We start from the raw sequence: 110,495 nt of genomic DNA, 5'->3' as shown, positions 1-110,495 counted from the left end.
CAGGCCTGGCAGGAGCGCGCGTTGAACAGCGGCCCCAACCCGTCTGACGCCTGCGTGGAAGCAGGCGCCGATACCCAATCCTTGCGGAACAGGCCATTGCCAACCTGGAATTCCTGTCGACCCTCGAAGCTCATGTTGGCCGACGGTTGCGAAAAGATATCGGCGTTGATGAGCTTGTTGGTGGTGCCCGCCCCGGCTTGCATGGTCTCGAAGGTTTCCACCTTCGAGAAATCGCGCGTGGGCGCAGTAATGGCGGTAACACGCTTCTGGTCTTCGGGCGTAAGGTCATCACGCCCGGCGGGACCGTCAGGGGCGGCGGCGGCGGCGGCGTGGGCCGACGCCGCCAGTACGGCGGCTAATACGAGTTTCACTTGAATACGGCGTCGGGTTTATCCAGGCTGTCGGAACCTTCGATGGCGACCTTGCCCAGCTCCAGCAACGCGATCACGCGCTCCAGGCTGCGGGTCTGGTCAACCAGGCGGTCGATGGCGGCCTGAACCACCGCGTTGCCTTCCTTGTTGCCGTCAGCAATCATCTGATCGTAGGTTTCGACGGTTTCCGCGCGGGTCTTCATCGCCTGCATGGCGGCCACGGTGGCATCCAGCTTGGCCCGCACTTCGGCGTCCAGCTTCGGATCGCGAGCCTTGACCAGTTCCGACAGGCTGGCGCCCTTCACTTCCTTGCCATCGATGCGGGTGTAGGCGCCCACGTAGACGTTACGGATGCCGATCTGGTCGTAGTAGTGCGAATTGTGCGTGTTGTCCGAGAAGCAATCGTGCTCTTCCTCGGGGTCATGCAGCATCAGGCCCAGCTTCATGCGTTCGCCAGCCAGTTCGCCGTACGACAGGCTGCCCAGGCCCGTCAGCATGGCGATCAAGCCTGCCTTGGGATCTTCTTCCACGGCCTTGCGCGCGGCGCCATCCTTCTTCCAATTACCCACCATTTCTTCCAGGTCGGTCACCAGCAGATCCGTCACGGCCTTCAGGAATTCAATGCGGCGTTCGCAGTGGCCGCCCGTGCATTGCTTGGGATCAAAGTCGGTATGCGGGCGGTTGCCCGAATGGCGTTCTTGCGGCGTGCCCTTGCGGTCTGCCGACGCGGGGCCGGTACCGTTCAGGTCCTGGCCCCACAGCAGGAATTCGATGGCGTGGTAGCCGGTAGCCACGTTGGCTTCGTTGCCGTCGGCTTCGTGCAGCACTTCGGACAGCAGTTGCGGCGTGATCTTGCTGACGTCCACCGTCTTGCCGCCGACCGAGATCTTGGAATTGGCGATGACGTTGACGGCGTAATAGGCGTTCTCGTCGTTACCGGTGCCGTAGGAGGCGTCCACATAATCGATCAGGCCTTCGTCCAGCGGCCAGGCATTCACGCGGCCTTCCCAGTCGTCGACGATGGGATTGCCGAAGCGGTAGGCCTCGGTCTGCTGATACGGCACGCGGGCAGCCAGCCAGGCTTCGCGCGCGGCCTTCAGCGTTTCGGGCGTGGGCTTGGCGACCAAGGCGTTGATGGCGGTACGCAGCGTCTTGGCGGAGGTCAGCGAATCTTCATAACCCGCCAACGCCAGATCCGAATAGGTGGCAACCACGGCCTTCGGTTCAACCGCGGCGTGGGCCGTTCCCCCGAATATCGCGGCGGCCAGCGCCACGCCCAAAATCAACTTACGCATCAACTTTCTCCCGTAACTCGAACGGTGTCCGCCCCCACGGCGGGCCATTCCGACTTCAATTTTGTGGATGCGAGTGTAAACAATTTTCGTTTGAGATTCAGCGTAAAGTCAGATACCTGACATTTTTTTGAACACCGGACCCGGACAAATCCTCCCGAAAACAGGGCTTCCACCGCTACTATCCGCCATTCCCGTCCCTGATTTCACCGCTATGGAACTTCGCCAACTTCGCTACTTCGTTCGCGTGGCCGAATTGGGCAGCATCGGCCGCGCCGCGCGCGACCTGGGCGTGGTCGCGTCGGCGCTAAGCCAGCAGATCAGCCGTCTGGAAAGCGAACTGGCGACGCGGCTGCTGATGCGCACGCACACCGGCGTGGTCCCCACGGCGGCGGGCACGGCGTTCCTGCGGCAGGCCCGGCTGACGCTGCGCCACGCGGACAACGCGATGGCCGCCGCGCGCGAAGCCCGTCTGTCCGGCATGGTCAGCGTGGGGTTTGCCCCCACCACGGCATCGGTGCTGGCCAAGCCGTTCTACGCCGGCATGGCCGAGCGTTATCCCAACGTGCGGCTGCATCTGGTCGAAGGCCTGTCGGGCAATCTGGGCGAACAACTGAACAACCGCCGGCTGGATCTGGCGGTACTGTTCCAGAACGACAGCGGCCAGGGGCGCAGCGCGATCCCGGTCCTGGACGAACGTCTATTCCTGCTGGCGCGGCGCGGAATGTTCGCCCAGCCTGACGGCCAACCCGTCACCATTGCCCAGTTGGCAGCCCTGCCACTGGCGGTGACGAGCAAGGCGCACGGCCTGCGCGCCTGGGTAGAGGCCGCGTTTGAACGCGCAGGCATCGAACCCTGGGTCGAGGTCGAAGTCGACGGCCTGACCACGCTGATGGACCTGGTGCAGGCCAACGCCATTGCCACCATCCAACCGGGCGCCGCGGTGGCGCGGGCCGAGGCCGGGCTGCTGAACATGCACCCCATTGACGACCCGTTCCTGTTTCGCCGCAACGCCGTGCACTGCATCAATGAAGAAGAACTGTCGCCGGCCGCACTGGCGGCGCGCGTGGTGCTGGTCGACGTGATGCGCGCACAGGTGCGCCACGGCGCCTGGCCCGGAGCCACCCTTCTCGATTCGTGATGCCCCCATGCCGGCCGCATGGCTAGGCCGGCGAGGGTCCCCCGGATAAATTGCCTTCATGGATGCGGCGGCATCGTGCCGCGGCAACGGACCCTCTTGAAATCCGATGACGACTGACACCCGACGCCCGGGCTTGCTTCCCATTTCTTCCATGCGGCACCACTGTTCCGAACAGGAATGGCAGGCGCGCGTGGATTTGGCCGCCTGTTACCGGCTGGTTGAACACTACGGCATGGCCGACATGATGGCCAATCACATCTCGGCGCGCGTGCCGGGCGAAGACAACGCCTTCCTCATCAACCCCTACGGCATGATGTACGAAGAGATCACGGCGTCCTGCCTGATCAAGGTGGATCTGGATGGCACGATCCTGGCCAAGCCCGATTTTGGCGCCTTGGACTATGGCATCAACAAGGCAGGCTATGTGATCCACAGCGCCATACATGCGGCGCGTCATGACGTCGATTGCGTGATCCACACGCACAGCTGGGCGTCCATGGCCGTCGCCTCGCTGGATTGTGGCTTGCTGCCGCTGACGCAAACCGCCATGCGCTTCCTGAAGATCGGCTACCACGACTACGAGGGGGTGGTGCTGGACCTGAAGGAACAGGAATCCCTGCTGCAAGACCTGGGCCAGGGTGAAGCGCTGATCCTGCGCAACCATGGCGCGTTGACTGTCGGCAGAACCGTGGGCGAGGCGTTCAACTGGATGCATCGACTGGAACTGGCGTGCCGCGCGCAATTGGCGGCGATGGCCACGGGCGCCTCCCTGCGGGCGGTCAGCCCGGCCGTGCTGGAAGAAACCTGGAGCAACTATCAGCCCGGCACGCGACGCCCCTACGGCGTCATGGAATGGCCGGCCCTGTTGCGCAAACTGGATCGCATGGATCCCGGCTTCCGGGACTGATATCGATTTTCCCCAGCGCCGGCCGACGTGGCGGCACGGCGCTGCATAAACCAAGACAACAACCACGAACGGAGACGATATGAACACTGCCCGAGCCCTGCTCGCCGCCGCGGTGGCGGCGTGCGCCTGTGCGTCGCCCGCCGTGGCGGCGGACTACCCCGACAAACCCGTCAAGGTCATTGTGGCGTTCACTGCGGGCGGCACGACCGACACGCTGACGCGCAGCATGTCCAATTCGCTGTCCAAGAAACTGGGGCAGTCTTTCGTCGTTGAGAACAAACCTGGGGCCGGCGGCAACATCGGCACCGAATTCGTCGTGCGTGCCGCCCCGGACGGGCACACGCTCATCGTCAATTCCGTGGGGCCCATCGCGGTGAATTCGTCACTGACGAAACTGTCCTTCGACCCCCTGACGGACCTCATCCCGATGGTGCAGATCGCCACGGTGCCCAATGTGCTGGTCGTGCCGCCCTCGTCCCCCGCCAAGGACATCAAGAGCTTCCTCCAGTACGTCAAGACCGCATCCCACCTGAACTACAGCTCCACCGGCGTGGGCACGTCCTCGCACCTGTCCAGCTACATGCTGATGGATCAGCTGGGCGTCGAAGCCACCCACGTGCCCTACAAGGGCGCAGACGCCGTCAACGACCTGCTGGCGGGACGCATCGACTTCATGTTTGCCACCATTCCCTCGGTGATCGGGCAAATCCGCGCCGGCAAGCTACGCCCCCTTGCGGTCAGCACCCTGCAACGTTCGGCCACCCTGCCCGACCTGCCCACCATCGCGGAATCCGGCTACCCCGGCTTCGACGCCGGCTCCTGGTTTGGATTCTTTGCACCCAAGGGCACACCGCCCGTCGTGGTCGACACCATCAACCGCGAAGTCAATGCCGCCCTGCCGGCGCTGCAAGCGCAGATGCTGAGCGAAGGGGCCGAGCCCGTCGGCGGCACGCCGGCGCAATTCGCCGCCTTCATCCGGAAGGAACACGACAAGTGGGCCGCGCTGGTGCGCAAGTTTGATCCCCAAGCCAACTGACCTCCCATGACGCAACACGACGACCTCCGCATCCTGTGCTCGCCCGCCGAGGCTCCCGCGCTGCACCAGGCGCTGGCGGGCAGCGGCCAGCCCTACACGCTGTGCCACCCTCAGCATGGCAAGCCCAGTGATGCCCAGGTGGCCTTCGTTTCCCGCGATATCACTGGCGCCTCGACCAAGTTCCAGATCACGCCCGAAACGGCGCTCTACTACGAGGCGATGCGCGATGCGCCAGCGCTGCGTTGGGCGCACGTGCATTCAGCGGGCGCCGACCGGGAAATCTATCAAAGCCTGCATGCGCGCGGCGTCGCCATCACCACCTCCCAAGGTGCCAGCGACGCCGTGGTGGCGCAAACCGCCATCGGCGGCGTGCTGGCCCTGGCGCGCTGTTTGCCCCAACTGGCCGCCGATCAACGCGAGCATGCGTGGCGCCCCTTGCTGGGCCCGCGTACGCCCCGCGATCTGGCCGGGCAACATGCGGTGGTGGTTGGCTGGGGCGGCATCGGCCAACGCATCGGCGAATGGCTGCTTGCGCTGGGACTGACACTGTCAGTCGTGCGCCACTCCGCAACGCCCGTGGCGCAGGCGCGGCGCACCGTGGTGTACGGCGAGCTTCCCGGCTTGCTGCCCGAGGCGGACTGGCTGGTACTGGCGTGCCCGCTGACGCCTGCCACGCGGGAACTGGTTGACAGGCGAGCGCTTGCCGCGCTGCCCGCGCACGCTTCGGTGATCAACGTGGCGCGCGGCCATGTCATCGATGAACCCGCCCTGATCGATGCCCTGGCGGCCGGCCGGCTGGGCGGCGCCTTCCTGGACGTGTTCCAGCAGGAACCCCTGCCGCCGGAATCCCCGCTATGGGCGCTGGACAATGTCATCGTCACGCCGCACAGCGCAGGATTCTCGGATGGCAACCCCGCCCGCGTGCGGGGCTTGTTCCTGGACAACCTGCGCCGTTGGATGCAAGACGAACCGCTGGTTCATCGCTTGATCGGCTGATTCCGCTCTCGGGTCGCGCAGGCAAAAAAAAGCCCGGAGCAGTGTCCGGGCCAAATCCAGAAGTCATCTCGGAACCGCGCGTGGCACGGCCACGCGCGAAACACCATCAGCGCTGCAAGGGCGCCTTGGCCGTTTCCTTGGCCGCCAACAGCGCAATCGCCGTCACCACCAGCGCCGCTGCCACATACAGCGAAATCGCGAAGGTCGAATCCCAGGATTTGTACAAGCTGGCGATGATCAACGGCGCGAAGCCTCCGCCCACGATACCGGCCAGCGTGTAGGCCAGCGACGAACCCGCGTAGCGCACGCGCCCGGGGAACTGCTCGGTGATGAAGGCGGCTTGCGGCCCGTACATCAACGCATGGATCAGCAGGCCCACCACCACCGCCGCGCAGATCGCGATGGGATGGGCCGTGTCCATCAACACGAAGAACACGAACGCCCAGATCATGCCCAGCACCGCGCCCGCCAGATAGACGGGACGACGACCAATCCTGTCGGACAGCGCCCCGCACAGCGGCACGGCTATCGCATTGAGCGCCGCGCCCAGCATCGTGGCGGTCAACGCCAGCGGCCGCGACAAATGCAGCACCGTCGTCACATAGGTCAGCGTGAACACCACGACCAGCGCATACAACACGTCCGAGCCGATGCGCGAACCGCCCGCGATCAACAGCTGGCGCCAGTGCTGGCCCAGTACTTCCTTGATGGGCGTGCTGGCGGTCTCGCGGCGGGCTTCCATTTCCCGGAACACCGGCGTTTCTTCCACGCCACGGCGCAGCCACAGGCCGAACATCACCAGCGCCACGCTGGAGACGAACGGAATGCGCCAGCCCCAGGCCTGGAAGTCCTCGGCGCTGACAAATGCCGTGACCAGCGCAATGAAGCCGGTGCCGATCAGCGTGCCGCACGACGGCCCCACCTGCGTGAACGACGCATTGCGCCCGCGCTGGTTCGGCTTGCCATGTTCCATGGACAGCAACACCGCGCCCGCCCATTCCCCGCCCAGGGCAACGCCCTGCACGAAGCGCAGCGCCACCAGCGCCACGGGCGCCCAGACGCCCCACGACGCATAGGTGGGCAACAGGCCCATCAGTCCGGTCGAAATACCCATGATGACCAGCGTCGTGACCAGCACGAACTTGCGCCCCAGGCGATCGCCCAGGTGACCGAAGACAAAACCGCCCAGCGGCCGCGATAGGTAGCCCACCGCATAGGTGGAGAACGCCAGGATGGTGCCTGTCAGCGGATCGAAGGACGGAAAGAAAATGGAGTTGAAAACCAGCGCCGCCATCAGGTTGTAGATGGTGAAGTCGTACCACTCCAGCGTGGTGCCGACCGAGCTGGCCATGGCCAGCCGCCGCATCTTGTTCGGCACGGCCGCCGTGCTGGACGCCGCCTGGGCGGGCAAAGTCTGTTCAGCCATGGGGTTCCCCTTGATTGTTGTAAATCGAAAAATTGGGTGGCGCGGAAGGACTCAGCGCAGGTCCGAGGCGTGCAGCTTCCAGCCCAGTTCAAGCAGCCAGGCATTGGCGGCGTTCGTCGCGAAGGCGCCGGCAGCCCGATCACATAGCGCTTGCGCGGCGGATTCGGTGCTTGCCTCCACCACGAAGAGCGGCGCAAGAATGCGCTGTTCGGTGGATTCGCGCGGCAGCGGCGTGCTGAGCTTCGTGTCAGGCACCAGCAAATAGGACTGCACGAAGCCATCCGCCTCGGCCAGGGCCAAGCCCAGTTCGCGGGCCTTGGCGATGCAGTCTTCCGCATGTTCAACGGCCGGCAACGTCAGCACGGCCAGCTGGCTGCCACTACCAAAACCAGTCACCGCCTCGACAGCGCAGACACGGCGCATCGGGTCGCGCATGCGATCCAGGTTGGCGACCGACCACGGCGTCTGGCGCTCAAACGCGGCGCGGTAGCCTGCGGTGGAGAAGGCGGCAAGCGAGTCCGTGCGGTACAGGCCCAGGTACTTGCGTCCGCCCTGGCGCGACACATAGCGCGCGCCCGACAGGAAGCCGGGGATGCGAACGCGCTCCTCGACATGTTCGCGGTCGTACCAGCGGTTGAAATCAGGCTCGTCGGCAGCGTCCACGTCGGACGCGACGAACAGCAAACCATTGGGAATCAAAGCGGATGCGACAGAGTGGCTCATAAACGGAAGACCTGGTTCCTTCGATTTCAGAAGGCCCCATCTTCGTCCGCCGGGCAGGGTAAGGACAAACGACTAATTCTTCCTCACAGCAATAGAATTACTGAGCGCCGCCCTAGGGATAACACTATTGCGCGGAGCCGAAACGCGGTTCCACCACCGACGTGGTGAACTGATCCGAGGCGCGGCTGGCCAGTTCCGCCACCAGCCGGATCGCGTCCGAGCCGGCGCTATCCAGGTAACTCACCACCAGCAGTTGCGGTGGCACCGGCATGTCGCTGCGGATCACTTGCACTTCGCCTCGCGCCACGTATTCATAGATAGGCGGCAGCGGCACCAGCGCGCGGCCAAAGCCGCTTTTCACCAGCCGCGCCAAGGCCGAAATGGAACTGACGCAATGCACCTTGCCTTGCGGCATCCCAACCTCGCGGTACAGCGCCTTCAGCGCTTCGTGCGGCTGCGAACCGGGGCTCATGGTCAGCACGGGTTCACTCAGCAATTGCTGCACGGTCAACGATTCCTCGTCGCCCGCGCGCCCTACCCAGCCCATTTCCATGGGCAGACAGGCCGTGCTGATGATCCCCGAATCGCTCAGCAAATCCGTTTGCAGCGCGATGTCCAGCGCCCCTTCCCGCAGCCCCCGATGCAGTCCCCGCGTGGTTTCGGACGTCAATTGCACCTCGATGCCCGGATACGTGGACCGCAGGTTCGTCAAGAAGCCGATCAGCCAGGTGTGCACGACCGTTTCGATCGCGCCGATGCGAACCAGGCCGAAGACTTCGTCGCCCCGCTTGCCCAAGGACAGGATCTGCTGGCGAATTTCCAGCAGGCGTTCACCGTAGTCCAGCAGCCGAGTGCCGACCGAGGTCAGGCGCAGTTCCTTGGCGTCGCGCTCGAACAGGCGCGCACCGATGTCCTCTTCCAGCGACGCGATGCGATTGGCCACCGCGGCCTGGGTAATGTGCAGACGGTCGCTGGCGGCACGGAAACTGCCCAGCCGGGCCGACCACAGGAATGCTTCAACAAAGCGCGTATTCATAGTGAACCGGCGCCCACTGGCGGCGCCCATTATTTTCGTCAACTCCCGGACGCGATAGGTCCGGGCAGGCATACATGCTACTGCCTCGCCCCACCAGCCGGTCCGGCGGCCCATTGCGAAGGTTGTGTCCCCTTCAGTGGTGCGCCATGCACCAAAGTGGTTCATGACGAGCACCAGGCCGAGGCCCGTCCAGCCCGGCCTCATAGGGAAACCGCCTCCGGCAACAAGCTGGCACGGGTCTTGCTTGATGACTGGTATGCAAGCTTGTCTACAAGACGAGTGCCATCAAGATCCGCAGCAAACCGCCAGGAGCCTCCATGATCAACCGCAATGCGCCCTTTGCCTTCAACGCCACCCGCCGCCGCCTGATCCAGGGAGCCGCGATGGGAGCCGCAACGCTGGCCGCCCCCGCGCTGGTCCGCGCGCAATCGGGCCCCGTGATCCGCATCGGCTTCTGGCCCGTCGCCGCAGGCCTGCCCTTTTATGCCGCCGTCGAAAAAGGCTACTTCAAGGAGGCCGGCCTGAACGTCGAACCGCTGAAGTTCGCTGGCGCGCAACAAGTCATGGAGGCCATGCTGGCTGGACGCGCCGATGGCAGCGCCAACGGCACGGGCTCGGCCAATCTGGCCATCGGCGAAATTGCCTCGCCTGGCCTGTTCAAGATTTTCGCGTCCAACCCCAGCAACGCCAAGAACGTGCTGGACGAGTTCATTGTCGCGAAAGACAGTCCCATCACATCCATAGCAGACCTCAAGGGGAAAAAGGTCGGATCTGGACCCGGCATCCAGAACGCCACGCTGGCCAAAGCAGTACTGGAGCGCGCCGGCGCAACCGGGGCAACCGTGGTCGAGTTGGCGATCAGCCAGCACGTCGCCGCGGTTGCTGCCGGCCAGTTGGATGCCTGCTACACCCTGGAGCCCACGGGCACGGTGGGCCGCTTGAACGGCACGACGCGCGTGCTGGAAACCGGTGTCATCGCCAAGTACGTCTTGGGCGACCCAATGGCGCCGTGGTTCGGCGGATCAGCGTCTTTGACCACCGCCTTCCTGAAAAAGCACCCCGAAGAAAGCAAGAAATTCATCGCCGCCTATGCGCGCGGCATTGAACTGATCCGCACCAAGCCGGAAGAGGCACGCCCGTTCATGAAGGGCTACACCGCCATCGAAGGCCCCATGACCAACGAAGTTCCGTTGGCTGCCTACACGCTCTACAACGAGTTCACGCCCAGCGACATCGCGTACTTCCAGAAATTCTTCGACCTGTTCACGGACAAGGGCATCTTTGCCCAAAAGGTCGACGTGGCGTCCATGCTTTACAAGGGCTGATCCATGACCGCGACAACGGCAAGCGGCGCCGCCGGCGCCCCGGCTTCCAAGCCGCCCCGCAAGTTCAATGCGTCGCGCTTTTTGCCCCTGATCGGCCCGCTGGCGCTGTTCGTGGTGTGGGACCTGGTGGTGCGCCTGCAACTGGTCAGCCCCGTGCTGCTGCCCACGCCCAGCGCCACCCTCGTGGCCTTGGTCAAGGGGCTGGCGGGCGGCCCCTTGCTGTGGGATTTCCTGTCGTCACTGAACCGTACCCTGCAAGCATTCGTGATTGCCGGCGTGATCGGCGTGCCGCTGGGCGTGCTGCTGGGTAGCAATGAAAAGGCCTATCGCAGCGTCGAATTCCTGGTGGACTTCTTCCGTTCAACGCCATCGTCCGCGCTGATCCCGCTGTTCCTGATGATCTTCGGCGTGACCGACATGAACAAGATTGCCATCGCCGCGTTTGCCGCCGTTCTGGTCATCTTGTTCAACAGCGCATACGGCGTCATCAATGCGCGCAAACAGCGCGTCATGGCGGCCCGCGTGATGGGCGCCTCGCGCTGGCAGATCTTCAAGGACGTGCTGATCTGGGAAAGCCTGCAACCCACCTTCGTGGGTTTGCGCAGCGGCGTATCGATGGCCCTGGTGATCGTGATCGTGGCGGAAATGTTCATCGGGTCCGACAGCGGACTGGGCAATCGCATCATCAACTCGCAGCAGGTGCTGAACGTGCGCGAAATGTATGCGTCGATCCTGGCTGCTGGTGCGCTGGGCTATGTGCTGAACATTCTTTTTCTTGTGCTGGAAAAGCGCGTGGTTCATTGGAGCGGCCGATAAATGTCCACTGTCATCAATCCCATCATCGCCCCCGCGCCCGCGGCCGCGCCCTTCGCGCCCGGCCCGCTGGGCACGCACATCACGATCCGCGGGTTGACCAAGTATTTCGCCGGCTGGCCGTTGTACGAAGACTTCAACCTGGACATCCCCAAGGGCAAGATCGTCTCGGTGTTCGGCCCCAACGGCTGCGGCAAGTCCACGCTGATCAACATGATCGCGGGCCTGATCCCCATCGACGCGGGCGAGATCCTGTTCGACGGGAAATCGCTGGCGCAAACCAAGATCGGCTACGTGTTCCAGAACTATCGCGAAGCCATGTTTCCGTGGCTGCGCACCATCGACAACATCGCCTACCCCTTGCGTCTGGAAGGCCGCAGCAAGGCCCAGGTGGATGCGCGCGTGGAGGAGCTGGTGGCTTCGTTCGATGTGAAGTTCGACCTGAAGCGCTACCCCTATGAATTGTCGGGCGGCCAGCAGCAGACGGCTTCGATCATGCGCGCGCTGGCGCCCGGACCCGAAGTGCTGTTCCTGGATGAACCGTTCTCGGCGCTGGATTTCGAGATGACGCTGTTCATCCGTGAAAAGCTCCAGGAAGTCTTTCTGCAAACCGGCACCACCATGTTGCTGGTGTCGCATGATCTGGAAGAAGCGGTGTATCTGGCCGACCAGGTGTTGCTTCTGACCAAGCGGCCTACCCGCGTGGCGGAAATCCTGGATTACACCGACGCTCGCCCCCGCACCGTGGAAACCCTGTCCGAGCCCAGCTTCATCCAGATGAAGAAATTAAGCCTGGAGATCTTCCAGCGCGAAGTGCGCAAGTAACCCATCCAGTCCATCGGGAGCATCCGCCATGACCCAGGAAACCATCGATCAATACGTGCGCAGCGCCCTGGCGCTGTCGGGCTACGCCCTGCGCGAATCCACCACGACTGAAGTCGTGCAGCAGTTCGCGCGCATTCACGATATCGCGGCCAGCTTCGTGGACGAAGCGCTGCCCGTGGAATTGGAATCGGCTTCGGTGTTCCGCCCGTGACCGGCCCAGCAGCAGACATCGCCCGCCAAGTCGCCAGCGGCGAACGCAGCGCCCTGGCCGTGCTGGATGCCACCCTGGCGCGTATTCGCGAACACGACCCTCGTTATCACTGCTTCACGGCCATCACCGAAAGCCGTGCTCGGCAAGAGGCTGCCGCCATCGACGCGCGCCGAGCCCGCGGCGAGCCCTTGCCGCCCTTGGCGGGCGTGCCCTATGCGGTCAAGAATCTGTTCGACATCGCCGACCAGGTCACGCTGGCGGGAGGACGGGTGAATGCCTCCAATGCGCCGGCTCGCCATGACGCCCGCCTGGTCACGCGCATGCGCGAGGCCGGCGCCGTGCTGGTCGGGGCGCTGAACATGGATGAACACGCCTACGGCTTCACCACTGAAAACACCCATTACGGCACGTGCCGTAATCCGCACGACACCACCCGCATTGCGGGTGGCTCGTCCGGCGGTAGCGCCGCCGCCGTTGCGGGCGGGCTGGTGCCGCTGACGTTGGGATCGGACACCAATGGGTCCATCCGCGTGCCGGCCTCGCTATGCGGCATTTTCGGCTTGAAGCCGACACTGGGGCGCTTACCGCGCACAGGGTCGTTCCCCTTCGTGGGCAGCCTGGATCATCTGGGTCCGTTCGCTGCCAGCGTCAGTGACCTGGCCGCCGCCTACGACGTGCTGCAAGGCCCGGACGCCGACGACGCGGCGTGCGCGCAGTACCCCGCCGAGCCCGTCCTGCCCGGCCTGCAATCCGGCGCACGCCCACTCCGCGTGGCAGTGCTGGGCGGGTATTTTTCGGAATGGGCGGGGCCGCAGGCACGCCGCGCCGTCGAGAGCGCGGCCCGCGCGCTGGACGCCACCGCCATCGTTGAATTGCCCGGCGCGGCGCAGGCCCGCGCCGCGGCCTTCATCATCACCGCGGCCGAAGGCGGTGCGCTGCATCGCCGCAAACTGGTGACGCACTATGACTACTACGAACCCCATTCCCGCGACCGCCTGGTCGCGGGCAGCCTGGTGCCCGCCGCGTGGGTGCAGCAAGCGCAGCGTGTCCGCCATCGCGTCTATCGCGAAGCGATGGCGCTCTTCAAGCAGTATGACGTGCTGATCGCGCCCGCCACTCCGGTTTCCGCCACGCAAGTGGGCACCGACTGGCTGACGCTGGCGGGCAAGCAACTGCCGGCACGAGCCAGCATGGGCCTGCTGACGCAACCGATCTCATGCATTGGCCTGCCCGTCTGCACCGCGCCCACCTGGCCCGAAACCGAACATGATGGCCATCTGCCGCTGGGCGTGCAATTGATTGGCGCTCCCTGGCGCGAAGCCGATTGCCTGCAAGCCGCCTACGCGCTGGAGCAGGCTGGCGTGTCGCGGGTCCGCACCTGCTGAACCCTCCCATTCCCAGACCCCTTCTGAAGGCTACGCCATGGAAACCGCTTTCGCCGCCATCGACATGCCGCGCACCCTGGCCGATACGGCCTATGGCGCGCTGAAACGGGACATCCTGGATTTCCGGCTGGCGCCGGGCGATCGCTTCACGGAAACCGAGATCGCGGATCGCTTGCAGGTCAGCCGCACGCCGGTGCGCGAAGCGTTGTTCCGGCTGGAGCGCGAGGGCTATCTAGAGGTGCGGCAGCGCAACGGCTGGCTGGTCAAGCCGCTGGACTTCAATACGCTGGACCATTTCTATGAACTGCGCAGCGTGCTGGAGGTTGCCGCCGTCCATGCGATATGCACGCCTGGCCAGGCCCCCGACGCCCTGCGTACCTTGCAGTCCCTGGCGGACATCTGGCTGGTGGACGACACTGACCGCTCCAGCGATGGCGAGTGGCTGGCCGACCTGGACGAACGTTTCCACATCGACCTGGTCGCCGCCGCGGGCAACCCCGAGATATCACGGGTGCACCGCGCCGCCACCGAACGCATCCGCATCGTGCGGCGGCTGGACTTCACCTTGCCCGACCGGGTAGGCAAGACCTACGAAGAACACGGCACGATCCTGCAAGCGCTGCTGGCCGGCGACGCGAGCAACGCCGCCCGGCTGCTGCAATCCCATATCCTGGAGAGCCAGACAGCCGTACGCAAGATCACGCTGCACCGGCTGTACTCCACTCGCCGGGTCAAGGCGGCTTAAAGCGCGGCCCCAAACCGGCATCAACCCGCCCCTAGCCAGCGATGCAGCACGCGCGTGATGACGGGAATGCAGATGAACACCATGATGGGCGTCAAGATCACACTGGTGATCAGCACGCGCCAGAATATCGGCAGAATGTTCAAGTGCTCGCTGACCAGTATCGAGAACACCAGCAAGACCGGAAAGTAGGCCAGCCAGATGCTGACGGCCTGCTTCCAGCGTGGCGGCGCGCTGGCGGCCTTGGGTGCAAACCAGCCGTCGGTGCCGCTGACGCGGTGCTCGTGACTCGCCCGCACCAATGTCGCCCCGCGTTCCAGCCACATCCGGCGCGGCAGGGATTTTTCCCAGCGGCCCAGGCTGATCTCATCGGTAAAGCGCAGCACGATCTGGTATTGATCACCGCCTTCCGGCGGCTGCAACACCCCCGACCCCAGAAACCCCGGGAACCCTGCCGCCAGGATTTCGCCCTGGCGCATCCAGGACAGAAAATCGCTATAGCGCTCGGGTGCGATATGCCGTGTGACCAGCATGGTGACAGGGGCGGAAACAGCGGAACGGGACATGATGGAACTCCTGGGCAGCAGTGCAGCTTGTTATGCAGTGTTAACCCTAGCAAGCCGCGTGCCAGCCCGATGGCGCTGCCATTCCCCCGCAGGCGTCGCATGCCTGAAGGCTTCCCCGGGATTGGCGCACCGCAACAGACACCATATTGGTGATTACCCTAGAACGCGCACCGCATTGGTGCATTCGGAGAAGACCTCATGAATATCAATCTGCCTGACATCGTGGCCGAGGTGACGGCGGCCTGTGAGCGCTACGAGACCGCGCTGGTCAACAACCAGGTCGACGTGCTGGATGCCTTGTTCTGGAACAGCCCGCACACCCTGCGTTACGGCGCGGGCGAAAATCTGTACGGCTACGACGCCATCCGCGCCTTCCGGGCCGCGCGTTCGCCGCAAGGCCTGGCACGCCGCGTGCTGCGCACGGCCATCACCACCTACGGCACGGACTTCGCCACCGCCAACCTGGAATTCCAGCGCGATGGCAGCGACCGCATCGGCCGTCAGAGCCAGACGTGGATGCGCACGCCCGAGGGCTGGCGCGTGGTGTCCGCGCACGTCAGCCTGATGACATAGGGCTGTCATTGCTGGCAGCCACACTTGGCCCACGACCGCAGGGGTTCGACGCGATATCGATATTCGCAATCGGCATTGAGCAGGCTGCGGTCCAGGTCTACACTGGTCATTCCTTTTACGTTGGAGCACACGCCCCATGAGCACCTACAAGATTGCGGTTTTCGTCGGAAGCCTGCGCGCCGCCTCGATCAATTTGCGACTTGCCCGTGCGCTTGAAAAGCTGGTTCCCGCCGATTTCAAGTTCGAGTACGTGAGTCTGGGCGACATCCCGCTTTACAACCAGGACAACGAAAACAACCTGCCCGCGCCGGCCGCCAAGCTCAAGCAGCAGATCGCTGACGCGCAGGGCATTTTGTTCGTCTCGCCCGAGCACAACCGCTCGCTGCCCGCCGCCATCAAGAACGCCATCGACTGGGGTTCGCGCCCGTGGGGCCAGAACTCGTGGCCCGGCAAGGCCGTCGGCATCGTCGGCGCATCGCCCAGCGCCGCCGGTACCGCCATGATGCAACAGCATCTGCGCAACATCCTCGCCGCCGAAGGCGCCAATACGCTGACGACGCCCGAAGTCTTCCTGCAATATGCGGAAGGCTTGGTCGACGATCAGTTCAACATCACCAACGAAGGCACGCGCAAGTTCCTGCAAGGCTGGATCGACCGCTATGTGGATTGGGTCAAGAAGCTGAATGCCTGATCGCCGCCGCTGCTGGCCGGGGCCATGCCCCAGCCAGCGCCGATCGCCCGATCTACCTCCGGGCGATCAAGCCCCCCGATGCGTCGGGGGGCTTTTTTTAGATCGGATCCACGGGGCCAAGGCAAACCCGCCAGATGCTTTACAGTCCAGGTTCTTGTCTACGAAGGAACGGGATTGATGAAGATGCGATGCGCGCTGCCATTCGCCATACTGCTGCTGGCCACAAGCGCTGCACAGGCCGACCCGCTGGATGCGTTCTATCAGAATCCGATCTACCGGACGGGCGATGATCCAAAGTCGTGCCAGACGTTGCCTGGCGGATTGCCACGCAAGATGGGCGTCACGGAAGACACGCGGACAGTCGCCAAGGTCCACTTGAGCGGCCGCGCGGTGACAGTCATGTGGACAGACGAGGAAGGAGGCCTGCGTTCCAGCTATTTCTACTTGCGCAAGGAAGACTGCGATTGGCTGGAACTACAGATCGCGCCCCCGGCGTTGCGTGTCGATCCCGACAAGTATGTCGCGGACCTCAAGGCCAAGTACGACAAACGCATCCACTTCCAGACGCCGCACGCCGAAAAGGTCGTCCGCGAATACCGGCTGGAATGCCCGCTGAAACCCCAACGCTATGTTCCGTTGACGAGTCTGCTGTATTCCAGCTTGTCCAGCATCGACCGCCCGAAAAGCTGGCTTGAAATCATCGTCGAGGACGACGATGGCAATATCCGCATCATCAACGACTTCCGCGGCCCCAGCGTCCCTCCCGGCGCCAACGACGGCCCGGAACGCAATGGTCCGCGCATCGACCGCTCAGGCAAGATCACGATGCGCAATACCAGCATCGTCGACACCGCATGCGGCGGCTACATGGGACCGATCTGGCGGGACAAGTAGCGCGCGCGGCGTAGCCCCCCCTACACTTATCCCCGCCAACTGTGGAGAACGTTGAGGACAGCTTTGGGGTAGACCCGAAATTCCCTGTCCTGCCAAGCACTTGCAAGGGGTGATCAAACAATGCGCAATCATCCTTTTGGATGAGTTTTCCGGCATTTATCCCCTGAAAGCCTGGATGTCCGTCCAGGCCTTTTCGCCTTGCGCCGTCGCGTGTGGAATTGTCCCAGCATTCTGTGGAAAAGCATGAGGACAGCTTGAGGGAAGACCCGAAATCCCTTGCGATATCAATGCCCTGCAAGGGGTGAGCAAGAAAGGCTCAATCGTCCCATTCCAGGCTCGGGTTGTCCCCGTCAAATGTGGATAAGCCTGAGGACAGTCCAAGGGCAGTCGCCAAAATCCCTTATGCGACAAAGACTTGGAGCATGCGCGCAAGAAACGCTCAATCGATGGCATGTTCGGCATGGGCATGAGCCCGCGCGAAACGCCGGGGATAAGGGAATAGGCTTGTCCCCATGGAATGTGGACAAGCCTATGAACAGTCGGATAACAAGCCTGAAAAGTCCTTATCCGACAGTCACTTGGAAGGGCTGCTCAAAAAAGGCGCAGCACCGAGGAATTACTTGTCCCCTTCCAGCCGCATGCCGATCTTCAACCCAACCTGCCAATGCGCCACTTTGCCGTTCTTGATGTGGCCTCGCACTTCAGTGACTTCAAACCAATCCAGATTACGCAAGGTCTCCGAGGCGCGCTCGATGGCTTTGGCAATCGCATCATCGGTGGACTTGGTGGAAGAGCCCACCAGTTCGATCTGCTTGTAGACATGATTCGACATAGCTCGTCTCCGCTAAGGGGGTGAGTCGTGAATCGTCGGCGTGCGGGCCTTTCCGGCACTTACGACCGGCAATCCATTCGAACACACAGAATACTGCTGCGGCGCTAGAGTGGTGTTACGAGTTCCGTCGCCCGGTCTCGGCAGGCGACGGAATCCCCTCCCGCAATCCAGCAAGGAGATCCCCATGCCTGAACGAAAAACCCTGGAACGGGCCAAGCGCGACAAACGCCAAGGCAAGTCGGCGTCCACGCAGGCCGGAGAATTCGTACGCGAGGAAATCGAGCACGTGCGTGAGGGCAAGCACGGTGTGCGGTCCACCAAGCAGGCCATCGCGATCGGACTGTCCAAGGCACGCCGCGCCGGTGTGAAGTTACCTGCATCCAAGACCGCCAGCGCCGCCACCAAGCGCAAAGCAGAACAGGACGCCCATGCTGCCAAGGATGGACATGCCAAATCCGCCACGCGCGCCCGGGCCACCACCACGGCATTGAAAAAGGAAAGTGCAAAGCCCGCGTCGCGCGCGGCGCTGTCCCGCCAGGCCACCAAGACGGCCAGCCAACGTAGCGCCGCGGATCGCTCGACAGCCGCAAAGAAGGCGGCGGCCACCAAAGGCGCCGCGGGGCGATCGGCGGCCGCGAAGAAAGCGGCACGCACCCGGGCCGCGAACAAACAGGCGGGCGGCGCGCACCATCGCGCAACGCATTGATCCGCCTGGCGGTTAGCCCGCGTCGAACAGCCTGAACCGTTCCTGCAAAAACTCGCGCATGCGCTTGACGGCTGGCGACAGCAGCATGCGATGCACGCACAACAGATACAGCGGCGAAGGCTCGGTGGTGTAGCCCGGCAGCAGCTCAACCAAGCGGCCCGCGCGCAGATCGGACAGCACGTCGTAATGCGACTTGTAGGCCACGCCGTGCCCTGCCAGCGCCCAGCGCCGCACCAGATCGCCGTCGTCTCCGACGCGGTCACCCTTGACGGGCACCGTGGTGCTGGTGCCCTCACGCTCAAACGTCCAGCGGTCGTGCAAGGTTTCGCCCAGCACGAAGGACAGGCAATTGTGGCGGCGCAGATCGGCCGGCACCTGCGGCACGCCATGGCGTGCCAGATAGGCGGGCGCTGCACACACCACGCGCCGGTTGTGCTCGGCCAGCGGCAAGGCCACCAGCCCCGAATCGTTCGGCGTCCCGTAGCGGATCGCGATATCGACGGGCTGACGGTACAGGTCGGCCAAGCGGTCGCTGATCCGCACCTGGAAACTCACGCGAGGATGCTGGTGCTGGAAATCATCCAACCAAGGCAGCAGCACGTGCCGCCCCAGATCCGACGGGATGGAGACCGACAAGGTGCCGGAAATCGCGGTCTTGTCGCGAGCCATCGCGTTCTTGCCCGCTTCCAGCGTGGCGATCGCAGCTCGTGCGTATTCCAGGTAGCGTTCGCCATCGCTGGTCAGCCGCAGGCTGCGCGTGGACCGCACGAACAGGCGCGTCTCAAGCGTCAGCTCCAACCGCTTGAGCGCGGCACTGGCCACCGCCGGCGTCAGATCCAGTTCGCGCGCAGCAGCGGAAAAACTGCCTTGATCGGCCGCCGCCACAAAGATCCTCAAGTCCTCGAATCGGACCATGCCCGCCTCATTTTCAAAAAATTATTGAAACTGAGTGCGATGCTAGCCGGTTTTTCAATGCACCGGACTGGGTAATGATGGCTCCATTCCCCGAGATCTTTGGAGTCACCGTATGAAAATCGAACTGAACGGCAAGAAAGCCCTGGTCACTGGGTCCTCAGGCGGTATCGGCCTGGCCATCGCCTTTGGACTGGCCGAAGCCGGCGCGGAAGTCGTGCTGCACGGCCGCAACGCCGACAAGCTGGCCCGCGCCGCGGCCGCCATCACCCAGAAATTCCCGGCCGCCCGCGTGGGCACCGTGCAAGCGGACCTGGCCACGGCCGACGGCGCGGCGTCGATCAGCGCGGCCCATCCCGATGTCGACATCCTGGTCAACAACGCCGGTTTCTTCGCCCCCAAGTCCTTCACCGAAATCACGGATGACGATTGGCAGACCATGCTGGATACCAACGTCATGAGCGGCATCCGTCTGTCGCGCTACTACCTGCCGCGCATGATGGCCGCCAACTGGGGCCGCATTGTTTTCATCTCCAGCGAATCCGCCGTGCAGATCCCTGCGGAAATGATCCACTACGGCGTCAGCAAGACGGCATTGCTGGGCGTGTCACGCGGATTGGCTGAACTGACCGCCGGCACGGGCGTCACCGTCAACGCGGTGTTGCCGGGGCCGACACGCTCGGAAGGCGTGGCGGACTTCTTCGCCGAAATGGCCAAGGAGCAAGGCGTATCCCAAGACGCCATGGAACGCGACTTCATCGCCCAGCATCGCCCGTCGTCCTTGCTGCGCCGCCTGGCCACGGTGGAAGAAGTGGCCAACATGGTCGTCTACACCTGCTCTGCACAAGCCTCCGCCACCAACGGCGCCGCCCTGCGCGTGGACGGCGGCGTTGTCCGCTCCATTCTTTGATCCCCTGAACCGAGCCGCCCCATGAAAGCCATTGCTTACTTCAAGAACCTGCCTGCCGACCACGCCGACGCACTGCAAGACATCACCGTGGACGAACCCGTGCCCGGTGACCATGACCTGTTGGTCGACGTGCACGCCATTTCCGTCAATCCGGTGGACGTGAAGATCCGCGCCAATCGTGCCCCCAAGGATGGCCAGCCTGAAATCATAGGTTGGGATGCCGCCGGGATCGTGCGCGCCGTGGGCGCCAAGACCAGCCTGTTCAAGCCCGGCGACCGTGTCTGGTACGCAGGCGCCCTGAACCGCCCAGGCGCCAACAGCGAACGCCATGTGGTGGACGAACGCATCGTCGGCCGCATGCCTGACAGCCTGGACTTCGCGCAAGCCGCCGCGCTGCCGCTGACGACCATCACCGCCTGGGAACTGCTGTTCGATCGCCTGCGGGTATTGGACAACGCCGCGCCCAGCCAACGCAGCCTGCTCGTCATCGGCGCGGCCGGTGGCGTAGGATCGATCCTGGTGCAGTTGGCACGCCAACTGACCGGCCTGACCGTGATCGGCACCGCCTCGCGGCCCGAAACGCAAGCCTGGGTACGTGAGCTGGGCGCCCATCACGTCATCGATCACGGCAAACCGCTGACGGAAGAACTCAAGCGCATCGGCTTTGATCACGTCAGCTACATCGCCGGCCTGAATCAGACCGACAAGCACTTCCCGCAAATGGCCGCAGCGATCGCCCCGCAAGGCAAGATCGCCTTGATCGACGATCCGGCCGCGATCGACGTTCGCCTCTTGAAAGGCAAATCCGCGTCGCTGCACTGGGAATTCATGTTCGCCCGCCCGCTGCACAACACGCCCGACCTGATTGCCCAACACGAACTGCTGAACCAAGCGGCCCGCCTGATCGACAACGGCACCTTGCGCACAACGCTGGGCGAGCACTACGGCAAGATCAACGCCGCCAACCTGCGCCGCGCCCACGCTTTCATCGAAAGCGGCAAGGCGCAGGGCAAAGTGGTGCTGGAAGGGTTCTGAATCCGGCTGGCCGGTCAGTTTCCCCTAGGGGCCCGCCAGATTCCTGGCGGGGCATCTCGCCATTCGGGCCAGAACGCGGTAAAAACTCGAGCGGGCTGTTCCGCCACGTGAAATTACCGGGAGTTTCCCCTGCTTGCCCATCTAATCGAACAAACGCAGGAACCTCTCTTGTGGGGGATGGCCGCGTTTACCTTGTTGATGCTACGGATGGCTCCGCTACAAGGCTGGAAGGCCGTCATCGTGGCCGGCATCGTCGCCGGCATGGTGTTCGACACCATCCAATTCCGCGTGGGGCCGCCACGCCTGTGGGATTCACTGGTGCTGAGTTCGATCCTGGCCGCATTGCTGGCGGCGGCCGTTCTGGAAACGGCCTTTCACCTGTTGGTGCGGGCGCGCGCGCGGCGGGCTCAGGGCTGAATGCTCGACGCCTGCCGGGGGCCTGGCAGCACCAGATCGTCGACCCGGTAGGTATGGAATTCGCTCACGGACACCTCATCCAACTGACGGAATTTCTGCAAGAACACGGGGTCAGAGAAGAACTCTTCCACGTTGCCCTCACCTGAAATCGCCTCGATATTCACGACTGTCTTGCCATCCGTGCTTTTGGCCAGATTGCTCCAAAGAAAGCCCGGCTTGGTTTCCGCCACATAGTGAACGACATCCTGAATCGCCTTGAATGCGTCCTCTTGCCGGCCGGGATGGGCATGGATGACGTTGACGATGAATACCGTGGCCTGCGGCGCTGGCGAAAACATGGCCTTGGGGATAAGCGACATCAATAGCTCCTGTTGAAACAACAGAAGCCACTATGGCCGCAACACGCCCCTGAAAAAAGAGGCCGGCAGGCGCAACACTGCGGACATGCGCGTCCGCAATCAATATGCGCCACGGAACGCCAGGAGGCGCCTAGCCGCGCCCTTCCCGCTTGGCGCGGGCATGTGGGTCATTGATCTCGGCTTCGATTTCGGCAATCAACCAGTCGAACCAGCCCGTCTCCGTCCGGGCGTACACCACGGCAGAAGGCGTCTTGCCATCGCGCCAGCCGGCTTGATGCGTATCCATCCAGGAAGCCAGGCTCTTGTGCGGGGCCAACAGACCCGACAGCCACGTCCAGACGTACTCCGGCACATTGCGCCGGAAGCCCTTCGCGCTGGCGTAAACGGTGGGCTCAAGCGGCAAGTTGCCTGAACGGGCCAGCTTCGCCTGCACCCGGCGCAGCGTCTCGGCCGCAGCCTGCAATTGTTCGGTGCTGAGCTTTTTCACGTAGGACTCCTGGATTGGGATTGCCCGGATTATCGCCGGAGGAACCGGCGGTTTCCAAGCCTGGCGTTCAGCCAGCATCGCGCGGGCTCGCGCCCGTCATCCCCGCTGAGCGCGAGGCAGCGTCAGGCCCAGCAACGCCGTCGCACTGAAGCGCGCCCCCGGCTCCAGTAACCGCATGCCTGTCCGCGTATCGCCCGCCGCCGCCAGATTGAAGGCGTCCGCCACCTGAGTGACCGGCTCCACACACAGGAAATCAGCGCCCGGCGCGGTGTACACGACCAGATGCGCAAAGGCCGCGTCCGCGTGCAGCGCCAGTGCATGTCCGTCCGCCCAATGCAAGGTCGCGCGCCCCTCCCATTGCGACAGGTAGATATCGCAGCCCTCGGCCGATTGCCGCAGTTCCCGTACATGCTTGACCTGACTACCCGTGGGCAAGCCATCCGTGTCCGCCGGCCACACGCGCCGCGCGTTCAACGTGACCCGCTCGGCCGTGAAATACGGGTGGATGCCCAAGCCGAAAGGCATGGGCGTCTCGCCTTGGTTGATGATGCTGAGCGACAGGCTCAGCCCGCGCGCATCCAGCCGGTAGCGCTGCACGCATTCAAACGGCCAGGGCCAACCCAGCACGCCCGCAGGCTGGTTCAGCACCAGATCCACCGAGTCCGCCGCATGATTGCGCACCTGCCACGCCTGAAACAGGCCCGCGCCATGTATCGCGTGGGGTCTTCCCGGCACGGATTGCAGCGCGTGCCTCGCGCCATCGAAGGTGAACACACCGTCGCGGATGCGATTGGAATATGGCGCCAGCGGGTAAGACCCCGCGCGCGGCCATTTGCCCGCCGGCCATGCCGTGGCGGTCAGCGGCACGATCCAGTCATGCGCACCGGTGGACAGACGGGTCAAACGCCCGCCCCCGCCCGGCGCGAATTCGGCTTGATGCGCCCCGCTGGCGATGACAACGCGCTCGGCCGCATCCAGGGGATCGGCGAAAGGAAAATCCGGCATTTCGTACTCCCACGGCGCACAGAAGGCCGCGTGGCAGGATTGTGCCGCCCGCCTCCCGGCGCGGCAAGTTCACCTAGCGCAGCAGCGCCTTCATCATGCGCCCGAGCCAACGCCCTCGCGGGCCCGCAAAGCGAACGCCCGGACGTCCTGTCCGTCAGCCGCTTGCAGGTCGCGTCACGCTCGACGCGGCGCCTCTCCCTGCTGGCGATCTGATCTGGTCATCTAGATGTCACTGTGACCGACTATCTTCTGTGCCACACCGCCGCCCGCGAAGGTATCCCATGCTTACGTTGCCCTATCTAGAAACCCTGTTCGCCCACCACGGCACCGCCTACTACGGCGGCGAAGCCATCAGCCAGACCGAACACGCCCTGCAATGCGCGCAACTGGCCGAACAGGCAGGCGAACCCGCACCCCTTATCGTGGCGGCGCTGCTGCATGACATCGGCCACCTCATGCTTGCCGAGAACATCACCACCGACATGCGCCACCAGGAAGTCGCCGCCGACGCCCTGGCCCAATTATTCAACCACGACGTCACCGCCCCCGTGCGCCTGCACGTCGCGGCCAAACGCTATCTGGGTGCGATGGATCCGGCTTACGTGGATACGCTGTCTCCGGCCTCGGTGCACAGCCTGGAACTACAGGGCGGCGTCTTCACGCCGGAGCAGACCGAAAGGTTCACCACGCAACCCCACGCCCTGGCGGCAGTGCGCCTGCGCCGCTATGACGACTTGGCCAAGGTGGTCGGTTTGAGTACGCCGCCGCTGGAACACTATCTGGGGATTGCCCAGCGGTGTTTGCGGACGATTTAAGACGCCCAGCGCTGGACCGCAATCCGTGCCCCGAGGAATGGAGGTATCACTGATATCAGGGATATTTGTAAACGTATGATTTTAATGGGTCATTACCGATAAGGAATTGCTGGCCTGCCAGGCAGCCAGTTGATTTGCTGACTGGCGCAGGGATTGCGGCGCATGGAGGAAGAGCTACCAGACTGTAGCTGCCACCATCTTGGTGGCAACCCACTGCGCCAGGACAAACAAGTCCTGCCCTCCTTTCCCTGCCCCCTCTCCGGCCCGATACAATCACGGGCATGAATTCAGCAACACAAACCACCGCCGCCGACGCCCACGCGGGCCACACCCCCATGATGCAGCAATACCTCCGCTTGAAAGCGGAGGCAGGCCCCTTGCTGCTCTTCTACCGCATGGGCGACTTCTATGAAATGTTCTATGAAGACGCGGAACGTGGCGCGCGGCTGCTGAACCTGACGCTCACCAAGCGCGGTTCCTCCAACGGTATTCCGATCCCCATGGCCGGCCTGCCCGTGCACGCCATGGAGCAATACCTGGCCCGCCTGGTCGCGATGGGCGAATCCATCGCCATCTGCGAACAGATCGGCGATCCGGCCACGTCCAAGGGGCCGGTCGAGCGCCGCATCGTGCGCATCGTCACGCCCGGCACCTTGACCGACGACGCGCTGTTGCCGGCCAAGGCGGATCGCGCGCTGGCCGCCGTGTTCGTCTCGGGCAACGCGCGCGCGCCGCGCGCCGGCCTGGCATGGCTGAACCTGGCCAGCGGTGAATTCCGCGTGACCGAATGCGCGCCGGCCCAGCTTGAATCCGAACTGCACCGCGTCGCCCCCGCCGAGATCATCTGCGCCGACACCGCCGATTTCGATTTCCCGTTTGACGGCGCCCGCGCCCGCGTCCCGGACTGGCACTTTGAAAGCGACGGCGCGCGCGCGCACCTGCTCGCGCACTTCAAGACCGACACGCTGGCGGGCTTCGACATCGAGGACATGCCAGCAGGCATTTGCGCTGCTGGCGCGCTGCTGCGCTATGCGGCACGCACCCAGTCGCAAGCATTGGCCCACGTGCAAAGCCTGTCGGCCGAACGCCCAGGCCAATACGTGCTGCTGGATCCCGTCACCCGCCGCAACCTGGAACTGACGCAAACGCTATCGGGTGAAGACTCGCCCACGCTGTTCTCGTTGCTGGACGGCTGCCGCACGCCGATGGGCAGCCGCCTGCTGCGCCGGTGGCTGCACCATCCGCTGCGCGAGAACGAACAGGCGCTGGCACGTCAGCAAGCCATCTCGGCGCTGCTGGCCGGCCGCATGGACGTCGAACAGACCTTTGGCTCGGCCGGCCTGCTGGAAGCGATGCGCACCGCGCTGAACGCCTTCCCCGACATTGAACGCATCGCCGCGCGCCTGGCGCTGCGCTCGGTGCGCCCGCGTGAACTGGCCAGCCTGCGCGATGCGCTGGAGTCCCTGCCGGCCTTGCGCGACCTGGTTGAACCCATGGCGGACTCCCCCCGCCTGGGCGAATTGATCTCGCACCTGTCCGTGGACCCGGCGCTGGCCGCGTTGCTGGTGCGCTCCATCGCGCCGGAGCCGTCCGTGGCCATCCGCGACGGCGGCGTGCTGGCCACGGGTTTCGATGCTGAATTGGACGAACTGCGAGGCCTGGCAGCAGACGGCGGCGACTTCCTGATTCAACTGGAAGCGCGTGAGCGCGAGCGCACGGGCATCAGTAACCTGCGCGTGGAATTCAACCGCGTGCATGGCTTCTATATCGAAGTCAGCAAGGGCCAGACGGCCAAGGTGCCGGAAGACTACCGCCGCCGCCAGACACTGAAGAACGCCGAACGCTACATCACGCCCGAGCTCAAGACCTGGGAAGACAAGGTACTGTCCGCGCAAGACCGTTCGCTTGCCCGTGAAAAGTGGCTGTTCGAGCAATTGCTGGATGTGCTGGCCGAACACGTGCGGCCGCTGTCGGATTGCGCCGCCGCACTGGCTGAACTGGACACGCTGGCGGCGCTGGCCGACCATGCGCGCCGCCACGACTGGATGGCGCCCGACCTGTCCGAACAGGCCGATATCGATATCGAAGCCGGCCGCCATCCGGTGGTTGAACACGCCATCGAACGCTTCACCCCCAACGGTTGCCGCTTGGATCCCGCGCGCCGCATGCTGCTGATCACCGGCCCGAACATGGGCGGTAAATCGACGTACATGCGGCAGATAGCGTTGATTGTTCTGCTGGCGCGCATCGGCAGCTTCGTGCCGGCCACACGCGCCCGGATCGGCAAGATCGACCGTATCTTCACCCGCATCGGCGCAGCCGACGACCTGGCGGGTGGACGCTCGACCTTCATGATGGAAATGACCGAAGCGGCCGCCATCCTGTCGGCCAGCACGCCCAACAGCCTGGTGCTGATGGACGAAATCGGTCGCGGCACGTCCACCTATGACGGCTTGGCCCTGGCCTGGGCCATTGCCTGCCGCCTGCTGGCCCACAACCGTGCGCTGACGCTGTTTGCCACCCACTATTTTGAACTGACGCGACTGCCGGCGGAACAGCCGGCATCCGCCAACGTGCATCTGGCTGCGGCGGAATCGGCCAGCGGCATCGTCTTCCTGCACGAAGTGCGTGAAGGCCCCGCCAGCCGCAGCTACGGGATTCAAGTAGCGCAACGCGCCGGCGTCCCCGCCGCCGTGATCCGTCAAGCCACGCGCGAACTCGAACGCTTGGAAGCGCAGGGTTCGCCCACACCGCAACTGGGCCTGTTCTCGGCGGCCGCAGATGCCGACGCGCAGGCCTATGCCGAGTCCGAGCGTTCGGACACCATCGAAGCGCTGGACGCCTTGCGCGAAGCGCTTGCCGGCATCGACCCCGACAGCCTCACCCCGCGCGAAGCGCTGGATGCCCTCTACCGCCTGAAGAAGCACCTTCAATGAACCTCGACCAACGCCTGCCGCTGCTGGGCAACCAAAGCCCCAACGACTTCATGCGCCGCTATTGGCAGCGCAAGCCGCTGCTGATCCGCCAGGCCATCCCCAACTTCAAGCCGCCGCTGACCATTGCCGCCATCAAGAAGCTGGCACGCCGCGATGACGTGGAATCGCGCCTGATCTGGCGTGAGAACGGTGAATGGCAAATGGAGAATGGCCCGTTCGCCCGTCTGCCCAAAGACAATGAAGGGGACTGGACGCTGTTGGTGCAAAGCGTGGACCTGCTGAGCGATGCGGCGTCCGAACTGATGGGACTGTTCCGCTTCATTCCCGACGCCCGCCTGGATGACGTAATGATCAGCATCGCCAGCCACGGCGGCGGCGTGGGCCCGCACTTCGACAGCTATGACGTGTTCCTGCTGCAAGCCGCAGGCGAACGTGAATGGAGCTACGGCCGCCAGAAAGACCTGTCGCTGGAAGAGGGTCTGCCGCTGAAGATCCTCAGCAATTTCCAGCCCGAGGAAAAAGCCGTGCTGGCCCCTGGCGACATGCTTTACCTGCCGCCGCAGGCTGCCCATGACGGCATCGCCGTGGGCGATGGCTGCATGACGATCTCGATCGGTTTCCGCGCCCCCACGCAGGCGACGCTTGCGCGCGGTCTGCTGGAAGCCGCCGCCGATCAGGTCATGGCGCGCGTCGGGCTGCTGGGTGGTCCTTACGGCGAACCGGCCTTGCCCGGCCCGAAGCTGTCGGCCGTCTACCGGGATCCGGGCCAACCGGCCGTCGACACCCCGGCTGCCCTGCCCGATGCCCTGGTGGCTGCCACGCTTGAAACCGTTGAAAAGCTGCGCTTCGACGATGCGCTGGCTTCACGCTTTTTGGGCTGCTGGCTCACCGAGCCCCACAACCTCAGCGTGTTCGACGCACCCGACGGCATGAACGTGGATCTTGAAGAGGACTGGCCTGCATCCGGCCGCCTTGTGCTGGATCGCCGCAGCCGCATGCTGTATCGCGGCAAGCAACTGTTCATCAACGGTGAAACCGCGATGACGCCCGCCGAAGCCGCGCTGCGTACGCTGGCAGACGCGCGCAGCCTGGATTGCTCGGACCCGGCTTGCGCCAAGCTTTCGGACGACGCACGGTCATGTCTGGCGGATTGGTTGGATTCGGGGTGGATTCACTACGTCGCGGCGTAGTATCCAGACACCTGCGCGTATCTGACTTGCACAGAAAGCAATCAGGTCTATGCTTCCGGTCACATAAGGAAAGACATAACACGGAGCTGAAAGGTTTGTTGCCGTTGGGATGCGACCTTTTTAACTTTTACACGCGATCGAGCGTCGGCTTCCTGTAGCCTGAGTTCTGGTTTCCCCTAAGGGGGTTTCAAGAGTCGTCATCTACAGGAGTCCAAAAATGATGAGCAAAACCTTGATTATTGCCTCGGTGCTGGCAGTCTCGCTCAGCGCTTGCAACAAGAAGGAAGATGCCCCGGCGCCCGCGACCAACCCCACTCCGGGCGCAAGCACACCTGCACCCTCCACCACGCCTCCGGCGACGTCGCCGGCTCCGGCCCCCACCCCCGGCACCACGCCTGGTGGCGGATCGAACACCCCGGGCGGCTCGACCACGCCCGCGTCTTAATAAAAACAGAGACGAACCCCCGCTCTGAAGACGTGAAAAAGCCCCGGCAGTCAAACTGCCGGGGCTTTTTTTGCGTCTATCGCCGCCAAAGAAAAAGGCCCCCGGCAAGGGGGCCTTTCACATCAAACCGGCGCCAAGGCACCGGCTTGGCGCACTTTACATCTTGTCCTTCAAGACGCTCAGCAGGCGCTGGGCCGTGGCGCTGTTGTCGCGGGCACCGGTAGAGTCCAACACCGTCACCGTGGTCTGATCGCCCGTGGCGGCCAGGTGGATGCGGTATTGCGCAGCCTCGGCCTTCTTGTCGCCCGAGAACATGCGGCTGAAGAAGCCCGGCTGTTCGTTCTTCTCGCCCGTGTCGGTATCGACATAGCGTACGAAGTAGTCGCCGGCAGAACGGTCGCGGTCATCGACGGCAAAGCCACCGCCATCCAGCGCCACGCCAACACGGCGCCATGCGCGGTCAAACGATTCGGCAACCAGCAACGAAGAGCCTTGCGTACGCACGTCTTCCTGCACCGCGGGCTTCTGCGGCGCGGCCTCAGCCTGCTGCACCAGCTTGCGGGCATTGTCCACGTCGGAACCCAGGTAGACCATCATGCGGGCCAGCATGGCGGCGTTCAGGCCCGGATCTTCCTTGCCGTTCTGCCATTGCACTTGACCGCCATCGGTGCCGACGCGCTTTTCGAGCATCTGGCGATGGCTGACATAGACTTCGGTATGACCATTGACGCGCTCGACGCGGGTACGGAATTTCTCGCGTTCGCCGCTATCCCAGGCCGATTCCAGCACCGCGCCCAGGGCTTGGCGCAGCCAGCTTTCCGGGATCTTGGCGCGGTTTTCCGCCCAGTCGGTTTCGATCAGGCCAGCGCCAGGATTGTTGCTGGCGACGGTAAAGCCGTTTTCGGTCCAGAAGTCGACCAAACGCGGGAAGACGTCTTCGGGAGCACGGTCAACGACCAGCCAGCGCAGGTCGCCGTCACGCTCGACGCGCATGTCCTGGCGGCCAGGAAGCACGTTGCTGGTTTTCGGGGCGGTGGCTTGCGCCTGGCCCTGTTGCTGGAACTGCGAGTACGTCGTCGAGCCTGAAGCGGGCGCGCGATAACGCGGGTCGCTGTTGGCCTGAGTCAGATCCGGCGGGATGCTCAGAGGCTCTCCACGCTGGGTGACGGCGCTCTTGTAGTTGACGGATTCTTCATTGCCCAGGAATTGATTGACCTCACTGCAACCGGCCAACAACACCAGAGACATCAATGCCGACAAACCGGCATGACGCTTGTTCATACGTATCCTCACGATATTTAGAGCAGACCCGTTTCCTGGAGCGCGCGACGCACGACTTCGTGGTTCTGCGATCCCAGTTCAACCAGCGGGAGCCGGTAGCCCAGTGCGCCGTGGCCCATTTCGGCCAACGCCCACTTGACGGGGATGGGATTGGCTTCAACGAACAAAGCCTTGTTCAGACGCGCCAGGAAGGCGTTTAGTTCACGCACCTTCGGCACATCGCCGGCAAGGGCTGCTGCACAGAGGTCGTGCATCAGCTTGGGCGCCACGTTGGCGGTCACGGAAATGTTGCCGCGCGCACCCAGCAGGATCAGGGCAGCGGCAGTGGGGTCATCACCGCTGAACACCTGGAAGCTTGCGGGCGCTTCGCGCAGCAGCAGGCCGCCGCGGGCGATGTCGCCGGTGGCGTCCTTGATGCCGATGATGCCAGGCACCTGCGCCAGGCGCAGAACCGTTTCGTTGCTCATGTCAGCAACGGTGCGACCCGGCACGTTGTACAGGATCGTTGGCAGATCGACGGCTTCCGCGATGGTGCGGAAATGGCGGTACAGACCTTCTTGCGAAGGCTTGTTGTAATAGGGAACGACCGACAGGCCGGCCTGCGCGCCCACTGCCTTGGCGTGGCGCGTCAGGTGGATGGCTTCGTCGGTGGAGTTGGCGCCCACGCCAGCAATGACCGGGATGCGGCCAGCGGCATGTTCAACCGCGACGCGGATCAATTCCGCGTGCTCTTCCATGGAGACCGTGGGTGACTCCCCGGTGGTGCCCACCACCACCAGCGCGTCGGTTCCTTCCTGGACGTGCCAGTCGATCAATGACCGATAAGCTGCGTAATCCAGGCTGCCATCGGGCTGCATGGGAGTGACCAGGGCCACCAAGCTGCCCTGGAAATTAACGCCTGCGGCGGTTGCAGGGGATGCCATAAATGTAGGGCTCCAACGCCCCATGGCAGGATGCCTCAGGGCCAGAATCAATGAAACCGCTGAGTTTAACGGAAATTGGCCGGAATCCTAAAGAAACCACTGAACGATAGTCGTTCCAAATTCGTACACCGGACGCATCAGAAGCCAGAGCACGTCGGTCACTAGAAGGACGATGACGATCATCAGGCCATATGGCTCGATTTTCGAGTATTGCCAGGCCAGGCGGTTCGGCAGCAGGCTGAACAGGATGCGTCCCCCATCCAGCGGCAGGATCGGCAGCAAATTCAGCGCCATCAGCACCAGGTTGATGTTCACCCCGGCCACACCCATCTGGAACCAGAAAGACTCCTGCATGCCGGATTCCAGCATCATGCGCAGCGAGAACGCCCACAGGATTGCCATCAGCAAATTGGCGGCAGGCCCCGCCAGTGCCACCCACAGCATGTCGCGCTTGGGGCGGCGCAAGCGGCCGAAATCCACCGGCACCGGTTTGGCCCAGCCAAACAGCATGCCCGGGCTGCCCAGCAGTTTGGACGCCAGCAGGATGACCACCGGCACCAGCAGTGTGCCGACGGGGTCGATATGGCGCATCGGGTTCAGGCTGACGCGGCCGGCCTCGTAGGCCGTCGGGTCGCCGAACATCCGCGCGACGTAGCCATGTGCGGCTTCGTGCAAGGTGATGGCGAAGATAACCGGTATCGCGTAGACCGCAATGGTTTGGATGATGTCGTTCATGGCGAACCGGATTGTAGATGAGCCGCGTGCCGGCAAGCGCCGGCACGCGAGGCATTGCAGTAAAAGGGGAAGTCAGGCAAGGCCAAGCGTGGCCGGATCGCCGCGGCCGACGCGCACCACCACCGGATCATCGCTGGTCAGGTCGATCACGGTGGTTGGCGATTGAGGGCAAGCGCCCGCGTCGATGATGGCAGCCAGATCGTGGTCGTAGCGTGCGCGGATGTCTTCGGCGTCGTTCAAGGCGTCGGTTTCGTCCTTGGGGATGAGCGTCGTGGAAAGCAAAGGCGCCCCCACTTGCTCAAGCAGGCCCAACATGACGACGTGATCCGGCACGCGGATGCCGATGGTCTTGCGGGATGGGTGCGATACCCGTCGCGGCACTTCCTTGGTGGCTTCAAGAATGAAGGTCCACGGGCCCGGTGTTGCCGCCTTCAACAAGCGGTATTGTTTGTTGTCCACGCGCGCGAAGTGGCCGATTTCGGCGAGATCGCGGCAAAGCAGCGTCAGGTGATGTCTTTCGTCCAGGCCACGTAGCCGGCGCAAGCCGTCTGCGGCGTCCTTGTCGTCCAGCCGCGCGACAACGGCGTAGCTGGAATCGGTGGGTACGGCCACAAGGCCCCCATCGTTCAGCCATTGGGCTGCCTGCTTGAGCAGGCGAGGTTGAGGATTCGCGGGATGAATAGATAAATGCAGGGCCATGGGTTTATCCTAACACTCTTGAATGCCGCCCAGTACAGCGCGGCGATGCAAAATGGCGGGAACGCCGACCCGCCCGGAGAAACAGTATGCGCCTCGATGACTCGCGTGAAAGCGACAATGTGGAAGACCGACGAGCCAGTGGCCCACGTATCGGCGGCCGTGGAACCATAGGCATCGGTACGATAGTACTTGCGTTGGTGGCCATGTACTTTGGCGTGGATCCCAGCGTGGTCCTGCAAATGGCCGAAGGACCACCCGCAACCCAGCAGCAGGCGCCCGCCACGCGACCGCCCGTCGACGATCCGCAAGCCCGCTTCGTGGCCAAGGTGCTGGGCGAAACCGAAGACACCTGGAGCGGGATCTTCCAAAAAGATCTCAACCGCCAGTACGTCGCACCCAAGCTTGTGTTGTTCCGCGGCGCCACGCCCACGGCCTGCGGTACGGGCCAATCCGCGATGGGTCCGTTCTACTGCCCCGGCGACAGCAAGGTGTACATCGACCTGGCGTTCTTCGACGAATTGCAGAACAAGTTCAAGGCGCCGGGCGACTTCGCCCAGGCCTATGTGATTGCGCATGAAGTCGGCCACCACGTGCAGCATCTGCTGGGCATATCGGACCAGGTGGACCAGTTGCGCCGCCGCAATCCTTCGCAAGCCAACGCGCTGTCGGTGCGTGTGGAACTTCAGGCCGATTGCTTTGCCGGACTGTGGGCGCAACGCGCCAACGCCGCACGCAACATCCTGGAGGGCGGCGACGTCGAAGAAGCACTGGCTGCGGCCACTGCCATTGGCGACGATCGCCTGCAAAAGCAGGCCCAGGGTTATGCCGTGCCGGACTCGTTCACGCATGGCTCGTCGGCTCAGCGCGTGCGCTGGTTCAAGCGGGGCCTGGAAAGCGGCAACATCAAGCAATGCGATACGTTCGCAGCCAGTTCGCTTTGAACCACCGCTGATCTGCTTTTGCTCGCTCGCTTTGGCTGTATGGATATACAGTCAAAGCGAGCCCACCATCTTCATCTTGTAAGATTACGCCCCCTCGCACTGTTTGCGCGCATGAGTTCCCTGCGCCCTGTCGCGAGCGGCGCAGCGCATCCGCAGCGCAATTCCAAGACCCTAGATCTGTTCCATGGCCAACAAGTTCGAACCGTTAATCACCGTTGATGAGGTGCAAGAGATCCTTGCCGAACCCAAGGAAACCGTTAAACCGATCTCCTGGATTCCCAAGCCCGCCGCCAACAACCTCCAATGGATGGAGTTCGCCTGTGCGTGCAAGGTCAAGGGCGACGTGCGCGACGACGTGATTTTCCGGCTGACCTATCGCGGTGCCCGCACCGCCGTGCACGGCCAGGCCACGATCTTCCTGACGGAAGCGTTCTGTGCCAGCCTGTTTGTCGGCCCGCACCGGGTGTTTGGCGTGGACACGGACGATTCCTTCCACACCAGCTTGGTGGGCGTGGGCCGGCCGCAATACCGCAAGCCGCTGGCAGACCGCAGTCATGAACATATCTGGGTGGACGAAGGCGAAGGCTATGCCGAGCCCATCGTGCCCGCCCTGCACAATATCGGCGCGCTGATGCAGTACTTCCTGCCGCGAGCGAACCTGACGCTTGCCGGCGGATTTGCGCATCCCCTCAAAGGCCGCCAAATCGAACTGATCCTATGAGCAATTTTCTGGAAGCCTCCGGCTGGACTGTCCTGCCGGCCGGTGAACACGCCATTCGCGCGGTGTCGCCCATGACCTTGGGGCTGGACGGCCAGCATGCCGCCTTCTTCATCGCGCATCCCGACGACACGTCGTTCTACCTGACCGACGCCTGTGAGACTTCGATGCACGCATCCAGCTACGGCATCGAAGTGGGCGCCAAGCGCATTGATCTGTTGAACGAAACCCCTGGCGTCAGCCTGGCGCACTTCGACCGCGATGGCGCGATCGTCGCATCAGGCCCCAACGAACAGTTGCAGGAAGCGCTGTGGGATGCGGTGAAGCTGGCGATGGCCCTGTCCTTCCAGTGCGCCAAGTGGATGCCCAAGTTCAGTCAATTGCGGTTCCGCGCCCAGGTCGGCCGTGCGCTGGCCGAAGGCGTCGGTGTGAATCGCATGGTCAAGGGCGCGCGCGCCAAGGGCAGTAGCGGCCACACGGCGGACTTCGCGTTCGCGGTTCGCTCAGCCGGCAGCACGGCGCTGACCTACATCGAACCGATCGCGCTCAAGGCCGGCAAGAAAATGGATTGGACCCAGGTCTACCAGACGCACGGCAAGATGTCGGACGTGAAAATGGCGGATGCGCGCAATTCGCGCATGGTCATCTTGGAAGACGGCGCGTCGGCTGAGGAATTCAAGAAGGCCGTGACCATACTCGAGCAGTCCGCGACGGTGCAGACGCTAGCCAAGACACGGGATTGGCGGGAAGTCTTTTCCGGCTAGGACGGCATGTTCGTCAGGCCGTCAACGATCTCGCGGCCATGCAATATGGCTGCGTGCACGGCTTCTCGCGGACTGAAGACAAAACCGCCGTCGGCGAAACGGGGAACCGGATATTCGTCGCCGCCTTCCAGCACCGCGCCAGCCTGAACCACCATTATCGACGCGACGAATACGGGGCCGCTGGGCAACGCCTGGACTTCAGCGTCCGCGCCCCGGGAGACCTTGGCCGTAAGCCGGTATCCCTTGTAGATCAAATTGTTCTGATGCACTTCGGATGCCCTCTTTCTCCAATCGAGCATACCCCGCCTGTTCATGACAGTTCAGATATGTTTTGTAACGCAGGCAGTAGCTAGAAACATTGTTGCGGTGCGAGACCTACGTCCCCATTTCTCACATGCTAGGAAACCGGACGGGAAATTTGGCGCATCGGCAAGCCTGATGCGGTCTGTGGCCTGGCATGGCCCGTGCGCCAAACGCCACTTGCAGCCTGTTTATCGGGATTTCCCTAGGTCCTGTTGCGAAAGCGCATCTTCGGACCAAGTCATGCCCGTTGCCTGCATGTAATCCGCCAATTTCCAGCCCCGGCCCAGCAGGATCATCCGCGTATGCAGGTCCTCCAGCACCGGGGCGGCAACATCAGCGCCCAGGTAGCGCAACTGCTTGCGCCGCAGATCCACGTAGCCCAGTTCGTAATGCCGTGCCAGGCCCATCCAGAGGCGGTGCGCGCCTGCGGATTGGCGCGCGCCGCTGATGATGCAGAGCCCGGCGTCCAATCCCCATCGATAGACCGCCGTTGCCAAACCCATTCCCTGATAGGGCGCGGCATATTTTGAATGCGGCGCACGCACGTAAGGGTCGGCCCGCCTGCCCACTTCGATCAACCGGTTGAACACCGTATAGCCCGCCACGCGATCGCGCCGCACATCCACCACATACACGTAGTACTCGCCGTCGGCTTCGCGATAGCGAAGCACAATGCCAGGGATATCCGTCTTGACCTCCGGCAGCCCATGCAAGCGGTCCAAAGGACGAGTCATCCGATTGTGTATGGCATCGAGTTCTTTCTCCACCTCGTGCGGAGCATGATTGACGTCGATGCGAAGTTCCGTCACGAAACGCGACAAGGAACGGTATGCGTGCAGTGCCAACGTAGGCAAGGCCACCTCCTGGTGTGGGTTGATCAGCGAGTGGCTGAAAGATTGGTGTGCGCCGGCTTCAAACCGACGAAAAAAAAGCCGCATTCGCGGCTGGAATGGCTGTGTTCGATGCGCCGTCTGAAAACGGAACCCTTGTTGCGCGGCACGGACAAGTTCAGGCTATGCCGCTGCATGCTTGCCCTCTTGCCAGCCGCCGGCCGCGGACGCATCGGCCTTGCCGAAGAACGCCGGAAACTGCTGCGTGCCTTTGCGCGTGACGGAAAGCGCGCGCGAGTCCAGATCCTTGCTGATCCAGCCCCGTTGCTCCAGCGCATCCAACAGCGCGGCACCCAGGGCTCCCCCCAGATGCGAGCGACGTTCGCTCCAGTCCAGGCACGAGCACGCGAAGCGGCGACGGCGCTGCCGCGCCTGCGCCACATCCACGCCGACCTGCGCCAGTGAGGCCTCGCCCAACGGGGTCAATACGTAGTCGCGGCCGTCGGCCACCAGCCATTGGCGTGCCAGCATGGCGTCGTGGATGCGCACGGCAAGCGTGCCTGCCATGTGGTCGTAGCACGTGCGGGCTTCCCGCAGGGCCGATGGCGTGTTGGGCTTGAACGGCGCGCGTTCGGCGCCAGCCACCACCAACAGCGCCTCAAGCGCATGCGCGACCTCGCTATTGGCCAGGCGGAAGTAGCGATGCTTGCCTTGCACCGCCATGTCGACCAGCCCCTGTTCACGCAATCGCTGGAAATGGCTGCTGGCCGTGGAAGCGCCGATGTCGGCCGCCACGGCCAGTTCCGTCGCCGTACGGGCTCGGCCGTCCAGCAGCTGGCACAGCATGCGCGCGCGGGCCGGGTCGGCAATGGCGCCCGCCACGGCCGATAGATTGATGTCGGCGAACTCGGATTCCATGATTCGCTGTAAGCCAAAGTGTTGTGTGCAGGACCCAAGCATACTGCGAATCATCCCGACAAGACATTCGACACCTACGCAAAAGAACGCAAAACCATGACTTCTGATCGCCCCTTCTTTGGCTGGAAAGTGCTGGCCGCTACGTTCACGCTGGCCATCTTCGGTTGGGGTGTCGGCTTTTACGGTCCTCCCGTATTTCTGCATGCCGTGGTGCAGCGCACGGGCTGGAGCGTGGCGCTGGTGTCGGGCGCCGTCACCCTGCACTTTCTGGCGGGCACCGTGGTGGTCGCCAACCTGCCCCGCCTGTATCGACGCGCCGGCGTCCCGCAAACCACCTTCGCCGGGGCGGTGCTGCTGGCGCTGGGCGCGGCGGGCTGGTCGCTGGCGATGGCGCCCTGGCAGTTGTACGCGGCCGCCGTGTTGAGCGGCATGGGCTGGGTGGCCCTGGGCGCCGCCGCGGTCAACGCGCTGATCGCGCCATGGTTCGTGCGGCGGCGTCCTGCCGCGCTGGGCATGGCCTACAACGGCGCCAGCGTGGGCGGCATTGTGTTCTCTCCGCTGTGGGTGTTCTTGATTGCTCAGGTGGGGTTCGCGCAGGCCGCGCTCTGGGTGGGGGTCTTGATGGTTGCCGTGATCGCGGTGCTGTCACGCAAGGTCTTTGCCATCACGCCGCGGCAATTGGGCCAGCTTGCCGACGGCGACCGCGTGGCCACGCCCGCGAGCGCCGGCACCCTGACGCAGCCGCGCGTGGGCAACTTGTGGCGTGATGGTGCGTTTCTGACGCTGGCGGGCGGCATGGCACTGGGGCTGTTTGCGCAGATCGGCCTGATCGCTCATCTGTTATCGCTGCTGGCCCCTTTGCTGGGTGCGCAGATGGCCGGCGTGGCCATGGGCCTGGCCACCGCAGCCGCCATCGCGGGACGCACCTTGGTGGGATGGCTGATGCCGGCTGGCGTGGATCGCCGCAAAGTGGCCTGCCTGGCTTACGGCATCCAGATCTGCGGATCGCTCATCCTGATGCTGGCGGCAGAGCATCAATGGGCCGTATGGACGGGGGTAGTGCTGTTTGGCTCCGGCATCGGCAACGCGACCTCGCTGCCGCCCCTGATCGCACAGACGGAATTCGCACGCGAAGACACCGCGCGCGTCGTACCGCTGATTGTGGCGCTATCTCAAGGCGCTTATGCATTTGCGCCTGCCTTGTTCGGATTGCTGCGCACCTTGCTGGACGCCACGGGTGAATCGATGGTGGGCTTCCTGGCGGTGGCCGCCTTGCTGCAAGCCGCAGCCATCGCCTGCTTTGCCGCCGGCAAGGGCGCAAGCGCCGTCAGGCCGGACCACCCCGTCGCGCCACCAATCCAGCCATGACGGCATCACCGCGTTCATTCGCCAGGCCTTCCACCACGCCCTGGCGATCGGCGACGGTGCGGTTCTGGCTGACTTTCCATTTGCCTTCGATGCGCGAGATCGGGATTTCCACGCCGATGATGGCGCGCATCTGCGCCGCGATGAAATCGGCGGGCGCCTGATCCACGCTCCAAGGCTGGGTGCGCGCCTTTTCCTGGCTTTCGGTCAAGGCATCCAGCTGAGCGCGCAGCCAGGCGGGATTGTCCTGAATCACGGGCGTGCCCCAGACGTGCACGGCCACGAAATTCCACGTCGGCACGACCTTGTGCGTCTCGGCCTTGGTGGCATACCAGGACGGCGTGATGTAGGCCTGCGCGCCATGAAAGGCCACCAGGCATTCTTGCCCAGCCGCCAGGTGCGCCAGCTGCGGATTGGCGCGCGCCATGTGCAAGCGCAGCACGCCGTGCGGGCCTTCTGGATAGAGTAGACAGGGGATATGGTTGGCCATCAGCCCGCCCTCCCCGCTGGTCATGACAACGCCCAGCGGGTGGGCGCGGATAAAGTCGTGCTGGACGGCAAGATCGTCTTCACGAAAGGCGGACGGCAGATACATGGCGGCGGCGTGGTTGCTGGGAAAAACACAACATACCGCCTTCGTGGCTCCATGCACAGGGCCATCAGATTTCTCTTTTATGGAGCCAGCAAGACGATTCCGGCGTGACAGCGGGCCGGCGGCCTATCGTCGAACACGCTCGTAGGCCTGATTCATGCGGTCCCGCGCCTCGGTTTCAAGCGCATAGGCACGGTCGTAGCTCGCCAGGCATCCCGGCGTGGGGTTGGGCCATTTGATCGCGGCGATCGCGGTGGTGAGCTCATCTCGGGCGCGCTGCCATTCTTTGACAGCGGCGTACCAATCTTTCGCGGTGTCCATAGTTTCCTCCCTATGTGCACGCCTTCCATCGTAGCCCCCCCGCCTTCCCTGCGAACCACTCGCCGCCCGGGAAGAAGGATGATCTCCATTTCCTGAGAGGGTTTACCCAAGCCCGCGCCCGGCAGCCGCCCGCAAAAAAACGGCACGGGCTGGCGGGTGCCGGCAGATAATCAACGCTGCGCCGGCACGGATGCCGCCATTGCCTGGAAAGGAACGCCCATGACCTCCCGATTGACCTTGGCCGCTGCCTGTGTCGTCATCACCCTGGTTGGCTGCACCAACCTGCCCCGTGCGCAAGACTATTCCACGTCGCTCGGCGAAAGCCAGACGCAGCTTCAGCCTGACCCAGCCTGGAGCGCCGGGCGCGTCTGGGTACGCCCCGGCCCGTCGATCGGCAGCGTGTACGAAAAGAAACTGATCCTGGAAACGATGACCTACATCCCCGGCGACCGGCCAGACGATCTGGGATTCAAGGACAACCCGGCGTTGCGCGAACGTGTGCTGGCCTACATGAACGAGGCCGTGCATCGAGAATTTTCGCAAGCAGGCTATCAATTGCTGACAAAGCCCGCGCCACACGCGCTACGTGTGCGAGCAGCGATCACCGGCACCTTCAAGAACGACCGTGATCCCAGGGCGATGGAGTACATTCCGATCGGCTACGTCATCGGGCAGACCGCCAAGGCAGCGGGCTATCGCGATCAATCAGCTCGCCTGCTGATGGAGGCCTCGGTACGCGACGCCAACACAAATGAGTTGCTGATTGCGTCGCTGGGCACCGTCACCGGCAGCAATCTTCCCGCAGACCAAAAGCCCACGGCGGACGACGTACGTTCGGCCATCGACGACTGGGCGCGGCAGGTGCGCGAACAATTCGACCGCAACTGGCTGAACGCGAAGCCCTAGCTGAAAAGGCTGGCGGTCTGGCATCGCCGACACCGTGAATCCGCGATAACATGCGCCCCGCATCACACTGCGGTTCGGCCTGCGGATGCGTATTGCACCGCAGGTGGGGAACATAGTTGCCGCCAATGCGGTCCAATTGCCCAAATTTTTCTTAAAAATCACGATGTGATGAATATTGACGTCAACCCTCACTTACTCACGGCCACGGCTAATGCTACTGTTCCGCCTGTGCAAGGAGTACATGCAATGGATCAGAAAACGAAGCCCTGGGCTTTTCCCAAACCCCATCCGGAAAACACCCCACGCGGTGAGCGCAACAAACAGGAGTTTGATGCTCCGCCCGAAACCAAGAAGCCCGCGCCTAAACCGCGCGCCAAGAAAGAACCGCCGGCGGCCAGCCGGGTTCGTACATGACGCTATCAGCCTGGACGCGCTCCGCCGCCGCGGTGGCGCTGTCCACGCTATCCCTGGCCGCTGCCGCCGCCCCCGATGTGCAGACCGGCGACCTGGTGTTCCAACAATCCAGGTCAGCACAAAGCCTGGCCATCCAGCAGGCCACGCACTCTCCCTATAGCCACATGGGCATGATCGTGACGCGACAGGGCCTCCCCTACGTGCTGGAGGCGGCCGCCCGCGTGAGCTACACCCCGCTGGATCAATGGGTGGCACAAGGCGAACGCGGCCACTATGTCGTCAAGCGCCTGCGCGACGCGGCGCTACTGACGCCCGTCGTGCGCGAACAACTGGCGGCAACCGGCGCGACCTACGTGGGCAAGCCTTACGACCTGGTGTTTGGCTGGTCGGACGACAAGATCTATTGCTCGGAGCTTGTCTGGAAAATCTACCAGCGCACGCTGGGCCTGGAAATCGGCGCGCTGGCACCACTGAAGCGCTTTGATCTGAGCTCGCCCGCCGTGCAGGCCAAGATGCAGGAACGCTACGGCAAGAACATCCCCTGGGACGAGCCCATCATCTCGCCCGCGGCCATGTACGAATCAGACATGCTGGCAACCGTCAGCGACCGTTGACCCTTCCTGGCCCGATCTGGAACCCCATGATCGCTTCCATCCTGACAGGCACCGCCGTCGCGCTCGTCGCCGCTTGGGGCGCGCTGGCGCTATGGATACGCGCACCGTTGCCGCGCGGCGCAAGAACCGTGTTGACGCTAGCCTGGCTGGCGTCGGCGCTTGCCGCCATTGCCGCGTTGGCCTGGCCCGCGTGGCATCCCGCCGCTTACGCATTCATCGCAGCCGTGCTGGCGTTGCTGATCTGGTGGCACACCATCCGGCCATCCAATGACCGGAACTGGCTTCCGGAGGTTGCACGGCAGACCCATGGCGAAGTCGATGGCAACCAGGTCACGCTGCACAACATCCGCAATTTCGACTGGCGCACGCGCACCGACTTCACGCCCCATTGGGAAACGCGACACTACGCGCTGGACGCGCTGCAATCGGTGGATGTGGCGCTGTCTTACTGGAACCGTCCCGCCATCGCCCACGCCCTGGTGTCATTTGGTTTCGGCCACGACAATTACGTGGTCTTCTCGGTGGAAATCCGGCGCAAGGCAGGCGACAACTTTTCAGAGATCGGCGGCTTCTTCAAACAATATGAACTGAGCGTCATCGCATCCACGGAAGAAGACAGCCTGCGCGTGCGCACCAACGTGCGGGGCGAAGACGGCTATCTATACCGCGTCCATATGCCCCTGGACGATGCCCGGTCGCTGTTCCTGGCTTACGTTGACAGCGCCAACCGCTTGCGCGACACGCCGCGCTTCTATCACACGCTGACCGCCAACTGCAGCACCATCGTGTTCCAGATGGCGCGTCGCATCGTGCCCGGCCTGCCGTTGGACTACCGGCAACTGGTGTCGGGCTATTTGCCGGAATACCTGTACGACCTGCACGTCCTGGAAGGCGCGGACAGCGTCGCGCAATATCGCCGGCTGGGGCGCTATACGGATCGGGCGCTGGCGAGTGGAACGGCGACGGAATTTTCACGAGATATCCGGCAACAGGTGCCGGGAATCAAGCCCTCGTAACCCTCCCGCCTCTAGCAAGGCGTCATCCCTTGCCTTCCGCGGCAGCCGTGGCTGCCGGCGTCGCTCGGAACGAGATCCCCAGGCGATTGAACGCATTCATCAGCCCAATCGCGTAGGTCAGGTCGGCAAGCTCCTTGTCATTGAATTCAGCGGCAGCAGCGGCGTAGGCTTGATCTGGAACACCGGTATCGGCCACGCGCGTGACGGTTTCCGCCCACGCCAGCGCTGCGCGCTCGCGGCTGCTGAACACCGCCCCCGCCTCATGCCAGACCGGCACCAGCACCAGCTTGTCGACGGTCAGCCCTGCCTTGATCAAGTCGCGCGAGTGCATGTCGATGCAATAGGCGCAGCCGTTCAACTGCGACACGCGCAGATAAACCAGGTCGATCAGTATTTTGGGAAGTCCGCATTTCTGCAGGTAGCCATACACAGCGCCGAAGGCTTTGTAACCATCGGGGGAAGCTTTGGCGTAATCAAGGCGGGAAGTCATGGTGCGTCCTGGGAGAGAGTTCAGTACGGCTATGGTGCCGTATCTTGGTCCACACCAACAGATCCATAATTTGCAATAGGAACTAGGCCATCGCCTACCCCCGCCCACACAACGTCCGCCAGGTCGCATTGCCTTCGTGAATCTGCCGACGGATATCGGCTGGTGTGGTGTCTACCTGGTCCGCATCGCCAAAATAGATCGGTCGCGCGTGCTCGCAATATTCAACGCCCACTCTTGCGGGCGCCGCGCACCCAATCGCGCTTAAGCTCAGCAGCAATTGCAGCGTCATCCATGCGAGCCGTCTGTTCCTGCACATGCTTCCCCTCCTGACGGGCACGCTCGGCCTGCCCGTTGATCCGATTGGCCCGTTCCTCGCGCTCGGCGCTGCGGCCGGCGCCGCGCCCCCGCAGATACGCCATCAACAACAAGACGATGGCCGCACCTGCCGCCACCACCATTCCCTGGAATCGCTCAAGCCACGCGCGCATCCTGCCCTCCCACCACTGCCACTGATTGGGCATGCAACGAATGCCACGTCTGCGGATGCGGCTTGCCGGGACGCCAAGTCCGCAAATAGAGATCCCAAGCGCCCTGCGCGTCGTTGATCGCTGGCAGCCGCCCGGCATCCGTCCATAGCAACAAACGGGCAAAGGCGGCGGCAAGCACATCATCCTTGTCCAATGCCTCGTACACAGCTGCCGCCATCGGTACGACATTGCGGACGCGACAAATCCGACTGGCCTCGTTGCGGCTGACTGGATGCGTCAGCACCCCACGTACGCCGCCTCCTTTTTCAAACTGCCAGAATCCACGCGCCGGACCACCGATTTGACGGCGGTGCAGAAAGCGGCTTTCCTGCAAGCCGATCGCCAACAGCATGACGCGCGCCTCTGGCGCGTCCATCCGCGCAGGCAGCAGCGCCAACGCAGGAGAGATGGCAGAGCCGTTGATGAGATCAAGATCCACGGCCATCTCCCCCGCCTTGCCGCATGCCCAGCAATTTGGCACGGACGTCGGCCAACCACACCAGCACGCCTTTTTGCCGCATGCTGGCCATCCACCGCATATACGCTCCCAGCACCCACCATGCAGGCAATCCCGCCAGTAGCATGCTGGGCCCCAGCACATAGAACTTCGCCAGCAGCGCGTCATCACTGCCCGCGCCGTGATGGGCCAGCCACGTCATGGCCTCCATCAAGGTGGGCTTCCAGGCGATGACGGCACCCGCCAGCGCCGGGCCGAACAGGAAGGAACACGCAACGGTGGATATGGTGCGCACGGTGAATTCCCGAACGGTACGCGGCGGCATGATCAACAGGCCAAGCATGGCAGTGATCGCGGCGGGAATGCCGTACGCCATGGCGACCTTCAAGGCGGCAAGGCCTCCTAGGCCTGTTGAACCGGGTTCCATGGTGGTGTTGCTCCTGAATAGCGTATGCAGGATGGCCTCCTGTAGGGACGAAAAAAAGCCCGCCGAAGCGGGCACCACAATCACATCGACCAGTACCTAGTTGGGCAGCACCAATTCGGGCAGCAGACTTATCAACTCCTGCGGCGAGAGTTCCGAGCGCAAACCGGCGACGACGTCGGCCCGAATGCTGTAGAACTTCTCCCAGACAAGACTGCGCCACGCCCGAAACGCTTTGCCTTCTGCCTGGTACTTTGGGCTGGCGGGTTCGTCTGCGTAGGAGATGGCTGTCTTCAGATCGTCGTAGATGCTCCGACGTGCTCGCTCATCCATGTGAAGTTGAACCAGCGCGATCAGATGCCGCTCCGACTCGGTAGGATCAACGGCGGGCTTTTTGAACATGCCGTCCTCATATAGGTCGCCCGTGCCGGTGTTTGCGTCGCAAATAACCCATTGAAAGTCAGGGTGAAAGCGCCCCTCGGGGTCGAAAGCGGTAATCTCGGCTACCGCGCCGTTTTGGATCAATGCCCAGAGTTTCATGTTGTTCACCATTCAACGATAACAAGACCGGAAGCGCCTGAAGCAGCGCTGGTAACCGTTCTGCCGGCACCGCCCATTCCCGGCTGCCCCGCAGTGTGGACACCACTTCCACCGTACGGTGACCAGAACCCACCGCCCGCCCCGCCAAGAATTCCGGTACCAAAAACGTCTCGCACAGGCACACTGCCGAACCCGCCAGTCCAACCAATTCCGGAGGTACCTGTCGATGTTCCACCCACCGCGGCGCTCGAATTGATCGAACCACCAGAGCCCCCCATCGCGGAGCAATACGCGCCGAATGAAGATGCCCCCCCGGCCCCACCGCTACCGCCATCCGCCGCGGCGCCAACTCCCCCCGCCCCCACGGTGATGCCCACGGACGCGACGGCCGATACATCGAATAGACCTTCCCAGTAACCGCCCTGGCCCCCGCCGGATGGGCCGGGAGCAATGCTGTAGCGAGCGCCACCACCACCTGCCGCCCAGACTCGAACAAACGCCCATTTAACCCAGGCTGGCCTGTCCCACTTGAATAAACCAGCCGTACTGAACGTTTGCATTCCTCTTGTCATCGACAGCACTGCGGAGAGCTTCTTTGGCGTAATGAACGTCGTATCGTCCACCAATGCCAGCGCCAGGGCATCGCTCGAGCGCTTCGCGATACCTGGGCCTTCTTCAGTGGCGGTTGGGAACCGGCTCACGCCCGGGTGGTATGCCCACTCGGTCCATATCGCGTTATAGCGAGCACGCGAGAACATTTCGCCCGTGTCATAAACGATATAAAGCTGCGTGGTGATTTGCGCGCCCGCCATCCCTACGGCAAGCGTCCCGGCCCTGCTTATCGGGTAATGACGTGCAACAGATGCATTGGCATTCTGGCTTTGCCCGTAATTGCCTGGAGTGAGAACGGTATCAAGGTCCACGGTTCCAAGCGGGTTGTCAGCCCCCAAACCAAACGCATTACCAACCGTGAGCAGCCGACCTACCGTCGCGTCGTTTGGCCCCGTCTGCGTATCCAGCTCGTGGGTATGACTGGTGGTTGTCACCGCATTGGTGGACGTCGACGAAAGTCTGGTCGGCGTACCCAATGTGAACGTGCGATTTGCACCAAGAGTTCCGCCGCCGCTCAACCCGTTTCCTGCGGTCAAAGTCACGCCGGCGTTGGCCTTCAGAACCAATGCGTCTTGCAGACCTGCAACATTGTTGACATCGGAGCGGGCAAAGGAGAGGGAGCCACTCGGAAGCGTCAACGAGACCGTCTCGAAAGCCGTAACCGGTTCGACTTTCCATCCAATGCCCCAAGCTGCCACCGTGGCGCCTGAAGCGTTGTACTTGGCCTGCACCTCTGCAATGGTAACCGTCGGGTATTGCCAGACCTTGCCCGTCTCACCCAGCCAAATGCAGAGATTTCCGGCCGCGTCGGAACCGAATCGAACGGGAATATCGGCAGCAGGAACGCCAGCGACAATCGTCGCGCCACAGCGACTCCATACCTTGCTCGTCTGCACATAACCATGGAGCAACACAGAAACCGGCGGCATGTCCGGCAAGTACTCGAACATGTCTACACGAAGCCGTAGCATTGTGTTCGGTCCAATAGCCACCGGCGGAAGTGTGATCTTCATTGCCCCAGTCACTGACGCAAGATGCGAAGAGAATCCGCCGCCATCGGGTAGAAGGACATGTGCCGTTCTTCCAGAGCTAGCGTTGCTCCCGTACTGCGCTCCTATCACCGCCCCCGTCCCCAGCAATACCGGCCCCGAGATTTCCCCGCCCGCCTTCGGAAACGCTTGAATATCCTCCAACACTTGCGCCGACGTGCGCGACACCAATGCCCCGGTTCCCGCACCCGTCAGATAAGTGCCCGCAGCAACCGTCGCCAATCCCGTACCACCACGCGCCACCGGTAACGTACCGGCGTTAGCCTTGGACACATCCAGCCCCGTGACGTTGAACGCGACGTTGGCCGAGCCGTCGAAGGTTGCCGCTGCGGCCGTAGCGCCGCCCGTGATCGCAAAGCTGCGGGCCGTGGCCAGCTTCGTTGCGCTTGCAGCGTTGCCCACCGCGACTTCTCCTGCCGCCGACACGCGCCCCTTTGCATCCACCGTGAACGTCGGCACCGCGTTGGCGTTGCCGTAGTTGCCCGCGGTCACGCCACTGGCGCTGAGCGTCAGGCCGAGCGACAGGTTGGCGGAGCCGTCGAACGATCCGCTGCCCGTTGCATCGCCCGTCGTGGCAATGGTGCGTGCGGTAGCCAGTTTCTGGGCGGCGCCTGCCGTCAGCGTCGACGCCGTTCCAGATAGCCTCGCCACGGGCACCGTGCCACTCTTGAGGTTGGTCGCATTCAGGTTCTGCTGCGCGTAGCTAAGCGCATCGAAGCCGTTGGCCGCGAGCGGCCGGCCCGTTACCGCGGCCAGGCCGTCCAGCTGCTTGTACAGCCACACGAGGCGCTCGTCCGTCGTCTGCTGAACCTTGTTGAACTGTTCGACGGAAGGCGGAACGGAACCGATGAACGACCAACCCGTCTTGTATTGCAGGTCGGTAATGCCTTCGGTCAGGCCGTTTTGTGCCCAGGTCGATTTGAAGAGGTCGAAGAATGTAGGGTCTGCCATCAATAGATACCTCGCGCCAGCACGCCGACGCCAAAGCCAAAGAAACCTTGCTCGCGGAAACCAAACGGTTTCTCGGTCGAGCCGGTGATGAGTTGCACGCCGACGCCGGCGGCTTGCGGGACCCACTTGTAGGGATTCGCCATAAGCGGGTCGTTGGGGCCAGGAATTCGGCTGACCCAGATCCGGATCTTTGCGTTGCCCGCGTTCTGCACGATCACGCGGGTCACGTCGAAGATCGGCTTGAGCGAGCTCGCGATCTCTGGCGCGGTGCCATGCCCGTTGTTCAGCGCGATCTTCCAATACAGCAACTTGCGGTACTCGGCATCGAGCAGCGTCGTCGAACCGGCTACCGGCCGTTCATTGGCACGCCGGAAACGGGCATCGTCAAAGCCGCCGACATTCGGTTGCCCCTGAAACCCGAAGAAGCGGATGTAGATCGCCTCATCGATGACGCGGGGCAGACCGACTATCTCGCCGATACCGTCCAGCTGCCTGCCCACCGCCGTCTCCAGCCAGCGGTCTTCATACAGCGCCCGCAGTGCGCCTTGCAGGCCGTCGGCGGGCTTTAGAAGCGCTTTGACCAGCGCCTCCAGCCGCCGCTTGGCCTGGAACTGACCCAGCCAATGCCCCCACGCCGTCTGCGCATGGTCTTGAGTCAAGTCCATTACGTCACCTCGATGCGCGAAAGGTCGAACGCGGCCACTTGCGAGTCCTTGATCGCGACGTTCGCGGCGCGGTAGTCGGCGGGAGCGGGCACGAATGCGGGGTTGGTGGAAAACGCCAGCGCCAGGTCCACCGACGCCAAGCCAGGCGTGCGGTAGATTGCGCCGTACAACCGTTGCAGGATGACGTCTTCGCCGACGCTGAACGCCTCGCCCACCTGGGCGACGTTTTCCGCGATCGTCTGGAATCCATCTGGCGGAAATGCCTGCTCGGACGGCGGCAAAAGCGTGGTCGCGCAGCGTACCCACAGAAAGACGCGCTCGGGCCGGTCAAAGCGGATCATCTGATCGGCGCCGTCTGCGTCCTTGACCACCACAGCCTGTTGGCCGTGGGTATCGATTCCTGCCGCCACCACGCGGAAGATGGCATCAGCCACCTCGTCGTCCAGGCCGCCGTCCACCACGGCATGCACGCTGTGCGGAGGCCGTCCCGAGGCATCCGGCTGATCCGTGTTGTTCATGAACACCTTCACGGTGCGCACCCCCGCCACGCGATCCCGCACGTTGGGGCCAATGCTGGGCAGCGTCGCCGCGCCCAGACGGAACAAGCCGGTGGGATAGCGTGCGCGCAATTCGGCGGCGTTTTCAGCCAAGCGTCCGGCCACGCCCGCCTGCAAATTGTCCACGGCAGTCCACCCGTCAACCTGCGTCACGACGCCGTTCAGGTCTCCCACCGCCGCGGCCTCGGTAGAGGCGCCAGCGGTCTGCACCAATGCGGGCGATCCCATCCGGATCAGGGCCAACTTGTCCGACCAGGTGACGGCTACCGCCAGGCGGCCGTCCGTATGGATCCGAACGGCTGCGCCATCACTGGACACATCCAGGCCACTGGCCGATAGTGCCGTGACCAGACCGGCCAGGATCTGCGGCAGATTTGTCGTGGGGCCCGACGCATAAGCGTACGGTCTGCCCTCGATCGACACACGGTAATCGGCGTTCGCCGCGACGGTCGGCTGAAGCGTGATGTCAGCCGCCGCGCCAGCAAGGATTTTTGTATCGGCGGACACCATCCACAGGTTCTGGCTGGCGCGATGGCGCACCAGTGCCCCCGCCGGAACGTTGGCGCCCGCCACGCCATACAGCACGACATACGCCCGTGACGGTTCATTGCCGTAACGCGACACGCCGGTGAACGACACGGCGCGGTCCAATGAGACCCCTGTCGCGGAACCGGGATACATGGCGTAGTACACGCCCTCGGCCTGTTCCCATAGCGTGGCTTCGCGTTCGGCGAAGGTATCGATCAGCAGACCGGTAATACTGTCGGGGCGGGTTTCCACCGCACCATTGAATCCGGCGGATTGCATGCGAGCGCGCAAGTCCGCCACGATCTCCTGGCGGATCTCGGGCAGGCGCGGACGTACGAACCCGTCCGGTGTGACACCGTAGGCCATAGGTACCTCGTAGAAATTAAGGGGTTAGGACTTGCCTAGTTCAACGACCCGTTCGAGCCGTCCCGCCGCGGTATCCGCGTCATAGGTCACGCGCAGCACGCGCAGCTGGCGTTCTACTTGCAGGTCAAGACCGCGTACGCGGTCCACGCCGGGCACCGCCCGGATCCGGGCGCGAAGAATCGCTTCAATGCCGGCGCGGTCAGGCGACTTGACCAAGATGTCTTCCAGATACGGGACACCGAAGGTCGTATCCAGAAACCATTCACCCATGAAGGCCAGCAACGTGATCTTGATCTGCTGAGCGATACGGTCTGCGCCATCCACGAACGACGTGCGACCGAGCAGATCAATATCCAGATCGTGATCGGCGGTTAGCGTTAGGTCCAAAGCCATCACACAGGTGCCTCCGTCGTGCCGCCAGCGTAGGGATGGCGGTGCGTGTCGCCGATGCTTTTGCCGTTGTGGGTGATGGCGCTTCCTTCAAACGCCACGCCCCCACGGATTCGCATCGATGCCCCGCCTTCGCCGCCCTCACCCGACAGGCCTTGGGTGTAGGTCAGGGGTCCATTGACCGTGACCGGGGTGTTGAAGGTGGTCTGCTCGGCCTGCACGGTCCAGGTCTTCACGTGAAAGGTCAGGTCGCCGGACGACGACAGTTTTACCGTGCCGGGTCCATATTGGATGCTGACGTTTTGCGTGTCCGCCGCCATCTTGCCGGGCCGAAGCAACGGGGATGCAAAGGCGTCAGACAGGTCGAATTGCCGGGGGTCGTCCGGAGGACCGTTATCGCCCGCCAGCCAGTTCTCCAGCGCACGCGCAGAGAACGACAGCTTGATGGCATCCCCCGGCTTCAACGGCACCGAAATCAGCGCCTGCGCGCCGTTGACATCGCCCACCGGCCAGCAAACAGGCACGCGCACCACTTGCGGCGGTGGCAGCGCCTCGCCGTTGGCCAGCCGCTTGGCCAACGCGGGCCGCGCGGTGACGAACGTGCCGTCATAGGCCACGACTTCACCGGGAAGCGTCGTGTAGATATCCGCCAACTCCGTCGCGATGATGCGGCGGATGGCGGTGAGTGCATTGCTCATTTCGGGTCCTTTTTCTTGGGTGGCGCATCGCGGTCGACCAGCTCGAGCTCAGTCTGCCAGTCACCGCCTTCGCTATCGCCCGTGTGGTGCACTTTCTCCACACGCTGAAAGGCCTGGACGCTGCGGCTTTCCAGCTTGACCAAGTCACCGGGATTGATCGTCGGCAACAACAACGACTTCACTTTCCAACCATCACGTTGTTGGTGGCCGCTGGCCGGCTTGGCAGCAACGGGCTGCCCTTTTGCAGACGCCTTCTCGGTGGGCGCTTCCCGCATGCGTTCCGGATAGCCCAGCAAGCCGGTATCCACCGCCAGGACAACCGCCTGACGCCGCGTCGTTCCCAAGCGCTGGACGACCTGCAATTGCTGGTTCTGGATCGACCATTCCAGGCCGGTCCCTTGGGTGACTTTATGCAGTGCAGTGCGCGCCGCGCCGTAGAACGAAAACCCCTGTTCCCAGCGCCGATCAGGCACGTCGTCGGCCATCAGTAACGGCAAGCCCATCTGACGCGCGATATCCCGGATGATGGCACTGGCCTGGGCGCCAGGCCCCAGGCCGATCGACACTGCCGTGTCACGTATCTCGATATAGCCATCCTTGACCGTCAGTTCGGTCACTACGTCCGGCTGTTGGAACTTCGTATACGCATACACGATGCTGCCAGACGCCATCAGCAACGGCCCGCCCTCTTCGGCGTAGCCGGCATACAACACGCAGCGCAACCCGGGCTCTTCCAACATCCGGCGAGTACTGGCCGCCAGGTTGTACAGGGAGATCTTGGCGTCATTGGGTTCCTCGTCGGCGTTCTTCGCAATGTCGAACGTCACGCGGATGGGCGGAATGACCTCCAGCCCTTGGGCGCTACCCTTGCCAACGAGCAAGCGGTAGACCCGATCAAACCTGGCCATCGGCGACCTCCTGCGAATTCGCGTAAATCAGCGCCACTTCGCCTGAGGGCAACGCGGCCCGGCTGACGGTGTCGCGGCGGTCAGGAGCCAACGCCACCAGTTCTCCGGCAGGCACCGCCAAGTGCCGGTAACCGGCCAGCAGCGGTACACCGGGCACCAGAGCGATGCCCGCCACGATCAGCTCGTTGTAGGCGTTCTCGATCGACAGCACCCATAGTTCGGCCTCACTGTTCCACGACAGCCGCAGAAAGTAGGTCACCCCTTCAAGCTCCACCTCGGTGAGGCTGTCGTTGACGTCGGGAATGGGGATCTGGATCATATGGAGAGCAGCACAGGTTTGTTGGAGCCGCCGCCTTGCTTCGGGCTGACGTCGGCGCCGCGGGCCTTGCCCGCATTGGTCTTGGTTGACCCAGCCTTGCCGGTTGCACTGCCCGATGTCTTCTCGGGTGGAATGTCCGCTTGGCGCAGCGTCACCTTGCGGATCCGCTTGAAGCTGGCCGAAATCTCGAACCGATCGCCGCTGCCATTGCCGCGCCCGATGTCGCAGCTCTCCATCACAAAATCAGCATAGACATCCAGGCCCGTGGCAATGGTGATGGGCAGGCGGTCTGCATGGATCTTGCGTAGCGCATCCTTCGCGCTGATCAGTTTGGACCGACTGGAGCCTGTGAACAGCCCACCCTGAGTGACTCCACGCGCATTCCGTCCACCCAGCAACGCGATCTCCGCTGCGGTCACCCATCCATCCAATGTCAGCTGTTCGGACTCCTGGACCACATGATCCGTGACCGGTGGGCCGTCTTCCACGGCATACGAGGTTGCGCGGCTATTCAACGACGTCTTCTCGCTCAACAGCGCATCAAGCGGAACCGTGCCGATGCTGCTGCCGCCGTTCCAACCGAAAATCATGGAAACAAAATTCATGGTTGCTCCTAGCTCCGCACTTCCACGGCCGAAGTCACGTCAAAATTCTGGGTCAAGGTGTCAAGGTTGTTTTGCAAACCCCGATTCAAGCCCTGCACCACTCCTGAACGAACCGCTTGCGCGTCGTTCGCGCTTACATTGACAACGATGTCGTTGTTGCTTTGGTAAACAAACGGGGCGCGGCCAGGGCTTGGCGTGGCGCCAACCACCGTGCCGGCAGCCACGTAGGGCACGGATATTCCGCCCGCAACGGCGGCCCATTGCGGCGGCACGTCCGCCATCGCACGCGGTGCATCCATGACGGACGCTTGCTCGTCGTCCTTCATCCAATCCGGCACCAGCCCCTTGAACCAGTCCTTGGCTTTATTGACTTTGTCCAACACCCACGTCTGGATCGCGCCGCCAATCTCTTTGATCGTGGCGATCATGCGGCCGCCCATGCCCGAGAAGAACGTCCACAGTCCGTTGAACGCCCCCAGCCAATGCTTGACGGCGCCGTCCCAGTCCCCGGTGAATGCAGCCACCACGCCTTTGACGATCTCCGACCACAGGTTCCACAACGCGGTGATGTACTCGATCACCGGGCCCAGGAACCCGTCATACGCCATGACCATCAGCTGATCCCACGACGCCGATATGTACGCCTTGATCAAATCCCAGTTTTCCCAGATCTGCCACAGGGCAATAGCCAGTAGGGAAATCGCCGAGATGATCCGCCCGATCGGCGTCATGGCGAAGGTATTCCACAGCATCGGGATCACGGTCCTGGCAATGTCAAGCAGTGCGTTCCCCAACATCGGCACCACTGTCCCGGCCAGGTACCGGAACCCGCTCGAAAGGAAAGGCAACGCGATTCTGGCCAAGGACAGGATCACTCCACCGATAGGCGACAGGATCTGCCACAGGCCGTAGGCCATGACCGCAATCGTTCCGAACTGCATGACCCAAGGTCCCAGCGCCTGACCTGCGCCACCCAGCAGATCCTTCACGAAGGTCAGGGCCGCCGACACCGCGTCAATTTCGCCGCGCCACGCTTCCACACCGCCGATCCAACCGCCCAGCACGGAGTCCCCGCCATTCAACCAACTGACGATATCGGTCCCGATCAGATAGATCGTGGTCAGTATCGCGGCCATGCGCAACAAGGGCACCAGCGATCGAGTCCATGTCGACAGCATCTGCATGGCGCCTGCGGGCCCGTTGCGCAACGCCATGGCGGAATCCAGTCCAATCGCCACGCGCGTGGCGGCATACAGACTTCGGATCAGTCCACCCGATTGCAGCGTGGCTTGCCGCAGCCAGGAACCCAACGAGACCAGGCCCAGACTTGCTCCCGCCAGCGCCAGCAGTTTGACGACAGTGTCGATGTTGTCGGCCAAATACTGAACCGAGTTCGTGATCGCCCGCAACACGGTTTGACCGCCTGGCAATGTCTCGCCGAAGTAGCGCTGCAAGGCATCGTTGAAGACAGCCATCGACCCCGAGATGGACGCTGGCGCGCTCTCGGCTTCGGCACGCATCCTGGGCAACTGCGACTGCAACGCGGGCAGCACCCGGTCAGATGTCATCAGGCCGCCGCGCACCTGTTCGCGCAACTGGCCACGGTCTACATCGAGACCCGCAGCCAGCGCATCCTGCATGCGCAGGGGCAGCGTGTTGTACTCCTCTAAACCCAGCTTGCCTTGCTCGATCATCCTGACCAGAGACGTGACCACCCCACCCCGGTCCTGTGCCTGGGTGCCTGACAAGGTCATGCTCAATGCGAGCGCCTCGGTGATGCGGGAAGCGTCTTGCGCAGGCTTTCCCTGATCCTCCAGGACTTGCCGCGCACGCATGAACGTATCGGCGTTATCCGCGTAAGACGTTCGGCTGACCCGGGAGATTCGGGCCACGTCGCGGTCGGCCTCGCCATACTGCGTTTCCGACCTTGTCGCCTGCCGCATGCGCGCCTGCATCTGCGTCCACGAGTCGATGTCACCCAGTATCCGTTTGAATGGGGTGGCACCCAGCGTCAACTCAATGACACCACGCAGGCCACCCAAGGCGGTCGTGTGTGGCCGGGCAGCCGATGCGCCCTGCTGCTGCGACGGGGCCATTGCGTTCACGGCCTGCCGCGTGTTCAGCGCAACAGGAAGCACACCCGCGAACGCCTGGCGCAGCATCGCCGCCGCCTGATCGCAAGCTTTCGTCATGGTCGACAGCATGTCGCCAAATGCCTGCTGAAGCGCCTTCAGCTCCGAATCATCAGCCTGGTAACGCACCAGCGTCACCAGTTCTCGTACAACGCTCATCGTTACCTCGCCTTTCGTTCTGCCGCAGCCAACGCCTCCTGGGCGTCCATCAGCGCATTCAGCTTCAAGATGTCCAGGAGGTCCACGTCACCGCGTTTGACGGCGTCCAAACTGACATGGCGGGCCAGGATGGGCCGCCAAATGATCAACTCTTGTTCAAAGCCTGAGTCGAATCGGCCGACGGGCTCGCCAACTTCGCGCGGGCCGGACCAAAGCGGCCGGCCCAACGCGCCAAAGGGCCGGCGAAGTTGTGCTCAAGGATGTGGAACAGCAGCTCGAGGATTTCGGCGTAATCGATGAACGCCAAGCCCCGATGGGCGGCAGTCAGTTTCTGGGGCTCGCGCCCCGAAAGCTCGAAACTGACCAGTTCAGCGTCGATCAGGCGTTCCGCCCAGCCGGCCAGGGCGTCACCGCCCAGCTTGGCTGACAGTTCACGAAACGCATGCAACATCGCCTGCTCGTCGCGCTGCTGCGCCACGGCGTCAGCGCCCAGCACGGCGGTCAGCATCGAGCCCGCCGCCGGCAACACTTCCTTTTGCAAATCACCCAGCAGCTTCAACTGGCGAAACGGGTCAAACCGCGAAATGCGGAATACCGTCGAGCCAATTACCACCTCTTTGATCGCACCCATCAGGTGTTCCCTCCGATGACGTTGATGGCCGGACCCGTTTCGATCACCCATGCGCGGCTGCCGACCTTGGCGCCGTAACCGGCGTCCGGGGTCTTGACGATCCACGCGGAATCCGAGGCGTGCAACGAAGAGCCGCGCAGGTCGGTCACGGAAATCGGCACGGCGCCGTTGCCGTCGGTGGCACGGTCGGCCTGATGCAATGCCGACAGCGCGGCATTGCTGGCGCTGGTCTGCATCAGCGTCAAGGTGATGCGCAGGCGGGTGTCCCGCGACATCGAGCGCGCCACTTCGCCATCGGCGCCGACGATGGACGCAATGCCCTCGCCGATTTCGGCCACGGTGACAAACGCGTCTTCGGCCAGGCCAGAGATGGGCAGCGCGCCCACCACAATCTTCACCTGATTCGGTGCGTAGGTTTTGACGGACATTGAAGTACCCCGATTACAGTTGTTGGTAGGTGAGGTTGCCCTTGATTTCGGCAACATGAATGGCGCCCGCCAAGCGGGCACTGAACGTCAGGTCACGCAGGATGCGGTTGGCCTTGTCGTTCGAGGAAATGCTGGCGGCGCGCGGCACGTTGATCACGAAGCCGGGAATCTTTCGGCCCGCATCATCGATCTCGTCGGGTGCGACAAGACCGCGACTCTGACCCAGCAACAGCGCTTGACGAATGCCGTTCACCAGAATCTGGATGCCCACATCGGTGTACGGCACCTTGCCGTTCGCGTTGATCAGCTGCGAGGCCACATTGATCTTCACCTGCTCGGCAAGCCAGTCGCGGCCGCGGATCACGTCGATCCATTCGCCCGCGGCCACCTTGCCGTTCTGCGTCACGGCGAAGTTACGCATCTGCTCGAAGGTATTGGCGTTCTTGGCGTGAGCCGCCAGCGCCTGGCCTTCACTCAGGTTGTCGTAGGTCACACCCGACAACCGCGTGTTTGCCCAGGTTTCGCCACCCGGGTAGAAGGTGAAACGGTTGGCGCTGACTGCGGCTTCCAGCGCTTCGCCACGCGCCTGGCCGTGGTACCAGACATGGGTACGGAAATACTGCTTCTGCTGGCATCTCGATGCGATATCGCTGGACACGGCCGCATCGATGATGCCGGCCTGATCGCTGGAGACGCCAAAAAGGCGTTCATTCGATTCCACCCATTCCGCGGCATCCAGCACGTCGGCCTCGACACGGCTGGCCAGCGCCACGCCATACCAATCACCGTTTTCGCGCAGGCACGCATTCAACGCCGCCGACGGCGTCTCGGTGCTTTCCGGCGCCGACAATTGCAGGTTGCCCCGGGCGGCAACGGCCACGGCTTGCCCGGCCTGCTTGGCCGTCATCGACACCTCGGCGCCTACCGCCGTGGCGGTTGCCGGTGCATCGGTCTGCGCAATGGCCGAGGCCAACGCCGTGGCGATGGTCTGGGGCGTGCTGTCCGCGAGCCCGGTGACCGACACGTCGGCTTTCTGCACGACACCGTTGGCATCGCGCCAGGACAACGACACCCCGTATTCCGACATCGTGGCCTGCTTCACCGTCAAGCGCGATACGTCCACTTGGCGGCGGCCCACGAACACGCGGGTCACGGTCGGGATCTGCTTGAACGCATCGCGCACCGCGATGTACAGAGCGTCGGTCTGCGAGATGCCCATGTCGAGCAGTTCACCTGGCTCGGTGACAACCAGGACACGATTGACGGCCAGCGCATGCGCGCCCAGGATCAGGATGTCAGAGAAATTCTGCTCCTTGATCGCCGTGGTGTTCAGCGAGATCGCCACATTGACGATCCGGTCGATTTTTGCCATTTGCGGCTCCAATAAAAAAGCCGCCCGTAGGCGGCAGGACAACATTAAGAAGATCGGAACGCTAGGGCGCGGTCACAGTCTTCGCGGTGAAAGAAGTTTCCAGGGAAGGCATGAGCCCGCCCGTCGTGGTGATCGTGCCGGTCACGGTTTCGATGACGCCAACAAAATCGGTATACGTTTGGGCATAGCGGATACCCACCTCCAGCGCGCGATGCGCCGGAGCACCCGTGCCATCCACCGCAGCCGGAACCGATTCCAGTCGGCCAACGTGATACAGCGCCAGGCCCAGCGCCTCGGCACGGTCCTCGAACACCGGATGTCGCAAGACCAGGCCCAGCTTGCCGAGCGCACGGTACGCGCCCTCGCCAAATCCCTGCAACGCAACCGTCGCATCGCGATGGTCATGAACAGCCTGATTGCCCTGGTCATCTACCCGGCCCTCTTCAGCGGGACCGGCGTCCACCCAACGCAACGCCAACGTGATGTACGGCAGCGGCGGGCGTGGATCTGGCGTATCCGAAAAGAGAAGAGGAACACCGCCCGCGGCGGCCTCCACCAGCGAGAAAATCGCATCTTCTGGCGTCATGGCGGTGATCTGAAATACCCAACAAGGATTGGAAAATAAAAAAGCCCGCAAACCTTTCGGCGGGCGGGCTGCATGCCGGATGTCGTATCCCGGCTACGTTTCGTTGGGGCGCACTGCCCCGCAGCTATTGTCTCAAATCCGATCCGAAACGGGGAGGATTTCCATCATGTCCATGTCCCAATTCAGACCATGCATATGCGGCCGATTTGGTATTGCCGCCGCAACGCTGCACGTGCCCCGCGTCCAGCAAATGCTCAAGCACGCGGCGGGTTCCACGACGCATCGCCTCGCGGGCGCCAGATGCCACTGGCATGCCACGGCTGACATGCCGCAAGATCTCCGCCATCCGGAATTCGCGTCCTGGATACGCGGCCAGTAGATCGATCACCTCATGTGCGTACTTCACTTGAATGCCCTCCAAACCTGTTGCTTGAAACTGCCGAGCGCCACCTTGTAATAAGGCAGCGTGATGCCAATCACGCGGCACGCTTTACCCTGCCGCAAGTGGGCGGCCAGGTCGCCGTAGTCGGCGCGGCGCGTGTATTCCGCCTGGATGACCCGCCGCTCCACAAGCGGCAGCATTTCATACAGCACGTGTACCCGGTTCGCGCGCACCTGGTTAACAGGAATCGGAAGCGGTTCATCGTCATCGTCATGACCCGGCTGTGGAGGGAATTCACACACACCCGGCGCGTCTTCCCGCATCCGCCGCGGGCCGGGCCAATCCCCTTCCCATTGGGAGCGCGCCCAATTGCGTATTTCGTCCTCGACCCACCGCGGCAATCCTTCGTTCATTCGACACCCCCATCCTGATTCCATTGCTTGTGTTGTATTGCGCCCGAGGCCTTCGCCTGCATGAGCATCTCGGAAATGGCTTTCGTCGGATGCCCGCCCAGCGCAATGCGCGCCTCCCATTTACTGATCCAGTCCCTGGGCGAACGGCTACGCGCTAACGCCGCCTTGCCCGCCCCCATCTTCCGCAGCGCGGCCTCTACCTGATCTCGCGTGGCCAGCGTCTGGCCAGGCGCCGGCAACGCTGCGCGCGGCTCGGGAATGGCGGCCCAGGTGCCCTTGCCTAATTCGTCCGCCAAGGTTCTTTCCCACCGCGCCTTGATCGCGCCGTAAGTGCTGTTCAGCAGATCGACCGTACTGACGCCCACCGCCGCCCAATACACCGCCGGGTGCGACCACATGCCGAGCTCGCCCCGCCGGCGCGCGGACAATCCACGCACGGCCTCGTGATAGGCCACCTCTGGCGTAAGCCACGGACAACACAGCTTCAAGAATTCCGGCATCGTCGGCGGCCATTCGCGCGTCAGGCAGGCCATCAAGCCGCGACGCACGTGCATTTCGTCCAGGCCAGCCAGCTTCTGATTCCAGGAGTCCTTCAGTTCGCGAGGCGTCAGGCCTTCCCATTGCTGCGCAAACTTGGCGCCATAGAGCAGCAGCATTTCATTGACGACCAGCGCCCCCCACCCGGCTGATGCGTTAGCGACTGGCATCGATCACCCCCATATCGATTTCCTTGCGCGAACGGCCTTCCGCCAAGACATCGCGCAGTTCCGATGACCAGGCCGCGCGTTGCCGCGCACGGCTGGGTGACGCAACGCTGGATGCCGAGCGAGGGGGGAACAGGCCTTGATAGCCGCCCGCGATGCTATTGGCGATGACAGCGCCGGGCGCCACGCCATCCGCCAAATAGCCGGCAAGCTGCTGAAGTTGGCGGCGGGCTCCCTCCTCCGTGACGGGCTTCTTGCGAGCCTTCCGGTCGGAGACCCAACTGACCCAGTCTTCGCGGTCCAGCCACTGCGGCAGCGCAATCGTGGCCGCATCGAATGGCGGAGTCCGGCGAAGGGGTACAGGGGGTTCTTCCTGGCTACTGGTTCCTGGTTCTGGTTCCTGGTTGGTTGCACCGCTGTTCAACGGCTGTTGAACAGCAGATGCAACGCCCTGCGCTTTCTGGGCCCGCTTGGCAGCGCTAGCCTTGCCGGCTGCGGACTTCGCACTCTGGTTGCCGTGATAGCGCGCGATTTCGGCGTCGCACCGCGCGTGTGCCCAGCCGTGCGGCGTCTGCGTGAAGAATTCGCTCAGCACCTGGGTAACGGCTGCGCGCTCTTCTTCCGACCGCGCGATCAACAACCGGCACAATTTGTCGGCATCCCCCGACAAGGGCGCCTCGGTGTCGTAATACAGCTCGATCAAATCCCGGTAGACGCTGCGTTCGATGCGCGTCAGGTGCCGCGTGGCGCTATTGAAATCGCCAATGTGGTGGGGGTAATAGTTCATGGCTTCCTCCCACGCATCGTCGGGCGTGCCCCCCCTTGCAAGCGAGACAGGAATGTCCCACCGTGCACTTCGCCCCTGTCGTTGCGCGACTTAGAATCAGTCGTCGTCACCTTGTCCTTTTCCACGCTTGATGGCTTCATTGCGCCTTTGCCCCTTCGGCCAGCTCGGGCCAGATTCGATTGCAATCGGCGGGACGCAGGTCACGCCGGGTAACCGCGCCGCCAGTGGCTTGCTCGATGGGCGCGCAGTGCTTGACCGGAACAGGTCGGCGGCCCGTGCGCCACTGGTAGATCAGCGCAGGGGAAACGCCCACGCGCCGAGCCAGCGCCGCAGCAGAAAGCGCTTCATCCCGGTCGAAGTAATCGTGTAGATTCATCACTAAAACTATAGCGTTGCTACATTCAATAAGCAAGCCATGCTATAGTTAAACTTGAATAGCATTGCTATATGAGAATCTGGACTATCGAAGAGGAAGCCGCTGCTCTGCGCGCACGCTTTGAAGGCGTGAACCGCGCGGCTTTCGCTCGCGATCACGAAGTGAAGGGCGGCCAGGCGATGATTTATCAGCACATCACCGGCCGCCGCCCGATCGGGATAGAGGCCGCGATGGCCTACGCCGAGGGTTTCGGATGTTCGCTTGCAGCGATCAGCCCGCGCCTGGCCGCAGAGACACAAAAGGCTGCGTCCTTATCCGCGAATGCGCCCGTTGCGGCGCCAGCGACAGACGGTGCGTGGCCCTTCCCATCCGTGCCGGCGTCCTTGGTCAAAGGATTGGCCGACGACCAGCTCAAGCGACTGGAAGGTGCGTTGCTATTGGCGTTGGGGCAGATGGGTGTGAAGACGAAGGGGACGGCCTCCTCCGCCAAGCTGGCCTCGGCCAAGCGCGGCGCGGTCGTAAGCATCGATAACGCCGCTGACGAATTCCCGATGGCGCCGTTATCGCCGGGCCCCTGGGCGCCCGACGGCACGACGACCCATCAAACCGAACGAGCGCAACTGCTGCGGATCAGCCAGGCCACCAACGTTGGGCATGTTGCCCACGCTGGGTATTCCGCAAACGATCAGGAATTCATGCCTATCCCCGAGCTGGACGTACGTCTGGCTGCGGGACGACTTGGCATTGAGAACTACCATGAGACGGAAATCGGCGAGATCCTATTGCGCCGCTCGTTCCTGGAATCCTTCAAGCTGCCGATCGAGCGCATGAAGATCGTCTACGCCGACGGCGACAGCATGGAACCCGTCATCCGCAACCGCGGCCCGATGCTGTTCTTCGAGGATCCCATCACCGATACCACCCAGATCGATCCCCGCACGGTCTACGCCATCAACCACGGCGGCAAGATGATCGTGAAGTGCATCGCGCGCGACCGAGACGGTTCCTGGCTGGCGAAATCTCTGAACCCTGAGTACAAGGTCTTCCCGCTGGAAAAGGAAGACGGGTGCGAAGTGCGTATCGTGGGGCGCATTCTCTGGTCGCCCTATGACCTGAGAAATGGGGTGGATGAGCGGTTGCTGTAGCCGGATGCGTTAATGGCATGGAAACCGAGCGAATAAACGCTCGGTTTCATCCGATCGGTGGCAATTATGGATTGAATCCGAATTTCTTGCGGAAATCGGCTTCCATCAGTTCGCAGGCACCTGCGATAAATCGTTGATCCCCGGGAGTCAGCGACTTTTTCTCTTGCTGCTTCCAACATAGAGATATTGCATCCCGGGCGTGCCTACGCTCCTGAGCTTCCGGGGTATTCCCCACCGTCGCGCCAAAGACCAGAAATGCGATTACAGCGCCTCCGAGCCAAAGCAGGGCTTTAGCCCAGCGCCCCATCCTCTTATTATTAACTTCCTTCGGTGTTGTTGAATCCGACGGCTCTTCTTTAGATTCTTTGCCATTCAACACCTTCGCTTTGGCCCTCTCAAATTCGGCGGTACTAAGGACCCCTTTTTCCCGTAATAATGCGAGTTTTTCAAGTTCATCCGCTACTGCCATTAATCCCCCAAACAAGGTAGGTAACAAAGAGCTTTCCGGATAGTAGCTTATTCACTAATGAGATTCGCGCACGCCAAAACGCGAAGGCCTCGCACGGAAGGCGAGGATAGTCCCAGTATTTTTTTTACTTTTTTTTCCGCGTCCGTAAGCACGCGGCGTAAGCAATATCCTCAAACTCATCGACAGCAGCCGATTGCGCAGTCTCACCTGTATATATGGGTCTCCTGAACGCATCTTCGATGTATATGCCCATCAAATCACCCCAATAACCACCCACCGACTCAGCTTCTTCCATCAACTCCGACATTCGAACGCCGTATTGACGCAACTGCATGACAACACGCGCCATTTCAGACATGGCTTTGCAGTGCTTTAGATCCACAGCTGAGGGGGCTGCGATGATCGGATTCGCACCGAAAATGATTGCCGCAGACAATGACGCTAGGACACCTATTTTCATCTTGAACACTGACGAGCTCCCCTGTGAGGTATCGAGTGTAACTAGCTTGCCGGAGTGGGACACCAGAACCGCAGCGCCCCCCAGCCGCCAGGTCGCTAAGTGGAATTTCTGGAGTTGCGGAAAGTCGACATGGAGGCCGCTGGCGTTTCAGTGGGATTTGCCAAGGCCAAGGTCGGTGACGCGCTGCGCAAAGGGTCGATCGAATGAACGCCGGCGCCGCGCCAAATTGTTCGCAGAATTCGCCCAGTTGGATCGGCCCGCCCGAGATGGGGAATCGGCCATTCCGGAATCGATGTTCGTTCTCACCAACCGCGATGGCCAGCCCGTTACGGAACAGAGGTTCAAGGCGCTCTGGTCGAAAATCATGGCTGACTGGGTAGCGGTGCCGGATCGTGAGCGGTTCACATCCCATGACTTGCGGGCATACTACATGACGGTGCTGTTGGGCCGTGATGAGAACCCGGAAACGCCGCAAATCCGACGACGACGCGGCATATTTACGAGCGCCGACGAGTGGTGGAGATCAAGAGCAGCGCGTGACCGATACCACCAAATGCTGTTCGCGCCACCATTTCACAAATGGCACAAAAGAAAAAAGCCGCTCTAGGCGGCTATTTTCATTGAATTCTTTGGGGTGGCTGATGGGGCTCGAACCCACGACAACTGGAATCACAATCCAGGACTCTACCAACTGAGCTACAGCCACCTCTGGTACTGCTTTTTTGCACTGCTTTTTTTACTGCTCTCTTTCTGCCGCCGCCCTTCAAATAGAAGGTCAGCAACGAAGAGGCCGAACTATAGCACATTTTTTTATCTCGTCAAAAGCCCCTTGCGCCGTCCGTTTCCCCTCGCCCGCTCCTTGCTATCCTTCCGCATGGTTCCCCCTTGGAGGCAGTCGCTTACGCCATCGCTATGGATCGCATACACGAGATTTTGATCGATTACTGGCCCCATCTGGTTTTTGCCATCAGCATCGTGGCGGGGACTGGGGCGGCGGTGCATGCCGCGATGACCAAGCAGGATGTGCGGGCGGCCATCGGTTGGGTGGGGGTGGCGTTGTTCTCGCCCCTGTTCGGTGCCATGTTCTATTTCGTGGCGGGCATCAACCGTATCCGCAAGACGCGGCTGTCGCAGCAGCGCGACGAGGCGATGGTGGTGGATGCCGAGCAAGTCGAGACCCTGCCAGTGGATGTGGCGCCGATTTCGGGGCCGCAATTCGCGTCGCTGAAGGTGCTGGGCGACCGCGTCAGCCGGTTCCGGCTGCTGGGCGGCAATGCGGTGCAGCCGTTGGCGGGGGGTGACGAAACCTACCCGGCCATGCTGCAAGCCATCCGTGATGCGCGCCACGCCGTGGCGATGCAAAGCTATATCTTCGACAACGATCCGATTGGGCGCGAGTTGGCGCAGGCGCTGATCGAGGCTCAGGCACGGGGTGTCGAGGTTCGAGTATTGATCGACGCCATCGGCTCGAAGTATTCGCGTCCGCCCATCGTGCGCATGCTGGCCCGTGGCGGCGTGCCGGTCGCGCGCTTCATGACGAACCCGCTGGGCGTGCTGCGCATGCCCTATGCGAATCTGCGCAGCCACCGCAAGGTGCTGGTGATCGATGGGCGCGTCGGGTTCACGGGCGGTATGAATGTGCGGGCTGCCTTTGTCAGTGCGCTGGCGGGTGACGCCACCAACCACGACACGCATTTCCGCGTGGAGGGGCCGATCGTGACGCAGCTGATGTCGGTGTTTGCACACGATTGGAATTTCACCACGCATGAGTCCCTGCCGGCCAAGCCGTGGTTCGATCCGCACGCTTTCCCGCCTACGGGCGACGTGCCGATGCGCTGCGTGCCGTCCGGGCCCGACCGGGCATTGGGCAGTTCGCACAATATGTTGCTGGGTGCGCTGGCCGTGGCCCAGCGCCACGTGCGTATCCAGTCGCCCTACTTCCTGCCCGATCAAACCCTGATCGGCGCGCTGGCCACCGCCGCGCGGCGCGGTATCCGGGTGGACATCGTCATCCCCGGCAAGAACAACCTGCGCCTGGTCGACTACGCGATGTCGGCGCAGTTGGATCAGGTGGTGCGCACGGGCTGCCACGTCTGGCGCGCGCAGGGCGCGTTCGATCACTCCAAGTTGATGACGGTGGATGACGCTTGGGCGTATGTGGGTTCGTCCAATCTGGATCCCCGCAGCCTGCGCTTGAATTTTGAACTGGACACCGAAATCTACGACCCCACGGTGGCCCGCTGGATCGGCAGCCGGATCGACACGCTGATTGGCCAGGCCAAGCGCGAGACCCTGGAGGCACTGACGATGGCGCCGTTTGCCAAGCGCCTGCGCAACAAGATCATCTGGCTGGCCACGCCGTATCTATGACGCGGCAGATGCATCTACGGTAATCTTGCGGCATGCGCTACGAACTCACAGATCTCCGTCTTTTCCTTGCCATCGCCGAGGCGAAAAGCTTGTCGGGCGGGGCCAACACGGTACACCTGACCGCGTCATCCGCCAGTTACCGGCTGAAGAATCTGGAGTTCGCGATGGGCGTGCCGCTGTTCAAGCGCGAGGCGCGCGGCATGGAGCTCACGGCGGAAGGCACGTTCGTGCTGAAGCATGTGCGCTCGCTGCTGGCAGGCGTTGAACGCATGCACGGCGAAGTCAGCGGCTTTGCCAGCGGGCTGAAGGGCAGCGTCAAGCTGTTCGCCAACAGCAGTTCGTTGAATGGGTTCATCGTGCCCAGTCTGAGCCGTTTCCTGTCGGCCAACCCCAATGTGAACATCCTGCTGGAAGAGCGCTCCAGCAACACGATTGAAGCCGCCATCGCAGGCCAGGAAGCGGATATCGGCATCTTTGCCGGCCAGGCGAAATCCGCAGGCGTGAACGCCGTCCGCTACGCGATTGATGAGCTCATCATTGCCGCGCCGCTGAATCATCCGGTGGTGGAGAGTTCACCCGTGCGCTTCCCGGCGGTGCTGGATCTGGACTTCGTCTGCATGAGCCGCGCCAGCAGCAATTACATTTTCCTGCGCGACATGGCCAAGCTGGCCGGCAAGACGCCCAAGGTGCGCATCCATGTGCATACCTTCGACGCCGTGCTGTCCATGGTTGAGGCCGGCGTGGGGGTGTCGCTGGTGCCGCGCAGCATCGCCGCCACCGCGCTACGCGAGAAGCGTATCGCGGCGGTGGCGATCAGCGAGCCCTGGGCGCTGCGCGAACTGACGTTGGTGACGCAGGCCGGCGTGCCGCTGTCGCCGTTCGTTGAACAGGTTGCCGAATACCTGCTGGACGACCCGGTTGTCGCGGCAACACGCGGGGCGGGCTGATCAGCCCTTGCGTTCGCGCTTGCTTGCCAGGAATTCGTTCATGAATTTCTGCGGTTCGCCGGTGTTGAAGGCTGCGCCGAATTCCGCGACGCTATCCTCGATCGCCTCATCCACGGACATGGTTTCCCAGCGGCGCAGCAGCTTCTTCTGCTGACGCAAGGCCGCCGGCCCCAACGCCGCGAAGCCTTCGGCCAGCTTGCGCACGGCCTGATCCAATTCGGCCTGCGGCACGGCGGCGTTGACCAGCCCCCAGTCTTGCGCGCGGCGGGCATCGATCAATTCACCCGTCAGCAACATCCACGCGCTGTTGGCCGCGCCAATCAACTGCGGCATCAGCGCGGCATGAATCACCGACGGAATGCCGACCTTGACTTCAGGCATGCCGAATTGCGCGTGGTCGGCGCAGATGCGCAAGTCGCAGGCCAGGGCGAATTCCAGGCCGCCGCCCAGGCACCATCCCGGAATGCGGGCGATGACGGGCACCGGGAAGTGGCGCACGGCGTTGCAAAGATCACGCAGGTTCGAGATAAAGCGCTGGGCGCGCTGTTCATCCAGGGCGGCCATTTCCGCGATGTCGGCGCCTGCGACGAACGCCCGGTCGCTGGCGCCTCGCAATACCAGCACGCGCACCGAGTCGTCTTGGCGCAATTGGTCAAGCGCCTCGCGCAGGCCGTTGATCACGGGCGTGCTCAGAATGTTCAGCACCCCGGCGTCTTCGATGGTCAGGGTGGCGATGCCAGCGGCGTCTATTTCAGCGCTGGCGTGGGGAAAGGCTAGGTTTCTGGTAGTCACGTGGGTTCCTCTTACTGCATTTTCTCGAATTTGATGTCTTCGACCACCGTCTTCCAGTGGGCGTAGGACTGCGCGATCAGGGCGCCGAATTCGTCACGCGACATCGGGCTGGGCACCGCGCCCTGCTTCTCGATGGCGTCGATGGTTGCTGGGTCGGCCAGTGCCTGGCGCACCGCCGCGTTCAGTTTGTCCAGCACCGGCGCTGGCGTGCCGGCGGGCGCGGCCAGGCCGAACCACGACGGGTTGTTCATGGCCGGCAAGCCGGCCTCCGCGTAGGTCGGCACATCCGGCAGGACTTTGAGCCGCTGCTTGGCGGCCACTGCCAACGGGCGGATGCGTTGCCCCTGGATCAAGGGATAGGACGACGGAATGTTGTCGAACACCACCTGCACTTGTCCCGCGACCAGATCGTTCAACGCCGGCCCCAAGCCTTTGTACGGCACGTGCAGCATGCGCGTGCCGGTGGTCTTCATGAACAATTCGCCATTCATGTGGCTCAGGCCGCCATTGCCCGAGGAGCCGAATGCGTACTTGTTGGGATCGGCCTTGAGCAGCTTCAGGAACGCAGCCAGGTCTTGCGCGGGAAGCGCCGGATTCACGACCAGCACGTTGGGCACGTCGGCCAGGTTGCTGATGGGGGCAAAGTCGCGGACGGGGTCGTAAGCACTCTTGGCGTAGACGTTGGGATTGACCGCATGCGAGCTTTCGACGGCCATCACCAGGGTGTAGCCGTCGGCAGGTTGCTTGGCGGCGTAGGCCGAACCGATGCTGCCGCCAGCACCGGGCTTGTTCTCGATGATGACGGATTGGCCCAGTTGCATGCCGAGTTTGTTGCTGACAACGCGAGCAATGATGTCGGTGGTGCCGCCCACTGCGTAAGGCACGACCAGACGGATCGGCCGGTCGGGATAGTCCGCGGCGGCAAGGCCCGGCAACGCCAGGCAGGCCAGCGCGACGGCTAGCGGGAATTTGATGGGTTTCATTGTTGTCTCCTCGGGGTCGTTCAAATCGTGGCCGGGTTCGTCAGCACGGCGTCTGTGTGCTCGCCCAGCAGCGGCGGCGCCGCTCCCAGGGCGCTGGCAGGTGTGCCGGCCAGTAGCGGGTTGCGCACCAGCCGGACTTCGCCCAGCACCGGGTGCTGAGTGGTCTGAAGCAGTTCACGGTGCTGCACCTGCGGATGCGCAAAGACCTCGTCCAAGGTGTGGATGGGCCCCCATGGCACACCGGCTGCGTCAAACGCATCGGTCCAATGCTTGCGCGGCGCGGACGCCAGTGCGGCGGCGACCAGCGGGCGCAGGCTGTCCATGTGCGCCAACCGCGCGCTGTTGGTGGCATAGCGTGCATCGGCCGCCCATTCGGGCTGGCCAACCACGCCGCTGAAGCGCGCGAATTGACCGTCGTTGCCGATCGCCAGGATCACGTGCCCATCCGCGCAGCCGAACACCTCGTACGGCGCGCAGTTCGGATGGGCATTGCCGCTGCGCTTGGGCGCCACGCCCGACACCAGATAGTTGGCGCCCTGATTGGCGTTCAGCGCCACCGCCACATCCAGCAAACAGATGTCCAGCGGCAGGCCCTGGCCGGTCTGGTCGCGCTGGCGCAAGGCGGCCAGCACGGCAGACGTCGCGTACATGCCCGTCATCAGGTCCACCACCGCGACGCCTGTGCGCAGTGGGCCCGCGCCCGGAGTGCCGTCGGGTTGGCCGGTGTAGCTCATCAGGCCGCCCATGCCCTGGAACACGTAGTCATATCCCGGCTTGCCAGCCATGGGGCCGGACTGGCCGTAACCGGTGATGGACAGGTAGATCAGGCGCGGGTTGATACGGGCAAGCGATGCGTAGTCCAGTCCGTACTTGCGCAAGCCGCCAGCCTTGTAGTTTTCAACCAGGATGTCGGCGTCAGCCACCAGTTCGCGCACGCGCGCAGCCCCCGCTTCCGAGGCGAAGTCGATGGCAACCGACTGCTTGCCTCGGTTGCAGGCCATGAAATACGCCGACATGGACGCGCTGCCATCATCGGAATGAAGGTCGGGGGGCCCCCAGCCGCGCGTGTCGTCGCCGCGCTCCGGGTGTTCGATCTTGATGACCTCCGCACCAAGATCCGACAGGTTTTGCGTGCACCAGGGGCCCGCGAGAATGCGCGACAAGTCCACGACTTTGATACCGCGCAAGGCGTTGTGAAGCATAGTGTCTCCGTGATTCAGCCGCTTTTCGAAAATTATGTCAGCGGCCCCGTCCCACGAGGAGTTGAAAGTTTCGAACGCTGCGTTCGCGGGGGTTCAAGGCGGGTTCTGCCACGGGCAAGCCCGGCCCCGCTTTAGAAAACCGCGAACGTTGAGTTCGAATATTTCGGATGGAATAGTGCGACCCGCGCGGCCATACTGGCCTGACCGAAGCGCATCGACTGCCGCGCTGCCCGGACGATAAAAATTCCCTGGAGACAACCATGAACCGCAATATCCTGCGACGCGGCGCGACCGGTGCGCTGCTTTTTTGCAGCCTGGCCGCAAGCGTCGCCCACACGGCTCACGCCGAATATCCCGATCATCCTGTCACCGTCGTGGTGGCGTTCGCGCCCGGCGGCATGACGGACATCGTCGCACGCCTGCTGTCAGCCGAATTGGGAAAACGCTTCAAGCAGACCTTCGTGGTCGAGAACAAGCCCGGCGCCGCCGGACAAGTCGGCACCGAGTTGGTGGCACGCCAGAAGAACGACGGCTACACGCTGCTGGTCAGCGCCACGGGCCATGTGATCGGGCCGGCGGTCAATGACAAGGTTCGCTACGACCCCGTCAAGGACTTCGCGCCGATCGGCATCCTGGCCCGAGCGCCGAACCTGGTGGTGGTCAATGCGGGCCTGCCGGTCAAGACCATCCCTGAATTTCTGGCATGGGGAAAATCCCAGCCTGGCGTGCCGTATGGCTCCGCGGGCTTCGGGGGGTCGACCCACCTGGGTGGAGAGTGGTTGAAGAAGATCACGGGCGTGCCGATGGAGCACGTGCCCTACAAGGGTGCGTCGCCCGCCACCAATGCGGTGGTATCCGGTGAGCTCAAGGTGGCGGTGCAGGATGCGATGAGCGTCGCCCCATTCATCAAGTCGGGCCAATTGCGTCCGATTGGCGTGGCCAGCGCAGAACGCAGCAAGCTGTTCCCGGATCTGCCGACATTCGCGGAATCGGGTGCGCCGGGCCTGGACGTCTACACCTGGCTGGGATTCTATGCACCGGCCGGCACGGACCCGGCCATCGTGGCCAAGCTGAATCAAGCCACGAACGACATCATGAATTCACCGGAAATGGTGGCGCGTCTGGCGGGGCAGAACAGCGAACCGCTAGGTCCGATGACGCCGGAGCAGGTGACTGCATTCGTGACGGGCGAAACCGCCAAATGGCGCAATGTCGTGAAGACGACCGGCGTCAAGGTCGAGTGATGGCTTGGGATGCGCACCGCGCGCATCCCCGGGGCACGCCTCCGTCAAGGCGGCCTGCCCCTTAGCCGTCGGATGCCGGTGTTGGCGCGGCCCGCACGGCGAACACTGCGTTCGCCTTCAGCATGCTGCGGCCTTCCACCAACAGCAGGCAATTCGCGTAGATCAGCCGCTTGCCCTGTTTGTCGATGCGCACATGCGCCTCCAGCCAGTCCCCCGGCTTGACGGCATTCAGGTATTCCACCGACATCTGCACCGTCACCACGGACACCTGCGCCTGCTGCGCGATCGTGAACCCCAGCGCACTATCGGCCAGCGTGGCCAACAGGCCGCCGTGGGCAATCGCGTGCATATTGGTGTGGGCATGTGCGACGCGCATGCCCAGGACCGAATCGGCATCGCGGCGGTACAGCGCGCCAAGTTCGGTCAGATGCGTCATGAAGGGACTACTTGGCTGCCAGGGCTCGAAGCCAGAAGGGATAGTGTCTGTCATGGGCTCACGCGGAAAGGTCCGGAATGGACCTGGGAGTGGGTTTGAATGCTGGCGGGTATGCCCCAGTATCGCAAAGAAGGCCGCGCCGGCATGGTGCCAGGCGCGGCCCTGACCGCTCTGCGGACGTCTTGCGGTGACGCCGCGGGACGCCTGCCGAGGGCGTCTCAGAACGCGGTTGCGCCTTCGACGGCCTTCCGTTCCAGCAGCGCGGCGGGTTTCCAGTGTTCACCATGCGCCTGTCGCAATGCGCGGATCTTCTCCAGCGTGACGCCAAGCCCAAGCGTCTGCGCATAGAACATCGGGCCGCCGCGCGCGCCGGGGAATCCGTATCCGTGCACGTAGACCACATCCACATCCGATGCGCGCTGCGCGATGCCTTCGTCGATGATCTGCGCCCCCTCATTCACCAGCGCCAGCATGCAGCGTTCAACGATTTCCTGATCGCTGACCGCGCGCCGGACGATACCGGCCTCACGCGCACAATCCTCGATGATGCCGTCGACCACTGGGTCGGGCAGCGGCTGACGGCTGCCTGGCTCGTAGCGGTAATAGCCAGCCTGCGTCTTCTGCCCAAAACGGCCCAGTTCGCAGATGCGGTCGGCCACCTTGGAATACCGCAGATGCGCGGGCCGGGTCGGCGCCAGGCGCTTGCGGGTTGCCCAGTTGATATCCATGCCAGCCAAGTCCGCCATCGCCAAGGGTCCCATGGCCATGCCGAAGCGCGTCAGCGCGGCGTCAATCTGCTGCGGGCTGGCGCCCTCTTCCAGCAGAAAGCCGGCCTCGCGCCAGTAGCCTGTCAACATGCGGTTGCCGACGAAGCCTTCGCATACGCCGACCAGCACCGGGATCTTGCCGATCTTCTGCGCCGCCGCCATGCAGGTGGCGATAACGTCAGCGCTGGTGCGCGCCCCCCGCACCACCTCCAGCAGCTTCATCACGTTCGCCGGGCTGAAGAAATGCAGACCGATCACCGCTTCCGGCCGCGACGTGCTGGCAGCGATCTCATCGATGTTCAGGCGCGACGTGTTGGTGGCCAGGATGGCGCCAGGTTTGCAGACGGCATCCAGCTGGCGGAACACGGCTTGCTTGACCGCCATGTCCTCGAACACGGCTTCGATCACCAGATCCGCTTGGGCCAGATCCTGGATATCCAGGCTGGGGGTGATGCGCGCCATACGGGCGGCAACGCCGTCCGCGTCGAGCTTGCCTTTGGCTGCGGTGATGTCGTAGTTCTTGCGGATGAGCGCCAAACCACGGTCCAACGCGGCGGACTCGCGCTCATGCAACAGCACCGCGTAGCCCGCGTTCGCGAATGCCATGGCGATACCTCCGCCCATGGTGCCCGCGCCCAGAATGGCCACCTGCGCAACCGACCCCGCCTGACCGCCATCGGCCACGCGCGGGGCTTCCTTTTCCGCGAAGAACAGATGGCGTAGCGCCTTGGACGCATCGCCGGCAACCAGCGTGTCGAACTGCCGGCGCTCTTCATCCAGCCCTGCTTCAATGGGCAGATGCGTCGCCGCCTCGACGCAGTCCGTTGCCGCCCGCTGGGCCTCAGCATTGCGCGCCTTGGAACTCAGCTTGGCGCGTGCCGCGTCGAAGTCGATGCCGCTACCGTCCACCTTGCGTTGCGCCGCAACCGGATGCCCGTCGTGCGCGGCGCGGTCTCGCGCGTAGGCCAGCGCAAATTCCAGGAGATCGCCGTCCGCCACGGCATCCAGCAACCCTGACTGCAACGCAGCCGCCGCATCAATGGGCGTTCCCGTTTGGATCATTTTTAGCGCAGGGGCCACACCGATCAGGCGCGGCAGCCGTTGCGTGCCGCCGCCTCCGGGCACCAGTCCCAGATTCACTTCGGGCAGACCCAGTCGCGCACCTGCCTGTGCCACGCGATAGTGGCAGCCCAAGGCGAGTTCCAGGCCTCCCCCCAATGCAAAGCCATGGATGGCCGCAACGACCGGCTTGTCCGACACCTCGATCGCCGCGATCACGTCGCGCAGCATGGGTTTGGCCACGGCGGCCGGCGTGTTGAACTGGCGGATGTCGGCGCCGCCGCAGAAAGCCTTGCCGGCCCCCACGATGACGATGGCGTCGACGTTGGCATCGGCGCGCGCCCGGGCCAACCCGGCATGCACTCCGCTGCGCACGGTGTCGCCCAGGCCATTGACGGGCGGATTATCAAGAAATAGCACCGCGACGCGCCCGTGCAATGCGTAGCGCACAGTACTGGAGACGTCATCAGACGTGGGGGGGACGATCAGCGTCATGTTGGTTCCTTGCGGTGGCGCGGCTTACGCCCGCGCCAGCCGCTGATAGCGGTTGAGATGATGGCGAGTGTCGCCAAGCGTGTATTCAATGGCCAGCAGGCGTTTGACGTAATGTCCCACGGGAAGCTCATCGGTCATGCCCATGCCGCCATGCAGCTGGATGCTCTGCTGGCTGATGTAGCGGGCGGCCTCGCCGCATCGGGCCTTGGCGGCCGACACCAGCCGGCCACGCAGCCGCGCATCGGCCGTATCCGCGCGGGCGGCTGTCCAGGTGAGCGATCGCGCCTGTTCCAGCACCAGCAACATATCGACCAAACGGTGCTGGACGGCCTGGAATCCGCTGAGCGCGCGGCCGAACTGGCGACGCGCATCGGTGTGTTCGCGCGTGGCATCCAGCAACGCCTGCATGGCGCCCAGCGCTTCCGCGCACAAGGCGATGCGCGTCGTGTCCGCCGCTTGCTCCAGGGCGTTGCCCACCTCGCCCAATCGCGCCGCGTCTGGCACGCGGCATCCGTTGAAGGTGATGTCCGCATAACTGCGTCCGTCCACGCCCACAGCGCCCTGGCGAGTCACGCCCGGCATCACGTTGTGCGCTTCCGCTTCGACCAGGAACAGCCCAACGCCCTGGGCGTCGCGCGCCGTGACCAGCAATTGCCTTGCCCCCGCGCCAAACGGCACCCGCCGCTTCACGCCGTTCAGAATCCAGTCCTCGCCCTGACGCTCCGCCGTGACGCCCTCACCATCCAATGACCATTCCGACCTGGGTCCCGCAGAGGCCAGCACCGGCGCGGCCGAACCTTGCGCAATGCCAGCAAGCAAACGGTGGACCGTGCCGCCATCCGGCATCAACGCCAGTAACTGGCCACACAGCAACGCGCTGGCATCATAGGGCTCGGTCACCAGGTGGCGGCCGAACTGCTGCATCAGCACGCAGACGTCGGTCAACGCGGATTCCATGCCACCCGCCGCTGCGGGCAGGCCCAACCCAAGCAACCCCATGTCGGCGAAGGTCCGCCAATGCGGCGAGGACGCGGGGTCGGCATCGACGGGTAACGCGGGCCTGCCGGCAGGCGCGGGGTATTCGCCTTGCAGATAGCGCGCGACGGCATCATCCAAGGCGCGTTCGTCGTCGGAGTAGTCGTCCGCGGCGCCCAGCGCCAACTTGGCGATGATGTTCTTCTGCACTTCGTCCGTGCCGCCGTAGATCGATATCTTGCGCAGATTCAGATAGAAGCCGGGCATGGCTTCCAGCGCTTCCTCCATGGTCGGCTCGCCGTGCTCGTAATCACGCTCCAAGGCCAGGGATTGATAAGCCAGCGCGTGCGAACCCGCAGTGTCGACCAATGCCTCGCTGATGCGCTGCGCGAGCGTGGACCCCAGGTATTTCAGGATGGACGCTTCGGCGCCATGACCCGCGCCGCGCTGATCACGCGCAATCAGCCGCAGATTGGTCTGTTCCAGCGCCAGCGTATCGATCTCCAGCTGCGCCAGGCGATGCGCGAACACAGGATCGTCGGCCAGCGTCACGCCGTCCACCACCCGTTGCGCCGCCAACCGTTGCAAATGACCCAATTCGCGTTTTGCCCGCCCTACCCGCGCCGCGCCGAAGCGTTCGTGCGACAGCAGATACTTGGCGTATGTCCAGCCACGATCCGCCTCGCCCACCAGATGGGTCGCGGGCACCACCACGTCATCCAGGAAGACTTCGTTGATTTCGTCGCCGCCGTCCAGCGTCCGGATCGGACGCAACGACACACCCGGGCTGCGCATGTCGATCAGCAGGAAAGAAATGCCTTCCTGCGCCTTGGCATCGGGATCCGTGCGCGCCAGGCAGAACATCATGTCGGCGTACTGCGCATAGGTCGTCCAGGTCTTCTGGCCGTTGACCACAAAGGTGTCGCCCTCGCGCCGTGCCCGGGTGGACAACGACGCCAGATCCGACCCCGCCCCCGGTTCGGAATAGCCTTGGCACCACCAATCCTGTCCACTGAGGATTCGCGGCAAGAAATGGCTTTTCTGCCAGGCCGAGCCGTAGGCCATGATGACCGGCGCCACCATCCGCAGCCCGAAGGGCACGGTTTCAGGGGCGCCAGCCAGCGCGCATTCCTCGTCGAACACGTTGCGCTGCCCGATATCCCAAGCCGCGCCGCCATGCTCTTTTGGCCAATTCGGCGCAACCCAGCCGCGCTCGTGCAGGATCTGATGCCAGCGCAGGAAATCCTGCTTCTCCAGCCGCTGGTGATCCAGCACCTTGCGCCGCAAATCGACGGGAAGACGGTCACACAGGAAGGCGCGGACTTCGGTGCGGAACCCCTCCAAGTCCGTATCAACCGGCATGGTCAACATCCGTGGCAAAGCGCAGCGGCGCGTCGGTGGCCGCCTGCAAGGCTTCGCGGGTCAGACCGGGCGCCATGTCGCGCACCAGGAATCCTTCGGGTGTTATGTCCAGCGTGGCCAGGTCGGTATAGACGCGATCGACGCAGCCGGCGCCCGTCAAGGGTAGGTCGCATACGCGGCGCAAGCGGGAACGGCCGTCACGGGTGGTGTGCTCCATCAGCACATGGACGCGCTTGGCACCCACGGCCAGATCCATGGCGCCGCCCACCGCCGCAGCCACGCCGGGCTGGCCAAGCGACCAATTCGCCAGGTCGCCGTTTTCCGAGACCTGGTAGGCCCCCAGGATGCAATAGTCCAGATGACCGCCCCGCATCATGGCGAAGGAGTCGGCATGATTGAAGAAGCTGCCGCCGGCCGACAAGGCCACATGCTTCTTGGCCGCATTGGTAAGGTCGGGATCCACCGGGTCGTCTTGCGAGCGCGCCCGCATGCCCAGGATGCCATTCTCGCTGTGCACGATGACGCCGTGTTCGGGCGTCCAGTAGTCCAGCGCCATGACGGGCATGCCGATCCCCAGGTTGACGTAGGCGCCAGCAGGAATGTCAGCGGCCGCCCGGCGAGCGATGTCCTCGCGCGTGTAACGTTGGGTCATTGCAAGGCTCCGGTCAGTTGGGTGTCGGGGATGCGCAGTACGCGCTGCACGAAGATCCCCGGCGTGACGATGTGCTCCGGGTCCAGCCCGCCCACTTCTGCCAGGGCATGCACTTGCACGATGGCGGTGGCCGAGGCCATGCACATCAGCGGCCCGAAATTGCGCCCGGCCTTGCGATAGACCAGATTGCCCAGGGGGTCTGCGCAATAGGCTTTCACCAGCGCATAGTCGGCATGCAAGGGCTCTTCGAAGACATGGCCGACGCCTTTGATGACGCGCGTTTCCTTGCCCTGCGCCAGCAGCGTGCCGTAGCCCGTCGGGGTGAAGAAACCGCCCAGGCCCGAACCCGCCGCGCGCAACCGTTCGGCCAGTGTGCCCTGCGGCACGCACTCGTATTCGATCTTGCCTTCGGCATAGGCCGATTCAAAGGCTTGGGATTCCGCGCCGCGCGGATAGGACGCGATCAGTTTGCGCACGCGGCCCAGCCGGATCAGGCGGGCCAGACCGCTATCGCGGCTGCCGCTGTTGTTGCACGCAACCGTCAGTTCACGCGCGCCCTGCTCCACCAGCGCGTCCAGCAGGTCCACCGGCTGGCCGGACAAGCCAAAGCCACTGACAAGGACCGTGGCGCCATCGGGGATATCCGCCACGGCCTGCGCGGCGGAATCGACTGTCTTGTTCATGGGATCCGTCATCACAAGGTATGGGAAAGAATGGCCGTGGCCTGGCTGGACAACACGCCGCCATTGCCATGCACCAGCGCCACGTCGGCTTTGCCGACCTGGCGTTCACCGGCCTCGCGGCGCAACTGCGCCACGGCTTCGATCACCAGGAAGATGCTGTACATGCCCGGGTGCGTGAACGACAGCCCGCCGCCATTGGTATTCATCGGAAAGTCGCCACCCGGCTCGATCCGGCCGCCGCCGATGAACGCGCCGCCCTCGCCCTTGGCGCAAAAGCCCAGATCTTCCAGGAACAGGATGGGATTGATGGTGAAGGCGTCGTACAGTTCGACCAGATCGATGTCGGCCGGCGTCAGGCCAGCTTCGGCAAAGGCGGCCCGGCCCGAATCCACGGCCGGCGTCACGGTGACATCCGGCATGCAGGATATCTGCCGGTGCCAGTGTGCGTGGCCGGTTCCCAACACGTAGATCGGACGCGGGTGCAGATCGCGCGCACGATCGGCGCGCGTCACGACGAAGGCGCCCGCGCCGTCGGTCACCAGGCAGCAATCGCGCACGGTCAGCGGGTCCGAGATCATTTTTGCGCCCAGCACATCGTCGATCGTCAGCGGCGTGCGCAGGAAAGCGTCGGGGTTCAACTGCGCCCACTTGCGCGCAGCCACCGCCACTTCAGCCAACTGGCGCCGCGTGGTGCCGTACTGATGCATATGACGAGCCGCGGCCAGCGCGTAGCTGGTCACCGGGTTGAATGGCTTGTAAGGATGTTCGTAGGGCTGCGGGTCCAGCGCCGCGCGCATCTGATTGATCTGCGTGCTGCTGGGCGCGCTGCGCGGATTGGCGCCGTAGCACACCAGCACATGGTCACATTGGCCGGCCTCGATGGCCATGGCCGCGATCTTCAAGTCTGCGATGAACGACGACCCGCCGAACATCGTGCTGTCGGAAAAGCGCGGCTGGATGCCCAGGTATTCCGACATGCGCATGACCCACCAGGGCGAGGTCAGGCTAGACGTGATGATGCCGTCGATGTCCTGCATCTTCAGACCGCTGGCGGCCACGGCGCGGTGGGCGGCCTGCGCGATGATTTCCTGCTCGGTGCGTCCGCCGCAGTCTCCCAGACCGGCCATGCCCGTACCCAGAACGGCAATCGCGCCGCGATAGCTGCGGCCGCTCATGCCCGTTCCCCGGGTTGCGCAACGAATACCAGCAACGGTTCGCCGTCGACGGTATCGATCCGTGCTTGCACCGGCATCCCGATACGGACGGCGTCAGGCGGCATATCCACCACGCGGCTCATCAGGCGCGGGCCTTCGGCCAGGTCGACGAGACACACGGTGTAGTCGCCGGCCTTGCTGCGCACGATGGTGGTGGAATAGACCTGACCCTGGCCGCTGGGCTCGGTCCAGCGCAGTGTGTCCGCGCCGCAATGCGGGCAGATCACCCGGGGATAGAAATGATGCCGGGCGCAGGCTTGGCATTGCGGAATCATGAAGCGGCCCTGCGCAAGCTGCTCGAAGTAATGGCGTTCGGCACTGGCGGCCGGCTCGGTTGCGGTGTGCGGCATGCTGATCGTGTCCGCCCGGAAGGCGGCGGTCTCCGTTATAGGTCGTTGTCCGTCTGGCATGGCTGCCATGCGTCAAACGATTTTAGGAATGTGGCCCGCCACTGACCATCCGAAAGTTTCGAAGGCATCATTCGGCATATACGAAACGCGCGCGGGCCAGCCGGAAAGACGGAGTAAGATTTACGCCACAACACACACCTACACATGGCAGGAGCAGTGCAAGATGGCGAAAGTTGGCATGGTTGGAATCGGTCTCATGGGCCACGGCATTGCAAGTAACCTGGTGAAGCACGGTCACACCCTGACCGTGCTGGAACACCCGGGCAATCAACCCCTGGACGCCCTGAAGGCCGCTGGCGCGACCAGCGTTGCCGATGGCGCCACGCTGGCCGCCCAGTCGGATGTGATCATTCTTTGCGTGACGGGCAGCCCGCAGGTCGAAGCCGTGCTGCTGTCGGCAAACGGCGTGCTGGAAGGCCTGCGTCCCGGCACCGTGATCATCGATTGCTCGACCGCCATCCCGTCCTCCACCGTGAAGGTGGCGCAGGCCGTCACCGACTCGGGCGGCCGCTTCCTGGACGCGCCGATGACACGCACGCCAAAAGAAGCCGCCGAAGGCCGGCTGAATCTGCTGGTGGGCGGCGATGCAGCCCTGTTTGAGGAATGCAAGCCGATCCTGGCCTGCTTTGCCGAGAACATCACGCACGCCGGTCCCGTGGGCGCCGGACACCGCATGAAATTGCTGCACAACTACGTGTCGCTGGGTGTCGTGGCGTTGCTGTCGGAAGCGGCGGCGTGCGCGCTGCGTTCGGATATCGACCCGGCCGTGTTTGCCGACGTGCTGGCCAAGGGCGGCGGCGGCGGCGTGGCGCTGGAACGCATCAAGCCATATCTGCTGGAACAGGATCCGTCGTCGCTACGCTTTTTCATGTCGAACGCGCAGAAGGACCTGTCCTACTACAACACCATGGCGGCCGAAGCCGGCGCCGTGCGCGAAATCGGTGCTGCCGTCCAGCACACCTTCGACCAGGCCGTCACGCAGGGCGGCGGCGAGCGCTACGTGCCCGAACTGATCTCGCTGCTGAAAGACCGCTAGATCAGCGGCCCACGGCTGCCGGCGCGCGCATCAAGCCGCGCCCCGGCAGCCGCAGCGAAATCGCCGCAGCCAGCAACAGCAACACGCCTGCCGATCCAAAGGCGACCCAATGCGTGCCGAAGACATCGTAGGCCCATCCGCCCAACCACGAACTGATCATGCCGCCCACCTGGTGGCCCAGATAGGTCAGGCCGTATAGCACGCCAACCAGCCGAATGCCGTAGACGTCGGCCAGAATCGCGGACGACAAGGCAATGCTGCCCGCCCACACAATGCCGCCGATGGTGGCAGCGGCGTACAGCTCCCAATGGGCGCCCACCATGACCAGCGCAAAAAATCCCAGCCCACGCACCAGATAGATCGCTGCCAGGATGTTGCGGCGCTCAACCTGATCGGACATGCGGCCCAGCACCAGCGTGCTGAAAATCGCGACCAGCCCGATCAGGCCAATGCCCAAGGAACTGGTGGTGGCATCGAAGCCGTGATCCATCAGCATCGGCATGCCGTGGGTACCCAGCAAGTTCATGCTGTAGCCACAGGCGAACAGCCCCAACGCCACTTGCCAGAACGGCAGCGTGCGCAAGGCGTTGCGCACATTGGGCGCCGGGCCACGCGCGGCGGGTTTGGCGGACGCCTTGCTGTCGACGATCTGGTGGGGCAATAGGTCAGTGTGTTCCGGTGCCACGTCGCGCATCACGAACAGCGCCACCGGCACGGTCAACAGGGCGAACAGCACGGCAAAGGCCAGCAGTGTCTCCTGCCAACCCACGGCCGCGATCGCGAACGTCAGGGTGGGCGTCATCAACGCAATCCCCGCCATCGATCCGGTGGACAGGAAGAACAGCGCCATGCCGCGCTGGCGAGTGAACCAGCGGCTGATCACGGGCGTCAGCGCGACCGGACTGGTGAAGGCCAGCCCGACAGAAAGCGCCACGCCAAAGGACAGCAGGAATTCGATGGGCCCCCGCGCGAACACGGTCCACAAGGACGAGGCCACGACAATGGCCGTGCCCGTCAACAAGACGAACCGGGTGCCGCGCGTACTGACCAGATAGCCGGCCAAGGGCATGGCCAGCCCGTAGCACAGCATGCCGATCGCCACGATGCCCGACAGCAGGCTGCGCGAAAATCCCAGCCCGTCCGCCATTGGCAGGAAGAACGGCCCGATGCCCATGCGCAGGCCGACCGTCAACAGGGTGAGTACCGCAGCGGCGCCGACGATGTTCCAGCCGAAATACCAGCCGCCCGACTCTTGCTTGTCCAAGTGCTTCTCCTCGATGTCTTTTTATGGCCGCTTGCGCCAGGGCTTACAGACACCGCAGGGGAGGCGCGGAAGGTGCTCCGCTATCGACACGGGTGGGAAGGACGAGGCGTGAATCGGCTTGTTGTGACCGGCCGCCAAGGCGGCCGGACGCGACATATTACTCCTGGCTATAAGGCTCCACCCACGCCGCTCGCGAAATTCCTGTTCGATCATCGGTCGTCCTGGTCGATTCGCAAATTTCGGCCGACCAAATATAATTGATATCGATTTGCATTTATCACTCACTCTGATCGGTAGCGTTTTCGCGGTTCCGGTCCCCACGCGCAAGCCATGCCTTCGGCAACCTCCCGCCCCGATTCCGAGCTGCATGCCTGGTATGTCGACCACGGCGGGTGGCTGCTCGCCTGGCTGAAAAAGAAGCTGGGTTGCCCGCACAATGCGGCGGACATGGCCCACGACACCTTTACCCGGATCCTGGCGTCGCGCGATGCCCTGGCCGCGGTGCGCGAGCCCCGAGCTTATCTGTCGGTGACCGCCACGCGGCTCATGATCGACCAGACGCGCCGCCGCCAGGTGGAAGACGCCTATCTGGCCGAACTGAACCTGGCCATGGCGGACCATCCCGGGGCGCCCTCGCCCGAACAGATTCTGATGACGTCGCAGGCGCTGGCCCAGATCAGCGCCATTCTGGAAGGACTGGCGGCGCGTCCGCGCCAAGCCTTCTTGCTGCATTACCTGGATGGCGACACGCATGCCGAGATTGCCGACAAGCTGGGCGTGACCGACCGCATGGTGCGCAAGTACCTGGTGACGGCCCTGGTGCATTGCCACGAAGGTGTGGACGCATGAGCAACGCCGCCACCCAATCCATCACGCACGAAGCCGCCCAATGGCTGATGCGCCTGACCGAAGACCAGGCCAGCCCGGCCGAACGCGACCGCCTGCGCCAAGACTTCATGACGTGGAAGCATGCCGATCCGCGCCATGAGGCGGCAGCCCAGCGCATGGAAGCGGTGCTGACGCAGCTAAGCGCGCTACGCGACGATGCCCAAGGGCAGACCACGCCCTTGCACGCCGGCCTGAAGGCGGGCTGGCTGGGCAGCCGCCGCCGGCGCATCCGGCGCGTGGCCGCCAGTCTGGCGCTGGCAGCGGCACTGGCCACGCCGCTTGCGATATTCCTGCATTTTTATCCGTCGTCCTATCTGCTGGCAGACATGCGCAGCGGCACCGGCCAATGGCAAACCCATATGCTGGCCGACCAAAGCCGCGTCACGCTGGAGCCCGGCACGGCCGTCAACCTGCATTTCGATCCCTTGCGCCGCGAAGTCGAACTGGTGCGCGGCGACATCCTGGTGGAAGTCGCACACGATGCAGCGCGGCCGTTCATCGTGCGCACCGCCCAGGGCACCGTGCGGGCGCTGGGCACGCGCTTTGTGGTCAGCGCGGAGTCCGGCGTCACGGTCCTGAGCATGCTGGATTCCAAGGTGCTGGCCACCGCCCACGGGGAAGCCGGCACGACCCGCGAACGGCAGGTGCAGGCTGGCGAACAGGTGCGCATCACCCCCCAAGGGGTCAGCGCGCCGCAACCGCTGGACGCCGCCGCCGTCGAGGACGCCTGGAAATACCATCGCCTGGTGGTGCAGGACAAGCCGCTGGCCGACGTGCTGGATCTACTGGGCCGCTACCGCGGCGGCCTGCTGCGCGTCGACCGGGAAGCGCTTGCCGGCATGCAAGTCAATGCCGTCCTGCCCCTGGACGATCCCGACCGCGCCCTGCAACTGCTGGCCTCAAGCTTCCCCATCCGGGTGCGCACAATGACCCCGTGGATCGTCATGATCGACCGGGCCGAACCCAAGCGCTGACTTTTCTTGCATGGCAGTTCCGCTTTTTCCATCTGGTGCGTCATAGCAATCAGGACACTCACGCACACGGAACCTTCCATGCCCTTGCCGACCTTGAATCTTCGCTACACCCCGCTGGCCTTCAGCCTGTTGCTGGCCACGCTGAGCACCGCCGCCCTGCCCGCCCACGCGCAGCAACAGACCGACGCGGCGATCCAGTACGACATCCCCGCCGGCCCGCTCGCTCTCGCCCTGAATCGCTACGCCCAGCAGGCGGGCGTGGCGATTTCCGTGGACGCCAATCGCATCCAGGGCTTGACCACCCCTGGGCTGCAAGGCCGCTACCGGCTGGATGAAGGTTTCCGCATGCTGCTGGCGGGCAGCGGCTATGCGGCCACGCGCAGCGCGGGCGGCTACGTGCTGGTGCCGGCCCCGCAACCGGGCACCACCACCCTGCCCGCCGTGCGTGTCAGCGGCCAAGGTTTTGCTGGCGCCCTGGAGCCCACGTCGGGCCTGTTGGCGTCCACCAGCACCAGCGCCACCAAGACCGATACGCCGTTGCGTGAAATACCGCAATCGGTCTCGGTCGTGACCCGCGAACAGATCGACGAGCAAAAGCCGCGCAGCGTGACGGAGGCGTTGCGCTACACGCCGGGCGCATTCACGGGGCTGGTGGGCGCTGCCGACCGCTATGACTATGTGGCGCTGCGTGGGTTCATCGAAAACAGCACCGACAACACCATTTATGACGGTCTGAAGCTGTTGAGCGATTCCGGCACGTTCAGCTCGATCCAGATCGACCCGTACTTCGTCGAGCGCATCGACGTGTTTCGCGGGCCCTCGTCCGTGCTGTTTGGCCGCAGCGCGCCGGGCGGCCTGGTGCAACTGACCAGCAAGCGCCCCCTGTTCGATCCCTACCGTTCGGTGGAGGTGTCCTACGGTACCCAGGGCCAGAAGAGCGCGGGCTTCGACTTCGCCGGCCCCGTCGACGACAACGGCAAGGTCGCCTACCGCCTGACCGGCCTGGGCCGCTCTACCGACACCCAGTTCAACAACACCCGCGAAGAGCGCTACGCCATTGCGCCGCAGGTGATGTTCAACGTCACGCCGGACACCAGCCTGTTGTTGCAGGCCTATCTGCAACGCGACCCCAGCGGCGGCTTCCACAGCGGCGTGCCGGCGGACGCCAGCATCACCGACGACCATGCCGGGCAGCGCATCTCGCGCCATTTCGTGGATTCCGATCCCGACAACAATGAATTCAAGCGCAACGAACGCATTTTCAGCTATCAGTTGGACCACCGCTTCAATGACCGCTGGACGTTCCGCCAGAACGCGCGCTACGTCTCCTCCGACGTCAGGCTGAAGCAGGCCTACGGCTACGGCTGGGCCAACGACACCGAACTGACCCGTTACTACTCCGGCGCCGATGAATCCCTGAACGCCTTCGCGATCGATAACCAGATTCAAGGCAAGTTCGAGACAGGTGCTGTCAAGCACACCGTGCTGCTGGGGCTGGACTACCAGAACCGCCACGCTGACGGCCGCTGGGATTCCGGCACCGCGTCCAACCTGGATGCATTCCACCCCAACTACGCCGATGGCAACGTGCAGATCACGAGCCGCACCTTTTTCGACCGCCGCCTGGAACAGACAGGCTTCTATCTGCAAGACCAACTGGCCTATGACCGCTGGCGCTTCACCGTCAGCGGCCGTCAGGATGAAGTGCGCATCAAGGAATCCAACCGCACGGGCGACTACTCCACGAAGCAGGACTGGAGAGGATCCAAGTTCACCAAACGCGCAGGCCTGGTCTATTTGTTCGACAACGGCGTGTCGCCCTACCTGAGCTACAGCGAATCGTTCAACCCCAACGCCTACACGGACCAGCAGGGCAATCTGCTGCCGCCCACGCAAAGCAAGCAATACGAAGCGGGCGTGAAGTTCCAGCAGCCTGGCACCGAGAATATGGTGTCGATGGCGGCCTTCGACCTGACGCAGGACAACGTGGCCAACCGCGTGCTGGCACAGACCTACTACGCACCGGCCGGCAAGGTCCGGTCGCGCGGAATCGAACTGGAAGGCAAGGCTCGCCTGACCGACAACCTCACGCTGCTGGCCGCCTACACCTTCACCGCGATGACGTACCGCGAATCCACCGAAGGCCTGACGGGCAATACGCCTTACCAGGCGCCGCGCCACATGGCTTCGCTTTGGGGCGATTACCAGTTTGACTCTGGCCTCGGCGTGGGCGCGGGCGTGCGCTATGTGGGCACCAGTTGGGCCGACAGCGCCAACACGCTGAAGGTGCCGGCCTACACGCTCGTCGACCTGTCCGTGCGCTATGACCTGGGACGCTTGTCCTCGTCATTGAAGGGGATGAGCGTGCGCGTGGCCGCCAACAACCTGCTGGACAAGACCTACGTGGCATCTTGCGCCAGCCTGAACTACTGCTACTACGGCGAAGAGCGCAATGTGGTCGCTACGTTGAAGTACGAGTTCTGATGCAACGGCGCGCGAATCGGCAACCGTTTCGCGCGCCTCTACCGCAGCACATTGCGCACAAAGCGCAGGCGGGTATCGCCCTCGTTGAAGTAGGCATAAGGCTGCGCGCTGCTGTAGATCGCGAAATCATCGGTGGCGACCGTTTGCGAAACGCCAGACAGGTCCAGCCGTAGCGCACCCTCGGTCACGTAGACCATCTCGTGCCATCCCTCGGGGTCGGGTTCGGCCGCGTACTGCTCACCCGGCGCCAGCGTCCAGATCCATAATTGCGCCTCGCAACTGGCGGGCGCCGCGCCCAGCAGCATGGCCTGGCTGCCCGGCAGCTTGCCGCGCCAGGCCATGGCCTCGATGCGGCGCCGTTCGCGATCCGGGTCGCTGACCAGATCCACAAACCCCACGTTCAAAGCGTCGGCCAGCTTGTCCAGGCTGGCCAGGCTGATGTTGGCCGCCCCGCCCTCCAGCCCGGCGATCATGCGCCGGCTGATACCCGACGCCTCGGCCAGATTCGCCTGCGTCAGGCCGGCCAGTTTGCGGATCCGGCGCAGATTGGCCCCGACGTGCGTGAGGACATCGCTGCCAGACCCCTTGATGTGCAGTATATTGCTCATAATTTCAGTGCTGTTGACGTCAACCGTGACTCCCAAAACCTCGATGTTCGCCCTATCCCGCCAGGAAATCGCCCTGGTGCTGGTCACCATGCTATGGGGAAGCACGTTCCTCATTATTCATATCGCCATGCAGCATAGCGGACCCCTGTTCTTCGTGGGACTGCGATTTACGATTGCCGGCTTGATGGCGCTGCTGCTATTCAGAAAGCACATGGCGGGCTTGACCCGATTTGAGCTCGGCGCAGGCATTGCCATCGGTTGCGCACTGTTCCTGGGCTATTTCCTGCAAACCCAGGGCTTGCGCACCATCACCAGCAGCCAATCGGCCTTCATCACGGCGCTGTACGTGCCCATCGTGCCGCTGCTGCAATGGGTCGTGCTGAAGCGTCCGCCGGGGCTGATGAGCTGGGTCGGCGTCGCGCTGGCCTTCACCGGATTGATCCTGCTGGCGGGGCCGGACGCCGGCGCGCTGAACTTCAGCCCCGGCGAAGTCGCCACGCTGGCCGGTGCCGTCGCCATCGCCGCCGAAATCATCCTGATCGGCCTGTTCGCCAAGCGCGTGGACAGCCGCCGCGTCACCTTCGTGCAGTTGCTGACGGCCGGGCTGGTGTCATTTGCGCTGATGCCCGTGATGGGGGAAGGGATTCCGGCGTTTTCCTGGCTGTGGGCGGGGGCCGCCATCGGCCTGGGTCTAGCCAGCGCCATCATTCAACTGACCATGAATCGGGCGCAAAAATCGGTGTCCCCCACCCGCGCCACCGTCATTTACGCAGGCGAACCGGTATGGGGCGGCATCGTCGGCCGCCTGGCTGGCGACCGGTTGCCGGCGTTGGCGCTGGCCGGAGCCGCCTTGATCGTGGCGGGCGTGTTGGCCAGTGAAGTCAAATTCCGCCGCAAGCAACCCGTTGCGGTGAGGGTCAACGAGGGCTGAGGCGCCTCGGGCCTGACGGCCTATCAGGCCGCCTGTTCCAGAAACGCCTGCAAGGCCGGCACCGTGTTCAACACATGCTGACGCATCGCGGCCTCGCAGCGTGCGGGATCGCGGGTATTCAAGGCGTCGATCAATTCCTGATGCGATTCGCGCACACGCAGCACGCGCCCAGTCTGTGCCGCCCATAACCGCATATACGGTTCGACCACCGAGTGCAGTTCCGAAATCTGGCGGAGCAGCCGCGGCTGTTGGCAGAAGCTGCACAAGTATTCGTGGAATTCGCGGTGGGCGGTGGTCCAGTCCAGATAGTCGCCGGACCCCTGCTCCAGCTGATCCAGCATACTGGCCAGGCGGCGGACGTGCTCGGCGTTCATGTTCAGTACGGCATTGCGCATGGCCAGGCCTTCCAGCACCGAGCGCATCTCAAACACCTCCAGCATTTCTTGCTGGTTCAGTCCGCGCACCACCGCGCCACGGTTGGCACGAATTTCCACCAGCCCCTCGGATGCCAGCCGGCGCAACGCGCCGCGCACCGGCATGCGGCTGGTGCCGATCTCGTTGGCGACCACATCGGGCACCAGCCGCTGGCCCGGCGCGTAGCGGCCCAACCGGATCTCGCGCTGCAAGTGCAGGTACGCCTCGTCTTCGGCACTGATCGCTGTCTTCTGAAATTGCAGCATCGTCGTCCCTGGGCTTGGAAAGCCGCAATGATAGATAAATGCAAAAATAACACAAACTGGATCCAGTGATCCATGGATGCAAATACCTATGGTCTTGCCCGCCGGCCTTCCCGTCTAATCCTCTCCGGCGGGCGCTTTTCCGTACGCCCGACGCGCCGGAACGGGCAGCAGACCCGCCTGGCGGCACTTGTTTTCCATAACGCGATCAAGGGGAATCCATGAAATTTCGTCTCATCCGGACGCTGGCCGGCGCTGCTGCCTTCGCCTTCGCGGCCCAAGCCGGCGCACAAAGCGCCGCCGCGGCCACGGACTGGCCGCAGCATCCCGTGCGCATCGTCGTGCCCTTCCAAGCCGGCTCCGCCACCGATCTGATCTCGCGCCAACTGGGCGCCGCGCTGGCCACCGAACTGGGCCAGCCCTTCGTCGTCGAAGCCCGCCCCGGCGCCGCCGCCGCGATCGGCAGCGCCTCGGTGGCCCGCTCCGCCCCGGACGGCTACACGCTGCTGATGGGTGGCCCCGCCGCCGTCGTCACCAACCGCTTCCTGCAAAAGCGCCTGGCCTATGACCCCGACGCCTTCGCGCTGGTGTCCATGGTGGCCTACACACCGAACATCCTGTTGGCCAATCCGCAGCAGCCGTTCAAGACGCTGCCCGAAATGGTCGCCTATGCCCGCGCCAACCCAGGCAAGCTGACGTATGCCTCGTTTGGCACCGGCACCACCTCGCACATGGCCGGCGAAATGTTGAAGTCCATCGCGGGCATCGATATCCTGCACGTGCCGTACAAGGGCGCGGGCGAAGCCATTCCCGCGCTGCTCTCCGGCCAGGTGTCGATGTACTTCGACACCATCATGACCGGCCTGCCCCAGGTCAAGAGCGGCTCGCTGCTGGCACTTGGCATGTCGAATTCGCAACGCTCGGCGCTGGCCCCGAACATCCCCACCATCGCGGAACAAGGCTACGCCGGCTACGACATCGCCCCGTGGTACGGTCTGGTCGCGCCCGAAGGCACGCCGGCCCCCATCCTCGAAAAGCTGAACCGCGCCGTCAACAAGGTGCTTGCCGATCCCGCATTGCGCGGTAAGCTCGCCGAAGCCGGCGCCGAACCGCGCGGCGGCAGCCGCGAGGAATTCGCCGCCTTCATCAAGGCCGAAATCCCGCGCACCAAGCAATTGATCGATCAAGCCGGCATCACCCCGCAGTAAACATTCCTACGAGCACCAGCATCCATGTCCTCCCCCTTCGATTGGTCTTTTCCGTACGCTTCCCGAAAAATGCCGGTCCTGGCCGCCAATGCGGTCGCGACCAGCCAGCCGCTGGCTGCGCAGGCGGGACTACGCATGCTGCTGGTCGGTGGCAATGCCGTTGACAGCGCCATTGCCACCGCGATTGCCCTGACCGTGGTTGAACCCGTCATGAACGGGATCGGCGGCGACATGTTCGCGCTGGTCTGGCACGACGGCCGCCTGCATGGCTTGAACTCCAGCGGTTGCGCGCCCGCCGCATGGACACCCGACTACTTCAATGGCCGCGACGCCATGCCCGGCACCGGCTGGGGCACCGTCACCGTGCCCGGCCAGGTGGCGGGCTGGAAGGCGTTGTCCGAACGCTTCGGCAAGCTGCCGTTCGCCAAATTGTTTGAACCCGCCATCGCCTATGCCGAAGACGGTTTCGCGGTATCACCCACCATCGCGCGCCAGTGGGCGACCCAAGCACCCAAGCTGGCGCACGAACCTGGTTTCGCCGACGCCTTCCTGCCGCAGGGCCGTGCCCCGCAGGCTGGCGAATGGTGGCGCTTTCCCGAGCAAGCCAAGACGCTGCGCGAGATTGCTGAAAGCGGCGGTGACAGCTTCTATCGCGGCGAACTCGCCCGCAAGATCACGGACTTTGCCAGCCAAACCGGCGGCGCCCTGAGCGCCGCCGACCTGGCCGAACACCGCCCCGAATGGGTCACTCCCATCTCGCAATCGTTCCGCGACGTCGAGCTGCATGAAATCCCGCCCAACGGCCAAGGCATTTCCGCGCTGATGGCGCTCGGCATGCTTGAACAGTTCGACCTGGAAGGCATGGGTCGCGACAGCGCCGACTACTATCACGTCAGCATTGAAGCGATGAAGCTGGCGTTTGCGGACCTGCATCATCACGTGGCCGACCCGCGCCACATGCGCACCGACGCCCGCGCCCTGCTTGACCGCGCCTATCTGGCCGAACGCGCGCGCCTGATTTCCATGGACCGCGCCAGCGTGCCCACGGCAGGCACCCCCGCCACCGGCGGCACGGTGTACCTGACCGCGGCGGATGCGAATGGCACGATGGTGTCCTTCATCCAGTCCAACTATCACGGCTTCGGTTCGGGCGTGGTCGTGCCCGGCACCGGCATCAGCCTGCACAACCGGGGACTGAATTTCGTCTTGACGCCAGGGCACGCCAACCAGGTCGCTCCGCGCAAGAAACCCATGCATACGATCATCCCCGCATTCGTGACGCGCGGCGGGCAACCGCTGATGTCGTTCGGCGTGATGGGCGGATCGATGCAAGCGCAAGGTCATCTACAGATGGTCACGCGCCTGGCCGCATTCGGCCAGAATCCGCAGGCAATGAGCGATGCGCCGCGCTTTCGCGTGGAGAAGGGTCCGGTCGTCAATGTGGAGTCACACCTGCCGTCGGATGTGGTGGAGGCGCTGCGCGCCCGTGGCCACAACGTGGCCGTTGCGCCCGTCGACAGCCTGGAATTCGGCTCAGCCCAACTCATCTGCCGCTTGCCGCAAGGCGGCTATGTCGCCGCCTCCGACTCGCGGCGCGACGGCCAGGCCGTCGGCTTCTGACCAGGCAGGCGTTCAGGCCCCGCTCCAGGCAGCCTGCTACGCCCGCGCAAGCATCTGGCATTCGCCGTCCTTCAGTTGGGTTTGCACTGCGTCGACGCCGTACCTGATCAGGTCGGCGTCGCGTTCCAGGCCCAGCTTTCTCATGGCGCTTCTTTTCTGCGAACTCACGGTCTGCACGCTGCGATGCGACCGCTCCGAAATCTCGGTCACGGTGGCGCCTGCACAGAACAGCCGCACGATTTCGGCTTCACGCTTGGTCAATCGCGCCCGCGTCAAGGAAAACGCCTGATTCGCAGCCATGTGCTGGATCGTCGGCGAATGGTACGTTCTGCCCTGGAACATTGCGTGGACCGCATTGATGATGTGGGCGGTGGAATCCGACTTGCTCAGCACGCAAAGGTTTTCGTAGCCCAGCAGCGCGCGGATCAGCGTGGGATTGGAGACCATGGTCAGCACGGCAATGTGCAGTGCGGGATAGCGCCGCCGCAACAATGAAATCAGCCCCAGTCCATCGCCATATTTTCCGCCCGGCATCGTGTAGTCGGACACCACGACATCGCATTCCTGCGACTCAAGCCGGGCAATCAAATCGGTGGAATTCTCAACACAGCCGATGACGTCGATGGCTGGGTCCAACCCCAGCTCATAACTGACCCCCAACGCCACGGCGGGATGATCGTCGGCAACGATGACGCGAATATATCGTGAAGGCATTGTTGCATTTCCCCCCTTCCATGACAGGACTCCTTTGGCGATCTTCATTCACGCTTGAAGCATTGCGTACGAATCAATCGCAGTGTTTCAATTGACGAGCACCTAGCATGGACGTTTTGCCAGTGTTGAACGACTTTCGGCAGATCAATATATTGCTGCCACCGTCCCAATAAAAAAATAGGAGGAATACGAAAGTACCTATGCGGCACAATGGCAGCACATGAGTCATCCTGCCTTCCCCTCCGCTACGCCGTCCCTCTCTCGATCCGAGCGCCACGAACAACGGTTTCGCATGCTCGGCAACTTGACGTCCGCCGACCCCGCGCGTATCCGTGCGCTGGTCAATGCCTTCATCGACGCCAATGATCAGGATCTACAGCAGTTGCGCGCGCTCTATGCGAATCGGGACCGGGCGGCATTGCATCTGCTTGCCCACCGCATCAAAGGCGCTGCCCAAATGACCGGCGACCATCAACTGAGCGCGCGATGCACCGAACTAGGGCGGATCTGCGACGATCCGAACGAAGGCGAACAAGCACTCGACGCCTGCATCCAGCGCATCGAAATGGCCATCAACGAATTTGGCGAGTCCTGCCTCCAGATTTCGCGTGAAGTGCAACTGGACTGATAGATGAAGTGCAACTGGACTGATAGTTCTTATCCCTGACGCCGCCTCGGCGCCAGGACAACGCCGCTACACTGGCTGTGCGCAGCCCGCCCCGCGCCCCGCATTTCTTCGACCGGAATCCATCGCAAGGATCCGGCCATGCAACGCAGTACCGGAGGCAATGTGAATACGGACATGATCAATCTCTCGATAGACCAGGTCTACGATTTATCGGTTGAAGTACTTGGCCGGAATGGCTTTTCGGCGCCGCATGCCGCGGTGATCGCGCAGACGATCACCGCCGGCCAGCGCGACGATTGCCAGTCGCACGGACTCTATCGCCTGATGGGATGCGTGCGCACGCTGAAATCAGGTCTGGTGGATCCCTCTGCCCAGCCCATCATCACGCATCCCGCAGCCGGCGTCGTGCAAGTGGATGCGCAACGCGCCTATTCGCTGCTGGCGTTCCAGGAAGGCCTGCCACACCTGGCGGAGAAAGCAAAACGCAACGGCGTGGCCGTGCTGGCGATCAATAACTGCTTCCACTTTTCGGCCTTGTGGCCGGAAGTCGAAGCCATCGCGCAGCACGGACTGGCCGGCATCGCCATGACGCCCAGCCACAGCTGGGTGGCACCGGCCGGCGGGACGCGCCCCGTGTTCGGCACCAACCCGCTGGCATTCGCCTGGCCGCGTCCCGGCGGCAATCCGTATGTGTTCGACTTTGCCACCAGCATGGTGGCACGCGGCGAAATCGAATTGCACCGCCGCTCCGGCAAGCCCATTCCCGAAGGCTGGGCGATCGACAAGAACGGGCAACCGACCACCGACGCCGCCGCCGGGCTTGACGGCGCGATGCTGACCTTCGGCTCTTACAAGGGGTCGGCGCTGTCCACCATGATCGAACTGCTGGCAGGCCCGTTGATCGGCGACTGGACCAGCCTGCAATCGCAAGCCTTCGATGGCTCCACCGGGGGCACGCCCCTGCACGGCGAACTGCTGATCGCACTGGACCCGGACATTCTTGGCCGTGGGCAGCGCGCCATCAATACCGCTGGCGCCGAAGCCATGCTGGACGCCATCAGCGGCCAGGGCGCCCGCCTGCCCTCTGAACGACGGTTCATCGCGCGCGCCAAGAGCGAACGGGAAGGCGTTTGGGTCAACCGGGCTCTGTACGACGAAATCAAGAGCCTGGGCGCAACGCCTTCACCCCAGGCTTAGACCAGGTTTCTTGCGCGCGGATCGTGCTTGCCCAGGCGAGTCAGCAGATGGTCGACTTCGACCTTCGCCTGGGGCGTCAGCGCGCCACCTGGACGGCGTTGCGCCGCGCTGGACAGGATGCCCCGGCGCATCATCACATACTTGCGCACCGCCAGGCCCACGCCTGGCTGCTGCTCGTAGCGCAACAGCGGCAGGTGCGCGTCAAACAGATCATGCGCGGCTTCCGTCTTGCCCTCGCCGACCCACTTTACGAAGTCGCACAGCATGTCCGGAAAGCAGTAGCCGGTGTTGGCGCCATCGGCCCCGCGCGCCATCTCGTAATCCAGGAACAGGCCGTTGTTGCCGCACAGGATCGAGATGTGGCGCATCGCGCCTTCGGCCTCGAAGCGGCGCAACGCCGAGATCTTTTCCAGGCCGGGCCAGTCTTCGTGCTTCAACATCACGCACGACGCCAGATCGGTCACGATGCGCCGGATGACCGACGGGGCCATCTGCACGGAAAACGTCAGCGGATAGTCTTGCAGCACGAACGGCACATCGTCGCCGATGGCTTCGACGGCTTGATGGTAGTAGGTGACGATCTGGTCGTCGGTACGCAAGGTGTTGGGCGGCGCGATCATCACGCCGGCCGCGCCGCGGTCCATCACCGCGCGCGTCAGCGAGCGCATGGACGCGAAGCCCGGCGCCGACACGCCCACCACGATGGGCATGCCGCCGGCTTTGCCGATCACTTGCGAGGCAATCTCCAGCGATTCCGCGAAATCCAGTTTCGGCGCCTCACCCAACTGGCCCAGCACCGTCAAGCCGGTCGCGCCGCAAGACTGGTAGAAATCCATCATCCGGTCGATCGACGCATGGTCCACCGCGCCATCATCGAAGAACGGGGTGGGCGCGATCGGAAACACGCCTTTGGCATCAGCTGTCAATGTCATCGTCAAAGTCCTTGAGTGTCTTGATGGCGTTCAGATACTGGCGATCAGGCCGCCGTCCACGCGGATCGTCGATCCGGTAATGTAGCTGGCGCGGGCACTGGCCAGGAAGGCCACGGCGTCGCCATATTCCTTCGGATTGCCATAGCGCCCTACCGGGATGCTGGCCGTGCTTTCGCGGCTGACGTCTTCCGCGCTGCGTCCTTCGCGCTTGGCGCGCGCTTCATCCAGGAAGGTAATGCGGGCGGTGGCGATGCGTCCGGGCAGCACGATGTTCGACGTGATGCCGTCCTGGCCCACTTCGCGCGCCAGGGTCTTGGACCAGCCCACCAGGGACATGCGCAGGGCGTTGGAGATACCCAGGTTGGCAATCGGCGCGATCACGCCAGACGAGGTGCTTGTGATGATCCTGCCCCATTGCCGTTCACGCATGCCGGGCAGCACGCGGTCAGTCAGCTTGATGACGGACAACACCATGCCCTCAAAGTGTTCGCGCCACAGGTCGGCGGCCTGACCGGACGAAGGCGTCGGCGGCGGGCCGCCCGTGTTGTTGACCAGGATATCGACGGGGCCCACCTGGGACTCGATCCACGCGACCTGGCTGTCGATCGCATCCAAGGCGCGCAGATCCCATTGCATGGGAATCGCGGTCAGTCCGCTGGCCTTGATCTTGTCCGCCGTGGCGGTCGCCGCGTCCAGGTTCAGATCGGCCACCACCACGCGCGCCCCTTCCTGAGCCAGCGATTCGGCAATGGCGCTACCCAGCCCGCCCCCGCCGCCCAACACCAGCGCGATCTTGTTCTTGATACCCAAATCCATCATTACCTCCGTTGTCGATCCAGCCTGGACCGGCCCATGCGCGCCCGTCCTTTGGTCTTATTTTCGGTCAAGCAATGTCGTTGTAAAAATGGAAAATACGCAGGCACATCATTCATTTTATGAATGAACTAGCCAGACAGGTTTCGGCGTCCGCCTTGAGTTTCATCATTGGGGACCGCGCCCTCACGGTATAGTGAACGCCCCCTCGCTCATGTATTTCCAGAATGAATCCGCGCCGCTTGACCCCGTCCATGTCGCTGCTGCTGGCGTTTGAAGCCAGTGCGCGTCATCTCAGCTTCACCCGTGCCGCAACCGAGCTGGCCTTGACCCAAAGCGCCGTCAGCCGGCAAGTGCAGGCGCTGGAAGATCTGCTGGAAGTAGCGCTGTTCCGGCGCGAGAAACGGCGCATTCTGCTGACCGAGGTCGGCATGCGGTATCAGAAGGAACTGGAAGCGGCCCTGCAACGCATCCGCAGCGCATCGCTGCAAGCGATCTCGTACCGCACCGGGCGCGGCGCCTTCCACCTGGCAGCGTTGCCCACCTTTACCGCGAAATGGCTGATGCCCCGGCTAAACCGCTTCTACGCGCAGCACCCCGGCATCCTGGTCCACCTGCATTCCCGGGTCACGCGCTTTGATCTGGACCTGGCCGGCATCGACGCCGTCATCGCCGTGGGTGATGGTGATTGGCCGGGGCTGGCGTCTTACCGCTTGATGGACGAACACCTCATCCCGGTGATCAGCCCCACGCTTCTGGCCAGCCACCCTATTCGCAAGCCGGCCGATCTGGCGCAGCACAGCTTGCTTCAAGTCGCCGCCCGCCCTGCGGTATGGCAGCGCTGGTTTGAAGCGCACGGCCTGCCCGTGCGGACGATGCGTTGGGGCGCGCAATTTGAACTGACCACCCACTTGATCCAGGCGGTGGCGTCAGGCATTGGCATCGGGCTGCTGCCGACGTTCCTGGTGGAAGACGAACTGCGCCAGGGCGTGCTGGCACCCGCCCTTGACGAATCCTTCAGCACCGGCGCGGGTTATTTCTTCCTGGCGCCGCCGGACAAACTTGCCACCCCACCGGTCGCGGCGTTCAGGGACTGGCTGCTGGAGGAAAGCGGCCAGGCGCGCTGAGCCTTTGCGCTGACCTCTTGCGCGGACCCCTTACACGATCGGATCACGCCGCGCGTGCGGCCGTCGGCGCATCAATTCGGCCAGACGTTCCAGCGCCAGGGCCAGTTCCTGGCGGTCTTTCACGCCGCCCAGCGAAATACGAATGGCGTTGTGGCCCGGCGCTTGTCCCACTTGGAAGGCATCGGACGACGTCACGCTCAGGCCTTCGTCCCGCGCCACGCGAGCCAGGTCCAAAGCCGTCCATTGCGGCGGCAACACCTGCCACAGATGGATGCCGGCCGGATTGGCGTGAAACGGGCCGGGCAGCAGTTGGCGCGCTAGCCGTTGACGGGCCTGGGCTTCGGCCCGCACGCCGTTCAGCACCGCATCCGCGGCGCCGCTTGTGATCCATTGCGTGGTCAAGGCGCCCATCAAGGGCGTAGCCATCAGCGCGAACGAACGCATGGCGGCCAGTACCCGTTCGCGGCTGTCCTGATCGGGACTTAGCACGAAGGCGGTGCGCAAACCCGGCGTCAGGCACTTGGCCAGCGTGGCGATATGGAACACCGACGCCGGGGCATAGCTGGCCAAGGGCGGCGGCGCGTCGTCCAGGAACAAGCGGTAGGGGTCATCCTCGATAATGCGGGCGCCACAAGCCGAGGCCGAACGAACCAGATCGCGCCGGCGCCGCGCGCTCATCGTGTGCGTGGTGGGGTTCTGCAAAGTAGGGTTCAGATAGACCAGCCTGCTACCGCTTTCGCGGCAGGCGCGTTCCAGCCCGGCGGGCGTCATGCCGTCGCCATCGACCTCGGCAGCCAGCACTTCGCGGCCCAGATGCCGCGCGGCGCTAAGCAGCCCCGGATACACCAGCGGTTCAGCGATGATCGGGTCCCCTGGCTGGCTGTACGCCAGGATCAAGGCGGCCAGCGCGGCCTGCGCCCCGGGGCACACCAGCACCAGCGCGGGGTCAATCGGCCCGACGGCCTGCGCCAGCCATTGCGCGCCGGCCGCACGGGCTTCCGGGCCGCCGCCTGCCAGGTGATAGGCCATCATCACGTTGACGTCGTGGCGGTCCATCACCTTGGCCAGCCCGCGCTGCACCAGATCTTGCAGGTCACAGCCCAGCGGCGCGGGCGGCATGTTCATGCCCAGATCGATCAGTTGCGCGGCTTGCGCGGGCGGCCGGGCGATGAAGGTGCCCGAGGCTCCACGCGGATCCAACAGGCCGCGCTGCCCCGCTTCGGCGTAGGCCCGCGTGACGGTCGTCAAATCCACGCCCAGCCGTTGGGCCAGCCCCCGTTGCGGCGGCAGGCGGTCGCCCGGCTGAAGCTGGTTTTCAGCGACGGCGCGCTCGATGAAATCCGCGATCTGACGATAGCGAGGGCCCCCGCCGCGCGTCAGATTTTGCGGCCAAATTGCATACAAATCTTCTTCTTGCATGGATATACCTGCGCCAGAATGTCGCAATGTATGGATGATATTAATCAATTAGTATGGCAACAAACTTGAATTAAGTCCATACATTAGAAATCTTGTACGGCTTTATGCCGGACAGATGCTGTTGCGCGCCTGCCCGACCCAATCCCTGGCTGATGTGTGGACTTAGTGTCCTTAACCAAGGGATATCACATGTCCAACTCTAGACCCTGGGCCCGCTTGGCCGGCGCCCGGGCATCCTGCCTGCGCGCCGCGCCCCGCGTCGCCTGCGCCGCCCTGCTGCCCGTGTTGCTAAGCGGCTGCGACTGGGCCCTGTTCGCGCCCAAGGGCGACATCGGCGTCCAGACCAAGAACCTGATCCTGATCGCCTCGGGCCTGATGCTGCTGGTGGTGATCCCCGTGATCCTGCTGACGCTGTACTTCGGCTGGCGCTACCGCGAAACGAACACCCGCGCGCGCTACGAACCGAAGTGGTCGCATTCGACGACCATCGAAGTCGTCGTCTGGACCATACCCTGCATCATCGTGGCCATCCTGGGCGTGTTGATCTGGAAGACCACGCACGAACTGGACCCCTACAAACCGCTGGAGTCCGAAGTGACGCCGCTGCGCATCGAAGTCGTGGCGCTGGACTGGAAGTGGCTGTTCATCTACCCCGACTACGGCGTGGCCACCATCAACCAATTGCCGGTTCCGGTGGGTACCCCGCTGGAATTCAAGCTGACCGCCCAGTCAATGATGAACTCCTTCTTCATTCCGCAACTGGGCACGCAGATCTACGCGATGGCGGGCATGCAAACGCGCCTGCACCTGATCGCCGACGAGCCCGGCGATTTCCCGGGTCTGTCCGCCGCCTATAGCGGCCCGGGCTTTTCCGACATGCACTTTCTGACCCACGCGACCTCGCGCGCGGACTTCGACGCCTGGATCAAGCAGGCGCAGAACGCGCCGCAGAAACTGGACGCCGCCGCCTATGAACGCCTGGCACAGCCCAGCGGGCGCATGGAACCGGCCGTGTATTCGCAAGTGCAACCTGCGTTGTTCGACACCATCGTCAACCTGTACATGCACGACCACGGCACCCCGCGCGCAACCGCCAGGCAACTGGCGCTTACGCAATCCCTGGAACAAGCAATAGCGAGCGAACTATGTTCGGCAAACTGACCCTAGAGGCGGTCCCCTATCACGAGCCCATCATCATGGGCACGCTGGGAGTCGTCATCCTGCTCGGCCTGGCCCTGGTGGCCGCCATGACGTACTACCGGAAATGGGGCTACATCTGGACCGAGTGGATCACCACCGTCGACCACAAGCGCATCGGTGCGATGTACATCATCCTGGCGCTGATCATGCTGCTGCGCGGCTTTGCCGACGCCATCATGATGCGCGCCCAGCAAGCGATGGCCGTGGGCGACGCCGCCGGCTATCTGCCGCCGCATCACTACGACCAGATCTTCACGGCGCACGGCGTCATCATGATCTTCTTCGTGGCCACCCCGTTGATCCTGGGACTGATGAACGTGGTCGTGCCGCTGCAAATCGGCGCGCGCGACGTGGCTTATCCGCTGGTGAATTCGCTGGGTTTCTGGCTGTCGGCCGTGGGCGCCATCCTGGTCATGATCTCGATGTTCGTGGGCGACTTCGCCGCCACGGGCTGGGTCGCGTATCCGCCACTATCTGGGTTGCAATACAGTCCGACGGTCGGGGTGGACTACTACATCTGGTCCTTGCAGATATCGGGGCTGGGAACCACGCTGTCGGGCATCAACTTCATCGTGACCATCCTGCGCATGCGCGCCCCGGGCATGAATCTGATGAAGATGCCGGTGTTCACGTGGACCGCGCTGATCACCAACATCCTGATCGTGGCGGTGTTCCCCGTGCTGACGGCGACCTTGGCGCTGCTGACGATGGACCGGTACTTCGACATGCATTTCTTCACCAACGAACTTGGTGGAAACGCGATGATGTACATCAACCTGATCTGGATCTGGGGACACCCCGAGGTCTACATCCTGATCTTGCCGGCGTTTGGCGCCTTCTCGGAAATCATCGCCACGTTCTCGCGCAAGCCGCTGTTCGGCTACAAGTCGATGGTGTACGCCACGTCGTCCATCGGCATCCTGTCGTTCTTCGTCTGGCTGCACCACTTCTTCACCATGGGCTCGGGCGCCAACGTGAATGCCTTCTTCGGCATCATGACGTCGATCATTTCGATTCCCACCGGCGTGAAGCTGTTCAACTGGCTGTTCACGATGTTCCGCGGCCGGATCCGCTACCACTCCGCCACCTTGTGGACGATCGGCTTCATGGTGACGTTCGCCATCGGCGGCATGACGGGCGTGCTGCTTGCCGTACCGGGCGCCGACTTCGTGCTGCACAACAGCTTGTTCCTGGTTGCCCACTTCCATAACGTCATCATCGGCGGCGTGGTGTTCGGCTGCCTGGCGGGCCTGACGTTCTGGTTCCCCAAGGTGTATGGATTCACCTTGAATGAATTCTGGGGCAAGACGTCGTTCTGGTGCTGGCTGATCGGCTTCTTCCTGGCCTTCATGCCGCTGTACATCCTGGGGTTCAAGGGCATGACGCGCCGCATGAACCACTACCCGCACGCGGACTGGCAACCCTACCTGATCGTGGCGCTGGTTGGCGCGGTCATCATCGGCCTGGGCATCCTGGCGTTGTTGATCCAGATCGCCGTCAGCATCCGGGACCGCAAGCAGAACCGCGACCTCACGGGCGACCCCTGGGATGCGCGCAGCCTGGAATGGGCCACCGCGTCACCGGTGCCGTCCTACAACTTTGCCGTGACGCCGGAAATCACGTCGCTGGAGCAGCATTGGGACAACAAGCAGTCGGGCCGCGCCTATGTGCGCCCGGCCAAGTACGACCCCATCCATATGCCGCGCAACACCGCGGTGGGCTTCGTCATTTCGATGTGGGGCCTGCTGCTGTGCTTTGCCCTGGTCTGGCACATGTGGGCCGTGGCGGCGGGCAGCCTCATCGCCATCGTTGTCACCTTCGTGGTGCGCAGCTATGACCGCGACGTGGACTTCTACATCCCTGCGGCGGAAGTCGAGAGAATCGAGAACGCCCGCTATGACCGACTGCAAGAGGCCGCGTAAGCCATGAGCCATCTGACCCTGAGCAACGCCCCGGGCGCGCACGCTGCGCACGACGGGCACGAAGAACATCACGACGACGGATCCAAGACCACGATGGGGTTCTGGATCTACCTGATGAGTGATTGCCTGATCTTCGCCGTGCTGTTCGCCACCTTCGCGGTGCTGGGCAATAGCACTGCGGGCGGGCACACCGGCGCGGAACTGTTCCACCTGCCCTTCGTGCTGGGCGAAACGATGCTGCTGCTGATCAGCAGCTTCACCTTCGGCGTGGCCATGCTGGGCATGCAGGCCGGACGCAAGCAGCAAGTCATCACCTGGCTGGGCATCACCTTCCTGGTGGGCGCCGGCTTCATCGCGATGGAGCTTTATGAGTTCTCGGTGCTGCTGGCCGAGGGCGCCAGCCCCAGCACCAGCGCATACCTGTCGGCCTACTTCACGCTGGTCGGCACGCACGGGCTGCACGTGTCGTTCGGCCTGATCTGGATCCTCGTCCTGATGCACCAGGTGCACCGCTTCGGCCTGGACGGCATCGTCACGCGCCGCCTGTCCTGCCTGTCGATGTTCTGGCACTTCCTGGACCTGGTCTGGATCTGCGTCTTCACCTTTGTCTACCTGCGCGAGTTCGTATGAGCACGATCACCCATCCTTCCCCCCAAGGCGCGCACGCGAACACGCATGACGCTTCGCACGGCAGCCTGAAGAGCTATATCGTCGGCTTCCTGCTGTCGCTTGTGCTGACGCTGGCCTCGTTCGGTGCGGTCATGACGGACCTGGTGCCGCGAGAAGGCCGGTTGCTGGCCCTGGTGGTGTTGTGCATTGTGCAATTGATGGTGCAGTTGGTGTACTTCCTGCACCTGGGCGCGTCCCGCACGCAGCGCGACAACACGGGCGTCTTTATCTGCACGGCGCTGCTGATCGCCATCATCGTGGCAGGTTCGCTGTGGGTCATGCACAACGCCAACGAGAACATGATGCCCATGCAGATGTCCGTGGATCAGGCGAAGCTGCGCCCATAAGGAAGGCATGATGGAACGCCTGCGGCCATATCCGCCCGCCCTCTACCTGGACGCCCAGGGCAATATCCCCCAGTTTGAGAGCGTGCGCCAGGCCCGGGCCGAACTGCGCGTGGGCGGATCGGCGCAAGCCGCCGCCGACGCCGGTCTGTACGCCGAGGCCGTTGGCGGGCTGGTGTTCGGCGACAGCCGCGACGGCCAGGACCCCCGACGCTTCCTGACCCATCCCGCAGCCAGCGGCACGCATGCCTTGACGCTGGGCGCCCACCTGCTGGCGGGCATGCCACCCACCCGGCGCGTCTATCTGCCCACGCCCAGCTGGAGCAACCATCAGCGCATCTTTGAAGAGGCCGGGCTGACGGTCGGGCATTACCCCTACTTCGATGCGCACGAACGCCAGCTGGACGTTGCCGCCCTGGTCGGCTTCCTGTGCCGCCTGCCGGAACCCGGCATCATCGTGCTGCAAGCCAGCTGCCACAATCCCACCGGCAGCGACCTTAGCCACGACCAGTGGAATGTCATCGCCGATGTCATCCAGGCGTTGGGGCACATCCCCTTCATCGACATGGCCTACCAGGGCCTGGGCGACACGCTACATGACGACAACTACGGCGTCACCGCGATGGCCGACCGTGGCGTCTTCACGCTGGTGGCGCAATCGTGTTCAAAGATATTCCAACTGTCGGACGCCCGCTGTGGCAGCCTGAACGCCTACTGTCCGTCGGCGGATCTGGCACAGCCGCTACAGCGCACCATGCAGTCCTGGACCCGCATGGACGCGCCGCCGGCATCGGTCGGCGTCGTGGCCCGCATCCTCAGCCAACCTGGCCTGCGCAAGCTGTGGCAAGACGAACTGACCGGCATGCGGGATCGCGTCAACCAGGTGCGAACCGCGCTGCACAAGGCGCTGTGCCGGCTGTCCCCCGCCTGGGACTGGTCATATCTGACGCAGCAACGGGGTTTCTTCAGCTACGACCCGGCGCTGCATCCCAGCGCACACCCGTCGGACGACGCCGGCCTGCCAGATCGCCGTATCGTGTCGCCCTCCGGGCGGCTGGGCATTTCGCTCATCACTGAGCGCAACCTGCCCGAGATCGCTCATGCCATCGCCGGGGCCAGCGCGCCCTGACCGGCGACGGGGCACGCAGCGCCGTGCCCGCTTCCTCTCTTCGGGATTCCAGGAACATGGCTTCATTTCTCGATATGAATATGAAATGATATAACATCATATTAATTAGAAAACGCGCTGCGTCGAACAGACGAAGCGCTGGCCGGCCTTTTCCTCTTACGGAGCCCCCATGAAAGTCCTTTCTTCCCTCAAAGACGCCAAGAACCGCCATCGCGACTGCCAGGTCGTCAAACGGCGGGGGCGGATCTACGTCATCTGCAAGTCGAACCCGCGTTTCAAGGCACGCCAGGGCGGCGCGAAGCGCAAGTAGGCCAACGCCGCGCCCCTCCCCTCAGGCACCTCGGTGCTGCTGGATGAGGGTCACCGAAAAAGCGCGATTGTGTACTTGTATGCAGCACACGCCGCCGATTCTTCACATTCTTTAAAGATACCCAGGAAAATTGCGGCCTCCCTCCCGATACATTGCCGCCAGCGGTCGCCAGACCGCACTACACGGCATGCACTACACGGAATGGGAGGCCGCCAATGTCGGAAGTCGTTGTCTATGTCAGAAGCCAGCCTCAGCTGGGCGACCAGATCGTTGCGCTACCGGCGCTGTATCAGCTGAAGTCCTGGTGGCCAGGCAAACGCATCAGGGTCGTCGCCCGCGACGACGTAGGCAGCTTCTATCGTGCCCTGCCCTGGGTGGACGAATTCGTGCGGGCGACGACGTTCGGCGATTATCTGCGCAGCCTGAAAAAAGAAACGCGCATATCGGTCAGCCTGCATCACAGCAGCGAACGCTTCGGCATCATCAATCTGCTGCGTCGGCCCGCGATCCGACTGGGCTTCGTCAACGCGCGGATCAGCGATTTGATCTGGACGCATTGCCACCGGAAAACCACGGCGGAATACATCGGTCTGGCGAACCTTCGCCTGCTGGCCTCGTATCGGAAATTTGATGCGGAAAGCACGATGCGTCGCTGCTTTCAGGCACTTGCCGGCACGCATCGGCACACCACGGAAAGCGTCGATGTCGTCATGATTCCCGGTGGCGGGGCTGGCGTATTCAAACGATGGAGCCTGTCGAATTATCTTCTTCTGACCGAACGGCTCAGGACCTTGCTAGGCCCCCATGTCCGGTTCCTGTTCGTGCTAGGTCAACAAGAAGCGAACGAGCGCGCGGCGCTTGAAGCGATGGATCGCCCTGACCTGTCAATCGCCTACTGCAAGACCCTGCCTGAGTTGAGCGCCATCATGTTGCGCGCGCGCCTGGTGGTGGCCAACGACTGCGGGCCGTCGCACATCGCGCAAGGCGCTTGCGTGCCTTACGTCGGAATCTTCAACGAGCCCAACCCGGAATGGTTCTGGAATCGGAGCCACTCGGCCGCCGTCACGCCACGCCATCCGCAAGACGGCATCAACACGATCACGCCCGACGAAGTGCTAAGCGCCTGTCGCAAAGTCCTGGAGCAACATGCGCATCCTGCACACGGTGGCTGAACGCAGCCTGGGCGGACTGGAATTCCGCACCCTTGAACAAGCCAGTTGGCTACAGAGCCACGGCCACGACGTCGCCATCGCGTCGCCCACGGGCAGCGCCATCAGCCGCGAGGCTAGACTGCGCAAACTCAGCACGGTGGACATCGACTTCAAGTCGGCGTATTCGCCCGCCACGGTCCTGACGCTGCGGCGCACGGTCAAAGCGCTGGGCATCCAGGTCATCGACAGTCATAGCCGGGCGGACGGCAAAACCGCCGCGCTGTGCCGTGATCTCTGCTCGGTCGTCAGGACACGCCACTTCGCCAAACCCATGCGCAGTTCTCCTCGCCGCCGGTTGGAATGGAAGATCGGCTGCGACCATGTCATCGCGACCAGCGATGTCGGCAAGCAGGAACTGTTGGCGGCACGCCTGGCTCCCGAAGATCGGATCAGCGTGGTGGGTGAATGGGCGGGCGACGATTTCTTCCGGACGCTGGATGTGCCCGAAGCGCGGCATCTGCGCAGGCTCATGCGAAGCGACCTGGAGATTCCAGAAGCCTACGAGGCTTTCGTCATCACCACGGTGGGCATGCTGCGGCCGGAAAAAGGCCAGGCCGATCTGTTGCGCGTCGTGAAGCATTTGCGTTGCCAGGGCGTGCCCGCCGTGGGTCTGGTGGTGGGCATGCCAACCCCCAGCACCACGTCCTATGCCTACGATCTCTACAAACTGGCGGTGGACCTGGGCATTGCGGAACACATGGTGTTTGCCGGCCACCGCACCGATGTGGCCGACCTGATTCAAGCCTCGGACATCATGCTGGTGCCGTCAGCCACCGAAGCCTGGTCGCGCATCGTGCCAGAGGCCTTTGCCGTGGGGCGGCCAGTCATCGCCAGCGATGTCGGCGGATTGCCAGAAATTGTCGTCCCCGGGCAAACCGGCTGGCTGGCCCCGCCAGGAGACATCGCAGGCTTTGCAGATCGCGTCATGCAGATTCGCAGCCAGCCCGCGCAAGCGGCAGCCATGGTGGCCAACGCCCGCGCCTTTGCAGAGGCGAACTTCCGGATCAGCGCAAAGATGCAGAGCACGCTAGAGGCGTACCAGCGGGCGAAGCGGGGGGAATGAGGCGGGGACGAGGACAAAGCAAAGGACTGCGCGCAGTCAAGGTCAAGGTGACCACCCGATCAGCCGCGAACTCCAGTCACAGACCGGATTCGGCTAAGGCTTTTAGCCTCGCCGCGGACGCAGCCGGCGACCACCGGCGTGCGCCATTGCATGAAGACGTTCTTACTCATCAGCACAACAATTTTTGTACTGGCCGGCATCTCCACACAGATGATCTCGTCCATTATTTTCTGTGACGGCCAGATCGCAAGCAAAGAAGCCACTGACAGCACCACTGCCCTATTCAGCATCCCAAATTCGCACGTCGATATGGATCGCGAAGTGTAGTGAGGGATCTGACGCATCGCCGATAGTAAAGGCAATGAAAACGGACAGAAAGTATCTAACAGGTTAACTATATTTCGATTTATTCCGACATAAAAATCATCGAGATAAAAGCCGAGTGCTTACCACCCGCTATTCTTGCGCCGCAGCCGGTCGGCTTCCGCCTTGTTGAGACGCCTGGCTTCGTCTTCGGCCTGATCGCTTTCGCCTGATTCGTACGCGCCTTCGTACAAGCATTTGCTGCGGTTCCAGCCGCATTGATCGCTAAGCCGGCCGGGGGTGGAATTGCGGTCGGAACCAAGGAAGGAACAACCAGGAACCCGTGCGGAAAGAAGCAACGCGACACCGCAGCGGTTCAATGTTTGAACGGACATTGTCGCTGGCCCTACAAAGATGCATCAGACCAATTTATAACAAGCCGTTCAATGTGGCTTCCACCGTTCAGTTGCCAAACGCGCGGCGCAGCCGTTCCAGTTCGGCCGTGTTCAGGCGCTTCGCTTCTTGCTCGGCGTAGTTCCGTTCCCCTGCATCGTATGAGCCTTCGTAGATGCACCGACTGCGAAGAAATTTGCAATTGTCGCTGACGACTCGCTCCGAAGCCGCGGCCGCACGAGATGAAGAACCGGTACTGGATGATCCAGGAAGGATCGAGGAGCACCCGGAAACGAGTGCGGCGAACAAGAGCGCTACGCCGTAGCGGCTCAGCGTGTGAATGGACATCTTTCTGGCCCTGGATAGCTGTTGCAGCCATGTTTATAGCAAGCCCTGGCCGGAAAAGGCGTTCCAAGTGGTAGCAGCGCAAACTCCCCCGGGAAGGAGATATCGGCGTTGTGTTCCGGCAACTCTGCAACGGCTTCCCCGCCGTAAAATGACTCATATACGGGGACGATAACGATGAAAAGAATCACAGAGTACGCTGGCCTGCTCACCGAAGATTCAGCAGTAGATTTGGCGGAATCTTGGGCGCTTTCCCATCACAAGGACTTGGAGCGCAGCAGGAACTTTGCCATTCAGTGGCATCAAGAGACGCCCACAGAAGAAAGGGATCAAGAGAGGTTGGCCAGGGACCTGTCCTTCTTCTTCGAGGCGTCATCCAAGGACGCCCTCTACTGGCGATCCGTGGGCGACTTCACGGAAGAGGCAACGGGCGTCTGGGGGATGCAGGCCCTTAAGGCGCTGGTGTGCCTGAACCTGACGGGGCTCTTGGTGGTGATCATTCTGTTCTATGCGAACAGCGCCGCCGTTCCCGTCTTGGGATTGCTGGGCGCCGGAATCGCATTCCTGGTTGGCGTCGTTCTCGCCATTCCCGCCCTGAAACTGACCGCGATATCGCGGGCCCGTGCAAGCGCCTCGGCGGCCTTGCATAGCCACAAGGCGCAAACCGCATCCACATGGGAACAGCTCAAGGCCGCCAACAATGCGGACCCCAACGTTGGCCGTACCGAACGAAAAGTCGCCACCCGCATGGCGCTCGCCATGATTGTGACGGCCATCATAGGTTGCACCACCCTCATCGTGACCGTGTGGTTCTAGGACAGCGAAATGGGAATGACTGCCAGGCGCCATTTTTAGACACCATTTCTATCAAACACAGGCCTCCTGCACCGGGCCGGTAATCCTAGAATCGCGTCATTGCCACATCCGTCGAGGTCAGCCATGCAACACCCCCGCTCGAAAGTTCTCGTGATCATCGCCGCCAGCTGTATCGCCTTGGCCGGCCAGTCCTTTGCGGCCCCGCCAGAAGGCAAAGGCAAGCCCGACAATGCCGGACAGGGACAAGGCAACAAGGGCAATGGCAATGGCAATGGCAATGGCAACAAAGGACAATCGTCCAAGGGCAAAAGCGGAGACGGCGATGGAGGCGGAGTAAACATAACGCTCCAGCACGCCGGCATAACGCTGTCGACCGCCCGGGGCTATGCACAAGAATATGGGCTGTCAGGCTATCACTCGCTTCCCCCCGGTATCCGCAAGAATCTTGCGCGAGGAAAGCCGCTGCCTCCGGGTATCGCGAAGAAGATGGTTCCCGGTCCCATGCTGGCCAGACTGCCGGTCTATCCGGGCTATGAATGGCAAGTCGCCGGATCAGATCTGATCCTTGTCGCCATCACGACGGCGATCGTGGCCGACGTGCTCTTGAATGTGTTCGACTAAGCCCTGGCGTGTTGGCGAGCGCGTCGGAATGATCGCAAATCTTGGTTCACCCCAATGCTGTAATCCCTAGGAGAACGGCTGGGCCAACTCTGATATTCTGGTTTGGACGCAAGACAGGACTGCGCATCATGTCCAACAGAGTTCGACTGTACCAATTCAAGCCCACCACGATCGGCGCGCAGTTCTCGCTGCTGGGCGTGGCCATCAAATGGTCGCTCGGGATGGCCCCTCCGCCTTCCGCGCTGATAGTCGACGGGGAACTGTTCCAGCTTGCCCCCAGATCCGAAATCCAGTTTTGGAAATTCGCGATTCGCCTTGCATTCGTCGGCGTCGCCCTCATCGTGACGCGAAACGGCACGTGGGACCCGTCAGGGACGGTCGACAGCGGCGGGGTCCACGCCTTTGGGCAAGACTTCGAGCTGCGGATCGATTAGCGGCCAGGCCAGCCCATCCATTGCACGCCCGTATTTCAGCCCGTCGCCGATGATGGGTCTCGCGTTCGGGTATCAAGCAGCTGAAATATGGCGCGAAGCGGGCGTCGTTGTTCTAAGGGATCCGCTACCAGCGGACCAGAAAAGGCCGTAGCGCTTGTATTGACGTGTTTTCTGGCGCGGCAGGAGGGGCTCGAACCCCCGACCCCGGGCTTAGAAGGCCCGTGCTCTATCCAGCTGAGCTACTGCCGCGCAGTGTGGCGATGCCCCGGAAGAGATCCGGGCGCCGCATTTTACCTTGTTGCGGGAAAAGGTGGGCTGACACAAACGTCCCCCCTATTCTTCCTCGATATCCGCGTGCGTGGACACCCACAGCACGATGGCGTCTTCCGGGCTCAGACTGATCACCCGGTGCCCCATGCGGCTGTCTATATAGAAGCTTTCGCCGGCTTTCAGCCGCGCGGGTTCGTAGAACTCGGTATAGAGCAGAACCTCGCCTTCCAGCACGTAGACGAACTCTTCGCCGCCGTGGCGGCTCCAGTCCTGGAATTCGTCAAACGCGCGCGCTTTGACGCGGGTATGGAACGGCATCATGCGCTTGTGTGACAGCGCGGTGCACAGCAGGCGGTGCGTAGTACGGCGTTTCGTACTGGCGGCCTTCGCCCTGGCGGCTAAGGCTGCGCCGGCCGGTACCCATGTGGGCGTCGGAGGCGATGAAGAGTTCGGCGACGTCCAGGTCCAGGCCGGCGGCGATCTTGATCAGGTTGTCATACGTGGGCGACAGCAGGCTGTTTTCGATTTTGGACAGAGTGGACGCGGACACGCCGGTGGCCGCCGCCGCCTGCTTCAGTGTCCAATCCCGCTCCTGGCGCAGGGCTCGCAGCCGTTGTGCCAATGCGCTCTGTTTGTTGCCTTGCATCTGTGTACCTTGTCATGCCCGCGTGGAGCGCTCTCGCCACCAGTCGCGCGCCTGGTAAGACCAATAAGTCAGTTGAACCGCCGCCGTGCCCAGGCCGCCGCCGTTCCAAGCCAGCCCGAATGGCTCGAACAATTTATAGCGCTGGGTGTCGCCCGTGATCCCCTCGGCCACGACGCGCCCGCCGATCGACGTGGTATTCATGCCGTGCCCGCCGAACGCCGTGCAATACCAGACGTCCGGCGCCAACTGGCCGATCTGTGGCATCAGGTGGCGCGCGTAGGCCATGCGCCCCGACCAAGCGGTCTCGACGCGCAGCCCCTGCAATTGGGGGTAAACGGACAGCAATTCGCGGCGCAAGGACTCGGCCAGATCGGGAGGGTCGTCGACACGGGTGGTGATTCTACTGCCCCAGCCGATGCGGCCGCCATCCAGTACCCGGTAATAGTTGCCAGCGCGGCGGTCGTCGCCGATGGCCGCCGTGCTGCGGATGGCCTCCCGCACGCGGTCGCCCAGCGGCTCGGTCAGCATGATGTAGGTGGCGATCGGCAACATCGCCCGGCGCAACGCCGGCACGACATTGCCCGTGTAGCCGCCGGTTGCCAGCACGACGGTACGGGCGTCGATCTGGCCTCGCTCTGTTTTCAGGTGCTTGACCGCGCCTGTCAGCGTGACACCGGTGACGGGCGAATCTTCGTGGATGCGTACGCCCAGGCGTACACACTCCCGGGCCAGCGCGCGGGCGTAGTTCAGCGGATGGAAATGGAACGAGCTGGGGTCCTCGACGCCTTGGTGGTAGACGTCGGAGACCAGGCGTTCACGCACTTGGCTGCGGGTCAGGAAACGCACGTCGCGGCCAAAATCGCGGCGCTGGGCATCGCACCACTGGTTCAAGGAGTCCGTGGCTTCGTAACGCACCACGCGCAGCCGGCCGTCCACCTGGTGCGCGTCGGTGATGGCCAGGCTGCGGATGTTGTCGCGGATGATTTCCACGCCTTCCATCGACAGCCGGTACAACTGCCGATAGTGGTCTTCGTCCACGTGCTTCCTGATGGCGTCTGCGCCGGCCGAGAACGCGGGCGAGACCGAGCCGCCGTTGCGGCCGGACGCCCCCCATGCGATGCGCCTGCCTTCAAGCAAGGTGACGTTGCGCCCACGGCGGGCCAATTCCAGGGCGGTGGACAAACCCGCCAGCCCTCCACCGATCACGCAAACGTCGGTGCTGGACACACCCGCCAGCGGCGGATAGTAGGTCTCGCTGTCAGACAGCGTGCGCTTGTAATAGGTATCGATGTACTCGGAGGCCATGCCGATGGGGTCCGTGTCAGTGCAGGCTTGCGCCCTGCAAGCCGCCCGTCAGGCGCTTTTCCAGCCAATTGGCCAGACGCAATAGCGGGTAGCAGTAAAGGAAATAGATGACGGCGATCATGCCGTAGATGAACAGGGACTTGGCCGGGAACGTGATGATGAACACTTCACCTTGCCGGGTCAGTTCCGTGATGCCGACCACCGACAGAATGGCCGTGCTTTTGATCAGCATGACGTAGACGCCGCTCATGGGCTGCACGATCAAGCGCATGGCCTGCGGCAGGATGACCAACCGCAGGATTTGCAGGGGGCGCAGGCCCAGCGTCATGGCCCCTTCGGTCTGGCCGCGGGGCACGGACTGAATGGCGCCCATGACGATTTCAGCGACATAGCAGGACGTATAGACGGACAGCGACACGAAGGCCGCCGTGCCGGAGTCCCAATGCAGCCATTCAATGCCGGAACTGGGCAGCACGAAGTAGAAGATGTAGAGCTGCACCAGGAACGGCGTGCCGCGCAGGACGTGGATGTACAGGCCCAGCAATTGATGGATGCCGCGAATGCGGTAGCTGCGGATCACGCCGATCACGAAACCCAGCAGCGATCCGGCGATGATGGCCACAAACGAGATCTTCAGCGTTTCCCAGAAGCCCTTCAACAAGAAGGGCAGCACGACGCCGGCGGTGGAAAGATAGGAATCCAGCATGCTTACCTCGCGTTCCAGGCGGGACCCGCCAGCCAAAGGCTGACGCCTCGGGACAACAACAGCATGACGCCGTAGATCAGCAGATAACCCGCGGCGATGGTCAGGAAGCTTTCGTTGGGCACGATGCGGTCGCTATTCATCTGCACGCCGGCAGCGACCAGTTCAAACACGGTGATCAGCGATAGCAGCGAGGTGTCCTTGATCAGCACGGCGGTTTGCCCCAGC

At 63.3% G+C, this 110,495-nt stretch carries 120 protein-coding genes, 2 tRNA genes and 3 pseudogenes (2 of these 125 running past the window's edge); 55 read left to right on the top strand and 70 right to left on the bottom strand.

Translation table 11 applies throughout. The annotated features are described in order from the left end of the window. Together HV753_RS08110 and HV753_RS08105 are read right to left on the bottom strand one after the other, a co-directional pair. Window positions 1-371: the start of a di-heme oxidoreductase family protein gene (locus tag HV753_RS08110; RefSeq protein WP_175173949.1), read on the bottom strand. 1,147 nt of this gene lie to the left of the window's left edge; 371 of the gene's 1,518 nt are visible here — the first part of the coding sequence; it begins with the start codon at window positions 369-371; its stop codon lies beyond the left edge, outside the window. Next, window positions 368-1,666, bottom strand: a complete 1,299-nt coding sequence (locus HV753_RS08105) for an imelysin family protein (protein WP_175173948.1) — start codon at window positions 1,664-1,666, stop codon at window positions 368-370. The genes HV753_RS08110 and HV753_RS08105 overlap by 4 nt, the downstream gene beginning before the upstream one ends. A 211-nt stretch (window positions 1,667-1,877) precedes the next feature. Here HV753_RS08105 and HV753_RS08100 point away from each other — a divergent pair, with 211 nt between their 5' ends. The 4 genes from HV753_RS08100 to HV753_RS08085 all read left to right on the top strand — a co-directional run bounded on the left by HV753_RS08100 (window position 1,878) and on the right by HV753_RS08085 (window position 5,743). Beyond that, the gene (locus HV753_RS08100) at window positions 1,878-2,804 is read left to right on the top strand and encodes a LysR family transcriptional regulator (protein ID WP_175173947.1); all 927 of its coding nucleotides are present in this window, start codon (window positions 1,878-1,880) and stop codon (window positions 2,802-2,804) included. 106 nt (window positions 2,805-2,910) lie between these two features. Then, complete coding sequence (locus HV753_RS08095; protein WP_175173946.1) at window positions 2,911-3,711, top strand: class II aldolase/adducin family protein; 801 nt, start codon at window positions 2,911-2,913, stop codon at window positions 3,709-3,711. Between the two features lie 79 nt (window positions 3,712-3,790). After that, window positions 3,791-4,747, top strand: a complete 957-nt coding sequence (locus tag HV753_RS08090) for a Bug family tripartite tricarboxylate transporter substrate binding protein (protein WP_175173945.1) — start codon at window positions 3,791-3,793, stop codon at window positions 4,745-4,747. Window positions 4,748-4,753: 6 nt separating this feature from the next. Continuing rightward, a complete protein-coding gene (locus tag HV753_RS08085) occupies window positions 4,754-5,743 on the top strand; it encodes a D-2-hydroxyacid dehydrogenase (protein WP_175173944.1) in 990 nt (329 codons plus the stop codon). Window positions 5,744-5,849: 106 nt separating this feature from the next. Here HV753_RS08085 and HV753_RS08080 read toward each other — a convergent pair whose 3' ends face one another. The 3 genes from HV753_RS08080 to HV753_RS08070 all read right to left on the bottom strand — a co-directional run bounded on the left by HV753_RS08080 (window position 5,850) and on the right by HV753_RS08070 (window position 8,928). Next, window positions 5,850-7,169: an MFS transporter gene (locus HV753_RS08080; protein WP_175173943.1), complete on the bottom strand. Its 1,320-nt coding sequence runs from the start codon at window positions 7,167-7,169 to the stop codon at window positions 5,850-5,852. Window positions 7,170-7,220: 51 nt separating this feature from the next. Beyond that, window positions 7,221-7,892 (bottom strand): DUF4286 family protein, encoded by a 672-nt coding sequence (locus tag HV753_RS08075; protein WP_175173942.1) that lies wholly within the window; start codon window positions 7,890-7,892, stop codon window positions 7,221-7,223. A gap of 124 nt (window positions 7,893-8,016) precedes the next feature. Then, entirely contained in the window at window positions 8,017-8,928 is a 912-nt protein-coding gene (locus HV753_RS08070; protein ID WP_175173941.1) for a LysR family transcriptional regulator, read from the bottom strand. Between the two features lie 317 nt (window positions 8,929-9,245). Here HV753_RS08070 and HV753_RS08065 point away from each other — a divergent pair, with 317 nt between their 5' ends. The 6 genes from HV753_RS08065 to HV753_RS08040 are packed head-to-tail and all read left to right on the top strand — an operon-like array spanning window position 9,246 to window position 14,232. Then, complete coding sequence (locus HV753_RS08065; protein ID WP_175173940.1) at window positions 9,246-10,253, top strand: ABC transporter substrate-binding protein; 1,008 nt, start codon at window positions 9,246-9,248, stop codon at window positions 10,251-10,253. A gap of 3 nt (window positions 10,254-10,256) precedes the next feature. Next, window positions 10,257-11,069, top strand: coding sequence for an ABC transporter permease (locus HV753_RS08060; RefSeq protein ID WP_175173939.1), 813 nt, complete (start codon window positions 10,257-10,259; stop codon window positions 11,067-11,069). After that, window positions 11,070-11,891 carry an ABC transporter ATP-binding protein gene (locus tag HV753_RS08055; RefSeq protein ID WP_175173938.1) on the top strand — a complete coding sequence of 274 codons (822 nt, stop codon included), beginning with the start codon at window positions 11,070-11,072 and terminating at the stop codon, window positions 11,889-11,891. 28 nt (window positions 11,892-11,919) lie between these two features. After that, the gene (locus HV753_RS08050; protein ID WP_175173937.1) at window positions 11,920-12,102 is read left to right on the top strand and encodes a DUF4089 domain-containing protein; all 183 of its coding nucleotides are present in this window, start codon (window positions 11,920-11,922) and stop codon (window positions 12,100-12,102) included. Further along, on the top strand, window positions 12,099-13,487 hold the full coding sequence (locus HV753_RS08045; RefSeq protein ID WP_175173936.1) for an AtzE family amidohydrolase: 1,389 nt from the start codon (window positions 12,099-12,101) through the stop codon (window positions 13,485-13,487). The genes HV753_RS08050 and HV753_RS08045 overlap by 4 nt, the downstream gene beginning before the upstream one ends. A gap of 37 nt (window positions 13,488-13,524) precedes the next feature. Further along, window positions 13,525-14,232, top strand: a complete 708-nt coding sequence (locus tag HV753_RS08040; protein ID WP_175173935.1) for a GntR family transcriptional regulator — start codon at window positions 13,525-13,527, stop codon at window positions 14,230-14,232. Window positions 14,233-14,252: 20 nt separating this feature from the next. On the opposite strand, the gene HV753_RS08035 is transcribed toward HV753_RS08040, so the two are convergent. Further along, entirely contained in the window at window positions 14,253-14,795 is a 543-nt protein-coding gene (locus tag HV753_RS08035; protein ID WP_175173934.1) for a putative antibiotic biosynthesis monooxygenase, read from the bottom strand. A 198-nt stretch (window positions 14,796-14,993) separates the two neighbouring features. Here HV753_RS08035 and hpxZ point away from each other — a divergent pair, with 198 nt between their 5' ends. The 3 genes from hpxZ to HV753_RS08020 all read left to right on the top strand — a co-directional run bounded on the left by hpxZ (window position 14,994) and on the right by HV753_RS08020 (window position 16,953). Next, window positions 14,994-15,368, top strand: a complete 375-nt coding sequence (gene hpxZ, locus HV753_RS08030; protein ID WP_175173933.1) for an oxalurate catabolism protein HpxZ — start codon at window positions 14,994-14,996, stop codon at window positions 15,366-15,368. Window positions 15,369-15,504: 136 nt separating this feature from the next. Beyond that, window positions 15,505-16,059: an NADPH-dependent FMN reductase gene (locus tag HV753_RS08025; protein ID WP_175173932.1), complete on the top strand. Its 555-nt coding sequence runs from the start codon at window positions 15,505-15,507 to the stop codon at window positions 16,057-16,059. 177 nt (window positions 16,060-16,236) lie between these two features. Then, window positions 16,237-16,953, top strand: a complete 717-nt coding sequence (locus HV753_RS08020; RefSeq protein ID WP_175173931.1) for a hypothetical protein — start codon at window positions 16,237-16,239, stop codon at window positions 16,951-16,953. A gap of 616 nt (window positions 16,954-17,569) precedes the next feature. Here the strand turns inward: HV753_RS08020 and HV753_RS08015 are convergent. Beyond that, window positions 17,570-17,785 (bottom strand): dodecin, encoded by a 216-nt coding sequence (locus HV753_RS08015; RefSeq protein ID WP_175173930.1) that lies wholly within the window; start codon window positions 17,783-17,785, stop codon window positions 17,570-17,572. A gap of 184 nt (window positions 17,786-17,969) precedes the next feature. Between HV753_RS08015 and HV753_RS08010 the strand changes: the two genes are divergently transcribed. Continuing rightward, entirely contained in the window at window positions 17,970-18,491 is a 522-nt protein-coding gene (locus HV753_RS08010) for a DUF6496 domain-containing protein (RefSeq protein ID WP_175173929.1), read from the top strand. A 12-nt stretch (window positions 18,492-18,503) separates the two neighbouring features. Here HV753_RS08010 and HV753_RS08005 read toward each other — a convergent pair whose 3' ends face one another. Further along, a complete protein-coding gene (locus HV753_RS08005) occupies window positions 18,504-19,406 on the bottom strand; it encodes a LysR family transcriptional regulator (RefSeq protein ID WP_175173928.1) in 903 nt (300 codons plus the stop codon). Between the two features lie 112 nt (window positions 19,407-19,518). Between HV753_RS08005 and HV753_RS08000 the strand changes: the two genes are divergently transcribed. From HV753_RS08000 to HV753_RS07990, 3 genes are all read left to right on the top strand, one after another. After that, window positions 19,519-20,313 (top strand): SDR family NAD(P)-dependent oxidoreductase, encoded by a 795-nt coding sequence (locus HV753_RS08000; RefSeq protein ID WP_175173927.1) that lies wholly within the window; start codon window positions 19,519-19,521, stop codon window positions 20,311-20,313. 21 nt (window positions 20,314-20,334) lie between these two features. Beyond that, complete coding sequence (locus HV753_RS07995; protein WP_175173926.1) at window positions 20,335-21,348, top strand: zinc-binding alcohol dehydrogenase family protein; 1,014 nt, start codon at window positions 20,335-20,337, stop codon at window positions 21,346-21,348. 207 nt (window positions 21,349-21,555) lie between these two features. Further along, the gene (locus HV753_RS07990; protein WP_246288195.1) at window positions 21,556-21,765 is read left to right on the top strand and encodes a hypothetical protein; all 210 of its coding nucleotides are present in this window, start codon (window positions 21,556-21,558) and stop codon (window positions 21,763-21,765) included. Here the strand turns inward: HV753_RS07990 and HV753_RS07985 are convergent. The 3 genes from HV753_RS07985 to HV753_RS07975 all read right to left on the bottom strand — a co-directional run bounded on the left by HV753_RS07985 (window position 21,756) and on the right by HV753_RS07975 (window position 23,616). After that, on the bottom strand, window positions 21,756-22,124 hold the full coding sequence (locus tag HV753_RS07985) for an antibiotic biosynthesis monooxygenase (protein ID WP_175173924.1): 369 nt from the start codon (window positions 22,122-22,124) through the stop codon (window positions 21,756-21,758). The genes HV753_RS07990 and HV753_RS07985 overlap by 10 nt on opposite strands. Before the next feature lie 130 nt (window positions 22,125-22,254). Further along, window positions 22,255-22,611, bottom strand: a complete 357-nt coding sequence (locus HV753_RS07980; RefSeq protein ID WP_175173923.1) for a hypothetical protein — start codon at window positions 22,609-22,611, stop codon at window positions 22,255-22,257. A 96-nt stretch (window positions 22,612-22,707) separates the two neighbouring features. Continuing rightward, window positions 22,708-23,616 (bottom strand): aldose epimerase family protein, encoded by a 909-nt coding sequence (locus tag HV753_RS07975; RefSeq protein WP_175173922.1) that lies wholly within the window; start codon window positions 23,614-23,616, stop codon window positions 22,708-22,710. A 281-nt stretch (window positions 23,617-23,897) separates the two neighbouring features. Between HV753_RS07975 and HV753_RS07970 the strand changes: the two genes are divergently transcribed. From HV753_RS07970 to HV753_RS07955, 4 genes are all read left to right on the top strand, one after another. Next, window positions 23,898-24,431: a phosphonate degradation HD-domain oxygenase gene (locus tag HV753_RS07970; protein WP_175173921.1), complete on the top strand. Its 534-nt coding sequence runs from the start codon at window positions 23,898-23,900 to the stop codon at window positions 24,429-24,431. 281 nt (window positions 24,432-24,712) lie between these two features. Beyond that, window positions 24,713-27,367, top strand: coding sequence for a DNA mismatch repair protein MutS (mutS, locus tag HV753_RS07965; protein ID WP_246288194.1), 2,655 nt, complete (start codon window positions 24,713-24,715; stop codon window positions 27,365-27,367). Continuing rightward, window positions 27,364-28,557 carry a ribosomal protein uL16 3-hydroxylase gene (locus HV753_RS07960; RefSeq protein ID WP_175173920.1) on the top strand — a complete coding sequence of 398 codons (1,194 nt, stop codon included), beginning with the start codon at window positions 27,364-27,366 and terminating at the stop codon, window positions 28,555-28,557. The genes mutS and HV753_RS07960 overlap by 4 nt, the downstream gene beginning before the upstream one ends. Before the next feature lie 217 nt (window positions 28,558-28,774). Beyond that, on the top strand, window positions 28,775-29,002 hold the full coding sequence (locus HV753_RS07955; RefSeq protein ID WP_175173919.1) for an endopeptidase: 228 nt from the start codon (window positions 28,775-28,777) through the stop codon (window positions 29,000-29,002). Window positions 29,003-29,158: 156 nt separating this feature from the next. On the opposite strand, the gene bamC is transcribed toward HV753_RS07955, so the two are convergent. From bamC to HV753_RS07935, 4 genes are all read right to left on the bottom strand, one after another. Continuing rightward, a complete protein-coding gene (gene bamC / locus HV753_RS07950; protein WP_175173918.1) occupies window positions 29,159-30,283 on the bottom strand; it encodes an outer membrane protein assembly factor BamC in 1,125 nt (374 codons plus the stop codon). 17 nt (window positions 30,284-30,300) lie between these two features. Continuing rightward, on the bottom strand, window positions 30,301-31,206 hold the full coding sequence (gene dapA / locus HV753_RS07945; RefSeq protein ID WP_175173917.1) for a 4-hydroxy-tetrahydrodipicolinate synthase: 906 nt from the start codon (window positions 31,204-31,206) through the stop codon (window positions 30,301-30,303). 87 nt (window positions 31,207-31,293) lie between these two features. Continuing rightward, window positions 31,294-31,941, bottom strand: coding sequence for a site-2 protease family protein (locus tag HV753_RS07940; RefSeq protein ID WP_175173916.1), 648 nt, complete (start codon window positions 31,939-31,941; stop codon window positions 31,294-31,296). Window positions 31,942-32,013: 72 nt separating this feature from the next. Further along, on the bottom strand, window positions 32,014-32,640 hold the full coding sequence (locus HV753_RS07935) for an L-threonylcarbamoyladenylate synthase (protein WP_175173915.1): 627 nt from the start codon (window positions 32,638-32,640) through the stop codon (window positions 32,014-32,016). Between the two features lie 86 nt (window positions 32,641-32,726). Here HV753_RS07935 and ypfJ point away from each other — a divergent pair, with 86 nt between their 5' ends. The 3 genes from ypfJ to HV753_RS07920 all read left to right on the top strand — a co-directional run bounded on the left by ypfJ (window position 32,727) and on the right by HV753_RS07920 (window position 35,063). Beyond that, the gene (gene ypfJ / locus HV753_RS07930; RefSeq protein ID WP_175173914.1) at window positions 32,727-33,581 is read left to right on the top strand and encodes a KPN_02809 family neutral zinc metallopeptidase; all 855 of its coding nucleotides are present in this window, start codon (window positions 32,727-32,729) and stop codon (window positions 33,579-33,581) included. Window positions 33,582-33,765: 184 nt separating this feature from the next. Further along, entirely contained in the window at window positions 33,766-34,302 is a 537-nt protein-coding gene (locus tag HV753_RS07925) for a hypothetical protein (protein ID WP_175173913.1), read from the top strand. Then, window positions 34,299-35,063: a DUF1828 domain-containing protein gene (locus HV753_RS07920; RefSeq protein ID WP_175173912.1), complete on the top strand. Its 765-nt coding sequence runs from the start codon at window positions 34,299-34,301 to the stop codon at window positions 35,061-35,063. The genes HV753_RS07925 and HV753_RS07920 overlap by 4 nt, the downstream gene beginning before the upstream one ends. Here the strand turns inward: HV753_RS07920 and HV753_RS07915 are convergent. The 3 genes from HV753_RS07915 to HV753_RS07905 form a co-directional block, all read right to left on the bottom strand. Continuing rightward, on the bottom strand, window positions 35,060-35,332 hold the full coding sequence (locus HV753_RS07915; RefSeq protein WP_175173911.1) for a hypothetical protein: 273 nt from the start codon (window positions 35,330-35,332) through the stop codon (window positions 35,060-35,062). The two genes, HV753_RS07920 and HV753_RS07915, sit on opposite strands and share 4 nt — an antisense overlap. A gap of 222 nt (window positions 35,333-35,554) precedes the next feature. Further along, window positions 35,555-36,220, bottom strand: a complete 666-nt coding sequence (locus tag HV753_RS07910; RefSeq protein ID WP_175173910.1) for an N-acetyltransferase — start codon at window positions 36,218-36,220, stop codon at window positions 35,555-35,557. Between the two features lie 159 nt (window positions 36,221-36,379). Further along, window positions 36,380-37,114 carry an ArsR/SmtB family transcription factor gene (locus HV753_RS07905; protein ID WP_175173909.1) on the bottom strand — a complete coding sequence of 245 codons (735 nt, stop codon included), beginning with the start codon at window positions 37,112-37,114 and terminating at the stop codon, window positions 36,380-36,382. Window positions 37,115-37,210: 96 nt separating this feature from the next. Here HV753_RS07905 and HV753_RS07900 point away from each other — a divergent pair, with 96 nt between their 5' ends. Next, window positions 37,211-38,482 carry an MFS transporter gene (locus HV753_RS07900; protein ID WP_175173908.1) on the top strand — a complete coding sequence of 424 codons (1,272 nt, stop codon included), beginning with the start codon at window positions 37,211-37,213 and terminating at the stop codon, window positions 38,480-38,482. Here HV753_RS07900 and HV753_RS07895 read toward each other — a convergent pair. Both HV753_RS07895 and HV753_RS07890 read right to left on the bottom strand, forming a co-directional pair. After that, window positions 38,442-39,074, bottom strand: coding sequence for an FMN-binding negative transcriptional regulator (locus HV753_RS07895; RefSeq protein ID WP_175173907.1), 633 nt, complete (start codon window positions 39,072-39,074; stop codon window positions 38,442-38,444). The genes HV753_RS07900 and HV753_RS07895 overlap by 41 nt on opposite strands. 123 nt (window positions 39,075-39,197) lie before the next feature. After that, on the bottom strand, window positions 39,198-39,392 hold the full coding sequence (locus tag HV753_RS07890; RefSeq protein WP_175173906.1) for a hypothetical protein: 195 nt from the start codon (window positions 39,390-39,392) through the stop codon (window positions 39,198-39,200). Window positions 39,393-39,611: 219 nt separating this feature from the next. On the opposite strand from HV753_RS07890, the gene HV753_RS07885 reads away from it, so the two are divergent. From HV753_RS07885 to HV753_RS07870, 4 genes are all read left to right on the top strand, one after another. Next, entirely contained in the window at window positions 39,612-40,298 is a 687-nt protein-coding gene (locus HV753_RS07885) for a DUF3313 domain-containing protein (RefSeq protein ID WP_175173905.1), read from the top strand. Between the two features lie 246 nt (window positions 40,299-40,544). Continuing rightward, window positions 40,545-40,712, top strand: coding sequence for a hypothetical protein (locus tag HV753_RS07880; RefSeq protein WP_175173904.1), 168 nt, complete (start codon window positions 40,545-40,547; stop codon window positions 40,710-40,712). Then, a complete protein-coding gene (locus HV753_RS07875; protein WP_175173903.1) occupies window positions 40,709-41,326 on the top strand; it encodes a YiiX family permuted papain-like enzyme in 618 nt (205 codons plus the stop codon). Before HV753_RS07880 ends, HV753_RS07875 begins: the two co-directional genes overlap by 4 nt. Before the next feature lie 26 nt (window positions 41,327-41,352). Next, window positions 41,353-42,342 carry an Lnb N-terminal periplasmic domain-containing protein gene (locus HV753_RS07870; RefSeq protein WP_175173902.1) on the top strand — a complete coding sequence of 330 codons (990 nt, stop codon included), beginning with the start codon at window positions 41,353-41,355 and terminating at the stop codon, window positions 42,340-42,342. 22 nt (window positions 42,343-42,364) lie between these two features. Here the strand turns inward: HV753_RS07870 and HV753_RS07865 are convergent, their stop codons facing one another. The 22 genes from HV753_RS07865 to HV753_RS07760 form a co-directional block, all read right to left on the bottom strand. Beyond that, window positions 42,365-42,832, bottom strand: coding sequence for a carboxymuconolactone decarboxylase family protein (locus HV753_RS07865; RefSeq protein WP_175173901.1), 468 nt, complete (start codon window positions 42,830-42,832; stop codon window positions 42,365-42,367). 221 nt (window positions 42,833-43,053) lie between these two features. Further along, a complete protein-coding gene (locus HV753_RS07860; RefSeq protein WP_175173900.1) occupies window positions 43,054-43,320 on the bottom strand; it encodes a hypothetical protein in 267 nt (88 codons plus the stop codon). After that, complete coding sequence (locus HV753_RS07855) at window positions 43,304-43,798, bottom strand: hypothetical protein (RefSeq protein WP_217481451.1); 495 nt, start codon at window positions 43,796-43,798, stop codon at window positions 43,304-43,306. Before HV753_RS07855 ends, HV753_RS07860 begins: the two co-directional genes overlap by 17 nt. Then, window positions 43,788-44,243, bottom strand: a complete 456-nt coding sequence (locus HV753_RS07850) for a hypothetical protein (protein WP_175173898.1) — start codon at window positions 44,241-44,243, stop codon at window positions 43,788-43,790. Before HV753_RS07850 ends, HV753_RS07855 begins: the two co-directional genes overlap by 11 nt. 96 nt (window positions 44,244-44,339) lie before the next feature. Then, window positions 44,340-44,780, bottom strand: coding sequence for a hypothetical protein (locus HV753_RS07845; RefSeq protein WP_175173897.1), 441 nt, complete (start codon window positions 44,778-44,780; stop codon window positions 44,340-44,342). A 5-nt stretch (window positions 44,781-44,785) separates the two neighbouring features. Then, window positions 44,786-47,392 carry a pyocin knob domain-containing protein gene (locus HV753_RS07840; RefSeq protein ID WP_175173896.1) on the bottom strand — a complete coding sequence of 869 codons (2,607 nt, stop codon included), beginning with the start codon at window positions 47,390-47,392 and terminating at the stop codon, window positions 44,786-44,788. Continuing rightward, on the bottom strand, window positions 47,392-48,057 hold the full coding sequence (locus HV753_RS07835) for a baseplate wedge 1 family protein (RefSeq protein ID WP_175173895.1): 666 nt from the start codon (window positions 48,055-48,057) through the stop codon (window positions 47,392-47,394). Before HV753_RS07835 ends, HV753_RS07840 begins: the two co-directional genes overlap by 1 nt. Further along, window positions 48,057-49,508 carry a hypothetical protein gene (locus tag HV753_RS07830; protein WP_175173894.1) on the bottom strand — a complete coding sequence of 484 codons (1,452 nt, stop codon included), beginning with the start codon at window positions 49,506-49,508 and terminating at the stop codon, window positions 48,057-48,059. Before HV753_RS07830 ends, HV753_RS07835 begins: the two co-directional genes overlap by 1 nt. Window positions 49,509-49,532: 24 nt before the next feature. Beyond that, complete coding sequence (locus HV753_RS07825) at window positions 49,533-49,901, bottom strand: contractile injection system sheath initiator (protein ID WP_175173893.1); 369 nt, start codon at window positions 49,899-49,901, stop codon at window positions 49,533-49,535. Next, window positions 49,901-50,596, bottom strand: a complete 696-nt coding sequence (locus tag HV753_RS07820) for a Gp138 family membrane-puncturing spike protein (RefSeq protein ID WP_175173892.1) — start codon at window positions 50,594-50,596, stop codon at window positions 49,901-49,903. Before HV753_RS07820 ends, HV753_RS07825 begins: the two co-directional genes overlap by 1 nt. Then, window positions 50,593-51,504: a phage protein gene (locus tag HV753_RS07815; protein ID WP_175173891.1), complete on the bottom strand. Its 912-nt coding sequence runs from the start codon at window positions 51,502-51,504 to the stop codon at window positions 50,593-50,595. The genes HV753_RS07820 and HV753_RS07815 overlap by 4 nt, the downstream gene beginning before the upstream one ends. Beyond that, a complete protein-coding gene (locus tag HV753_RS07810; protein WP_175173890.1) occupies window positions 51,491-51,823 on the bottom strand; it encodes a phage baseplate plug family protein in 333 nt (110 codons plus the stop codon). The genes HV753_RS07815 and HV753_RS07810 overlap by 14 nt, the downstream gene beginning before the upstream one ends. Continuing rightward, window positions 51,820-52,428, bottom strand: a complete 609-nt coding sequence (locus tag HV753_RS07805) for a phage baseplate protein (protein WP_175173889.1) — start codon at window positions 52,426-52,428, stop codon at window positions 51,820-51,822. Before HV753_RS07805 ends, HV753_RS07810 begins: the two co-directional genes overlap by 4 nt. Before the next feature lie 8 nt (window positions 52,429-52,436). Further along, the gene (locus HV753_RS07800) at window positions 52,437-54,719 is read right to left on the bottom strand and encodes a tape measure protein (RefSeq protein WP_175173888.1); all 2,283 of its coding nucleotides are present in this window, start codon (window positions 54,717-54,719) and stop codon (window positions 52,437-52,439) included. Between the two features lie 145 nt (window positions 54,720-54,864). After that, window positions 54,865-55,350 (bottom strand): phage tail assembly chaperone, encoded by a 486-nt coding sequence (locus HV753_RS07795; protein WP_175173887.1) that lies wholly within the window; start codon window positions 55,348-55,350, stop codon window positions 54,865-54,867. Further along, window positions 55,350-55,778, bottom strand: coding sequence for a phage structural protein (locus HV753_RS07790; RefSeq protein ID WP_175173886.1), 429 nt, complete (start codon window positions 55,776-55,778; stop codon window positions 55,350-55,352). The genes HV753_RS07795 and HV753_RS07790 overlap by 1 nt, the downstream gene beginning before the upstream one ends. Before the next feature lie 13 nt (window positions 55,779-55,791). After that, complete coding sequence (locus HV753_RS07785) at window positions 55,792-57,150, bottom strand: DUF3383 family protein (protein WP_175173885.1); 1,359 nt, start codon at window positions 57,148-57,150, stop codon at window positions 55,792-55,794. Between the two features lie 61 nt (window positions 57,151-57,211). After that, window positions 57,212-57,736 carry a phage neck terminator protein gene (locus HV753_RS07780; RefSeq protein WP_175173884.1) on the bottom strand — a complete coding sequence of 175 codons (525 nt, stop codon included), beginning with the start codon at window positions 57,734-57,736 and terminating at the stop codon, window positions 57,212-57,214. A 402-nt stretch (window positions 57,737-58,138) separates the two neighbouring features. After that, window positions 58,139-58,531, bottom strand: a complete 393-nt coding sequence (locus HV753_RS07775) for a hypothetical protein (protein WP_175173883.1) — start codon at window positions 58,529-58,531, stop codon at window positions 58,139-58,141. Beyond that, on the bottom strand, window positions 58,528-59,238 hold the full coding sequence (locus HV753_RS07770; RefSeq protein ID WP_175173882.1) for a hypothetical protein: 711 nt from the start codon (window positions 59,236-59,238) through the stop codon (window positions 58,528-58,530). The genes HV753_RS07775 and HV753_RS07770 overlap by 4 nt, the downstream gene beginning before the upstream one ends. Then, window positions 59,225-60,022 carry a YdaU family protein gene (locus tag HV753_RS07765; RefSeq protein ID WP_175173881.1) on the bottom strand — a complete coding sequence of 266 codons (798 nt, stop codon included), beginning with the start codon at window positions 60,020-60,022 and terminating at the stop codon, window positions 59,225-59,227. The genes HV753_RS07770 and HV753_RS07765 overlap by 14 nt, the downstream gene beginning before the upstream one ends. Before the next feature lie 136 nt (window positions 60,023-60,158). Then, entirely contained in the window at window positions 60,159-60,398 is a 240-nt protein-coding gene (locus HV753_RS07760) for a transcriptional regulator (RefSeq protein WP_175173880.1), read from the bottom strand. A gap of 71 nt (window positions 60,399-60,469) precedes the next feature. Between HV753_RS07760 and HV753_RS07755 the strand changes: the two genes are divergently transcribed. Then, window positions 60,470-61,543, top strand: a complete 1,074-nt coding sequence (locus HV753_RS07755) for a S24 family peptidase (RefSeq protein ID WP_175173879.1) — start codon at window positions 60,470-60,472, stop codon at window positions 61,541-61,543. A gap of 64 nt (window positions 61,544-61,607) precedes the next feature. On the opposite strand, the gene HV753_RS07750 is transcribed toward HV753_RS07755, so the two are convergent. Together HV753_RS07750 and HV753_RS07745 are read right to left on the bottom strand one after the other, a co-directional pair. Beyond that, entirely contained in the window at window positions 61,608-62,039 is a 432-nt protein-coding gene (locus HV753_RS07750) for an SHOCT domain-containing protein (RefSeq protein ID WP_246288193.1), read from the bottom strand. A gap of 97 nt (window positions 62,040-62,136) precedes the next feature. Next, complete coding sequence (locus HV753_RS07745; protein WP_175173878.1) at window positions 62,137-62,481, bottom strand: hypothetical protein; 345 nt, start codon at window positions 62,479-62,481, stop codon at window positions 62,137-62,139. A 217-nt stretch (window positions 62,482-62,698) separates the two neighbouring features. Between HV753_RS07745 and HV753_RS07740 the strand changes: the two genes are divergently transcribed. Continuing rightward, entirely contained in the window at window positions 62,699-63,079 is a 381-nt protein-coding gene (locus HV753_RS07740; RefSeq protein WP_175173877.1) for a site-specific integrase, read from the top strand. Between the two features lie 23 nt (window positions 63,080-63,102). Here the strand turns inward: HV753_RS07740 and HV753_RS07735 are convergent. Then, window positions 63,103-63,178: transfer RNA gene (locus HV753_RS07735), tRNA-His, on the bottom strand. A 206-nt stretch (window positions 63,179-63,384) separates the two neighbouring features. Here HV753_RS07735 and cls point away from each other — a divergent pair. Both cls and HV753_RS07725 read left to right on the top strand, forming a co-directional pair. Further along, window positions 63,385-64,842, top strand: a complete 1,458-nt coding sequence (gene cls, locus HV753_RS07730) for a cardiolipin synthase (protein ID WP_175173876.1) — start codon at window positions 63,385-63,387, stop codon at window positions 64,840-64,842. 32 nt (window positions 64,843-64,874) lie between these two features. Further along, window positions 64,875-65,789, top strand: a complete 915-nt coding sequence (locus HV753_RS07725) for a LysR family transcriptional regulator (RefSeq protein WP_175173875.1) — start codon at window positions 64,875-64,877, stop codon at window positions 65,787-65,789. On the opposite strand, the gene HV753_RS07720 is transcribed toward HV753_RS07725, so the two are convergent. The 3 genes from HV753_RS07720 to HV753_RS07710 are packed head-to-tail and all read right to left on the bottom strand — an operon-like array spanning window position 65,790 to window position 68,766. Beyond that, entirely contained in the window at window positions 65,790-66,581 is a 792-nt protein-coding gene (locus HV753_RS07720; RefSeq protein WP_175173874.1) for an enoyl-CoA hydratase, read from the bottom strand. Window positions 66,582-66,592: 11 nt separating this feature from the next. Further along, window positions 66,593-67,564, bottom strand: a complete 972-nt coding sequence (locus HV753_RS07715; RefSeq protein WP_175173873.1) for a Bug family tripartite tricarboxylate transporter substrate binding protein — start codon at window positions 67,562-67,564, stop codon at window positions 66,593-66,595. A 20-nt stretch (window positions 67,565-67,584) separates the two neighbouring features. After that, window positions 67,585-68,766 carry a CaiB/BaiF CoA transferase family protein gene (locus HV753_RS07710; protein WP_175173872.1) on the bottom strand — a complete coding sequence of 394 codons (1,182 nt, stop codon included), beginning with the start codon at window positions 68,764-68,766 and terminating at the stop codon, window positions 67,585-67,587. Window positions 68,767-69,026: 260 nt separating this feature from the next. Between HV753_RS07710 and HV753_RS07705 the strand changes: the two genes are divergently transcribed. Further along, entirely contained in the window at window positions 69,027-70,010 is a 984-nt protein-coding gene (locus HV753_RS07705) for a Bug family tripartite tricarboxylate transporter substrate binding protein (protein WP_175173871.1), read from the top strand. A gap of 61 nt (window positions 70,011-70,071) precedes the next feature. On the opposite strand, the gene HV753_RS07700 is transcribed toward HV753_RS07705, so the two are convergent. The 8 genes and pseudogenes from HV753_RS07700 to HV753_RS07670 all read right to left on the bottom strand — a co-directional run bounded on the left by HV753_RS07700 (window position 70,072) and on the right by HV753_RS07670 (window position 78,003). Continuing rightward, entirely contained in the window at window positions 70,072-70,500 is a 429-nt protein-coding gene (locus HV753_RS07700; protein ID WP_175173870.1) for a PaaI family thioesterase, read from the bottom strand. Between the two features lie 164 nt (window positions 70,501-70,664). Beyond that, window positions 70,665-72,767: a 3-hydroxyacyl-CoA dehydrogenase NAD-binding domain-containing protein gene (locus tag HV753_RS07695; protein ID WP_175173869.1), complete on the bottom strand. Its 2,103-nt coding sequence runs from the start codon at window positions 72,765-72,767 to the stop codon at window positions 70,665-70,667. A 24-nt stretch (window positions 72,768-72,791) separates the two neighbouring features. Continuing rightward, window positions 72,792-73,889: pseudogene (locus tag HV753_RS31235) on the bottom strand (acyl-CoA dehydrogenase family protein); the annotation flags it as partial. 27 nt (window positions 73,890-73,916) lie between these two features. After that, window positions 73,917-75,104, bottom strand: a pseudogene (locus HV753_RS31230) (acyl-CoA dehydrogenase family protein); the annotation flags it as partial. Next, window positions 75,094-75,756: a 3-oxoacid CoA-transferase subunit B gene (locus HV753_RS07685; RefSeq protein WP_175173867.1), complete on the bottom strand. Its 663-nt coding sequence runs from the start codon at window positions 75,754-75,756 to the stop codon at window positions 75,094-75,096. The pseudogene HV753_RS31230 and the gene HV753_RS07685, both read right to left, overlap by 11 nt. Continuing rightward, window positions 75,753-76,451 carry a 3-oxoacid CoA-transferase subunit A gene (locus HV753_RS07680; protein ID WP_175173866.1) on the bottom strand — a complete coding sequence of 233 codons (699 nt, stop codon included), beginning with the start codon at window positions 76,449-76,451 and terminating at the stop codon, window positions 75,753-75,755. Before HV753_RS07680 ends, HV753_RS07685 begins: the two co-directional genes overlap by 4 nt. Continuing rightward, on the bottom strand, window positions 76,451-77,614 hold the full coding sequence (locus HV753_RS07675; RefSeq protein WP_175173865.1) for a thiolase: 1,164 nt from the start codon (window positions 77,612-77,614) through the stop codon (window positions 76,451-76,453). The genes HV753_RS07680 and HV753_RS07675 overlap by 1 nt, the downstream gene beginning before the upstream one ends. Continuing rightward, window positions 77,611-78,003 (bottom strand): Zn-ribbon domain-containing OB-fold protein, encoded by a 393-nt coding sequence (locus tag HV753_RS07670; RefSeq protein WP_175173864.1) that lies wholly within the window; start codon window positions 78,001-78,003, stop codon window positions 77,611-77,613. Before HV753_RS07670 ends, HV753_RS07675 begins: the two co-directional genes overlap by 4 nt. A 223-nt stretch (window positions 78,004-78,226) precedes the next feature. On the opposite strand from HV753_RS07670, the gene HV753_RS07665 reads away from it, so the two are divergent. Continuing rightward, window positions 78,227-79,099 (top strand): NAD(P)-dependent oxidoreductase, encoded by an 873-nt coding sequence (locus HV753_RS07665; RefSeq protein ID WP_175173863.1) that lies wholly within the window; start codon window positions 78,227-78,229, stop codon window positions 79,097-79,099. 1 nt (window position 79,100) lies between these two features. On the opposite strand, the gene HV753_RS07660 is transcribed toward HV753_RS07665, so the two are convergent. Beyond that, a complete protein-coding gene (locus HV753_RS07660; RefSeq protein ID WP_175173862.1) occupies window positions 79,101-80,363 on the bottom strand; it encodes an MFS transporter in 1,263 nt (420 codons plus the stop codon). 330 nt (window positions 80,364-80,693) lie between these two features. Here HV753_RS07660 and HV753_RS07655 point away from each other — a divergent pair, with 330 nt between their 5' ends. From HV753_RS07655 to HV753_RS07645, 3 genes are all read left to right on the top strand, one after another. Next, entirely contained in the window at window positions 80,694-81,212 is a 519-nt protein-coding gene (locus HV753_RS07655; protein ID WP_175173861.1) for a sigma-70 family RNA polymerase sigma factor, read from the top strand. After that, on the top strand, window positions 81,209-82,225 hold the full coding sequence (locus tag HV753_RS07650; RefSeq protein WP_175173860.1) for a FecR family protein: 1,017 nt from the start codon (window positions 81,209-81,211) through the stop codon (window positions 82,223-82,225). The genes HV753_RS07655 and HV753_RS07650 overlap by 4 nt, the downstream gene beginning before the upstream one ends. A 78-nt stretch (window positions 82,226-82,303) precedes the next feature. After that, window positions 82,304-84,709: a TonB-dependent siderophore receptor gene (locus HV753_RS07645; RefSeq protein ID WP_175173859.1), complete on the top strand. Its 2,406-nt coding sequence runs from the start codon at window positions 82,304-82,306 to the stop codon at window positions 84,707-84,709. A 38-nt stretch (window positions 84,710-84,747) separates the two neighbouring features. Here the strand turns inward: HV753_RS07645 and HV753_RS07640 are convergent, their stop codons facing one another. Beyond that, complete coding sequence (locus tag HV753_RS07640) at window positions 84,748-85,317, bottom strand: helix-turn-helix domain-containing protein (RefSeq protein ID WP_175173858.1); 570 nt, start codon at window positions 85,315-85,317, stop codon at window positions 84,748-84,750. Between the two features lie 43 nt (window positions 85,318-85,360). Between HV753_RS07640 and HV753_RS07635 the strand changes: the two genes are divergently transcribed. Further along, on the top strand, window positions 85,361-86,248 hold the full coding sequence (locus HV753_RS07635; RefSeq protein ID WP_175174624.1) for a DMT family transporter: 888 nt from the start codon (window positions 85,361-85,363) through the stop codon (window positions 86,246-86,248). Window positions 86,249-86,271: 23 nt separating this feature from the next. Here HV753_RS07635 and HV753_RS07630 read toward each other — a convergent pair whose 3' ends face one another. Continuing rightward, window positions 86,272-86,928 carry a GntR family transcriptional regulator gene (locus HV753_RS07630; protein ID WP_175173857.1) on the bottom strand — a complete coding sequence of 219 codons (657 nt, stop codon included), beginning with the start codon at window positions 86,926-86,928 and terminating at the stop codon, window positions 86,272-86,274. 218 nt (window positions 86,929-87,146) lie between these two features. Between HV753_RS07630 and HV753_RS07625 the strand changes: the two genes are divergently transcribed. After that, window positions 87,147-88,133, top strand: coding sequence for a Bug family tripartite tricarboxylate transporter substrate binding protein (locus HV753_RS07625; protein WP_175173856.1), 987 nt, complete (start codon window positions 87,147-87,149; stop codon window positions 88,131-88,133). A gap of 24 nt (window positions 88,134-88,157) precedes the next feature. After that, window positions 88,158-89,753, top strand: coding sequence for a gamma-glutamyltransferase (gene ggt / locus HV753_RS07620; protein ID WP_217481450.1), 1,596 nt, complete (start codon window positions 88,158-88,160; stop codon window positions 89,751-89,753). A 36-nt stretch (window positions 89,754-89,789) separates the two neighbouring features. Here ggt and HV753_RS07615 read toward each other — a convergent pair whose 3' ends face one another. Next, the gene (locus HV753_RS07615; protein ID WP_175173855.1) at window positions 89,790-90,467 is read right to left on the bottom strand and encodes a response regulator; all 678 of its coding nucleotides are present in this window, start codon (window positions 90,465-90,467) and stop codon (window positions 89,790-89,792) included. 292 nt (window positions 90,468-90,759) lie between these two features. Between HV753_RS07615 and HV753_RS07610 the strand changes: the two genes are divergently transcribed. Beyond that, complete coding sequence (locus HV753_RS07610) at window positions 90,760-91,095, top strand: Hpt domain-containing protein (protein ID WP_175173854.1); 336 nt, start codon at window positions 90,760-90,762, stop codon at window positions 91,093-91,095. 138 nt (window positions 91,096-91,233) lie between these two features. Next, on the top strand, window positions 91,234-92,292 hold the full coding sequence (locus HV753_RS07605; RefSeq protein ID WP_175173853.1) for an Ldh family oxidoreductase: 1,059 nt from the start codon (window positions 91,234-91,236) through the stop codon (window positions 92,290-92,292). On the opposite strand, the gene HV753_RS07600 is transcribed toward HV753_RS07605, so the two are convergent. After that, entirely contained in the window at window positions 92,289-93,224 is a 936-nt protein-coding gene (locus HV753_RS07600; protein ID WP_175173852.1) for a dihydrodipicolinate synthase family protein, read from the bottom strand. The two genes, HV753_RS07605 and HV753_RS07600, sit on opposite strands and share 4 nt — an antisense overlap. A 30-nt stretch (window positions 93,225-93,254) precedes the next feature. Further along, window positions 93,255-94,040 carry an SDR family oxidoreductase gene (locus tag HV753_RS07595; RefSeq protein ID WP_175174622.1) on the bottom strand — a complete coding sequence of 262 codons (786 nt, stop codon included), beginning with the start codon at window positions 94,038-94,040 and terminating at the stop codon, window positions 93,255-93,257. Window positions 94,041-94,264: 224 nt separating this feature from the next. Here HV753_RS07595 and HV753_RS07590 point away from each other — a divergent pair, with 224 nt between their 5' ends. Further along, window positions 94,265-95,164, top strand: a complete 900-nt coding sequence (locus tag HV753_RS07590) for a LysR substrate-binding domain-containing protein (RefSeq protein ID WP_175173851.1) — start codon at window positions 94,265-94,267, stop codon at window positions 95,162-95,164. A gap of 30 nt (window positions 95,165-95,194) precedes the next feature. Here the strand turns inward: HV753_RS07590 and HV753_RS07585 are convergent, their stop codons facing one another. Next, window positions 95,195-96,583, bottom strand: coding sequence for an aminotransferase-like domain-containing protein (locus HV753_RS07585; RefSeq protein ID WP_175173850.1), 1,389 nt, complete (start codon window positions 96,581-96,583; stop codon window positions 95,195-95,197). Window positions 96,584-96,772: 189 nt separating this feature from the next. On the opposite strand from HV753_RS07585, the gene cyoA reads away from it, so the two are divergent. From cyoA to HV753_RS07545, 8 genes are all read left to right on the top strand, one after another. Next, window positions 96,773-97,744: a ubiquinol oxidase subunit II gene (cyoA, locus tag HV753_RS07580; protein ID WP_175173849.1), complete on the top strand. Its 972-nt coding sequence runs from the start codon at window positions 96,773-96,775 to the stop codon at window positions 97,742-97,744. Further along, window positions 97,729-99,705 (top strand): cytochrome o ubiquinol oxidase subunit I, encoded by a 1,977-nt coding sequence (cyoB, locus tag HV753_RS07575; RefSeq protein ID WP_175173848.1) that lies wholly within the window; start codon window positions 97,729-97,731, stop codon window positions 99,703-99,705. Before cyoA ends, cyoB begins: the two co-directional genes overlap by 16 nt. A 3-nt stretch (window positions 99,706-99,708) precedes the next feature. Beyond that, on the top strand, window positions 99,709-100,335 hold the full coding sequence (cyoC, locus tag HV753_RS07570) for a cytochrome o ubiquinol oxidase subunit III (RefSeq protein WP_246288191.1): 627 nt from the start codon (window positions 99,709-99,711) through the stop codon (window positions 100,333-100,335). Beyond that, window positions 100,332-100,721, top strand: coding sequence for a cytochrome o ubiquinol oxidase subunit IV (cyoD, locus tag HV753_RS07565; protein WP_175173847.1), 390 nt, complete (start codon window positions 100,332-100,334; stop codon window positions 100,719-100,721). The genes cyoC and cyoD overlap by 4 nt, the downstream gene beginning before the upstream one ends. Window positions 100,722-100,728: 7 nt before the next feature. Continuing rightward, entirely contained in the window at window positions 100,729-101,847 is a 1,119-nt protein-coding gene (locus tag HV753_RS07560; RefSeq protein WP_175173846.1) for an aminotransferase class I/II-fold pyridoxal phosphate-dependent enzyme, read from the top strand. Between the two features lie 169 nt (window positions 101,848-102,016). Continuing rightward, the gene (ykgO, locus tag HV753_RS07555; RefSeq protein ID WP_175173845.1) at window positions 102,017-102,157 is read left to right on the top strand and encodes a type B 50S ribosomal protein L36; all 141 of its coding nucleotides are present in this window, start codon (window positions 102,017-102,019) and stop codon (window positions 102,155-102,157) included. Between the two features lie 215 nt (window positions 102,158-102,372). After that, a complete protein-coding gene (locus tag HV753_RS07550) occupies window positions 102,373-103,329 on the top strand; it encodes a glycosyltransferase family 9 protein (protein WP_175173844.1) in 957 nt (318 codons plus the stop codon). Further along, window positions 103,304-104,431 (top strand): glycosyltransferase family 4 protein, encoded by a 1,128-nt coding sequence (locus HV753_RS07545; protein WP_175173843.1) that lies wholly within the window; start codon window positions 103,304-103,306, stop codon window positions 104,429-104,431. Before HV753_RS07550 ends, HV753_RS07545 begins: the two co-directional genes overlap by 26 nt. 59 nt (window positions 104,432-104,490) lie before the next feature. On the opposite strand, the gene HV753_RS07540 is transcribed toward HV753_RS07545, so the two are convergent. Then, window positions 104,491-104,655, bottom strand: a complete 165-nt coding sequence (locus HV753_RS07540) for a hypothetical protein (RefSeq protein WP_175173842.1) — start codon at window positions 104,653-104,655, stop codon at window positions 104,491-104,493. A gap of 541 nt (window positions 104,656-105,196) precedes the next feature. Further along, window positions 105,197-105,475, bottom strand: coding sequence for a hypothetical protein (locus HV753_RS07535; RefSeq protein WP_175173841.1), 279 nt, complete (start codon window positions 105,473-105,475; stop codon window positions 105,197-105,199). A 174-nt stretch (window positions 105,476-105,649) separates the two neighbouring features. Between HV753_RS07535 and HV753_RS07530 the strand changes: the two genes are divergently transcribed. The 3 genes from HV753_RS07530 (at window position 105,650) to HV753_RS07520 (ending at window position 107,343) form a co-directional block, all read left to right on the top strand. Further along, window positions 105,650-106,288, top strand: coding sequence for a hypothetical protein (locus HV753_RS07530; protein ID WP_175173840.1), 639 nt, complete (start codon window positions 105,650-105,652; stop codon window positions 106,286-106,288). A 123-nt stretch (window positions 106,289-106,411) separates the two neighbouring features. Then, window positions 106,412-106,909 carry an anti-virulence regulator CigR family protein gene (locus HV753_RS07525; protein WP_175173839.1) on the top strand — a complete coding sequence of 166 codons (498 nt, stop codon included), beginning with the start codon at window positions 106,412-106,414 and terminating at the stop codon, window positions 106,907-106,909. Between the two features lie 128 nt (window positions 106,910-107,037). Beyond that, the gene (locus HV753_RS07520; protein ID WP_175173838.1) at window positions 107,038-107,343 is read left to right on the top strand and encodes a hypothetical protein; all 306 of its coding nucleotides are present in this window, start codon (window positions 107,038-107,040) and stop codon (window positions 107,341-107,343) included. 172 nt (window positions 107,344-107,515) lie between these two features. On the opposite strand, the gene HV753_RS07515 is transcribed toward HV753_RS07520, so the two are convergent. The 5 genes and pseudogenes from HV753_RS07515 to HV753_RS07495 all read right to left on the bottom strand — a co-directional run. After that, window positions 107,516-107,592 (bottom strand) — tRNA-Arg (locus HV753_RS07515). Between the two features lie 84 nt (window positions 107,593-107,676). Next, window positions 107,677-108,259: pseudogene (locus HV753_RS07510) on the bottom strand (helix-turn-helix domain-containing protein). A gap of 12 nt (window positions 108,260-108,271) precedes the next feature. Next, on the bottom strand, window positions 108,272-109,564 hold the full coding sequence (locus tag HV753_RS07505; RefSeq protein WP_175173837.1) for an NAD(P)/FAD-dependent oxidoreductase: 1,293 nt from the start codon (window positions 109,562-109,564) through the stop codon (window positions 108,272-108,274). Between the two features lie 16 nt (window positions 109,565-109,580). Further along, on the bottom strand, window positions 109,581-110,270 hold the full coding sequence (locus HV753_RS07500) for an amino acid ABC transporter permease (protein WP_175173836.1): 690 nt from the start codon (window positions 110,268-110,270) through the stop codon (window positions 109,581-109,583). 2 nt (window positions 110,271-110,272) lie between these two features. After that, window positions 110,273-110,495 carry the 3' end of an amino acid ABC transporter permease gene (locus HV753_RS07495; protein ID WP_175173835.1) on the bottom strand. The gene runs 470 nt beyond the window's last position, so only the last 223 of its 693 coding nucleotides appear in the window; the start codon falls outside the window, past its right edge — the gene reads right to left on this strand; the stop codon is at window positions 110,273-110,275.

It is taken from the genome of Achromobacter pestifer (assembly GCF_902859625.1).
Lineage (GTDB): Bacteria > Pseudomonadota > Gammaproteobacteria > Burkholderiales > Burkholderiaceae_B > Achromobacter > Achromobacter pestifer.
Note: the sequence above shows the minus strand (reverse complement) of the source record. Positions and strands in the feature narration are given on the sequence as shown.

Coding starts and splice junctions, on each gene's coding strand:
- bamC (WP_175173918.1), bottom strand. CDS start 30,283: ATGAACAAGCGTCATGCCGGTTTGTCGGCATTGATGTCTCTGGTGTTG.
- HV753_RS08080 (WP_175173943.1), bottom strand. CDS start 7,169: ATGGCTGAACAGACTTTGCCCGCCCAGGCGGCGTCCAGCACGGCGGCC.
- HV753_RS07875 (WP_175173903.1), top strand. CDS start 40,709: ATGACGCTATCAGCCTGGACGCGCTCCGCCGCCGCGGTGGCGCTGTCC.
- HV753_RS07590 (WP_175173851.1), top strand. CDS start 94,265: ATGAATCCGCGCCGCTTGACCCCGTCCATGTCGCTGCTGCTGGCGTTT.
- HV753_RS08090 (WP_175173945.1), top strand. CDS start 3,791: ATGAACACTGCCCGAGCCCTGCTCGCCGCCGCGGTGGCGGCGTGCGCC.
- HV753_RS07700 (WP_175173870.1), bottom strand. CDS start 70,500: ATGACAGACACTATCCCTTCTGGCTTCGAGCCCTGGCAGCCAAGTAGT.
- HV753_RS07560 (WP_175173846.1), top strand. CDS start 100,729: ATGATGGAACGCCTGCGGCCATATCCGCCCGCCCTCTACCTGGACGCC.
- HV753_RS07870 (WP_175173902.1), top strand. CDS start 41,353: ATGATCGCTTCCATCCTGACAGGCACCGCCGTCGCGCTCGTCGCCGCT.
- HV753_RS08015 (WP_175173930.1), bottom strand. CDS start 17,785: ATGTCGAATCATGTCTACAAGCAGATCGAACTGGTGGGCTCTTCCACC.
- HV753_RS08060 (WP_175173939.1), top strand. CDS start 10,257: ATGACCGCGACAACGGCAAGCGGCGCCGCCGGCGCCCCGGCTTCCAAG.
- HV753_RS08070 (WP_175173941.1), bottom strand. CDS start 8,928: ATGAATACGCGCTTTGTTGAAGCATTCCTGTGGTCGGCCCGGCTGGGC.
- HV753_RS07995 (WP_175173926.1), top strand. CDS start 20,335: ATGAAAGCCATTGCTTACTTCAAGAACCTGCCTGCCGACCACGCCGAC.
- HV753_RS07985 (WP_175173924.1), bottom strand. CDS start 22,124: ATGTCGCTTATCCCCAAGGCCATGTTTTCGCCAGCGCCGCAGGCCACG.
- ykgO (WP_175173845.1), top strand. CDS start 102,017: ATGAAAGTCCTTTCTTCCCTCAAAGACGCCAAGAACCGCCATCGCGAC.
- HV753_RS08100 (WP_175173947.1), top strand. CDS start 1,878: ATGGAACTTCGCCAACTTCGCTACTTCGTTCGCGTGGCCGAATTGGGC.
- HV753_RS07795 (WP_175173887.1), bottom strand. CDS start 55,350: ATGGGTGCGATCAAAGAGGTGGTAATTGGCTCGACGGTATTCCGCATT.
- HV753_RS07725 (WP_175173875.1), top strand. CDS start 64,875: ATGCGCTACGAACTCACAGATCTCCGTCTTTTCCTTGCCATCGCCGAG.
- HV753_RS07595 (WP_175174622.1), bottom strand. CDS start 94,040: ATGGATTTGGGTATCAAGAACAAGATCGCGCTGGTGTTGGGCGGCGGG.
- ggt (WP_217481450.1), top strand. CDS start 88,158: ATGTCCTCCCCCTTCGATTGGTCTTTTCCGTACGCTTCCCGAAAAATG.
- HV753_RS08075 (WP_175173942.1), bottom strand. CDS start 7,892: ATGAGCCACTCTGTCGCATCCGCTTTGATTCCCAATGGTTTGCTGTTC.
- HV753_RS07605 (WP_175173853.1), top strand. CDS start 91,234: ATGCAACGCAGTACCGGAGGCAATGTGAATACGGACATGATCAATCTC.
- HV753_RS07600 (WP_175173852.1), bottom strand. CDS start 93,224: ATGACATTGACAGCTGATGCCAAAGGCGTGTTTCCGATCGCGCCCACC.
- HV753_RS07635 (WP_175174624.1), top strand. CDS start 85,361: ATGTTCGCCCTATCCCGCCAGGAAATCGCCCTGGTGCTGGTCACCATG.
- HV753_RS07825 (WP_175173893.1), bottom strand. CDS start 49,901: ATGGCTTTGGACCTAACGCTAACCGCCGATCACGATCTGGATATTGAT.
- HV753_RS08005 (WP_175173928.1), bottom strand. CDS start 19,406: ATGGTCCGATTCGAGGACTTGAGGATCTTTGTGGCGGCGGCCGATCAA.
- HV753_RS07530 (WP_175173840.1), top strand. CDS start 105,650: ATGAAAAGAATCACAGAGTACGCTGGCCTGCTCACCGAAGATTCAGCA.
- HV753_RS07500 (WP_175173836.1), bottom strand. CDS start 110,270: ATGCTGGATTCCTATCTTTCCACCGCCGGCGTCGTGCTGCCCTTCTTG.
- HV753_RS07665 (WP_175173863.1), top strand. CDS start 78,227: ATGGCGAAAGTTGGCATGGTTGGAATCGGTCTCATGGGCCACGGCATT.
- HV753_RS08105 (WP_175173948.1), bottom strand. CDS start 1,666: ATGCGTAAGTTGATTTTGGGCGTGGCGCTGGCCGCCGCGATATTCGGG.
- cyoD (WP_175173847.1), top strand. CDS start 100,332: ATGAGCACGATCACCCATCCTTCCCCCCAAGGCGCGCACGCGAACACG.
- HV753_RS07800 (WP_175173888.1), bottom strand. CDS start 54,719: ATGAGCGTTGTACGAGAACTGGTGACGCTGGTGCGTTACCAGGCTGAT.
- HV753_RS07975 (WP_175173922.1), bottom strand. CDS start 23,616: ATGCCGGATTTTCCTTTCGCCGATCCCCTGGATGCGGCCGAGCGCGTT.
- HV753_RS07615 (WP_175173855.1), bottom strand. CDS start 90,467: ATGCCTTCACGATATATTCGCGTCATCGTTGCCGACGATCATCCCGCC.
- HV753_RS07770 (WP_175173882.1), bottom strand. CDS start 59,238: ATGCCAGTCGCTAACGCATCAGCCGGGTGGGGGGCGCTGGTCGTCAAT.
- mutS (WP_246288194.1), top strand. CDS start 24,713: ATGAATTCAGCAACACAAACCACCGCCGCCGACGCCCACGCGGGCCAC.
- HV753_RS07610 (WP_175173854.1), top strand. CDS start 90,760: ATGCTCGGCAACTTGACGTCCGCCGACCCCGCGCGTATCCGTGCGCTG.
- HV753_RS07785 (WP_175173885.1), bottom strand. CDS start 57,150: ATGGCAAAAATCGACCGGATCGTCAATGTGGCGATCTCGCTGAACACC.
- HV753_RS07840 (WP_175173896.1), bottom strand. CDS start 47,392: ATGGCAGACCCTACATTCTTCGACCTCTTCAAATCGACCTGGGCACAA.
- HV753_RS07655 (WP_175173861.1), top strand. CDS start 80,694: ATGCCTTCGGCAACCTCCCGCCCCGATTCCGAGCTGCATGCCTGGTAT.
- HV753_RS07715 (WP_175173873.1), bottom strand. CDS start 67,564: ATGAAACCCATCAAATTCCCGCTAGCCGTCGCGCTGGCCTGCCTGGCG.
- HV753_RS07505 (WP_175173837.1), bottom strand. CDS start 109,564: ATGGCCTCCGAGTACATCGATACCTATTACAAGCGCACGCTGTCTGAC.
- HV753_RS08000 (WP_175173927.1), top strand. CDS start 19,519: ATGAAAATCGAACTGAACGGCAAGAAAGCCCTGGTCACTGGGTCCTCA.
- HV753_RS08035 (WP_175173934.1), bottom strand. CDS start 14,795: ATGTCCCGTTCCGCTGTTTCCGCCCCTGTCACCATGCTGGTCACACGG.
- HV753_RS07955 (WP_175173919.1), top strand. CDS start 28,775: ATGATGAGCAAAACCTTGATTATTGCCTCGGTGCTGGCAGTCTCGCTC.
- HV753_RS08040 (WP_175173935.1), top strand. CDS start 13,525: ATGGAAACCGCTTTCGCCGCCATCGACATGCCGCGCACCCTGGCCGAT.
- HV753_RS07650 (WP_175173860.1), top strand. CDS start 81,209: ATGAGCAACGCCGCCACCCAATCCATCACGCACGAAGCCGCCCAATGG.
- HV753_RS07940 (WP_175173916.1), bottom strand. CDS start 31,941: ATGAACGACATCATCCAAACCATTGCGGTCTACGCGATACCGGTTATC.
- hpxZ (WP_175173933.1), top strand. CDS start 14,994: ATGAATATCAATCTGCCTGACATCGTGGCCGAGGTGACGGCGGCCTGT.
- HV753_RS07685 (WP_175173867.1), bottom strand. CDS start 75,756: ATGACCCAACGTTACACGCGCGAGGACATCGCTCGCCGGGCGGCCGCT.
- HV753_RS08055 (WP_175173938.1), top strand. CDS start 11,070: ATGTCCACTGTCATCAATCCCATCATCGCCCCCGCGCCCGCGGCCGCG.
- HV753_RS07535 (WP_175173841.1), bottom strand. CDS start 105,475: ATGTCCATTCACACGCTGAGCCGCTACGGCGTAGCGCTCTTGTTCGCC.
- HV753_RS07695 (WP_175173869.1), bottom strand. CDS start 72,767: ATGACGCTGATCGTCCCCCCCACGTCTGATGACGTCTCCAGTACTGTG.
- HV753_RS07705 (WP_175173871.1), top strand. CDS start 69,027: ATGAACCGCAATATCCTGCGACGCGGCGCGACCGGTGCGCTGCTTTTT.
- HV753_RS08025 (WP_175173932.1), top strand. CDS start 15,505: ATGAGCACCTACAAGATTGCGGTTTTCGTCGGAAGCCTGCGCGCCGCC.
- HV753_RS07885 (WP_175173905.1), top strand. CDS start 39,612: ATGACCTCCCGATTGACCTTGGCCGCTGCCTGTGTCGTCATCACCCTG.
- HV753_RS08085 (WP_175173944.1), top strand. CDS start 4,754: ATGACGCAACACGACGACCTCCGCATCCTGTGCTCGCCCGCCGAGGCT.
- HV753_RS07860 (WP_175173900.1), bottom strand. CDS start 43,320: ATGCGCGCGTGGCTTGAGCGATTCCAGGGAATGGTGGTGGCGGCAGGT.
- HV753_RS07525 (WP_175173839.1), top strand. CDS start 106,412: ATGCAACACCCCCGCTCGAAAGTTCTCGTGATCATCGCCGCCAGCTGT.
- HV753_RS07760 (WP_175173880.1), bottom strand. CDS start 60,398: ATGAATCTACACGATTACTTCGACCGGGATGAAGCGCTTTCTGCTGCG.
- HV753_RS07640 (WP_175173858.1), bottom strand. CDS start 85,317: ATGAGCAATATACTGCACATCAAGGGGTCTGGCAGCGATGTCCTCACG.
- HV753_RS07645 (WP_175173859.1), top strand. CDS start 82,304: ATGCCCTTGCCGACCTTGAATCTTCGCTACACCCCGCTGGCCTTCAGC.
- HV753_RS07905 (WP_175173909.1), bottom strand. CDS start 37,114: ATGGAATCCGAGTTCGCCGACATCAATCTATCGGCCGTGGCGGGCGCC.
- HV753_RS07630 (WP_175173857.1), bottom strand. CDS start 86,928: ATGCTGCAATTTCAGAAGACAGCGATCAGTGCCGAAGACGAGGCGTAC.
- HV753_RS07920 (WP_175173912.1), top strand. CDS start 34,299: ATGAGCAATTTTCTGGAAGCCTCCGGCTGGACTGTCCTGCCGGCCGGT.
- HV753_RS07805 (WP_175173889.1), bottom strand. CDS start 52,428: ATGAATTTTGTTTCCATGATTTTCGGTTGGAACGGCGGCAGCAGCATC.
- HV753_RS07880 (WP_175173904.1), top strand. CDS start 40,545: ATGGATCAGAAAACGAAGCCCTGGGCTTTTCCCAAACCCCATCCGGAA.
- HV753_RS07780 (WP_175173884.1), bottom strand. CDS start 57,736: ATGACGCCAGAAGATGCGATTTTCTCGCTGGTGGAGGCCGCCGCGGGC.
- cyoC (WP_246288191.1), top strand. CDS start 99,709: ATGAGCCATCTGACCCTGAGCAACGCCCCGGGCGCGCACGCTGCGCAC.
- HV753_RS07810 (WP_175173890.1), bottom strand. CDS start 51,823: ATGATCCAGATCCCCATTCCCGACGTCAACGACAGCCTCACCGAGGTG.
- HV753_RS07755 (WP_175173879.1), top strand. CDS start 60,470: ATGAGAATCTGGACTATCGAAGAGGAAGCCGCTGCTCTGCGCGCACGC.
- HV753_RS07710 (WP_175173872.1), bottom strand. CDS start 68,766: ATGCTTCACAACGCCTTGCGCGGTATCAAAGTCGTGGACTTGTCGCGC.
- HV753_RS07835 (WP_175173895.1), bottom strand. CDS start 48,057: ATGGACTTGACTCAAGACCATGCGCAGACGGCGTGGGGGCATTGGCTG.
- HV753_RS07675 (WP_175173865.1), bottom strand. CDS start 77,614: ATGAGCGGCCGCAGCTATCGCGGCGCGATTGCCGTTCTGGGTACGGGC.
- HV753_RS07585 (WP_175173850.1), bottom strand. CDS start 96,583: ATGCAAGAAGAAGATTTGTATGCAATTTGGCCGCAAAATCTGACGCGC.
- cyoA (WP_175173849.1), top strand. CDS start 96,773: ATGTCCAACTCTAGACCCTGGGCCCGCTTGGCCGGCGCCCGGGCATCC.
- HV753_RS07540 (WP_175173842.1), bottom strand. CDS start 104,655: ATGGACGAGATCATCTGTGTGGAGATGCCGGCCAGTACAAAAATTGTT.
- HV753_RS07830 (WP_175173894.1), bottom strand. CDS start 49,508: ATGGCCTACGGTGTCACACCGGACGGGTTCGTACGTCCGCGCCTGCCC.
- HV753_RS08095 (WP_175173946.1), top strand. CDS start 2,911: ATGACGACTGACACCCGACGCCCGGGCTTGCTTCCCATTTCTTCCATG.
- HV753_RS07970 (WP_175173921.1), top strand. CDS start 23,898: ATGCTTACGTTGCCCTATCTAGAAACCCTGTTCGCCCACCACGGCACC.
- cls (WP_175173876.1), top strand. CDS start 63,385: ATGGATCGCATACACGAGATTTTGATCGATTACTGGCCCCATCTGGTT.
- HV753_RS08050 (WP_175173937.1), top strand. CDS start 11,920: ATGACCCAGGAAACCATCGATCAATACGTGCGCAGCGCCCTGGCGCTG.
- HV753_RS07790 (WP_175173886.1), bottom strand. CDS start 55,778: ATGTCCGTCAAAACCTACGCACCGAATCAGGTGAAGATTGTGGTGGGC.
- HV753_RS07865 (WP_175173901.1), bottom strand. CDS start 42,832: ATGACTTCCCGCCTTGATTACGCCAAAGCTTCCCCCGATGGTTACAAA.
- HV753_RS07935 (WP_175173915.1), bottom strand. CDS start 32,640: ATGGCCCTGCATTTATCTATTCATCCCGCGAATCCTCAACCTCGCCTG.
- dapA (WP_175173917.1), bottom strand. CDS start 31,206: ATGGCATCCCCTGCAACCGCCGCAGGCGTTAATTTCCAGGGCAGCTTG.
- HV753_RS07670 (WP_175173864.1), bottom strand. CDS start 78,003: ATGCCGCACACCGCAACCGAGCCGGCCGCCAGTGCCGAACGCCATTAC.
- HV753_RS07890 (WP_175173906.1), bottom strand. CDS start 39,392: ATGGACACCGCGAAAGATTGGTACGCCGCTGTCAAAGAATGGCAGCGC.
- HV753_RS07520 (WP_175173838.1), top strand. CDS start 107,038: ATGTCCAACAGAGTTCGACTGTACCAATTCAAGCCCACCACGATCGGC.
- cyoB (WP_175173848.1), top strand. CDS start 97,729: ATGTTCGGCAAACTGACCCTAGAGGCGGTCCCCTATCACGAGCCCATC.
- HV753_RS07625 (WP_175173856.1), top strand. CDS start 87,147: ATGAAATTTCGTCTCATCCGGACGCTGGCCGGCGCTGCTGCCTTCGCC.
- HV753_RS07990 (WP_246288195.1), top strand. CDS start 21,556: ATGGCTCCGCTACAAGGCTGGAAGGCCGTCATCGTGGCCGGCATCGTC.
- HV753_RS08065 (WP_175173940.1), top strand. CDS start 9,246: ATGATCAACCGCAATGCGCCCTTTGCCTTCAACGCCACCCGCCGCCGC.
- HV753_RS07925 (WP_175173913.1), top strand. CDS start 33,766: ATGGCCAACAAGTTCGAACCGTTAATCACCGTTGATGAGGTGCAAGAG.
- HV753_RS07765 (WP_175173881.1), bottom strand. CDS start 60,022: ATGAACTATTACCCCCACCACATTGGCGATTTCAATAGCGCCACGCGG.
- HV753_RS07680 (WP_175173866.1), bottom strand. CDS start 76,451: ATGACGGATCCCATGAACAAGACAGTCGATTCCGCCGCGCAGGCCGTG.
- HV753_RS08010 (WP_175173929.1), top strand. CDS start 17,970: ATGCCTGAACGAAAAACCCTGGAACGGGCCAAGCGCGACAAACGCCAA.
- HV753_RS07850 (WP_175173898.1), bottom strand. CDS start 44,243: ATGGAACCCGGTTCAACAGGCCTAGGAGGCCTTGCCGCCTTGAAGGTC.
- HV753_RS07845 (WP_175173897.1), bottom strand. CDS start 44,780: ATGAAACTCTGGGCATTGATCCAAAACGGCGCGGTAGCCGAGATTACC.
- HV753_RS07895 (WP_175173907.1), bottom strand. CDS start 39,074: ATGTATCTGCCGTCCGCCTTTCGTGAAGACGATCTTGCCGTCCAGCAC.
- ypfJ (WP_175173914.1), top strand. CDS start 32,727: ATGCGCCTCGATGACTCGCGTGAAAGCGACAATGTGGAAGACCGACGA.
- HV753_RS07545 (WP_175173843.1), top strand. CDS start 103,304: ATGCGCATCCTGCACACGGTGGCTGAACGCAGCCTGGGCGGACTGGAA.
- HV753_RS07550 (WP_175173844.1), top strand. CDS start 102,373: ATGTCGGAAGTCGTTGTCTATGTCAGAAGCCAGCCTCAGCTGGGCGAC.
- HV753_RS07815 (WP_175173891.1), bottom strand. CDS start 51,504: ATGGCCAGGTTTGATCGGGTCTACCGCTTGCTCGTTGGCAAGGGTAGC.
- HV753_RS07900 (WP_175173908.1), top strand. CDS start 37,211: ATGACTTCTGATCGCCCCTTCTTTGGCTGGAAAGTGCTGGCCGCTACG.
- HV753_RS07775 (WP_175173883.1), bottom strand. CDS start 58,531: ATGAACGAAGGATTGCCGCGGTGGGTCGAGGACGAAATACGCAATTGG.
- HV753_RS08020 (WP_175173931.1), top strand. CDS start 16,237: ATGAAGATGCGATGCGCGCTGCCATTCGCCATACTGCTGCTGGCCACA.
- HV753_RS07820 (WP_175173892.1), bottom strand. CDS start 50,596: ATGAGCAATGCACTCACCGCCATCCGCCGCATCATCGCGACGGAGTTG.
- HV753_RS07960 (WP_175173920.1), top strand. CDS start 27,364: ATGAACCTCGACCAACGCCTGCCGCTGCTGGGCAACCAAAGCCCCAAC.